Raw genomic sequence first — 114,794 nt, 5'->3', positions numbered from 1 at the left:
CCCCGCCTCGTTCAACCTGCTGCTCTCGGTGCAGTTCATCGCCATGGTGCTCATCGGTGGTGCGGGCACCGTGGGCGGTGTCATCGCCGGGGCGCTGTTCATCTCGCTGCTGCCGACCCTGACCCGCGAGCTGCCGGCCTACGTGCCGATGATCAGCAGCCAGGTGACGCAGACCCCCAACGTCTTCCAGGTCGAGCAGATCCTCTACGGACTGCTGATCGTGGTGTTCCTCCTGTTCGAGCCCCGGGGGCTCTTCGGGATCTGGGTGCGCTTGCGCACCTACTGGAAGAGCTGGCCGTTCAGCTACTGACGCCCGTCGGTGCGACGACCGGTCCATTGCAAAGGAGAAGGTGCTGTGAAGATCCGCAAAGTAGGAGTGCTGCTCACCGCACTCGCCCTCACTGCAGCCGGCTGTCGCGGTGGCGACGAGGGCGGCGGTGGCGGCGAGGGTTCCATCGACGCCCCGGGTGTGACCTCGGAGGCCTGCCCCGACGCCGTCAACGAGGACAACGGGTGCATCTTCCTGGGCACCATCTCCGACCTCACGGCTGGTCCGTTCGCCCCGCTGGGCGTGCCGATCACCGAGGCGCAGGAGGCGTTCTGGCAGCGCGTCAACGAGGACGGCGGCATCGGTGGCTACGACATCAACGTCACCGAGTACGTGCGCGACAACCTCTACAACCCTGAGACGCACGCCCAGGTGTACGCCGAGATCGAGCCCGAGGTGCTGGCACTCGCCCAGAGCCTCGGCTCGCCCACCACGCTCGCCATCCTGGAGCAGATGAAGGGCTCCGACGTGATCGCGGCCCCGGCCTCGTGGACCTCCCTGTGGGGCTTCGAGGACAACATCCTCGAGTCCGGCTCCTCCTACTGCGTCGAGGCCATGAACGCCGTCGACTACATGGTCGAGAACGAGCAGATCGAGTCCGTGCTCGCCGTGGGCTTCCCCGGTGACTACGGCGGCGACGGCGCCGCGGGCGCCGAGGCGGCCGCCGAGGCCAACGGCATCGAGTTCACCAGCGTCGAGACCGCCCCCGGCCAGGAGGCGCAGGCGGGCGCGGTCAGCTCGATCGTCCAGCAGGACCCCGACCTGGTGATCATCGGCACCGGCCCCACCGAGACCGCGGTGATCGTCGGCCAGGCCGCCGCCCAGGGCTACCAGGGTCAGTTCGTCGGCCTCTCGCCCACGTGGAACCCGGCCCTGCTCGAGAGCCCCGCCGCGGGCGCGCTGGAGCAGCTGTTCATCCACAGCGGCCCCTGGGGCTCCTACGGCACCGACACCCCCGGTCACGAGGCGATGCGTGAGGCCCTCGGCGACGTGGAGGCCAACGACGGCTACACCTCCGGCTGGGCGTGGAGCTACCCGATGAAGGCGGCGCTGGAGGAGTGGCTCGACGGCGACTACTCCAAGGACCGGGCGGGTCTGCTCGAGGCCGTGCAGAGCCTGGAGTCGGTGGACTTCGAGGGCATGCTGCCCGAGGAGGCCGGCAACCGCAGTGCGGAGAACGACATCTTCCGCCAGAGCCTGCTCAGCGAGGTCGACCCGGCCGCCGACGCCGGCCTGACCACGATCCAGGACTTCTTCACCGGACCGTCGGCCGAGGCCTACGAGTTCACGGGTCCCTGCTTCGAGGGCTGATCCACCCGCACCACCTGTTCCACCTGCATCATCCGCACCGCGCCCGGTCGACCTCCTGGTCGGCCGGGCGCGGTCGTGTGTCATCACACGGGGGTGTGCCGTGTCGCGTGGCGAGCCGGCTGCTGGATCTGCGTGAGCGATCATCGGGGGATGCCGCCGGAGACGACCTCGCTGGTTGACGACCTCGTCGTGACCGGCGTCGTTCCCTCGAGTGGGAAGCTGATCCTCGGAGACAACCAGGACCTGCTCCTGGAGGCGGCGCTGGTCGTCGATCTCGCCCGCGCCGGACGGGTCACGGTGACCGGTGCGGGGGTGGACACCCGGGTCCACGTCGTGGATGCACAGCCGGTCGCTCACCCGGTCCTGCGCGAGGCCTTGGCCTGGCTGCACGCCACCACGGGCCCGCCGGGCGCTCAGGATCTCGCCGAGCTTGAGGCTGCTGGCTGGGTGACCCGCCGGGTGGTGGGCTGGATCGCGGATCGTCAGGGGTCCGGGGCCACTCTCAGCGGCGCCTTCCAGGGCTTCAAGGCCCGGGACCGGGTCCGCGCGCACCTCCTGTCCACGGGCACCCTCGTCGCCCGCGACCGACGTGTCCTGGGGATGAGACTCCTGCGGCGCTACCGCGTGCACCCGCCGGAGCGGCGCGAGGACCTGGTCGTCGACCTGCGTGAGGTGCTGCTCGGCGAGCGCGAGCCGGATCAGCGGACCGGCCCCCTGCTCGGCCTGCTCGGGGTGGCGAACCTGTTCGCGAGCTCGCTCAACGGCGCCGCTCACCTCGCCCGGTGGGCACCGCGCCCCCGCCGGGAGGAGGCCTCCGAGCGAGCGCACCAGCTCGCCCGGACCGATGGGGACGTCGACGGTGTCCGCGCCGTCATCGAGGCGGTCGAGGTCATCATCGACGAGCGGAACGAGAAGCGAGCCAACTCCGGCAGCTGACGGCAGGTCGGCAGCGCTGAACAGCCGCTAGCCCGCACCGAGCGTCGCGCTGCCGAGCTGCAGGGCGCTGGCCTCCTCCTGCTCACGCGACGCCCCGTGCCGAGGCCTCACCCGTTCCACGCACGGCACCCGCCGGGTGCGACAGGTCCGGGGCCGAGAGATCATCGGGTCGTAGGCTGCGGTGCGTGAGCGACGTCGTCATCAGCCATGAACCGGGGAAGTCACGCTACGAGGCGCACCTCGACGGCGCGCTGGCCGGCTTCGCCGAGTACCAGCTGGCGGAGAAGCTGATCGTCTTCACCCACACCGAGGTCGACACCGCCCACGAGGGCAAGGGCGTCGGTGGGGCACTGGCGCGCTTCGCCCTCGACGACGTCCGCGCCCAGGGCGAGCGGGCCGTGCTGCCGCTGTGCCCCTTCATCAAGGCCTGGATCGCGAAGCACCCCGACTACGCCGACCTGGTCTACGGCGCTCCGCCGAGCACCGCCCGCGACTGACCGCTCGGCTCAGCTGCTGACCAGGTCCGGCCAGCCGGCCGCCAGGTAGTCGACGAAGCGCTCGCCGATCGCCTCGGCGCGCAGGTCGTCGCGGGTCACCGGCCGCTCGCGCGCCCGGAACGCCGGGTCGGCGACGGCGCGGGCCGCGAAGTCGTGGTGCAGGATCGCGCCGATCCCCACCGACACGAAGTCGGCACCCCGCTCGAGGCACCAGGCGGCGTCGGTGGTCGAGAGCACGGTGCCGGCGACGCCCAGCCGGGCGCCGTGGCGCGGCAGGTCGGTGAAGTGCTCGATCAGCAGCCCCTCGTGGCCCTCGCCGCGAGGCGTCATGCGCACGTCCCACAGCGACATGTCCAGGTAGTCCAGCTGACCCGTGGCCAGCACGAGAGCGGCGGTCTCGCGGCCCTCGGGCAGCGGGATGCCGAACCCCTCGGGCGTCAGCCGGAGCCCCAGCTGGAAGTCCGGGCCGGTGGCGGCGCGCACGGCGGCGACGACCTCGAGCAGCAGCCGGGTGCGGCCCTCGAAGCTGCCGCCGTAGCCGTCGGTGCGGTGGTTCTGCCGGCCATCGAGGAACTGCCCCAGCAGGTAGCCGTGCGCGCCGTGCAGCTCGACGCCGTCGAAGCCCGCCCGCTCGGCGCGGACCGCCGCGGACGCGAAGTCCTCGACGACCCCGGCGATCTCGTCGGTGGTGAGGGCGACCGCCCCCTTCTCGGGGTCCTCCCACGGGCACTGGTTGGGCCGCCCGTTGAGCTGTGGGTCGGCCCGCCGTCCGCCGTGGTGCAGCTGCACCGAGGAGCGGGTGCCGGTGGCACGCAGCGCATCCGCCAACCGAGTGAGCCCGGGGAGGTGGGCGTCGTCCGCTATCCCGAGCTGACCGCCCCACGCCCGACCGGCGGGCGAGACGTAGGCGGCGCACGTCATGGTGAGCCCGAAGCCGCCACGCCCGCGCGCCTCCAGCCAGCGCAGCTCGTCGTCGGCCAGCGTGCCGTCGGCGTTGCTCTGGGTGTTGGTCAGCGGTGCGAGTGCGAACCGGTTGCGCCAGTCCGGGCCGTGGGGGAGGGGGAGCGGGTCGCCGAGCGAGGTCGTCACGCGGGTCAGTCAAGCAACGCGCGACAACCTCAGCAGCAGCGCCCCTGGGTGCTGTGCTCGCGGTGCTCGTCGCGGTGCCGCTCGAAGGCCCGACGGCTCATCGGCTCGAGGCCCGCGCGGCGGCACCGCTCGAGGTACTCGTCCCACTTGGACTCGCCGCTGAGCTGGCGGGCGTACCAGCGCACGCCCGCCAGCGCGTCGCGCACGCTCACCGGCCGCTCCCGGAGGAGGCCCGCTCGGCCTCCCACGCCGCGACGGCGGCCTTCTCCTCGCGGGTCGCGAAGAAGTCGGCCGGCGCCACGATCTCCGACGGCGTCGCGGGCACCTCGGTGGTGGGGAGCGGACCCTGGCGCAGCGCGCGGACCCAGATCACCACCGCGTTGCCCACGATCACGATCACCAGCAGGGCGAAGCTGGCCTGCAGCACGCCGTTGACCGTCGAGTTCTGGATGACGGTGCCCATCTGGTCCATGTCGGCGGCGGGCGCGAGCACCTCGCCGGCGTCGCGCGCCTCCCGGTAGCGGTCGGCCTGGGCGAAGTAGCCGATGGCGGGGTTGGAGGAGAACACCTTCTGGTAGCTGGCGGTCATGGTGACCACCAGGTCCCAGGCCAGCGGCAGCGCCGGCACCCACACGTACCTCGTCCAGCCGTGCTTGAGGAACAGCGTCACGCACAGCGTGAGCGCGATCGCGGCGAGCAGCTGGTTGGCGATGCCGAAGAGCGGGAACAGCTGGTTGATGCCGCCGAGGGGGTCGGTGACGCCGACGTAGAGCATGTAGCCCCAGGCGGCCACCACGATCGCCGAGGCGCTCCACGCGGCCGGCTTCCAGGTGGTGTCGCGGTAGCGCGGCCACACGTTGCCGATGGTGTCCTGCAGCATGAACCGGCCCACGCGGGTGCCGGCGTCGACGGCGGTGAGGATGAACAGCGCCTCGAACATGATCGCGAAGTGGTACCAGAACGCGGCCAGGCCGCCGCCGAAGGCGTCGGTGAAGATCAGCGAGATGCCGAAGGCCAGCGTGGGCGCGCCGCCGGTGCGCGAGACCAGCTCCTCCTCGACCGAGGCAGCGGCCGCGGCCAGCTGGTCGGGCGTGATGGTGAACCCGAGCGTGCCGACGAACTCCGCGGCTCCCTCGACGGTGCCGCCGGTCATGCCGATGGGTGCGTTGATCGCGTAGTAGAGGCCCTGGTCGATGACGCACGCGGCGATGAGCGCGCTGATGGCCACGAAGGACTCCATCAGCATGCCGCCGTAGCCGATCATCCGGACGTGGCTCTCCTTGGCGATCATCTTCGGCGTGGTGCCGGAGGAGATCAGGGCGTGGAAGCCGGAGAGAGCGCCGCAGGCGATGGTGATGAACAGGAACGGGAACAGCTTGCCGGCGAAGACCGGACCGTTGCCCTCGGTGGCGAAGGAGGTGACCGCCTCGTTGGAGAGGGTGGGCGTGGCGAGCACCAGGCTCACCGCCAGCAGCGCGATCACGCCGATCTTCATGAAGGTGGAGAGGTAGTCACGCGGGGTGAGCAGCATCCACACCGGCAGGATCGAGGCGACGAAGCCGTAGACCACCAGGCAGATCGTCAGCGTCTCCTTGGAGAGCGTGAGCGTGTCACCCAGCGCGGAGGCCTCCACGTAGCCGCCGCCGATGATCGCGAGCAGCAGCAGGACGACGCCGATCGCCGTCACCTCCAGCACGCGCCCGGGGCGCAGGAAGCGCAGGTATACGCCCATGAACAGCGCGATCGGGATGGTGAGCCCGATCGAGAAGACGCCCCACGGTGACTCGGCCAGCGCGTTGACCACGACCAGGCTGAGCACCGCCAGGATGATGATCATGATCGCGAAGACGGCGATCAGGGCCGCGGTGCCACCGACGACGCCGATCTCCTCGCGGATCATCTGCCCCAGCGACTTCCCGTCGCGGCGCATCGACAGGAACATGACCACCATGTCCTGGACGGCACCGGCCAGGATGACGCCGACGATGATCCAGATCGTGCCCGGCAGGTAGCCCATCTGCGCGGCGAGCACCGGACCCACGAGCGGGCCGGCGCCGGCGATGGCGGCGAAGTGGTGGCCGAAGAGCACCCGCCGGTCGGTCACCTCGAAGTCGGCGCCGTCCTCGAGGCGCTCGGCCGGCGTCGCGCGGGTGTCGTCGAGCTTGAGCACCCGGCGGGCGATGAAGCGGGAGTAGAAGCGGTAGGCGATCAGGTAGGAGGAGAGCGCGGCGAACAGGATCCACAGCGCCGAGACCTCCTCGCCGCGGCTGAGCGCCAGCACGCCCCAGCAGACGGCGCCGACGAGCGCGACACCGACCCACAGCACGATCGAGCGCGGTGACGGGCGGCCGCGGCCGCCCCCGCCGTCGTCGCTGCCGGTACCGGGACCGTCGGGTGGACGGGTGGTGGTGGACGTGCTCATGGGGCCTCCGCTCCGAGGTGGGGACAGCTGCCGCACGTTACCCCGCCGTCACCTCGCCGCGCGACGGCCTCGACCCTGCCCGAGACGCTCGTCAGGCGCCGGGGAGCACCCGCCGCAGCTGGTCGTTCAGCCACTGCTGCAGCTGCAGCGCCGTGTCGACGACGGGGTCGGCCGGGTCGGCGCCGCCGAGCACCCGCACCTCCCACACGCCGTACCAGGCGACGTAGAGCCCCACGACGAGCACCAGGGCGCCGGCCGCGCGCGGCAGCCACCGGCCCGCGCCCCGCATGCCCCGCAGGAGGGTGCCCGAGGCGAGCGCGACGGCGATCGCCGCGACACCGACGACCGCACCCATGCCCAGCGCGTAGACGGCGAACAGCGCCACCCCTTCGGCGGGTGCGTCGCTGCGCAGGCTGGTGACCACGATCGCCAGGAAGGGGCCGACGGTGCAGGTGAGGGAGGCCACCGCGTAGACCACGCCGTACCCGACCGTGGCGGCCAGGCCGGAGCCGCCGCCCCGCGAGATGCGCGGGAGCGGCAGCCACAGGTGACGCCCGGTGAGCAGTGCCAGCCCGACCAGGGCGAGCAGCACGCCGGTGGCCGCGGTGACGTAGGGCAGGTACTCCTGCGCCGCGGAGGCAGCCGGCGAGATCAGCAGCCCGAACACGCCGAAGACCAGGACGAAGCCGGCGGTCATGGCCGCGGTCGCGCCCAGGGCGCGGCCGACGTTGCCGGCGGTGCCGCGCCAGGAGCGCACGGCAGGCGGGCCGCCGTCCGCCGCGGGCAGGACGGAGAGGGAGAGGTAGGCGGGCAGCAGGGCGAAGCCACAGGGGTTCAGCGCGGCCAGGGCCCCCGCGGTGAGCGCCAGCGTGAGGGCTGCTGTGTCCACGACTCGCCGGCGCTAGGAGGCGAGCTCGTCGACCACGCCGGCCAGCTCGTCGTCGTCGCCGTAGCCGGTGCGCAGGACCTCGCCGCCCTCGGCGTCGAGGACGACGAACGAGCTCTGCTCGGCGATGCCGAAGCGCTGGTACAGCTCGCCGTCGGGGTCGCTGAGGTGGCGCACGCCGGGGACCTCCTCGGCGAAGCCGGCGATCGCCTCCTCGCCGTCGAGCGAGCCGACGCCGAGGAACGCCACGTCGTCGCCGTGCTCCTCCACGAGCGCCTCGACCTCGGGGACCTGGCTGCGGCAGACGGCGCACCACGGCGCCCAGAACCACACCACGACGGGCCGGCCGGCCACCTCGGCGCCGGAGAACGGCGAGCCGTCGACGCCGACCGCCTCGAAGTCCAGCACCTCGGGCACCGCGGGCGCCGAGGGTGCCGCGGCCCCGGGGTCGTCGGCGGGCGGGGTGGTGGAGCCGGCGGGCGCGGAGGGCTCGACGTCCGTCGGGGTGGCGGTGGGTGCGGCCTCCTGCCCGGCGGCCCTGGTGCTGTCGGTGCTGTCGGGGTCCCCGGAGGCGCAGGCACCGAGTGCCAGCAGGGCCGTCGCGGCCGCCAGGGCGGTCAGGTGACGCACGTACCGACGAGCTGGGGTCCGCATGGGGCTCCTTCGACCAGGTGCCCCCAGTATCGAGGACCTCTCCAAGGGCTGCCCAGACCAGTGGGCAGCGGTCAGCCGACGCCGAGCAGGTCGAGCGCGAGCCGGGTGCTGGCGGGGTAGTCGACCTTGCTGACCGGGGTGCGGGGCACCTCGGGGACCAGCAGGATCTCCTTGGGAGCCTTGTAGTTGGCCAGCAGGCCGCGCACGTGCGCGGCGAGCTGGTCGCGCAGCTCGGCCTCGGGCAGGCCGGCCGCCTCCTCGGTGGGCTGCACGAGCGCGGTGACCTGCTGGCCCCATCGGTCGTGCGGCGTCCCGACGACGACCGCGTCGAACACCGCGTCGTGGCGCAGCAGCACCGCCTCGACCTCCTCGGGGTGCACCTTCTCGCCGCCGGTGTTGATGCACACCGAGCCGCGGCCGAGCACCGTCACGGTGCCGTCCTCCTCGCGGCGGGCGTGGTCGCCGGGGATCGACCAGCGCACGCCGTCGACGACGCGGAAGGTGGCGGCGGTCTTGGCCTCGTCGCGGTAGTAGCCGAGCGGGATGGGCCCCGAGCGCGCCAGCATCCCCTCGCCGCCGGGCGGGCACGGGCGCATCTGGGCGTCGAAGACCTCGACGTCGGGCCCGACGCCGAACTTGGGGGCGCCGAGCGCGCCCTCGGTGCCGTCGTCGACGCGGGACCCGGTGGCCCCGGACTCCGAGGCGCCGTAGGAGTCGAGGATGAAGCGGCCCGGCAGGGCGCGGCGGACCTCCTCGCGCACGCCCTCGGAGAGCGGGGCGGCACCGTTGGAGACCGCCACCAGTGAGGAGAGGTCCCAGCGGTCGGGCTCGGCGAGGATCGCCTGGGCGACCGGGCGCCCCATCGCGTCGCCCAGGAAGGTGAGGGAGTTGACCTTCGCGTGCTGCACGAGGTCGAGCACCGACTCGGCGTCGAAGGAGGGGCGCGTGTAGAAGGCGACGCCGGCGCCGGAGACGTGCCCGTTGCCCAGGATCCACTGGCTGCCGCCGTGCATCATCGGGCCGCAGGCCAGCAGCACCATCGGTGTCTCCTGCGCGGCCGCCTCGGTGCCCAGCTGCTCCACGGAGTCCAGCGGTGCGCCGAAGCGCCCCGCGTTGAGCGCGGCGAGGATGAGGTCCTCCTGGCGCCAGACGACGCCCTTGGGCTTGCCGGTGGTGCCGCCGGTGTACAGGACGTAGCGGTCGTCGGCGCTGCGCGTGCCGGCCAGGTCGCCGACCCGCTCGGCGGGCGCGGCGGCCAGCGCGGCGTCGTACTCCTCGCCCATGACCAGCACGTGCTGCAGTGTGGGCAGGTCGAGGGAGCGCACGGCCTCCACGTGCTCGGGCGCGACGATCGCGGCGACGCAGTCGGCGTTGTCGTAGAGGTAGGCGAGCTCCTCGTGCAGGTACTTGTAGTTGACGTTGATCGGCACCAGCCGCGCCTTGAGGCAGCCGTAGAACGCGTCGACCCACTCGATGCGGTTGGCGCTGTGCACGGCCACGTGGCTGCCGGTCGGCAACCCGAGCGAGAGCAGGTGGTGCGCCAACCGGTTCGAGCGCTCGTCGACCTCGGCGAAGGTCCAGGTGCGGTCCAGCTCGATGATGGCCGCCCGCTCCGGGACGGCGTCGGCCAGCACCTCGATGACGGTCGCGAGGTGCAGCGGTCGCACGTCAGGCTGGATGTCGGCGGCTGGCGGGGTGGCGTCTGTGGTCTGCGTCACAGGGCCACTCTGCCTGGTGGAACGTGTTCTAGTCGAGGGGTTCGGGCGAATCCGTGCGCCCGGGATCAGCCGGGCAGCAGCACGAGGGCGGTGGTGCCTCCGCCCGGCGTCTCCTCGAGCGAGATCCGGCCGTGGTGGGCCTCGACGATCCGCTTGACCGTCGCCAGACCGATGCCGCTGCCCTCCACGGTGTCCGAGGCACGCGCCAGGGGCAGGAAGACGCGCTCGCGGTCCTCGGGGGCGATGCCGATGCCGTGGTCGACGACGGTGACCAGCCAGCAGTCGTCCATGCTGCGGGCCGACACCTCGATGCGGGCCGGCTCGCCGGGGAGGTGGAACTTGGCGCTGTTGGCCACCAGGTTCTGCAGCACCGCGCGCAGCTGGGCCGGGTCGCCCGGCACGGTCGGCAGCTCGCCGACGGCCACCTCGGCGCCGGCGAGCGACGCCGTGAGGTCCTCGACCACCTCGGCCATCAGGCGCGCCAGGTCGACCGGCTCGCGGGTCAGCTGGCCGCCCAGGCGCGCGTAGGCCAGCAGGTCGTCGATCAGCGCCTGCATCCGGTCGGCGCCGCCCGAGGCCCGCCCGAGCAACGACCGCACGCGCGCCTCGGTCACGTCCTCGCGAGCAGCAGCTGCGTCCTCGAGCTGCTCCTCGATCAGGTCGATGGCCATCCGCACGGAGGTGAGCGGGCTGCGCAGGTCGTGGCTGACCTGGCCCGCGAACGCCGTCAGGGCCCCGTTGGAGCGCTCGAGCTCGTCGCGGGTCTGCTCCAGCTCACGCGTGCGCAGCTCCAGCTCGAGGATGTCGACGACCCGGTCGGCCAGGCGGCCCAGCGAGGCCTCCTGCGCCGGGCTGAGGGTGCGCGGGACGGTGTCGAAGACGCAGAGCGTGCCGATGGTGACGCCCTGGGGCGTACGCAGCTGGTGGCTCGCGTAGAAGCGCACGTCGCCGATCCGGCCGGTCACGAAGGGGTTGTCGGCGAAGCGAGGGTCCTGCGAGGCGTCGGGCACCACGATCGGCTCGCGCAGCGGGAGCGCCACGTTGCACATGGAGTCCTCGCGCGCGCAGACGGAGGCGTCGAAGCCCACGGTGGCGACCTGGTGCTGCTCGTCCTCGGTGATCAGGTTGATGGTCGCCATCGGCACGTCGGCGACCTGGGCGGCCACCTCCACCAGCGCGATCAGGTCCGAGCGCGGCGGCTGAAGCAGGATCTGGTAGCGCTCGATCTCGAGCACACGACGGGTGTCGTCGACGGTCGCGGTCACAGCCGTCCTTTGGTCGGGTGGCGGGGGGTGTGGACCAGGCTAGCCCGCCGTGAGCGACTCCGCCGGTGTGTCGCGGGCGGCCCCGGGCACGAGCGCCCACACCCGCACCACGAGCAGCAGGCAGACCAGGCCGGCCAGGCTGCCCAGTGCCGGCAGGGCGAGCACGTCCGGCCCCAGCGTCCCGGCCGCGCGGTCGGCGGAGGCCACCCGCACCGCGAGCGTGGCCGAGGCGACCATGGCGGCGATGATGCCGAGCGCGATGGCCAGCTGGGTCAGCACGAAGCGCCAGCGGGCGCGGCTGCTGCGACCGCAGGCGGTCAGGTACAGCTCGCGCAGTGGCATCAGCAGGCTCAGGATCAGGTAGAACAACCCGCCCAGGCCGGTGCCCGGGAGTCCGGCGGTCATCTCAGTGCCCCTTCTCGTAGACCAGCAGCGGCTTGCGCAGCACGACCTCGCGCCACAGCGCCGCCAGCATGTGCACGCCGTTGACCAGCCGCAGCACCCAGAAGCACGGGAAAGAGAGCAGCACCCGGCCCACCTCGCCGCGCCGTCGGCCCGCCACCAGCACGGGGACCAGCAGGGCGGGCACGTCGACCAGGTAGGCCAGCAGCACCCACGGGCTCAGCGCGACGGCGAGCACGGGCAGCACCATCAGGTACACCAGCGAGGCGAGCACGGCGTCGGCCACCGCCACCCCGACGACGCCCGCGAGCATCGGCATGCGCAGGATGCCGCGCCAGTGCAGCCGCACGTTCTGCACGAAGCCGTGCGACCAGCGCTTGAGCTGCTTGCCGAGGAAGTCGTAGTCGTGGGGCTCGATCGGGTAGCAGACCGCCTCCGGCACGAACCGCACGCGGTGGCCGCGCTGGTAGAAGGTCCAGGTGAGGTCCATGTCCTCGGCGCGGGTGCGCTCGGACCAGCCGCCCGCCGCCACCAGCATCTCGGTGCGGTAGGCCGAGAAGCAGCCCGAGGAGATCAGCGGCGTGCCGTAGTAGTCCTGGGCCGGCTTGTAGAAGGTGAACGACAGCAGGTACTCCACGTAGCGGCCGCGCTCCCACACCGAGCTCACGTGCCGCGGCACCACGAACCCGCACGCGGCCGCCACCTCGGGGTCCGCGGCCAGCGGCGCGAGCAGCAGCTCGAGCGCGTCGGGCGCGAGGGTGGTGTCGGCGTCGATCGCCATCGCGAAGGTGGTGCGCACCTGCCGCAGCGCCAGGTTCTGGGCGCCGGCCTTCGAGCCGGTGTTCTGCTCAGGGCGCAGCACCTCCGCGCCGGCGGCGCGGGCCAGCTCGCCGGTGCCGTCGGTGGAGCAGTCGTCGACGACGATCACCCGCGCCGGCGGCGTCGTCTGACCCAGCACGCTGCGCACCGTGTCGGCCACCGAGGCGGCCTCGTCGTAGGCGGGGATGATGACGGTGAGGTCGTCGGCCGGCGCGCGGCGCGGCGACGCGGGTCGGGGAAGGGCCTCGAGGTCGGTCACGGGCGGTACCTGTCACGGCTCGGCGTCGGCGTTACGCCGTGAGACCCAGCTCACCGCTCACCGGCGACCCGGGATGCTGGGGGAGTGACGACGTCCGCTGCCGCGCGCAGCCGCCCGGTGGCGCTCGCGGTGCTGCTGGTGGCCGTGCTGGCCGCGGCGCTGGTGGTGCAGCTCGTGGTCGGGCTGCCGACCCCGGGCGAGGTGCAGGACTGGCTGCAGGGGCTGGGTGGCTGGGTCGTGCCCGCCTACGTCGCCGTCTACGTGGGCGTGTGCCTGCTGCCGGCGGGGCCGGTGGCCGTGCTGACCCTGGTGGGCGGTGCCGCCCTCGGCCCGTGGCTGGGCGTGCCGGTGACGCTCGCCGCCGCCGTGGTAGGCGCTTCCGGCGCCTTCGCGCTGGCCCGCCTGCTCGGGCGCGACGCGGTGCTGCGGCTGGTCGGCGACCGCGCCCGGGGGTTGGACGAGCTGGTCGAGCGGCACGGCCTGACGGCGGTGCTGCTGGTGCGCCTGGTGCCGTTCATGCCCTACGCCGCGGCCAGCTACGCCTTCGGGTTGAGCGCGGTCCGCTGGCGCAACTACGTGCTGGGCACCGCGGTCGGCGTGCTGCCCAGCACCGCGGCGCTCGTCGTCGTCGGGGCGTACGGCGCCGACCCGGGCTCGTGGCCGTTCCTGGTGGCCGCCGGCGTGCTGGCGGCGCTGACGGTCTGGGCGCTGTGGCGTGCGCGGCGGGCGCGTGGGGCGCGCACGAGCCGGGTCAGCGGGTCGAGCGCTCCCACGCCGTGACGGCGCTGGTGCGCAGCGGCGCCGAGCTCGGCGTGTTCCTGCCCAGGCCGCGCACGAACGCCTTGCGGATGAACCCGTTGCGCACGCGTTGCGGGTGGTCGCCCACCTTGGTGGTGGTGACGATCCGGCCGGTGCGGTAGCTGATCCGCGAGACGGTGTCGGAGCCGCTCCAGGAGATGTAGCAGTACTCGCCGTCATGGCTCGGGGTGACCCAGTAGGGCTTGAGGCCGCCCTTGATCAGCCTGCCCTGGCGCATCGTGCGGGCGTCCACCACCGTGGCGTAGTCGCTCATCGTGCCCGCGACGCAGATCTTGCGGCCGCCGGGGTCCATGGCGATGCCGTGGTGGGCGGAGTCGAGCAGGTAGGCCGGTCGCGGCAGGTTCGGCACCAGGTTGGGCAGCCGCTTGACCCGAGTGATCCGGCCGGTGCGGCGGTCCATCTCCACGAAGCCGTGGAAGAAGGAGAGCTGGAAGTAGAACTTCTGCTCGTCGGGCGAGACGGTGATGGGCCGCACCGAGATGCTGGTGCCGCGCAGCCCGGCGCGGTCCAGGGCCTGGCGCACGTTGTAGCGGCGGATGATCTTGTTGGTGCGGGCATCCACGATCTGCAGCACCCGCTCGCCCTCGAGCGGGTCGGGCAGCCGGTCGTCGTCGAGCGGGCTGTACACGGTGCCGATGCTGGCGTGCAGGATGCGGCGCCCGCCGTCGAGATAGGTGCTCTCGTGCGGCGAGCCACCCGAGGCGAAGCGGCCGACCTGCTTGCCGTCAGCCACCCGCAGCACGTGCACCACGTTGCCGGTGGAGGCGCTGACGACCACGCGCTTGCCGTCGGGCGAGAGCGCCATGTGGTCCGAGCGCACGCCGGCGACCGGGAAGCGCCACACGATGCGCTGCGTGCGGAGGCTGATCGCGACGACGTCGGCGAAGGAGGGCCGCGAGATGATCACCAGGCGGCCGTCGTTGGAGGAGTACATGTCGTCGACGAACTGGTCGTTGCCCTCGCCGATGAGGGCGCGGATGGCGAGGAAGTAGGCCAGCCGGTAGGGGTTGGTGACGATCTCCTGCATGCGCGCGTCGTAGTCGGGCACCACGTCGATCTGGCCGATCCGCCGGAACGTGCCCGGTGCCAGCAGCGTGGCCGTGCCCTCCCAGTTGTTGCCGACGAACACGACTCGGCGCAGCGACTTCGGCAGCGGCCCACGCGTGCCCGGCGTCGCGCTGGCGGCGGACGGCGCCGCCTGTTCCGGTGCGACCGCGGGAGCGGCGGCGGGGGTCGGGGCGGCGTCCACCCGGGTGGGGCCGACGACGCCGAGCGTGCCCAGGGTGGCCGCAGCGGTGGCGGCGGCCAGCACGAGCCGGGCTCGGTGGGTGGTGGAGCGCATGTCGGTTCCCTCGGGTGGGCGGGTGGTCGGGCCATGATGCCCAACGACGGACCTCCGTGGGGGACACGTGGCACGATCCGTGCCGTGAGCAGAGGGCGCGGGCGGGCGCGCGCGGTCGTCGTCGTGGTGACGCTGGTGCTGGCTGCCGGGTGCACCGGCGGCGAGGAGCCCGGTGAGGAGCTCGAGGTGGACGACTCGGCGCAGGGACCGCCGCGCGACACCGTCGCCTCGGCGTTGGCCGCCGCCTACGCCGGCGACCACAGCGCGCCGGAGGGGCGCGAGGAGGCGGCGTGCTTCGCCGACGCACTGCTGGAGCGGGCGGACGTCGCTGCGCTGCAGCGGGCTGGCGTCGTCGACGAGGAGGGCGCGGTGCCCGACCCGCTCCCGGTGCTCGACGAGGCGACGGCCGGGGTGTGGGTCGACGCCCAGGCGGCGTGCGCCGACTTCGTGGAGGTCTCGACCCGGGCGCTCACCACGCAGAGCAAGGGCCGGCTGGACGGCGAGGCGTACGCCGCGTGCCTGCGCGCGGAGCTGACCCCGGCGCAGCTGCGTGAGGCGCAGGTGCAGGCCCTCGCCGGCGAGATGGCCGGCCCCGCGGTGGCCGCGCTGACGCAGGCGCAGGGCACGTGCGCCGGCCGGGCGCTGCCGAGCGACTAGCTGGCTCGGTCGGTCGGGACGTCGGCTGCCATCTCGCGGGTCCAGGTGGCCTTGACGCTGCGCCACTCCTCGTCGGTGTGGCCGCGGCGCCAGTAGGGCGAGGCCGAGAGGTGCGCGGTGTCGACCCAGCGCTCCTCCAGCAGGTGGCGGCGCACGGCGCGCACCGACTCGGCCTCGCCGTGCACGAACGCGCTGAGCACGCCCGCGGGCCGGGGGAGCGCGCGGACGGCGTCGGCCAGCAGGTGCGTGGGGTCGCCCGGGTGGTCGGCGCGGTGCACCCAGTGCACCTGCAGCTCGCCGGGCGAGCCCAGCGCAACCTCGCCCTCGGGGCCGGCGACCTCGGCGACCACGACCACTGGGCGGCCCGGCGGCACGGCCTCGGCGCTGGCCGCGATGGCGGGCAGCGCGCTCTCGTCGCCCACGAGCAGGTAGGCCTCTGCGTCGTCGTGCGGGGTGTAGCCGCCTGCCGGGCCGCGCAGCTGCAGCCGGTCGCCGGGCTGCGCGTGGGTGGCCCACCGGCCGGCGTGGCCGACGTCGCCGTGCACGACGAAGTCGATGGTCAGCCGGCGCTGCTCGGCGTCCCAGTGCCGCACCGAGAACCGCCGCGGACGCGGTCGCTCCTCCGCCGGCAGCGCGCGCGTCTCGTCGTCGGTGAACGGCGGCGCGTAGCCGGCGGTGGGCGGCAGGAAGAAGCAGTTGACGTAGGCGTCGGTGTGCGCGACCGGGGTGAGGTCGGCCAGGCCCTCGCCGCCCAGCACCACGCGCACCATCTCGGGCGTCAGCTGCTCGGTGCTGACGACGGTTCCGTACATGCGGGGCTCCTCCGGGTTCGCTGCGGTCCCCGCCACTGTAGTCACAAGGTTAGGGTTGCCTCACTCGGTGGTGCTGACGGCGTCGACGAACGCGGCGTCGGGATCCTGGCCCACGTTGAACTCGGGGTCGTCCTCGATGACCAGCTCACCGCCCACCATCACGATCCGGTCCACGACGCCGTCGGCCGCCGTGCGCGACACGACGCGGGCGAGGTCGGTCAGCGGTGCGCAGGCGGCCACCGTGACCGGACCATCGCGCTGACCGGGTGTCCGAGACGTTGAGCGTCCTGCTCGACGTCCACCCCGGAATCGACGACGCGCTCGCGATCCTCGACGCGACGACGGCGCCACGGCTCGACGTCGTCAGGCTGCCACGCGCGTGCGGCGAACGAGAGTCATCCCGCCGAGGCTGGGCGGTTCTGAGAGCACTGCTCTTTGAGACTCGTCGGCAGGGAGCAGGCAGTGCGGGAATTATCTGTGGAGTCTGAAGACACTGCTAGATAATCGAACGTATTATTGGTAATATCTCTCTATGGAAAGCCTTCTCGACGACGTCCGTGGCCTCACCGCCACGCTCGTCGAGGCTGCCGCCGGGGCCGGGTGGGGGCGTGACGAGCGGGCACTGGTCGAGACGCTGACGGCGATGGAGCAGCTGTCGTGCGCGATCGCCGGCGTGCAGGCCGACTGTGCGGTGGCGCTCGACGCCAGCGTCCGTGCTCGGGAGGCCGCCCAGGGCGTGCGTGCTGCGCGGCAGGGCCGGGGGGTCGCGGCGCAGGTCGGCCTGGCTCGCCAGGAGTCACCGCACCGGGCGCGGGCTCTGGTCGGGTTCGCGAAGGACCTCGCCACCGACCTGCCCCGCACGCGGGAGGCGTTGCTGACCGGACGACTCAACGAGTTCCGAGCGATGGTCATCGCCCGGGAGTCCGGCTGCCTGGACGCCGAGCAGCGCCTGGCGCTCGACGAGGCGATCTGTGCTCCCGGGGTGCTCGACGGGCTCGGCACGCGGCAACTCGCCGGCGAGCTGCGCAAGCGCGTCGCCGAGATCGACCCCGCCGCGGTCGTGCGGCGCCACGAGCGAGCGGTGCGTGACCGCAACGTCACCGTGCGTCCCGCGCCCGACGGGATGGCCTACCTGACCGGGTTGCTGCCGCTGACGCAGGCCGTGGCCGCCTACGCCGCGCTGCGCAAGGAGGCCGACCGGCTGATCGCGGCCGGCGACCCGCGCGGTCGTGGGCAGATCATGGCCGACCTGACCGTCGAGCGGCTGACCGGCCAGAAGGTCGCGCAGGACGTGCCGATCTCGGTGACGCTGGTGATGTCCGACCGTTCCCTGCTCGGCGCCGCCCACGAGCCCGCGGTGATGCCGGGTCACGGGTCCGTGCCCGCGCAGGTCGCACGCGAGGCCGTCGCCCGCGCGTGCACGACCACCCAGGCGTGGATCCGCCGTCTCTACGCCGACCCCGGGGGCGACCTCGTCGCACTGAGCACCCGGCAACGGCTCGCCACCGATGGGCTCGCCGCCTACCTCGAGGCGCGCGACCAGGGCATCTGCCGCACTCCCTGGTGCGACGCACCCGCCCGCCACGTCGACCACGTGCTCCCCGACGCCGACGGCGGCCGGACCGACGATCTCAACACGCAGCAGCTGTGCGTGGCCTGCAACCTGTCCAAGCAGGCGCCCGGCTGGTACCAGGAGCCGGTCCCCGACGACCCCCTCGGTCGGCACACCGTGCAGACCACCACTCCCACCGGGCACCGCCACCGCAGTCGGGCGCCGGCTCCACCCGCTCCGGCTGTTGCTCCGCGGGCTTGTGGGTGCAGGCCTCTCGTGGTCGAGATCTACCGCAACCTTCCTCGGATCGAGTACGAGCTCGTCACCTGAGCCGGAGGTCGGTGGCAATGCACCGATGCGACTGGGCGTGCCTCCCCGACTGGTTCGCCGTCCGCTCGAGTTGGACGGGAGACACCCTCCGCTCGACAAGGCTCATGGTGGCAGACGTGAGGCGGTAGGCACGCGCAGATTCGGCTGAGACAGCACGTGAACCCGATCTCCTCGGTGACGAGTTCTGGCGAACCGGGGCCCTGCGCTGGTGCGACGTGTTGAGGTGGTGCCTCGACCGAACGGGAGGAGAAACCGAAGATGGCGACGCCGCCAGGCTGGTACGACGATTCCCGAGACCCGACCATCATCCGCTGGTGGGACGGGCAGCAGTGGACACAGCATGCGAGGGCGAAGCCTCACACGGCACACGATCGGCCAGTTCAGCCGCACGCTCCTGCCTCACCCTCGAGCGGACCGTTCAAAGCGGCGAAGCCGAAGTTGTTCGGCAAGGGCCAGGCGCTCGAGGAGGCGCACGCCGAGATTGCGAGGCTTCAGGCTGAGCTCGCGCGGCTCGGGGTGATGGATGTGATGGCGCTGGAGGCCGAGCGTGAGCGGCTGCAGGCACACGTGGCCGCGATCGCGCAGCAGGCCGCGGAGGCTGAAGCGGACGCGGCGCGGCAGCGCGTCGAATCTGAGTCTCGGCTGGACACATTGCGACGGCTGATCGTCGAGACCGAGGAGACATCGATTCTCCAGGAAGTCGGGATCTACCGCTACCAGCACCCGCTCGACGACTCCGTCGCCTTCCGTGCCGAACTGTCCAGGATCCAGGACCAGATCAAAGCGATGGTCAAGAAGGACGGCGGGGCTATCAACGCGACATCGAACTGGCAGGTCAACGGTTCGGCGGCGCAAGGCAGGAAGATGGTCAGCGACACAAGCAAACTGATGTTGCGGGCCTACAACGCCGAGGCCGACAATCTCGTACGCGGCATGAAGCCGTACAAGCTCGACTCCGCCAAACAGCGCCTCGACAAGGTGGCCACCACCATCGCCAAGCTCGGCACCTCGATGAGCATTGCTGTCTCGGTGCCGTACCACCAGCTGCGCTTGAGGGAGCTGGAGCTGACTGCTGACTACCTGGAAAAAGTCGCTGAGGAGAAGGCTCGCGACCGGGAGGAGCGCGAACGGCTGCGCGAGGAGCGAAAGGTCGAGCAGGAGATCGAGCGCGAGCGGCAGCGTCTGCGCAAGGAGGAACAACACTTTCGGCAGGCCATCGCCCAGCTGCAGGCCAAGGGCGACGTGGAGGGTGTCGAGCGCTTGCAGGCCCAGTTGGCCGGCGTCGTCGGCGAGATCGAAGCCGTCGACTTCCGCGCCCGGACGCTGACGGCCGGGCACGTCTACGTGATCTCCAACATCGGCTCCTTCGGAGAGGGAGTGCTGAAGATCGGCATGACCCGCCGGCTCGAGCCGATGGACCGCGTGAAGGAGCTGGGCGACGCGTCCGTTCCGTTCATCTTCGACGTCCATGCTCTTTATTTCTCCGAGAACGCCGTCAAGATCGAACGCGAAATGCATCAGAAATTCGCAGACCGCCGCGTGAACCGGGTCAACAACCGCAAGGAGTTCTTCAAGGTCAGCGCTGCTGAGGCACGGGGCGCGCTCACCGAGCTGTCTGGTGAGCTGATGACTTTCGTAGACGAGCCCGAGGCGTTGGAGTATCGGCAGGGGCTGCAGGGCGCGACCGCCGGCAGCGACGTGACCCGATAGGCGACCCCGAAGCGCCGCTCACTGACCATTCTCTATTTGTTCGAGTCGCACTCTTCACAACTCGAATTGAGATCAGCGGCCGGCCGAACGTCACAAGCTGAAGCTCAGAACTTGGCGGACCCCTGAAGTGCACCGCCACGGTGCCGCCGGAAAACCAGAACGCCACGCGCGTCAATCAGCGCAACAGCCAGCGAGCCCGTCAGAGGCGGACTGCCGGCGGCAGCGCCCCGCCCACGGACTCGGCGCCGAGCAGGTCGGCGGGCAGGTCGGCCACCTGCAGCGCGCACCAGGGGCTGACGTCGCGACGTCCGGCGAGCACGTCGTCGCGGAACTGGGGCCACGGCACCCACTCGGCGGCGCCGACCTCGTCGGGGTCGGGGGCGAGCGCACCCGGGTCGGGGCAGGTGGCCACGAGGACGGGGCACATCTCGTTCTCCACGGTGCCGTCGGCCATCTCCACGCGATAGCGGAACGTCGGCAGCACCGGGCGCAGGTCGGTGAGCTCGAGGCCGAGCTCCTGCTGCACGCGCCGACGGACGGCGTCGGTGAGCGTCTCACCGGGTGCGGGGTGCCCGCAGCAGCTGTTGGTCCACACGCCGGGCCAGGTGACCTTGCCGTCGGCGCGGCGGGTCAGCAGCAGCCGGCCGGCGTCGTCGAGCAGGTAGCAGCTGAACGCCAGGTGCAGCGGCGTCTGGGTGTGGTGCACCTCGGCCTTGGCCTGCGTGCCGATGGCGTGGCCCCGCTCGTCGAGGAGCACGACCTCCTCGACCGCCCCTGACTCGACCGCCCGTGCGGGCCCGGCGCTCACGCCGGCCTCGCCAGCTGGTTGACGGCGGCACCGAAGACCCGCGGCAGGCGGGCGGCGGTGGGCACCAGGTGACGTCGCACGACCGACAGCCTGCCAGCCTGCAGCAGGGCCGCCGTGAGCAGGTGGTGCCGCCACGAGACGCGACGCCAGGCGGCCTCGTAGCCGGCGGGGTCGCCGGCCACCACGGCGTCCACGGCGGCGCGGGCCTGGGCCAGCCCGACGGCGATGCCCTCGCCGGTCAGGGCGTCCACGTAGCCGGAGGCGTCGCCCACCAGCAGCACGCGGCCGGCCACCCGGGCGGTGGGGCGCTGGCGCAGCGGTCCGGCCCCGCGGACGCCGTCGAGCCGGCCGGCGGGGAGCCGCTCGGTGATCATCGGGAAGTCGCCGAGCAGGTCCTCCAGCGGTCCGGGGGTCGCGCTCAGCACGGCCACGCCCACCTCGTGCGCGCTGACCGGCGTCACGTACGCCTCGGCGCGCGGCGACCAGTGCACCTCCACGAGGTCGCTCCACGGCGCGACTGGTACGTGGGCGCGCAGCCCGAACCGCTTGAGCCGCGAGGCGGGAGCCTCGAGCCCGAGCAGGCGGCGCACCGGCGAGTGCAGGCCGTCCGCCGCCACCAGGTGACGGGTCGGCTCGCCGTCCACCAGCACGTGGTCGCCGTGGTCGCTCACCTCGCGCACGACGTGCTCCACCACGGGCACGCCGGCCTGCTCGACGGCGTCGCGCAGCGCTGCGTGCAGGACCGTGCGCCGCACCCCGCGGCCCTCGCCGTGCCGGAAGGGTGCCTCGACGGCGTGCCCCGGCGCCACGTAGCGGATGCCGCGGATCGGGTGGCCCTCCAGCGCCACGCCCAGCTCGGTGAGCGCGGCGACGGCGCCCGGCATGAGGCCCTCGCCGCAGGCCTTGTCGATGACGCCGGCCCGCTTCTCGCGCACCTCGACGTCGAGACCGGCGCGCGCCGCGTAGAGGGCGGTGGCCAGGCCCACCGGGCCGCCGCCCACCACCACGAGGTCACGCATCGGCGAGCCTGGACTGGGGAAGGGTTGCGAGAGCAGTGTTCTCGGTGCGCAGTCGCACGGTGAGCAGCCAGGCGTTGAGCACGGTGAATCCAACCGCGGTGATCCAGCAGCCGTGCACCAGCGGCAGCGCGACGCCCTCGGCCACGACCGCCACGTAGTTGGGGTGGCTCGTCAGCCGGTACGGGCCCGAGCGCACGGGAGCCAGCCCCGGCACCACGATGACGCGGGTGTTCCAGCGCCGGCCGAGGGTGAGGATGCACCACCAGCGCAGGCCCTGCGCCGCGAGCACCACCACGAGCATCGTCCACGCCAGCAGCGGCGGCGGGTCGGGGCGCCGCACCCACGCCTCCACCAGCATCGCGGCCAGGAAGCCCGTGTGCAGCACCACCATCGCCGGGTAGTGCCCCTGCCCCGTCTCGACGCCGCCGCGGCTCAGGCTCCACGCCGCGTTGCGCTTGCTCACCACCAGCTCGGCCAGGCGCTCCAGCGCGACCAGGCCGACCAGGACGGTGAACGCCACGAGGCCGGTCACGCGCTGGGCTCCGTCTGGTCCGCGTGCTCCGTCGCCCGCAGCAGCACCAGCTCGGAGCAGAAGCCCGGCCCCATCGCCATCAGCAGCCCGTGGCTGCCCGGCTCCGGCGGTCGCTCGCGCAGGGTGTCGGCCAGCACGTGCAGCACCGAGGCCGAGGAGAGGTTGCCGATCCGGGCCAGCGACTCCCGGGTGAGCGCGACCGCGTGGTCGTCGAGACCGAGCGCGTCGCGCACGGCGTCGATCACCTTGGGCCCGCCCGGGTGGCAGACCCAGAAGCCGACGTCGTCGAGCGTGAGCCCGTGGTCGGCGAGGAAGCGCTCGACGTCGTCGCGGATATAGCGGCCCACGATGGTGGGCACCTCGGCGTCCAGCACGATGCGCAGGCCGCGGTGGCTGACGTCGAAGCCCATGGTGCGCTCGCTGTCGGGGTAGAGCCGGCTGCGCGAGTCGAGCACCTCCACCTGGCCGCGCGGCGAAGCCGGGCCACCGCGACCGGAGCCCGTGGCGACGACGGCGGCGGCGCCGTCGCCGAACAGCCCGCTCGCCACCAGGTTGGGCACCGAGACGTCGTCGCGCTGGACGGTCAGCGAGCAGAGCTCGACGGTGACCAGCACCGCCACGTGGTCGGGGTGGCCGAGCAGGTAGTCGTGCAGGCGGGCCACCCCGGCCGCGCCGGCGACGCACCCCAGGCCCACCAGCGGCACGCGGCGCACGTCGGGCCGCAGGCCCACCACGGAGGCGATGCGCGCCTCGAGCGAGGGGATCGCCAGGCCGGTGACGGTGGCGCAGATGATCTGGTCCACGTCGGTGGGCGTCAGGTCGGCCGCCTTGAGCGCGTCCTCGAGCGCCTGGGCTCCGAGCGCCGTGGCGTGCTCGATGAACAGGTCGTTGGCCTGGCCGAAGTCCTCCAGCTCGCCGTAGCGCTCGATGGGGAGCACGAGGAAGCGCTGGTCGACGCCGGCGTTGGCGTGGAAGCGCTGCATCACCCGCTCGTCGAGCTGGCCGCGCGCGATGACCTGCTGGAAGGCCTCGGTGATGCGGGCCTGGGTGTGCTGGTGCGGCGGCAGGGCGCCGCGGACGGCGAGGATCTCCATGTCTGTGCCTTTCGGGTCAGGTCGGGTCAGGTGCGGAGCAGGCCGACGGCCAGGCGGGCCGCCAGCCGAGGGGTGATGCGACCGTCGCCGAGCCCCAGCTCGACGAGGGTGTGGAAGACGTGCGGGTCGCGGGCGGCGGCGCGGATGCCGGCGCCGACGACGCGTGGGTGACGGCTCAGGTGCCCGGCCGCCCAGGTGTGGCGCAGGTGGCTGCCCAGCAGCCGCTGCACCGCGCGCCGGTGCTGCAGCGCCGCACGGTCGGGGGTGCCGGCGACCACGTGCTCGGCGGCCGCACGTCCGGCCAGGGCCCCGGTCGCGACGGCGTAGTAGATGCCCTCGCCGGTCATCGGGTTGACCAGGTCGGCGGCGTCGCCGACCAGCAGCACCCGGCCCGACGTGGGGTGCACGCGCCGGTCGAGCCCCGAGAGCGGCAGGTGGTGGCCGCGCCAGTCCCCGCCCGACGCCGTGGAGCCGGGTAGGAGCCGCTCGAGCTCGGTGAGCATCAGCGCGCGGGTCGGCGGCTCGCCGTCGCCGACCAGCTCGCCGTAGCCCACGTTGGAGAGCCCGTCCCCACGGTCGAAGGTCCAGGCGTAGGAGGGCTGGCTGCGATCGCCGAACCGGATCACCTGCTGGCCGCGGCGCCCCGGCGGCGTCGGTGCGTAGCCGCGCAGGGCCAGGGCCGTGCGCGCCGTCCCCGGGACGTGGAGGGCGCGGCGCACGGCGGAGTGCGCGCCGTCGGCGCCCACCACGAGGCGGGCCCGGATCGCGCCGTCGAGCAGGAGCTCGGCGCCGTCCTGCTGCAGCGACCGCACGCGGTGGCGGCGCAGCACCGCGCCGGCGGCGACGGCGTGCTCGACGATGCGGGCGTCGAACACCTGGCGCGGGATCACCCACGCGGGCCGCGCCATGGTGCCGGCCACCCGGTGCTGCCCCAGCGAGAGGTCGAGCCGCCGCACCGGTGCCCACCCCGCCACGACGTCGCCGGCCCCGAGGCTCGCGAGCACCTCGACGGCGTGCGGGGCGACGCCGTCGCCGCAGCACTTGTCGCGCGGGAAGTCCGCGCGGTCGAGCAGCAGCACCCGCAGCTCCGGCCGCACGCGGAGCGCCGCCAGCGCGGTGCTGGCTCCGGCCGGGCCGGCGCCGACCACGACGAGGTCCCACACGGCGTCACTGTTCACGGCGCCATCACCAGGAGCACGACGGCGAGCGCGGCGATGCCGATGGCGGCCCGGAAGGGGGTACGCCCGTGCGTCGTCAGGGTGACGACGGCGAGCGCCGCCGCGGCGGTCAGCACGGCCACGCGCAGCCACGGGGCGGCTCCGGCCGCACCGAGCGCGATCACCAGGGTCGCCACCAGCAGCGCGACCACGGCGGCCACCGCCGAGCGCCGACCGCCGAGGCGGTGGGGGAGACCTCGGACGCCGGTGGCGAGGTCGTCGTCGAGATCGGGGAGGGCGTTGAGCAGGTGGGCGCCGACACCGAGCAGGGCGCCGCCGAGCGGCAGCCACCAGGGGGGCGCCGCCACCCCGGGGGCGGCCAGCACCACGAAGACCGGCAGGCCGCCGAACGCCGTCGCGTAGGGCAGCCATGACCACGAGGTGGCCTTGACGCCGAGGTCGTAGGCCCAGCCGGCCGCCACGCACCCGAGGTGCACGAGGCCCGCGACGATCCCGCAGGCCAGCGAGAGGGCCACGGTGGCGGCGACGGCGAGCGCCACCGCGGTGCGCGCCACGGGCACCGGCAGCTCGCCGGTGGCCAGCGGCTTGTCGGTGCGGCCGACCGCGTGGTCGCGGTGCCGGTCGAGGAGGTCGTTGCCCCAGCCGATCGAGAGCTGGCCGGTGAGCACGGCAGCCGCCACGAGCGCCACGCGTCCGGCGTCGAGGTCGCGCGAGGCCGCGAGGAGCGAGGCGAGCGCGGTGACGGCCACGGTGGGTCCGGGGTGGCAGGAGCGCGCCAGCCCCGCGGCGACCGCAGCAAGAGCGGGCGGCGCGTCGTCGCGGCTGCGGGCCACCTCGCTCATGCGCCTCCCGGTCCGCCTGCTCGCCGCCGCGGCACACGACCGGGGCGGGGTCTGCTGGTACCCGTCGCGCCGCCGCGGCAACCGACGTCGGCGCGCCGCCTCACGACACGCCGGCGCTGCCGGGCGGTGCCATCAGCGTGATGACCTCCCAGGCCACGTGCGCGGCGGCCAGCCCGGTGAGGCCCGCGTGGTCGTAGGCGGGCGCCACCTCCACCACGTCGGCGCCGACGACGGAGAGCCCGCGCAGGCCTCGCAGGGTGGTGACCAGCTCGCGCGTCGTCAGGCCGGCCACCTCGGGGGTGCCCGTGCCCGGGGCGTGGGCGGGGTCGAGCACGTCGATGTCGATCGAGACGTACACCGGGCGGTCACCCAGCCGGGCGCGCACCTGCTCCACGATCTGCGGGACGCCCCGGTGCTGGTACTCGTCGGCGTGCACCAGGGCGAACCCCAGCCGCGCGTCGTCGGCGAGCTCCGCGGGGCCGTACACGCCCCCGCGGATGCCCACGTGCTGGCAGGCGGCCAGGTCCAGCAGCCCCTCCTCGGCCGCCCGGCGGAAGGGGCTGCCGTGCCACAGGGTGGCGCCGTGCAGGACGTCCCAGGTGTCGAGGTGGGCGTCGAAGTGCAGCACCGCCAGCGGCCCGTGGACGGCGTGCGCGGCCCGCAGCAGCGGGAGCGCGATCGTGTGGTCGCCGCCGATGGCGACCACCCGCGTGCCGGCGGTGGTGAGCGCGGTGGCGCGCTCCTCGATGGCGAGCACGGCCGCGGCGACGTCGTAGGGGCCCACCGCCACGTCGCCGGCGTCGACGACCTGCTGGGTGGCGAAGGGATGCACCTCGAGCACCTGGTGGTAGGGGTGCAGCTGCCGCGAGTGCTCCCGCACGTGCGCCGGTCCGAAGCGCGCCCCGGGCCGGAAGCTGGTGCCGGCGTCGAACGGCACTCCCAGCACCGCGACGTCGGCGTGCGGCACCTCGTGCAGCTGCGGCAGCAGCGCGAAGGTGGCGATGCCGCCGTAGCGAGGCATCGCCGGGTCGTCGCGCGGGCCGATCGGCGGCGTCCGCTCCCCGGGGGTGTCGTCGTCCATGGGTGCTCCTCGCGGTGCCGCAGGGGTGGAGTGCCGATCCTGCCGCACCGCGCAGCACGACGGCCCCCGCCGGACCGGGGTCCGACGGGGGCCGTCGCTGCAGGTGGAAGCCCTGCGTGTGCTCGTGGGCAGGGGCGGGGTCGAACCGCCGACCTTCCACTTTTCAGGCGGACGCTCGTACCAACTGAGCTACCTGCCCGAGCGAGACGGCACGATACCCGAGGCAGTGCGCACGCGCGCAATCAGGCCTGGTCGTCGTCGCGACCGCGCTGTCGGCGGGCCAGCAGGAAGACTCCGACCAGGAACGCGAACCCGATCCCGGCGCCGATGGCGGCGAAGAGCCACGGCGTGGACGGCTCGACACCGCTGGGCGCCGGATCGGCCGCCGCCGCGGCGCCCGGGGCAGCCAGGGCGAGCAGGACGACGGCCAGCACGGCGCAGGAGCGGGGGAGCGCCCGTCCCGCGGATCGAGGGCGGACCGGGGACGACGTCGAGGCGGGCACAGGCAGCAGCCAAGCACGTTCCCGACTCTCGGGGGCGCCCGGCCGCTGGCGCGTCACCTACGTGGGTAACGGGGCAACGACGCGTCCGGTGCACGTGCAGGGGGCTCCGCTGGCGGACGCGCTCGACGGACCTCAGCGGGCCCGAGGGGGAAGCACGCATGATCTTCGGACGAGTACCCGACGACGCACCGCCGGTCGCCGCGCGGCGCTGTGCCCGTGCGACCTGGCCACACGAGGTCGCGCGCCTGCGGGCGATCCCGGGCGGGGCGGGCCACGACGACGGCGGCTGCGCCACGGTCGAGGTCCGCGACGACGAACGCCCCCGGCACGCGGGGTGACCGGGGGCGCTGCGCCGCGCCGACGGCGCAGCGGGGCTGGAGACCTCAGCGTAGCCCCGAACGCCTGGGACCTGGCACCCCCAACGGGATTCGAACCCGTGCTACCGCCGTGAAAGGGCGACGTCCTAGGCCACTAGACGATGGGGGCCTGTGCTGGCGCCCAGCATAGGGCCCGCTCGGGCCCGCCCTCGATTGGGAGGCCCCGGATGCATGGGCTAGAGTTCCCACCGCTCCGCTCGTGGAGCACAACCTGGCCCCGTAGCGCAGTTGGTTAGCGCGCCGCCCTGTCACGGCGGAGGCCGCGGGTTCGAGTCCCGTCGGGGTCGCCACCAGCACGAGCAGGCCCCCACCTCACGGTGGGGGCCTTCGTGCTTCCCGGGGTGGATCCAGGCTCAGGGTGGATCCAGGGCTGGTGCCGCCCGGCAGGATGGGGTCATGCCGGTGGAGGTCAGTGGGGAGCGCTTCGACGCGCTCGTGGACGAGGCGCTCGACACCATCCCCGACGAGCTCGCCACGCTGGTGCGCAACGTCGTCGTGCTCGTGGAGGACCAGCCCCCGCCGGAGGAGCCTCGCGACCTGCTGGGTCTCTACGACGGTGTCGCCCTCACCGAGCGCGACGAGGTCATGGGCGGCCTGGGGCACCTGCCGGACCGGATCTTCATCTTCCGGGAGCCGCTGATGGCGCACTGCAGCACCGAGGAGGAGCTGGTCCGCGAGGTGCACATCACCGTGGTGCACGAGGTAGCCCATCACTTCGGCCTCGACGACGACCGGCTGCACGAGCTCGGCTACGGCTGAGGGCGGGACCGGGCTCAGGAGACGCTGGAGCGGGCGCTGGGCAGGCCCTGCGGCCCGGCGGCCGGCCGGGAGGCGATCGTCTCCCAGGCGACGGCGCCCTCGCCCGCTGCCTGGCGCAGCACCTCGGCGAGGAACCAGCGCTGGAAGGACTCCTGCTCGGGGGTGCGGGCCACGGAGAGCAGCCGCTCCTCGCGGCAGAACGCGTCCGCCAGGTCGAGGAGCTCCGAGAGCCGCTCCAGCCGGCGCTCGTCGTCCTTGCGCAGCCGGACCCGCAGGTCGGTCGTGGGGCGACCCTGCGCCCGGGCCCGCTCGGCCTGGTCGGCCCCCAGGTCGTCGCGCAGGACGCGCTCGAGGGACCCGAACAGGTCCGAGAGCGTCTTGGCCAGCGGGTACTCCTGCTCGTGGGCGAGGGCGAGCAGCCGCACCTCGCGGCGCAGCTCGCGGTAGTGGCGCTGGAAGGACAGGTAGGCCGCGACGGGCACCTGTTCGACGACGAGCTCGGTGGGCTGCTCGTCGCCGCTGGCGGGGGAGGGGCCCGACTCGCCGGTGATCGTGCCGACCGCCTCCTCCTCGCCGATCTCCGCGGCCGGGGTGAACCAGACGACCTTGCCGTCCTCGTCGATGTCGGCGCCCCACGCCTGGGCGGCACGGGCCACGATGCCCAGACCGCGGCCGAAGGTGAGCAGCACGTCGTCGAGCCCGTCGAGCCCCTCCAGCCCGTCGAGCCCGGCGCTGTCGTGCCCCGCCGCGGGGTCGGGCTCGGTGGGCAGCACCGGGCGCTCGCGCGAGGCGTCGCGCACCTCGACCCGCGGGTGCTCCGGGGTGCCGCCCAGCGTCACCGAGATCGGGGCCTCCCCGTGCAGCAGCGCGTTGGTGACCAGCTCCGAGGTGCCGATCTCGGCGGCCTCGACGAGGTCCTCGCGCCCCATCTCGCGCAGGCCACCGGCGATCCACCGGCGTGCGTCGTGCACGCCGCGCGGACCGTTGCCCAGGGCCAGGGCGGGCCGGTTGAGCGTCACGGTGGGCTCCACGAGGGATGGGCGATGGGGTGGTCGGGGTGGTCGGGGTGGGACGAGGGTCGATCCGGGGCGGGAGCACGCCGCGCGGCGGCCGCGTGGGTGCTCCATCGTGACCGGCTTACCCCCGTCCCGCCAGCCGCAAACCACGGATCGTGCGCCTTTCTCGCCCGTCCGCGGAGGATGTCGGCCCTCGCGGACGCATGGCGCCGCGGATGTGACCAAGGCGACCTGAGCCGAGATTCACACGTGAGTTCCGCGCAGGAGGACACTGGGAGTACGAGAAGCACCCGGGGAGCGCGGAGATCCCGCCTCCCGCACGCAGCGCCACGGAGGACCCCATGGCAACCGACCGCACGGACCGCCACGACAGCCCCGAGAGCCACGACCGCTCGACCGAGCCCGCGATGTCGCCGCAGGCCCGGGCGGCCGGCCCCGAGACCGACCGCCACCAGGTGGTCGTCATCGGCTCCGGCTTCGGCGGGCTCTTCGGCACCAAGGCGCTGCGCCGGGCCGACGTCGACGTGACGATGGTGGCCAAGACGACCCACCACCTCTTCCAGCCGCTGCTCTACCAGGTCGCCACCGGCATCCTCTCCGAGGGCGAGATCGCCCCGCCGACGCGCGAGATCATCGCCCGGCAGAAGAACGCGCGGGTGCTGCTGGGCGAGGTCACCGACATCGACCTCGACGCCCGCACCGTGACCTCGCAGGTGCTGGGCCGGCGCACCGTGGTCGGCTACGACTCGCTGATCGTCGCGGCGGGCGCCGGCCAGTCCTACTTCGGCAACGACCACTTCGCCGAGTTCGCACCGGGCATGAAGTCCGTCGACGACGCCCTCGAGCTGCGCGGGCGGATCTTCGGCGCCTTCGAGCTCGCCGAGATCGGCGCGGCCCGCGGCGACGACATCGACCACCTGCTCACCTTCGTGGTGGTCGGCGCCGGCCCCACCGGCGTCGAGATGGCCGGTCAGATCGCCGAGCTGGCGCACCGCACGCTCAAGCGCGACTTCCGCGCCATCAACAGCCGCCAGGCGCGGGTGATCCTGGTCGACGCCGCCCCGCAGGTGCTGCCGCCCTTCGGCCACCGGCTGGGCACGTGGACCAAGCGCGAGCTGGAGAAGCTCGGCGTCGAGGTGATGCTCGGTGCGATGGTCACCGACGTCGACGAGCGCGGGCTCGAGGTCAAGTACAAGGACGGGCGCACCGAGCGCATCGCCGCCGTCACCAAGGTGTGGGCGGCGGGTGTGCAGGCCAGCCCGCTGGGTGCGGTGCTCGCCGAGAAGACCGGCGCCCCGCTGGACCGCGCCGGCCGCATCGGCGTCAACCCCGACCTCACGCTGCCCGGCTACCCCGAGGTGTTCGTGGTCGGCGACATGATCGCCCTCGACAACCTCCCGGGGGTCGCGCAGGTGGCGATCCAGGGTGCCAAGTACGCGGCCAAGGAGATCGACGGCCGGCTCAAGGGCAAGGCCGCGCAGCCGCCGTTCAAGTACTTCGACAAGGGCTCGATGGCGATCATCAGCCGGTTCCGCGCCGTCGCGCTGGTGGGCAAGCTGCGCATCACCGGCGTGCTCGCCTGGCTGATGTGGCTGGGCGTGCACCTGGTCTACATCACCGGCTTCAAGAACCGGGTGACGGCGGTGCTGCACTGGTTCGTCAGCTTCCTGGGCCGTGGCCGCTCCGAGCGCACCTCCACCGAGCAGCAGATCTTCGCCCGCAACGCGCTGGGTCGTCTGCGCCGCGGCGCCACCGACCTGGTCTCGCCCCCGGGTCAGTACGACGCCCGTGACGCCGAGGCCCAGGAGGCCCGACGTCGCGAGCTCGAGGAGCAGGCCGCCGAGGAGGCCCGGCTCACCGACGACGGCGTCCGCGGCGTCAAGGTCGGCTGAGGCCCGCTACTCGAAGAAGCCCGGTCGGGTCTCGGCGTCGGCCGGCTCGCGGGCCCACCGGGGCAGGATGAACAGGCCCTCGGCCTCGACGCAGAGGCCCTCGGGGCCGGTGAGCTCGCCGCGGGCCCAGGTCTTGTGGCCCTCGGTGCGCTCGATCCACGCCTCGGCGCGCAGCGGTCCGAGCGGGGTCGGCTTGCGGTAGTGCACCTGCAGCGTGGCGGTCATGCCGGGTCGGCCGCCGGCGCCGGCAGCCTGGCCGAGCATCTGGTCGAGCACCAGCGAGGCGACCCCGCCGTGCACGCAGCCGGGGGGTCCCTCGTAGGCGGCGCCGAGGTGGAACTGCGACCACACGCGCGAGCCGTCCTCGGCCTTCTCGACCACCAGCGGCGGCGCCACGGCGTTGCGCAGGCCGATGACGGCGTTGCCCCAGGGCCGGCCCACGCCGTCCTCGCTGAACGTGACGCCGAGCGCCCCCTCGATCTCGCGCTCGCGCAGCCGCGCGGTGACCGCCTCGACCGCCGCCTGCGCGGCCCGGATGTCGTCGCCCCCGAGCTCGGTGCGGATCGCGGCGTCGACCAGGTCGCGCACCGCCTGGGTGAAGGGGCCGTAGACGGCGCTCTGCTCCTCGATCTGCTCCGGGGTGAGGTGCTCGGGAGCGAAGCGCGACATGCCCCGACCCTAGTGGTGGGCCGGCGTCGGGGCGGGCCGGAGGGTCCGGGTCAGGAACGCCACCTGGTGGGCCACCACGGCCTCGAACCACGGCATCCCGGCGTAGACGTCGAAGTGGTCGCCGTCGTAGTGCCGCACCTGCGCGCGGGCGGCCTCGGCCACCTTCATCGCGGCCTGCAGCGGTGCGCTGCGGTCGGAGTCGGCCACCTGCACCAGCACCGGTGCGGTCACCTCGGCGGCGACCTTGCCGACGGCCACCCGGCCCAGCTCGAGCCCGACGGCGGCGTCGACCTCGTTGCGCCAGGTGGGCCCGGCGATCGCGAGGTACGCCTCGTACTGGCCCGCCAGGGTCAGCGCGGCGCGCTCGCCCGGACGGCCGACGATCGGCATCATCCGGGCACGACCCACCCGGCCGCCCACCGTGCTGGCGACACCCTCGACGGTCGAGCGCAGCACCGAGGAGACCGGGTGGTGCTGCAGCGCGAGCCGGCCCGCTGCCGCGCCGGACACCAGCGGCGTGAGCGCGACGACGGCGGCCACGTCGCGGCGCCCGGCGGCCACCTGCAGCACGTGCCCGCCCGCGAGCGAGACGCCCCACAGCACCAGCCGCGAGGTGTCGACGTCGTCGAGCCTCGAGGCGGCCGCCATCGCGGCCCGGTAGTCCTCGAGCTGGCGCTGCACCGAGACGGTCTGCCGGGGCTCGCCCGGCGAGGCGCCGAAGCCGCGGTAGTCGAAGGCCAGCACGTGCAGGCCCGCGACGGCGAGCCGCTCGGCGAAGGGCAGCAGGCCGGAGTCGACGGTGCCGCCGAAGCCGTGCGCCATCACCACCACCGGCCGGCCGCCTGGCCCGGCGAGCGCGTCGGAGCCGGCCGGCACGTGCTGGGCGACGCAGGCGGCGTCGCCGCTGGCGAAGGTGATCTCGCGAGAGCTGCGCTGGTCGGTGGTCATGGGGTCCTCCCGTAGATCGAGCTGAGCCAGACGTGCACGACGACCGCGACGTGCTCCTCGCGCGACAGGTCCGACCCGCGGGCCAGGCGCTCGAGCATCCGGTCGTTGAGCTCGAGCAGGGTGGCCGCCAGCACCGGCGCGGGCGGGCCGTCCGGCGCACGACCGGCGGCACGCTCGGCGTCGATCATGGCGGCCACGACCGGCACGAACGACTGCCGGTCGCTCTCCCAGAGCTCGCGGACCGCGGCACTTCCGGCGCGCGCGTCGAGCATCGCCACGAACACGTGCTGGTGCCGCTCCCAGGCAGCGAACAGCCCGCGGATCGTGGCCTCGATGTTGGCCGCGGGCGGGCCGGCGGCCGAGAGGTGTGCGGCGGCCGCGACGGCGTCGTCGTACATCTGCTCCACCAGCGCGGCCACCGCGGTGGCCTTGCTCTCGAAGTAGAAGTAGAACGCCGAGCGGGTGACGCCGGCGCGCCGCGCGATGTCGGCGATGGTGATCGAGTCCAGGCTGGAGTCCTGCAGGTGGTCGTCGAGCGCCCGCAGCAGGGCCTCGCGCCGCTGGTCGCCGCGCCCGGGCGGTCGCCGGTCGAGGGTCGACCTCACGGGACGGGGTGCAGGTGGGCGGTGCGGACCAGGCCGGGGGCGCCGTCGCGCTCGGCCCGGGCACGGCCCTGCGGCAGCTCGCGCGTGCGCAGCTGGTGCTCGTAGACGAAGTAGTCGAGCTGGTGAGTGTGCCGCGGGCGGTCGAGCACGTGACCGCGGTAGAGCTGGTCGTCGGCGGCGATGACGCGCTCCATCTCGGCCACGGGCGGCGGCACGTAGCGGCCCACGGCGTAGGCGGCGATCAGTCGGGCCTGGCACTCCACGAAGGGGAACAGCGTGGGGGTGGCCTGCGCGAAGCCGGCGAACAGCAGGTCGTCGAGCCCGGGCTTGAAGATCCGCTTGTACAGGTCGATCCGGTTGCCGGGCGCGCTGAGGAAGTCGGGGTCGAAGAACGGGAAGGTGAGGTTGTACCCGGTGGCGTAGACGATGACGTCGAACTCGGCGCTGGCGCCGTCCTCGAAGTGCACGGTGCTGCCGTCGAGTCGCGCGACGTTGCCGCGCGGCGTCACGTCGCCCGACATCAGCCGCAGCGGCAGCTCGCCGGACTGGGTGGGGTGGGCCTCGAAGAACTTGTGGTTGGGCGCGGGCAGGCCGTAGAGGCGCGGGTCGGAGCCGGTGAAGCGCTGCCCCCACTGGGCGGCCTTGCGCTGCCAGGAGAGCGGCAGCTGCGGGATGGTGCGGTAGTTGGCGTCGGCGGCCTTGCCGTTGATCAGCTTGGGCACGATCCAGGCGCTGCTGCGCGTCGAGAGGGTGACCTGGTTGCGGAACACCCGCTGGGAGAGCTCGACGGTGATGTCGGCGGCGCTGTTGCCCAGACCGACGACGAGGATCCGCTGGTCCATCAGGTGCAGCGGGGTCCACGGGTCGACGTAGTGGTGGGAGTGGATGGACTGCCCGGTGAACTCCCCCGGGAAGTCTGGGTAGCGCGGGTCCCAGTGGTGTCCGTTGGCCACCACCAGCAGGTCGGCGTACCGGGTGCCGGTGCGCTCGGTGGTGAGCCGCCACCCGCCCTCGGGCAGCCGCTCGGCGTGCAGCACGCGGTTCTCGAACTCGATGTGCTCGCGCAGGCCGAAGGCGTCGCAGTAGTCGTCGAGGTAGGCCTTGATCTGGGTGTGGTGCGGGAAGTCGGGGAACGCAGCGGGCATCGGGAAGTCCTTGAAGGACAGCTGGTGCTTGGAGGTGTCGATGTGCAGCGAGCGGTAGGCGCTGCTGTGCCCGTTGGGGTTCTCGAACGCCCAGTTGCCGCCCACCCGGTCCGAGGCCTCGAAGCAGGCGACCGGGACGCCGTAGTCGGCGAGCATCTTGGTGGCGGTCAGCCCGCTGATCCCCGCGCCGATGACGGCGACGGTGGGCGGGGTGGTGGGTCGAGCAGCGGTGGTCACGCCGCGAACGTAGAACGCGTTCTAGACACGTGTCAACGAATTCCCGACACGCGTCAGTCCGCCGCGAGCAGGTCCAGCGAGCCGAGCTCGCGGATCGCCGCGCACGACCGCGCGAGCATGACGGCGAACATGGCGTCGCCGCGCTCGGTGCGGGTGCCGTACGCGCACCCGAACACCGTCACCAGCGGACCCTGCAGCATGGCGAGCCGGTAGTCGGCCCAGCAGGTCTCCAGGTCGTAGCCGTCCGCGGCCGGCCGGGGGTGGGCGAGCAGCGCGCGGTGGTAGGCCTCCACCAGCACCCGCTCGTGGGTGCGCCGCAGCCCGGGCTCCAGGCCGGTGCCCAGCAGGTAGGCCAGGTCGCGCGCGGGCAGCGCCAGGGAGAGGGTCTGCCAGTCGACGGCGACGACGTCCAGCTCGCTGCCCGGGCCAGCCTCGGGCGGCAGCATCAGGTTGTCGAGGCGGTAGTCGCCGTGCACGGGGGCGAAGCGTTCGCGGTGCCGCAGCGCCCACTCCTCGATCACCGGGACGCACGCCCGCAGGGTGGCGGCGTCCTCGTCGGTGACCAGAGCCAGCTCACCACCCAGGCTCTCCAGGAAGAGGTCGACGGCGGGCGCGAAAAGGTCGGCCAGCAGGGCCGCGTCGTCCGGGCCGTTGAGGGTGAGTCCCTCGACGTCGAGCAGGGTGGGGTCGCACCAGCGCGGGCCGTGCAGCCCGGCCAGGTTCAGCGCCGCCACGCGCGCCTGCTCCGGCGTGCAGCCGGCCAGCTGGTCGCCCTGCTGGCGCGGGGCGAGGTCCTCGAGCAGCAGGACGACGTCACCGGTGCTGGCGGCGTCGTCCGCCACAGCCACGTACAGGCACCGCGGTGCCCGCACGGTGAGCGTGGGGGCGAGGTCGGCGTAGAAGCGGCCCTCGGTGCGGTAGACGCCGGCCATCATGGCGCGGGCGGCGGGGTCGGTGGCCGGCAGCTTGGCCAGCACGGTGGCGGGCGCGGTGGTGGGATCGGCGTCCAGGTGCAGCCTCAGCACGGTGCCGATCTGACCGGTGCCCACGGGCTCGGCGCGGACCTCGCGCACCGGGACTCCGAGAGCACTGCTCACCCACGCCGCCGTCAGCTCCGAGGCCTGGGTGACCACGCCGCTCATCGCATCCAACCCGGGTTGCGCGGCAGGTCGTCGAGGCCCGTGTCCGTGGGGCGCACCGCGCGCCAGGCCTCCACCACCGGCGCCAGCTCGGTGGGCGTGGCGCCGTGCAGGACCACGCTGTCGGCACCGGCTGCCAGCTGGTCGGCGATCCGGGCGGCGCACTGCTCGGGGGTGCCCGTCGCCGAGGCCTCGAGCCAGTGCGCCGGCAGCACGTCGTCGCGCAGGTGGCGCAGCTCCTCGGTGGTGCCGACGGCGTCGAAGGCGCCCGGGTAGCCCTGCACCAGCGCGTCGGAGCGGAAGCTCTCGAGGTCCTCGAGCGACCAGCCGTTGGCCCGCACCAGCACCTCGCCGTAGCCCTGGAGGTAGGTGGCCATCCGGCCCACCAGCTTGCGCAGCTGCAGCTGCTCGGGCAGGTCGTCGGTCACCGTCGCGAGCACCGCCCACACGCGCACCGAGGCCGGGTCGCGACCGGCCTCCTCGGCGCCGCGCCGCACCGCGGCCACCGAGCGGGCCAGGGCCTCGTCGGTCAGGAAGGTGTGCAGCACGACGCCGTCGGCCACCCGACCCGCGAGCCGCAGCGTGCGGTCGCCGATCGCCGTCATCAGCACCGGGATGCGCTCGTCGAACCCGGTGTCGAGGCACAGGTAGGGGTAGGTGCCGAGGGGGCCCTCGTGCCCGAAGGCCTCGCCGCGCCACAACCGCCGGTAGACGCCGACGGCGTCCTCGAGCTGCGCCCCGGTGACGCGCGGCAGCCCCATCAGGTCGAAGAGCACGTCGAAGCCGCGGCCCAGGCCCAGCGCGTAGCGCCCCCCGCTCATCCGGTGGGCGGTGACCGCCATCGTGGCGGTGACCATCGGGTGCCGGGTCACGTGGTTGGTGGCGGCGGTGCCGACGCCGAGCGTGGTCGACGCCGCCACGGCGGCCCCCGCCATGACCGCGGCGTCCTTGGCGTTGAACCGCTCGGACAGGAACAGCGAGCCCAGCCCGAGCTGCTCGGCGAGCCGGGCCTCGGCGACCAGGTCGCCGGGGCTGGCGGAGTGTCCTGCCAGGCCGTAGCAGCCGAGCTCGGGCAGGGGTGCGGTCACGGGTCTGCTCGTCGCTCAGTAGGCGATGAACAGGATCTCGTCGCGGCTGTAGTCCATGCCCGGGTGCTCGGCCGCCAGGTGGGCCTGCGTGCGCTGCACCAGCTCGTCCTCGTCGGCTCCCTTGAGCTGCTCACCGCACGGGCAGTTGAGTCGGGTCTTCACGGCGTACCTCCACGATCGGGGCTCCGCACCCTACTGGGCGACGAGAACGCGTTCTAGGTCACCGCAGTGCTGGGAACCTCTGCACGAGGGGCAGCCGGGCCCACGCACGGCCGACGCCCCACGTGTCGCCGGCCCGGAGGGCGGCCAGGACCACGAGGGTCAGCCCGCCGAGCAGGTGCTCGTCGAGGAAGGGGTGGTTCTCGGGAGGCAGGGCCACGGTCCACATCAGCACGTAGAGCAGGGCCCCGGCGCCGCAGGCGACGCGCATGCCGATCCCGAGGGTGAGCGCGGTCCCGATCCCGAGCAGGCCGAGCATGAACAGCGCGTCGGCCCAGGCGGCACCGGCGATCCCCTGGTAGAGGTCGGCGAAGGGGCCCTTCGAGCCGAAGGCGAGGAAGCCCTCGGTGGGACTGCCGCCGTTGAGGTACGCGGCGTCACCGAAGCGGTCCGTGGGCCCGTCCGGCACGGCGCCGGTCGAGAAGCCCAGCGCCAACAGCTTGTCGAGGAAGGCCCACAGGAAGGTGAGGCCGAACCCCAGGCGGAGCGCGGCCAGCAGCCGTGAGGTGAGTGGTGCGAGACCGACCTCGACACCCGACGCGTCGGCGGCGTGGAGGGCGGACGGGTCGGTCCGGTGGGTGGGGTGCAAGGTGCTCATAGCGGGCTCCGATGACAGGTGGGGGCTGGGCGATCAGGACGGGTCGAGACGGGTCAGGGGTGGTCGGTCGTGCTGGCGTCGTGGGGCACCACGACCACCGTGCAGCGGGCACGCTCGAGCACGGCGCTGGAGAGGGAGTGACCCATCAGGTGGGCCCACCCCGACCGGGGGTGGCGCCCGACCACGACCAGGTCCCAGGTCTGGCTCCCCTCGGTGAGCACCTGGTCGACCAGGCCGTGGGCGAGTCGGCGGGTGACGACGACGTCGGGGAACTTCTCGCCCAGGCCCGCCAGCGTGCTGGACACCAACGCGGAGAGGTCGGCCAGCCGGTCGGCGTTGTCGACGTCGGCCGCGGTGCCGGGGTAGGCCGCGGCGTAGGCCGCGACCGCGTCCCAGTAGCAGTGCACGACGGTCAGCGGCAGGCCGCGGAAGGAGGCCATCCGGAAGGCGACCTCGGCCACCTGCGCCGATCCCTTGCCGCCGTCGACGCCCACCAGGACGCCGGCCGTGGGCGCCGGTGGGCCGCCGGGACGGCTGACGACGACGGGGCAGGTGGCGTGGCGGGCGACCGCCGCGCTCACCGACCCCAGCACCAGGCTGCGGACGACCCCTCGACCCCGGGACCCGAGGACCACCAGGTGCGCCTCGCGGGCCAGCTCCAGCAGCATCCGGCGGGCGTCGTCGTCGCTGGCGACGGTCAGGACGCGCAGGTCCGGGTGCTCGGCGACGACGCGCCCGGCCGACTCGTCGAGCAGTCGGGCCGCCGCGGTGTGCAGCTCCTGCGCGAGACCCGGCACGGGCAGCGCCGGACCGAGGACGGTGGTGGCGTGCGCGATCTCGGCGCCGCTCGCGTGGGCGAGCACCAGGGTGCGGTGCTCCAGTGCCGCCTGCTGCGCTCCACACGTGAGGGCGCGCTCGGCGTGCTCGGAGCCGTCGAGGGCGACGACGACGGCACCGGCCGGCACGGCGTCGACGGTGGAGGGGTGGGGTGAGGTGGTCATGGCCCGAGCCTCCTCGCCCCCACGCGCCGGCGGTACGGTCCTGAGACCTCTCGACCCCGGGTCGGAGTGCCCCGACCTCCCGGGACCTCAGCGGTCGACGACCTCGGCGAGCGGGCGCCGTGGGGTGCGGTCCAGCTGGTGGCGGCCCAGTGCCTGCCACCCGACCCTCAGCAGCAGGTGCGGTGCCCAGCGCCCGCCGAGCACCTCGCTGCTCAGGGCCGCCCGCACCGAGGGGTCCTCCACCGGGGCGCTCAGGGGCACGACGGTCAGCCCCGCGCGCGTCGCCTCCAGCCACAGCGAGCCGAGTGCGGCGCCGGCGCGCAGCCAGCCCGCAGGGGTGTCGGTGCCCGACCCGAGCAGCACCAGCCCGTCGGCGGGGGCGAGCTCGCCGAGGGCGAGCGCGCGGTCGGCGAGCAGACCGCAGCGGAAGCGGGCAGCGGGGTCGGTCACGGCGAGCGCGGTCGCGCCGTGCGCGCGGGCCGCCCCGGCCAGCGCCTCCAGCTGCTGCGCAGGGACCGGCCACGCCGTGAAGCGGCGGCGGTCGGTGCACCGGGCGGCCAGGAGCGCGACGGCGTCGGGGGGTGGCGCGGCGGCGCCCGGGCGCAGCACCAGCCGTGCCAGGCGAGCCGGAGGTCCGTCGACGCCGGGCGGTCGCACCGCCCGCAGCGGCGCTCCCAGCCGCACCTGGGGTTCCCAACCGAGCGCGCGAGCTCCCCAGGCGGCGTGTTGCAGGGCGACGCCGCAGCTGAGCAGCATCTGGCGGCCAGCGGGATCGGTCCCGGTGCGCCAGCGGTCCCTGTCCGCCGTCAGCTCGAGTGTGGGCGCCGACCTCTCGCGGTCGGTGCGCCACCGCCACGGCTGGGAGTTCTCCACGCTGGGCGCCGTGCACGCCAGGGCCACGACCGGGAGAGCGGCGTCGTCGCGCAGGGAGGTGGCGGGCGCGGCCTGCGAGCAGGAGGGCGCGGAGCTGCGGGCGGGGGCCGGGCGTGAGGTCGGTGTCACCCTGCAACGGTGCGCGTCGGCGACCCGGTCCGACAGGGGCGCAGGTCCCGAACCGTCCCGGGGGAGTGGCCGGAGCCCTACCGTGGGGGCATGAGCGATCCCGGCCCGGGGCCCGTCACGGTCTTCCTGCTCGACGACCACGAGATCGTGCGTCGCGGGTTGCGCGAGCTGCTGGAGGACGCGGGCGGGTTCGAGGTCGTGGGCGAGGCCGGCACCGCCGCCGAGGCGGTCGCGCGGATCCCCGCCCTGCGGCCCGACGTCGCCATCCTCGACGCGCGGCTGCCGGACGGCTCCGGGATCGAGGTGTGTCGCGAGGTCCGCTCGCGCGAGCCGCACACCCGCGCATTGGTGCTGACCTCCTACGACGACGACGACTCGCTCTTCGCCGCGATCATGGCCGGCGCAGCGGGGTACGTGCTGAAGCAGGTCGGGGGGCGCGACCTGGTCGAGACGGTGCGGCGGGTCGCCGCGGGGCAGTCGATGCTCGACCCGGCGGTCACCGCGCAGGTGCTGGAGCGGGTGCGCCTCGGCCCGCCGGTCGACGACGAGCTGGCGGCACTGACGGCGCGGGAGCAGCGCATCCTGGAGCTCATCGGCCGGGGTCTCACCAACCGCGAGATCGCGGCCGAGCTGTTCCTGGCCGAGAAGACGGTCAAGAACTACGTCTCCGCCCTGCTGGCCAAGCTCGGGCTCACGAGCCGAACGCAGGCGGCGATCTTCGCCGTCAAGCACCCGCGCAGCGAGGGCTGAGACCGACCGCGGGATCAGGCCTCGAGCCGGCGGCCGGTCAGCAGGTCGACCTCCAGGCGCAGCAGCACCGGGCGGGTGCCCGCCGGCCAGGAGTCGGGCAGCACCGGGGGGTGGTCCATCCCGGGCAGGGGAGCCGAGAGCCGCAGCTCGGCCTGCCCGCGCGCGAGCACGCTCCACCCGTTGCGGGTCTCCTCGTCGAGGTCGTCCACCTCGAGGGCGACCGGTCGCCCGCCGCACTCGCGGGCGATGGTGGAGTGCGCCGTCGTCCGCACGACGACGGCCAGGGCGCCGCCGTGCACCTGCGCGCTGTCGTCGACGGAGTAGTTGACCGGTGTGACGCTGAGGCCCTCGCCGCCCACCCAGGCCAACCGGCCCACCCCGTGCTCGCGGAGCAGCGCCCAGCACTCATCGGGGGCGAGGGGCACGAGACGCCCGCCGGGTGCGTGGTGGATCAGGGTCATGGTGTCCTCCTGGTGGTGGTGGCACCGAGCGTGGCTGCGGCGCGCGCCGCAGCCCAGGGTCCCGGGCACCGGGCCCCCGGGACCTTGGTCCCTCGGGCGCACCGCGTGGGCCCGATCGCCACTACCCTGCGGAGGTGGAGCGCCCGGAGCTGGACCGCCAGCGGCTGCTGCTCGACGCCGTCGTCACGATGGCGGCTGACCTGAGCCTGGACGGTGTGCTGGGCCGCATCCTCACCGCTGCCCGCGAGCTGACCGGTGCGCGGTACGCGGCGCTCGGGGTGCTGGCCGAGGAGCAGCCGGGTGGACCGCAGCTGCTCAGCACCTTCGTGCACCAGGGCATCGACGACGAGCAGGCCCGGGCGATCGGACCGCTGCCACGCGGGCACGGGCTGCTGGGCGTCATCACCTCGCGCCGCGAGCCGGTGCGGCTGCACGACATCGCAGCCCACCCGGAGTCCTACGGTTTCCCGGCGCACCACCCGCCGATGGGCTCCTTCCTGGGGGTGCCGGTGCGGCTGCGCGACCGGGTGTTCGGCAACCTCTACCTCACCGAGCGCGAGGGCGGTGACTTCACCGTCGACGACGAGCGGGTCGTCGTCGCCCTGGCGGCGGCCGCGGGTGTCGCGATCGAGAACGCCCGGCTCTACGACGAGGCGGCGCACCGGGAGGCGTGGTTGGCCGCGGGCGCCGAGGTGGTGGGGCTGGTCGCGGGCGCCCGGGTCGACGACGCGGCGCTGCGGGCCGTCGCGCGAGGCGCCCTGCGGGCCTCCGGAGCCGACCTCGCGTGGGTGGCCACCGGGAGGAGCGCCGCGGAGCGGGTGCTGCGGGTGGTGGAGGCGTCGGGGTCGGACCCGGGGCCCAGAGAGCCCTCCAGGCTCGTCGACGACCGCCCCGAGGGTGTGGACGGAGCGGTGCTCGTGGTCCCGCTGACCGCGGGTCTCGCCGGTTCGCCGGTCGAGGGTGTGCTGGGTCTCTCGTGGCGGGGTGAGCGTGAGAAACCCGGACTCAGGATCGACGAGACGTTGCCCGTGCGTTACGCCTCCCAGGTGGCACTGGCCCTGCAGGTCGCACGGGGGCAGGAGGACCGGCAACGGATCGCGGTGCTGGAGGACAGGGACCGGATCGCTCGCGACCTGCACGACCTCGTCATCCAGCGACTCTTCGGCGTCGGTCTCGGGCTCCAGGGCGCCTCCCGGGTGCCGGGGGCGGAGGTCGTCGCGGCCCGCCTGGAGCAGGCAGTGGCCGACCTGGACGCCACGATCGCCGACCTGCGCCGCTCGATCTTCGCCCTGGGCACCGAACCGGCCTCCACCGACGTGCAGAGCGAGGTCACGCGCATGGTCGACCGGGCCGCGTCCACCTGGAAGCTGCGACCGCGGCTGCGCGTCGAGGGTCCGGTGCGCACGCTGGTGCCCGACGCCGTCGTGCCCGACCTCCTGGCGGTGCTGGGGGAGACGCTCTCCAACGCCTCGCGTCATGCGGACGCCTCCGCCGTGGAGGTGCTGCTCGCGGCCACGCCGGCGGAGGTGAGGCTCGAGGTCGCCGACGACGGTCGTGGCCTGCCCGCCGAGCCTGTCGAGAGCGGCCTCGCCAACGCCCGCGCGCGGGCGCTGCGGCACGGCGGCACGCTCGAGCTGCACCGGCCCACGGCGGGAGGCCTGCGGGTGGTGTGGCGGGTGCCGCGGGGGTGAGGAGTGGTTGAGAGGATGCTGCCCGTGCCACCCCGGACCCGCAGCACCCGCGCCCCCCGTCCCGCGAAGCCCGCCATGCCGGCCCCGCCCGGCGCGCGCGAGGTGTTCACCGACGGCGCCTGCGCCGGCAACCCCGGGCCCGGCGGCTGGGCGTGGGCTCTCGACGAGCAGCACCACGCCAGCGGTGCCGAGCCCGCCTCCACCAACCAGCGGATGGAGGTGCGGGCGGCGCTCGAGGCGGTCACCTCGCTGGAGGGGCCGCTCGTCGTCGTCAGCGACTCCACCTACGTGGTCAACTGCTTCCGCGACCGCTGGTGGGCCGGGTGGCTGTCACGCGGGTGGACGAACTCCGCCAAGCAGCCGGTGGCCAACCGCGACCTGTGGGAGCCGTTGGTGACCCGTTACGTCGAGCGCGAGGGCACCCCGGACGCCGTGGCGTTCCGCTGGGTCAAGGGACACTCCGGCAACCGGATGAACGACCTGGTCGACCGGCTCGCCGTCGAGGCCTGCCGCCGGGGCTGAGCACCCCGCTCGGTTACCCGTCCCAGGCCTCGGTGGCGCGGCGCAGCTCGGCGTAGCGCTCGTGCACGGCCGGGGTGGGCGCGGCGTCGACCTCGGCGGCGGGAGCCGCGACCCATGCCGGCGGCTGGTCCTCCCCGCCGAGGGCCCACGCGGCCTGACGGGCCGCTCCCAGCGCCACGTACTCCGCCGGCGGTGCCAGCAGCACGGGTCGGCCGAGCACGGCGGGGAGCACCTCCCGCAGGGCAGCGCTGCGGGCGGCGCCGCCGACCACCAGGACGCGTGCCGGCTCGCGCCCCAGCCGAGCAAGGATCTCGCCGAGCGCATCGGCCAGCGAGCAGGCCAGGGCCTCGACGGCGGCACGGGCGAGGTCGGCGCGGGTCGTCTCGGTCCGCAGTCCGGTCCAGGTCCCGACGGCACCGGGCCGGTCGGGCGTCCGCTCGCCGCCGTAGTAGGGCAGCAGTGCGACCCCGTTGGCGCCGGCGGGGGCGGAGAGGGCCAGCGCCGAGAGCTCGTCGTGGTCGACGCCGAGCCAGCGCGCCTGCAGGTCGAGGATCCGGGCCGCGTTGAGGGTCACCGACATCGGCAGGAAGCCGCCGGCGGCGTCGCAGAAGCCGGTGACGGCGCCGGTGCCGTCGCTGACGGGCTCCGGGCTCACCATCGAGGCGACCCCGGAGGTGCCGATGGAGAGCAGCACGTCGTCGGTGTCGAGCTGCATGCCGAGCGCGGCCGCCATGTTGTCGCCGGTCCCCGAGGCCACGACCGCGCCCGCGCCCGCGGCGGTGTGGCCGGCCGGCTGCCCGGGCGCCACCAGGCGTGGGACCCGGGCCTCGTGCCCCAGCGCCGAGGCCAGCAGGTCGGGGCGCCACCGGTTCTCGGCCGGGCTGAAGTAGCCGGTGCCGGAGGCGTCACCGCGGTCGGTGAAGACCTCGGTGCCGGGGGCGCACAGGTGCTCGGAGACGAGGTCGTGGGGGAGCAGCACCTCGGCGACCCGCGCCGCGTTCTCGGGCTCGTGGTCGCGCAGCCAGCGCAGCTTGCTGACGGTGAGGGAGGCGACCAGGACGCTGCCCACCGCCTCGGCGCACGCAGCGGGGCCGCCCCACTCCTGCACCAGCTCCCGGGCGGCGCTGCTGGAGCGCACGTCGTTCCAGAGCAGGGCGCGGCGCACCACGGCGCCCGCGTCGTCGCGCGCGACCATGCCGTGCTGCTGACCGGCCACGGAGAGCGCCGCGCAGCGGGGGAGCAGGTCGGCGGTGGCCGCGTCGACGGCGTCGAGCCAGGCCCGCGGGTCCACCTCGGTGCCCTCGGGGTGCGGCACCTGGCGCTGCTCGAGCACCGTGCCGTCCGCGGCGTCCACGAGCACCGCCTTGGTCGACTGCGTCGAGGAGTCGACGCCCAGCACCAGCGTCATGGCTGGCTCCCTTCAGGCAAGGACGAGCCGTGTCGACCCACGTGACCCACGTTGACACGACCCCGTCGAGTAATTAGTTTGTTGACCCAACGTACTAGTGGGTGACGCCCACCACAACACCGAGCACCACACCGACCGCAGCACGAGGGAGAGCGCATGCCGGGCCCCACCGCACCGCTCCTCGGGCTCGCCGGGGGATCGGCCGACCACCTGGCGGTACGGCGGCACAACCTCGCGCTGCTGGTGGGGCACCTGCGCCGGCACGGCGCCCGTAGCCGCGCCCGCCTGGCCGCCGAGACCGGCCTCAACAAGGCCACGGTCTCGAGCCTGGTCACCGAGCTGATGGAGCGGGGGCTGCTCGCCGAGGGTGCCGCCGAGCGTGGCGCCGTGGGTCGACCGGGCCTCGCCGTCGACCTGCATCCCCGAGCCCTGGTGGCCCTCGGCGCCGAGATCGGCGTCGACCACCTCGCCGTGCTCGCCACCGACCTGCGCGGCACCCCCCTCGTCGAGCAGCGGGTGGCGCTCGACGCCGCCGGCATGACGACGCAGGCGGTGCTCGAGCGCGTGGCCGCCGAGGTCGGGGCGCTGGCCGCGCCACTGGTCGCCGCCGGCAGCACCCCCGTGGGTCTCACCGTCGCGGTGCCCGGTCTCACCGACCACGAGTCGGGTTCGGTGCGTGACGCCCCGAACCTCGGCTGGCACGACCAGCCCGTGGCGACACCGCTCTCCCGCCTGGTGGGCGCACTCCTCGGCGGGGACGCCGACCCGTGGCCGGTCGACGTGGACAACGAGGCCAACCTGGCCGCCCTCGCCGAGCTGGACGCGCGCGCGGACGCCGACCCCCAGGAGCTGCTGCTCCTCACCGGGGGCGCCGGCGTCGGCGGCGGTGTCGTCACCGGTGGGCGCCTGTTGCGCGGCGCACGCGGGTTCGCCGGGGAGCTGGGGCACCTGCAGGTCGACCCGGAGGGCCTGCCCTGCTCGTGCGGACGGCGCGGCTGCCTGGAGACCGTCGTGAGCCTGCCGGCGCTCCTGACCCTCGCCGCCGCCGCGGGGGACCCCGTGCGCGACCCCGACGTCGACGTGCTGCAGCGGCTCGAGGAGCTGCGGCGGCGCGCGGAGCAGGGCGACGCGCGCACGCTGCACGCCCTGGAGGAGGTCGGCGGCCACCTGCTGCGCGGGTGTGCCTCGCTGGTCAACGTCCTCAACCCCGAGGTGGTGGTGCTCGGCGGCTGGTTCGCCGTCCTGGGTCGCTGGCTCGCGCCCACCCTGGAACGTGAGCTCGCCGGCCACGTCTGCGCCCCGGACGCCGGGGGCGCGCGCATCGAGGTCTCGACCCTCGGCGTCTCGGGCGCCGTGCGTGGTGCCGCGCTGCGCGCCGCCGCGGCGGTGCTGGAGGACCCCACGCTCGCCCCCCTCCGCTGACCTGCCCACCTCCGTGCCCCACCCCACACCCGATACGTCACACCCGTCCCAGTCAGGAGACCCCGCATGACCGACTACACCCCGCAGCCCTCCGACAAGTTCTCCTTCGGTCTGTGGACCGTCGGCTGGGAGGGGGTCGACGTGTTCGGCCCCGCCAGCCGCCCGGCCCTGGACCCCGTCGAGTCCACCTACAAGCTCGCCGAGCTGGGTGCGGCCGCCGTCACCTTCCACGACGACGACCTGCTGCCCGAGGAGGCGACCCGCGAGAAGACGCTGGCCCGCTTCACCCAGGCGCTCGACGAGACCGGCATCAAGGTCGAGATGGTGACGACCAACCTCTTCAGCCACCCGGTCTTCAAGGAGGGCGGTCTGACCGCCAACGACCGCCAGGTGCGGCGCTACGCCGTCGCCAAGGTGCTGCGCAACATCGACCTCGCTGCCTCGCTCGGCGCCGAGACGTTCGTGCTGTGGGGCGGGCGCGAGGGCGCCGAGCACGGTGCCTCGAAGAACGTGCCCGCGGCCCTGGACCGGATGAAGGAGTCGCTCGACCTCTTCTGCCAGTACGTGGTCGACCAGGGCTACACCATGCGCTTCGCCCTCGAGCCCAAGCCCAACGAGCCCCGCGGCGACATCCTGCTGCCCACGATCGGTCACGCGATCGCGCTGATCAGCGAGCTCGAGCACCCGCACCTGGTGGGCGTGAACCCGGAGGTGGGCCACGAGGAGATGGCCGGTCTCAACTTCGCGCAGGGCATCGCGCAGGCGCTGTGGCACGACAAGCTCTTCCACGTGGACCTGAACGGTCAGCACGGCCCCCGCTTCGACCAGGACCTGCGCTTCGGGGCGGGCAACCTGCGCGGCGCCTTCTGGACCGTCGACACCCTGCTCGGCGCAGGGTCGGACAAGGCCTACGACGGCTACCTGCACTTCGACTACAAGCCCCCGCGCGCGGAGGCCGTCGACGGCGTCTGGGAGTCCGCACGCGCCTGCATGCGCAACTACCTGATCCTGCGCGACAAGGTGCAGGCCTTCCGGGCCGACCCCGAGGTCGCGCAGGCGCTGGAGGCCGCCCAGGTCGGCGACATCGTCGAGCCCACGCTGACCGCCGGCGAGTCGCTGGAGGACCTGCGCAGCGCCAGCTACGACGTCGTGGCCCTGGGCGAGCGCAGCGTCGCCATGGAGGCGCTCGACCAGCTGGCGATGGAGCACCTGCTCGGCGTCCGCTGACCACCCCCCGGACTGATCGGGCGCCCGGCGCCCGGTCCTGACGTCGCGGCCCGACCGGCATCCCCCGCCGGTCGGGCCGCGTCGTCGTGTCGGCTCCACGAGTTAATGGGAGGGAAAGAAGCGTTACCGAGCCGTGGCGGGAGATTCGGACGGGTTGACCAGTTCCGAATGATGTGCATGCCCGTTCTGCATCTGTAGCGTGAGACTTTTGCTTGACGTCCCGGCAAAAGAGTCTTTACCTTGCGAGGGTTGTGAGGCCCGTCACGTGGCCTCCGTCCTCTCTCAGGAAGACAGCGCATGAATCTCTCCCGCGGACTGTCGCGTCGCTTCTTGCCACCCCTGGTGGCCGCAGCGCTCACGATGGGCACGATGGTGCTGGGTGCACCGACCAGCTCGGCCCAAGCGGCCCCGGCAGCGCCGGCGGCCCCGGCAGCCCCGGAGGACCCGAGCAACGTCCTGATCTTCAGCAAGACGACGCAGTTCCGCCACAGCGAGGCCATCACCCAGGGCACGCCGGTGCTGGTGGACGCGCTCGAGGACGCGGGCATGACCGTCGAGGCGTCGGAGGACTCGAGCCTCTTCACCGACGAGAACCTCGCGACCTACGACGCGATCATGATGTTCCAGACCTCGGGCGACCCCTGGAACGCGGACCAGAAGGCCGCCCTGCAGCGCTACGTGCGCGCAGGCGGCGGCATCGTCGCGGTGCACAACGCCACCGACATGCGCGGCAGCTGGGACTGGTGGGACAACCTGATCGGCACCACCATGCCCGGCCACGCGGCCACCGGGAACTCGCCCGGCCTCCCCGGCACCGTCCGGGTCGAGGACCGCGTGCACCCCTCGACGGCGCACCTCGAGCAGCGCTGGAACCGCGCCGACGAGTGGTACAACTACGCCACCAACGTCCGCGGCGACGCGCACGTGCTGGCCACGATGGACGAGAGCACCTACGCCCCCGGCGGCAACGCGATGGGCTACGACCACCCCATCAGCTGGTGCAAGCCCTACGACGGCGGCCGCACCTGGGCCACCGGCATGGGTCACTTCGGCGCCCACTTCACCGGTGAGCCCGACCTCGTGCAGCACATCGTCGGCGGCACGCAGTACGCCACCGGCGACGTCGACGCCGACTGCGGCGGCACCCGCTGGGAGAGCTACGAGAAGGTCTCGCTCGACGAGAACACCTCCGCGCCGTTCGCCATGGACGTGGCCCCCGACGGCAAGGTCTTCTACACCGAGCTCGTGCGTGGTCAGATCCGCGTCTTCGACCCGGCCACCCAGAGCACCAGCACCGCCGTCACCATCCCGGTGTACTCCGGCGGTGAGGACGGCCTGCTGGGCATCGCGCTGGCCAACGACTTCGCGACCTCCGGGCACCTCTACGTGTACTACGCCCCGGCCAGCTCGGACGACACGAACCCGGCCAACTTCTTCTCGAACCTCTCGCGGCTGACCTACGACCACCAGACCGGGACCATCGACCGCGCCTCGGAGAAGATCCTGATGAAGGTGCCGGCACGGCGCCTGCCCGACGAGCCCGGCCACACCGGTGGCGGTCTGGCGATCGACCCCGAGGGCAACCTCTACCTCGGCGTCGGTGACGACGTGAACCCGCACTCCGAGCCCTCCGGCGGCTACGCGCCCATCTCGGAGCGCAACGGCACCTTCCACGACGCCCGCGAGACCTCGGCCAACACCAACGACCTGCGCGGCAAGGTCCTGCGGATCACGCCCCAGGCCGACGGCACCTACACGATCCCCGAGGGCAACCTCTTCCCGGAGTCCGAGGACACCGGGAACAAGACGCTGCCCGAGATCTACGCGATGGGCTTCCGCAACCCCTTCCGGTTCGCGATCGACCCCACGACCGGCGCGCTCGGCGTGGCCGACTACTCGCCCGACAACAACACCGACGCGCCCACCACCCGGGGGCCCGCGGGCATCGCCGAGTGGAACCGGGTCACGAGCGCCGGCAACTACGGCTGGCCGCTGTGCATGGGCAACAACGAGCCGTTCCGCGACGTCGACTACACGAAGAGCCCCGTCGAGGTGGGCGCCTACTTCGACTGCGCCAACCCGGTCAACGACTCGGTGCGCAACACCGGCCTGACCCAGCTGCCGCCCGCCCGGGCCGCGGACATGTGGTACGGCTACCGCCGCACCTCCGACCCGGCCATCCCGGCGGGCGGCGGCCTGGCACCCATGGGCGGCCCCACCTACGTCTTCGACGCCGAGAGCGACTCCGACACCAAGTTCCCCGAGTACTTCGACGGCAAGACGTTCTTCTACGAGTGGGCGCGCAACCGGATGTTCACCCTGGACATCACCGACGGTGAGCCCGCCGCCGGCGCGGCCGTGGAGAAGGTCAACCCGTTCCTGCCGCAGGAGCAGTTCCTGGCGCCGATCGACTCCAAGTTCGGTCCCGACGGATCCCTGTACGTGCTCGACTGGGGCGGCGGCTACGGCCGTGACAACCCCAACTCGGGGCTGCACCGCATCGACTACATCGACGGCTCCCGCTCCCCGTCCGCCCGCATCGAGGCCTCCGCGACCTCGGGCCCCGCGCCGCTGACCGTCACCTTCGACGGCTCCGGGTCGAGCGACCCCGAGGGCGCCGAGCTCACCTACACCTGGGACTTCGGCGACGGCACCGCCCCCGCCGAGGGCGTCGAGGTCAGCCACACCTACGAGGAGACCGGGGTCTTCTCGGCCCGCCTCACGGTGACCGACCCCGACGGCAAGGAGGGCACCACCACGGTGCCGGTCACCGTCGGCAACACCGCGCCCACCGTGCAGTTCGACCTGCCGCCGCACGGCTCCTTCTTCGACTTCGGTGACACGCTCAGCTGGGACGTGGACGTCAGCGATCCGGAGGACGGTCAGATCGACCCGAGCAAGGTCGTCATCCAGCCGGCGCTGGGCCACGACTACCACGCCCACCCGACCGCACCGTTCAGCGGCCTGACCGGCTCGACGCCGACCAGCCTGGGCGGGCACGCTCCCGACGAGAACATCTTCTACGTCATCGACGCCCGCTACACCGACGAGGGTGACGACGACGGTCAGAACAAGCTCATGGGCTCCGACACCACGCTGGTGCTGCCCAAGCTCAAGCAGGCGGAGTTCTTCACCGCCAAGTCCGAGTCGATGAGCATCGCGGACAGCCGCGACATCGCGGGTGGCGACCGTGTCCTCAGCGGTCAGGGTGGTGCCTGGGCCTCCTACGGTCCGGTCAACCTGTACCGGATCGACCAGCTGGCGCTGCGCGTCTCGGCCTCCTCGGCCGGGGTCATCGAGCTGCGCAAGAACACGGTCGACGGCCAGCTGCTGGCCGAGGTGCCCGTCGCCGCCACCGGCGGGCGCTACGTCGACCTGGTCGTCGACGCACCCACCCCGGCGGTCACCGACAGCTTCGACCTGGTCGTGGTGATGCCCGGTGCGGGTGAGCGCAAGCTCAACTTCATCGAGGCCATCGGCCAGGGCTCCTCGCCCGACACCAAGCCCGTCGTCCGCATCACCGCTCCCGCGGAGGGCACGGCGCTCGCCGCTGGCAGCGAGGTCGAGGTGACTGCCGACGCCACCGACAAGAGCAACGACATCACCGAGGTGGAGTTCTTCGCCGAGGGCGAGTCGATCGGCGTCGACACCGAGGCGCCCTACTCGGCCACGTGGACCACCCCCGCCGAGGAGGACGTCTACGAGCTGACCGCCGTCGCCACCAACTCCGACGGTGCCGAGACCACGAGCCGCGTGATCGGGGCCCAGGTCGGTGAGCTCTTCGGCGACCTGCAGCAGTTCAGCAACGCCGGCGGGGAGTTCGAGAAGCTCGGTGCCGGAGCCTTCCGGATCACCGGCGCGGGCGCCAACGCCTGGCAGACCGTCGACCAGTACAGCTCGCTGTTCCTGCCCGGTGGCGTCGACGACGACACCTGGGAGGCCGTGGTCAAGGTCAACGGCCAGACCCACGGCAACGGTGGCGCCAAGAGCGGGCTGATCGTCCGCAACGACGTCACTGCTCCCGGCCAGTCGGGCGGCTACGCCTACCTGGGCATCCGCCCGAGCGGCGGTGTGGAGTGGCTGCGCGACCCCGACGGCAACGGTCAGCTCAACGCCTCCGACGCCGGCGGGTCCACCGCCTACCCGACGTGGCTGAAGATCAAGCGCGCCGGGACGTCGTACACGGCGTACTACTCGCGCAACGGCACGACCTGGACCCAGGTCGGTCCGGCGGCCACGCTGACCGGTGCGGCGACCCCGCAGGACATCGGCATGGTCACCACCGCGCACTCCGGCACCCCGGGCTCCGCGGACTTCTCGGACTTCTCCGTGGACACCGACCCGGTGGCACCGGACCCCGAGAAGCGCTACGCCGCGCTGCGCAACACCACCGGACCGCTCTCCGACGAGTTCTCCACCGGCCTGAACGGCAAGTGGAGCGTGCGTGAGCAGACCGGCAAGCCGGTGCGCACCCAGGGCGGCTCGCTGCTGATGCCCGTCACCACGAGCGACATCAACGAGGCCACTCCCGGTCCCATCAGCTTCGTGGGCCAGCCGGCGCCGACCGGCCCCTGGGAGGTCAGCACCAAGCTGACCCTCGAGCACGGCACGCACTGGCAGTACGCCGGTCTGATGCTCCACAAGACCGACGACGAGTACACCAAGCTCGCCTTCACCAAGAACCAGAACGGCAACAGGTTCCTGGAGTTCCAGACCGAGACGGCGGCGCGGCGCACCACGCACGCGTCGTTCACCCTCCCGACGGACTTCCCGACCACCGCGTACCTCAAGCTGGTCAACAACGGGACCGGTCTGCGCGCCCACTACTCGGCCGACGGTCAGACGTGGACGCAGATGACGGGCAACCCCGCCCCCATCAAGACCGACGCCCAGATCGGGCTCGTCGCCGCCGGTGACACCGGTGCCGGCGACAAGGTCGCCAGCGTCGACTGGTTCCGGGTCACCCCGGACCGGACGAAGCCGGCGGGTGACCGCAACGACCAGTTCGAGGGCACCGCCCTCGACGGCAACCGGTGGAACCAGACGATCCGCTACGACGCCAGTGCGGTCGAGGTCTCCGGCGGGGCTCTGAACATCGAGACCCAGCCGGGCGACATCAACGGCAACAACCCGCTCAACCCGCGCAACTTCGTGCTCCAGGACGCCCCCGAGGGTGACTGGGTGGCGACGACGCGGTTCAAGGCGCCGTTCGAGATCCGTTACCAGCTCGCCGGCCTGCTGATGTACAACGACGACGACAACTACGTGAAGGCCGACGTCGTCGCCTTCAACACCGGCGGTGCCGCCAAGGACTTCCGCGCGGAGTTCGCCGGCGAGCGCAACGGTGGTGGGTTCGGCGGGCGCAACATCCCCGTCGCGACCTCGACCGAGAGCGGGTACTACCACCTGCGGGTCACCAAGGTCGGCACCAGCTACACGGCCGAGATCAGCCTCACCGACGGTCAGACGTGGACGCCCATCGGTGACGCGCCGATCGTCTTCGAGCAGCCGCTGAAGTCCCTCGGTCTGATGGCGATCGGCCCGGAGCAGGACGAGCCGGTGACGGTCTCGTTCGACTTCTTCCGGATCGTCGTCGACGGCGAGGAGCCCGAGGAGCCCGAGGACACGACGGCTCCGACCACCACCATCACCTGGTCGCCGGCGCAGGCCGACGGCGAGGCCGGTTGGTACACCACCGCTCCCTCGTTCACCCTGAGCGCCACCGACGGTGACGGCTCGGGCGTGGCGAGCACCGAGTACAAGATCGGTGACGGCGCGTGGACGGCCTACACCGAGTCGTCGGGCGCGGTGGAGATCACCGAGGACGGCACCTACGAGGTGCAGTTCCGGTCCACCGACGAGGCCGAGAACGTGGAGGAGGCCGGTTCGGCCACCGTCAAGGTCGACACGACCGCGCCGGTGACGACGGTCTCGCAGGCTCCGCAGGACGGTGCCACGGTCGTGACCCTCACGGGTGACGACGGCGAGGGCTCCGGCGTGGCCGGCATCGAGTACCAGCTCGACGACGGCGAGTGGGTCGCCTACACCGAGCCGGTGCGGGTCACCGGGGCCGGCGAGCACACCATGCTGGTGCGCTCGACCGACACCGCCGGACTGGTCGAGGAGGCGCAGAGCGTCACCGTGACCGTCGAGGACGGCGGCGACCCGGAGCCGGGCGACACGACGGCTCCGACCACCACCCTCACCTGGTCGCCGGCGCAGCCGGACGGCGAGGCCGGTTGGTACACCTCGGCCCCTTCGTTCACCCTGAGCGCCACCGACGGTGGCGGATCGGGCGTGGCGAGCACCGAGTACAAGATCGGTGACGGCGCGTGGACGGCCTACACCGCGACCGTGCAGATCGAGGAGGACGGCACCCGCGAGGTGCAGTTCCGCTCGGTCGACCGGGCAGGCAACCGCGAGGCGGCCGGCTCGGCGACGGTCAAGGTCGACACGACGGCGCCGGAGACCTCGGTCTCGCAGGCTCCGGAGGAGGGCGCCGTGGTCGTGACCCTGACGGGTGACGACGGCGAGGGCTCCGGCGTGGCCGGCATCGAGTACCAGCTCGACGGCGGCGAGTGGGTGGCCTACACCGAGCCGGTGCGGGTCACCGGGGCCGGCGAGCACACCATGCTGGTGCGCTCGACCGACACCGCCGGACTGGTCGAGGAGGCGCAGAGCGTCACCGTGACCGTCGAGGACGGGGAGCCCGAGCCCCCGGTCGACACCGAGGGCCCGACCGTGACGATCCAGGGCATCCGCCCGGGCTTCGTCTACGGACACGCCCAGCAGCCCAACCTGCGCTGGAACGTGCGCCCGACCGGTGACGACGTCACCCGGGTGGTCGCCACGCTGGACGGCAAGCTGGTGGAGTCCGGCAAGCTCGACCTCACGCAGCTGAAGCTCGGTCGCCACGTCGTCAAGGTCACCGCCATCGACGCACGGGGCAACCGCACGGTCGAGTCGGTCGCGTTCCGCGTCGGCACCTCCGTGGTGGACGTCAAGCGCATCGTCAACCGGGCCGAGAAGGACGGCGCGATGACCAAGGTCGTGCGCCGCGACCTGATCGCCGGCCTCAACCGGGCGAACGTGTTCACGGAGAAGGGCCGCACGGCCCTGGCCCGTGCGCAGCTGCTCGAGGTGCGCAGGCTCGCCCTGCGCATCGAGGACAAGCGCACCCGACAGGTGGTGCGCAAGGACATCGCGATGCTGGTCCGTCAGCTGAACCGATGAGCCTCGGCGCCGGGCCCCTGGGCCCGGCGCCACCCCCAGGCCGACCGGCCGTCACCGCAACCCGGTGGCGGCCGGTTCGTCGTGTGCGGGGTGCGCGGCGGGTGTCGTCACCCGGGGGTGGCGGTGCGTGGGTGACCGTTCGGCGGCGTGGTCCGGTTGCCGAGGCACCGCTGCCCGGGGGTGGCGGTGCGTGGGTGACCGTTCGACCGCGCGGTTCGGTGCCGGGAGCACCGCTGCCCGGCGGCCCGCGAAGCTCAGCTGCCGTCGAGGGCCAGGCTGGCGGCGTCGATGGCGTCGGGGGAGAGCACGTGGCCGATGGCCAGCGCCGCGGCGCCGAGCTCGCCCGCGCGCTCGCCGGCGCGGGAGGTGGTGATCGTGAGGTGCTCGGTGGCCAGCGGCAGCGAGCGGCTGTAGACGACCTCGCGGATGCCCGCGACCAGGCTCTCGCCGGCGTCGGCCAGGGTGCCGCCGACCACGACGGCCGAGGGGTTGAAGACGTTGACCAGGGTGGCGACGACCTCGCCGAGGTCCCGCCCGGCCTGCCGCACGACGCGGGCGGCCTGCAGGTCGCCGCCGCGCACGAGCGTGACGATGTCGCGACCCGAGGTCGCGGCGACGCCGGCCTCGGCGAGCAGGCCCACGAGGGCGGGGGCGGCGGCGATGGCCTCCAGGCACCCCTCGTTGCCGCAGCGGCAGGCGATGCCGGAGGCCCGGGCGACGCGCACGTGGCCGAGGTCGCCGGCGGCTCCGCGGGCGCCGCGCTGCAGCATCCCGCCGGAGATGAGGCCGGCACCGATGCCGGTGCTCACCTTGATGAACACCAGGTCCGAGACGTCGGGCAGGTGGGCGTGCTGCTCACCCAGCGCCATGATGTTGACGTCGTTGTCGATGAGCACGGGCACGTCGTAGGTGCGGCGCACGTGGTGGGGCACGTCGTAGCGGTCCCAGCCGGGCATGATCGGCGGGTTGATGGCCCGGCCGGTGGAGTGCTCGACGGGGCCGGGAAGGCCCATGCCGATCGCGGAGAGGTCCGCGACGGGCCGCTCGACCTCCGCGAGCAGGTGGCCGACCTGGTCGGTGACCCACCCCAGGACGGCGTCGGGCCCGGCGGCCACCTCGATGTCGGCGCGGCGGTCGGCCAGCACGGTGCCGGAGAGGTCGGCCAGGCACAGGCGCACGTGGCTCGCGCCGACGTCGACGCCGGCCACGACCCGGGCACGGGGGTTGAGGGCGAGCAGCGAGGGAGGGCGTCCGCCGGTGCTCACGCCGTCGCCGTAGGGTGCCACGAAGCCGAGCCGCAGCAGCACGTCGATGCGGGCGGCGATGGTGGAGCGGGCGAGACCCGAGGACTCCGCCAGCTGGGCACGCGTGCGCGGCGTGCCGTCGCGGAGCAACTCGAACACGTCGCTCGTCCTCACGGGGCGAAGTGAATCACGGCGCTTGTGCACGAGCAACAAAGAACTTCTGCCGAACTCTCGACAAAAGTGCGTGATGGGTGCCACAGTGCTCCCGTGCCTGAACACGAGCCGGTCGCCCCGACGACCGCCCGCGACACCCCCGGGAGCCCGCTGCTGCGGGTCCGCGGGGTCGCGAAGTCATTCCACGGTCACCGGGTGCTGCACGGGGTCGACATCGACCTGCGCGCGGGCCAGGTGCTGGGGCTCGTCGGCGAGAACGGTGCCGGCAAGTCCACCCTGATGAAGATCCTGGCCGGCGTGCACGCCCCCGACGAGGGCAGCGTCGAGATCGACGGGTCGCCGGTGAGCTTCAGCCACCCGGTGCAGGCCCAGCACGCCGGGCTCTCCACGGTCTTCCAGGAGTTCAACCTCCTGCCCGAGCGCACCATCGCCGAGAACATCTGGCTGGGTCGCGAGCCCCGTCGGCGCGGTCTGGTCGACACCGCGCGGATGGCGCGCGACACCGACGCGCTGCTGGCCGACCTCGGCGTCACCAACGTCTCGGCCCGCCAGCGGGTGCGCTCCCTCTCGGTCGCCGAGCAGCAGATCGTCGAGATCGCCAAGGCGGTCAGCTTCGACGCGCGGGTGATCCAGATGGACGAGCCCACCGCGGCGCTGGCCGACCACGAGGTCGAGCTGCTCTACGGGATCATCGAGCGGCTGACCTCCCGCGGGGTCGCGATCGTCTACGTGAGCCACCGGCTCAAGGAGATCTTCGACCTCTGCGACACCATCACCGTGCTCAAGGACGGCGCCCAGGTCACCACCATGCCCGCGGCCGAGCTCGACCAGGCCGAGCTGGTGCGGCTGATGGTCGGCCGCTCCATCTCCTCCTTCTTCCCCGACAAGCTGCCCGGCACCGAGCTGGGTGCGGCCCGGCTCGAGCTCACCGGGGCCGGCAACGGGTACGTCGACCGCGTCGACCTCACCGTGCGCGGTGGCGAGATCGTCGGCATCGCGGGTCTGCAGGGCTCGGGCCGCACCGAGCTGCTCGAGGCGGTCTTCGGCGTGCGTCCCTTCTCCCGCGGGGAGATGCGCGTCGACGGCGAGACGCGTCGCACGCGCAGCCCCCGCCAGGCCATCCGCGGCGGCGTCGCCATGGTCACCGAGGACCGCAAGGCCACCGGCCTCTCCCTGAACCAGACCATCCTGGACAACGCGCTCGGCGTGGTCCGCAGCGTCTTCCCCGGTCGCACCGGCGAGGCGCGGCGTCGCGTCCCCGGCCTGCTCTCCTCCCTGGAGATCTCGGCGCGGGCCCTGGACCAGGAGGTCCAGTTCCTCTCCGGCGGCAACCAGCAGAAGGTCGTCCTGGCCCGGTGGCTGGCCACCGATCCCGGCGTGGTGCTGATGGACGAGCCCACGCGTGGCATCGACGTCGGCGCCAAGCACTCCATCTACGAGCTGATGCGCGAGCTGGCCTCGCAGGGCGTCGCGGTGCTCATGGTCTCCAGCGAGCTGCCCGAGGTGATCGGCATGTCGGACCGGATCGTGGTCATGCGCGACGGCCGCGTGGCCGGCGAGCTGCCGGCCGGTGCCACCGAGGAGCGCGTGCTCGGCCTGGCCACCGGCGTCACCGGCGTCACTCCCGCCCCGGACGCGGGCCACGCCCCCGGCCGCCACACCCAGGAGGTCGCGTCGTGACCAGCCCCAGCACCAGCGCCCGGCTGACCGGCCTGAGCTCCACCGCGATCGTCTACAGCGTCCTCGCGCTGGTGATCGTGGTGGGCGGCGTGCTCACCGCCCTCGAGGGCCGCAACCTGTTCTCGGCCGGCAGCATCCAGGCCATCCTCACCACGGCCAGCGTGCTCGGCCTGATCGCCATCGGGCAGACACTGGTCATCCTGGCCGGCAGCCTGGACCTCTCGGTGCCCTTCGTGGTCAGCCTCTCCAGCGTGCTGGCCGCCAGCACGATGGCCGGCGAGACCGGCAACATCGTCCCCGGCGTGCTGATCGCCCTCGTGGTCGCCGCGGCGATGGGCCTGGTCACCGGCCTGGTGGTGGCCCTGCTGCACGTGCACGGCTTCGTGGCCTCGCTGGGCATGGGCCTGGTGATCAGCGGCTACCTGGCCACCAACTACGCGGGATCCACGGGCTCCGCCCCGCGCGCGTTCCGCCTGCTCGGCGCCACCTACATCGGCCCGGTGCCGCTCTCGACGCTGGTGATGCTCGGGATCGCCGTGCTGGCGACCGTGATGCTGCTGCGCACCCGCACGGGCCTGCACCTCTACGCCGTCGGCGGCAACCGCGAGGTCGCGCGCCTCTCCGGCATCCGCACCGCCGTGCCCGTGGTCACCGCCCACGTGCTCTGCTCGATGCTGGCCGGTGTCGCCGGTCTGCTGCTGCTGGCGCGGCTCGGCGTGGGTCAGCCCACCATCGGCTCCCAGGGCGACTACGACCTGATGTCCATCGCCGCGGTGGTGCTCGGCGGCACCCTGCTGGCCGGCGGCAAGGGCAACGTGATCGGCACGCTCGGCGGGGTCGCGATCTTCGCGGTGCTCAGCCAGGTGATGAGCGCGCTCGAGGTCACCTCGTTCCTGCAGGACGTCATCCGCGGCCTGGTGATCGTGCTGGCGGTCGCCGTCTACGCCCGGCGCGAGATCGAGCGCCGGCCCGCGCCCTTCGACCAGCTCTCGGCGCGAGAAGCGCTCCCCGGACCCGACCCCGCCCTGCAGGAGACCCGATGACCACGCTCGAGCAGCGCCCCGTGGCGCGCGCACCCCTGGCCGCCCACCAGCGTGGCGCCGCCGGCCGCGTGGCCGCCGCGGTCTCCACCCCGGGTGGCGCGATCTTCGTGCTGGCCGGCCTGCTGCTGGTGGCCACGATCGTGGCCAACCCCAACTTCGGGGACCCGGGCGTCATCATCCGGTTCCTGGGCCGCACGGCCCCGATCGCCATCGCGGCCATCGGTCAGTACTACGTGATCGTGGCCGGCGAGTTCGACCTCTCCATGGCCGCCGTCATCTCCATGCAGGTGGTCCTGGCCGGCAACCTCATCGGCGACGACGTGGGCCGGGTGCTGCCCGTGATGGCGCTGATGCTGGTGCTCGGGGCGTTCATCGGCCTGGTCAACGGACTGGTCACGACGCTGCTGCAGGTGCCCAGCTTCATCGTCACGCTCGGCATGATGCTGGCGCTCTCGGGGCTGGTGGCCTACCTGACCGGCGGCGCCGCCGACGGCAACCCGGTCGACGAGTTCCGCGAGATCGGCCGCGGCGGCATCCAGGACGTGCCCGTCGTCGACGTCATCCCCTACTCCCTGCTCATCTTCCTGGCCATCGCGGTGGCCGCCTCGTGGCTGATGCGTCGCCCCTTCGGGCGCAGCCTCATCGCCGCCGGCGACAACCCCGCCGCGGCGCGCTTCGCCGGGGGATCGCTGGTGTGGCTCAAGACCCGCGCGTTCATCCTCTCCTCGCTCTCGGCCACGGTGGCCGGGGTGCTGCTGGTGGGCTACGCGGGCGTGCACCCCTCGGTCGGGCAGGGCTACGAGTTCAGCGCCATCACCGCGGTGGTGCTGGGCGGTGTGCTGCTGGGCGGCGGCCGTGGCTGGGTGCTCTCGGCCGCGGCGGGCGCCTTCGCGCTGGAGCTGCTGTTCCTCTTCCTCACCGCCGTCGGTGTCGAGTCCACGTGGCGCGACACCGTGCAGGGCTTGATCATCATCGCCGCCGTGGCCATCGCCGGCCGCGCGTGGACCGCGGGACGCCGACCCCGGCGTGCCGGCACCACCCCCTCGACCTCTCGGGACGAACAGCCGTTGCCCACCCCGGGCACGACGACAGGAGACAGCTGATATGCGTAGGAACAGGCTCACCGGCGTGCTGGGGACCGTGGCTCTGGTGGCGGCACTCGCCGCCTGCAGCACCGACGACTCCATCGACGACACCGGCGCGGAGGGCGGGGAGTCCGCCGCTGCCGAGGGTGGCGCCGAGGAGGCGGAGTCCGACGGCTCGGAGTTCTTCAGCCAGGCCGACATGGACGAGCAGGACGAGCAGCGCTCCGCGACGTTCGAGGGCGACGAGGCGACCCCGTGGCTGCAGTACATCGACGGTCCGATGACCGACACCTCCGAGTTCGCCACCGACCAGCCGATGAAGACGTGCTTCGCGAACGCCTCGATCTCCAACCCCTGGCGCCAGACCGGCTGGATCACCATGAACCAGCAGCTCGAGCAGCTCCAGGAGGAGGGCGTCATCTCCGAGATGGAGACCCGCGACGCCGAGGACAACGACGACACCCAGATCGCCGACATCGACTACTTCATCTCCGAGGGCAACTGCGACGTCTTCATCATCTCGCCGAACTCGACCGCGGCGATCACGCCCGCCGTCGAGCGCGCCTGCGAGACCGGCAAGCCCGTCATCGTCTTCGACCGCGGCGTGCAGACCGACTGCGCGACCACCTTCATCCACCCCATCGGCGGCTACGCCTGGGGCATCGACACCGCGGAGTTCCTCGTCGACAACCTCGAGGAGGGCGACAAGGTCGTCGCGCTGCGCATCCTGCCCGGCGTCGACGTGCTCGAGACCCGCTGGGGCGCCGCGGAGCAGATCTTCGAGGAGAACGGCATCGAGGCGGTCGACTACTTCACCGGTGCCGACCCGGCCGAGATCAAGAAGATCCTGACCGACGAGCTCACCCAGGGTGAGGTCCAGGGCGTGTGGATGGACGCCGGCGACGGCGCCGTGGCCGCGATCGAGGCCTTCGAGGACCAGGGCATGGACTACCCCGTCATGACGGGCGAGGACGAGATGAGCTTCCTGCGCAAGTGGGAGGAGACCGGCCTGACCGGACTGGCCCCCGTGTACTCCAACTTCCAGTGGCGCACCCCGCTCCTGGCCGTGCAGAAGATCGCCGCCGGCGAGGAGATCCCCACCGAGTGGGTGCTCCCGCAGACCCCGATCACCGAGGAGGAGCGCGGCGACTACCTCGAGGCCAACGACGGGATGCCTGACGGCCACTACGCCAAGTTCGGCGGCGAGGACCTCCCCGGCTACCCCGACGTGTGGCAGGAGCGGATCATCCCCTGATCTCCCGCCCCACCTGACCGCAGTGCCCCGGGGTCGCGCCCTCACGCGCCCCGGGGCCGCGGTCGCCCAGCCCTCGGCGCGCCCCCCGGCGCGCCGGTCGCGGCCAGCCGGCCGCGCACCACGGGCACCGACCACCGAAGGAACCGACGACCGTGAGACCCATCGGCATCAACACGTGGGTGTGGACCTCCCCGCTCACCGACGCCACGCTGCCCCCCCTGCTGGCCACCATCGCCGACCTGGGCTTCGACGGCGTCGAGCTGCCGCTGGAGAACACCGGTGACCTGGACCCCGCCCGGACCGCCGACGCGCTCGCCGCGACCGGTCTGCGCGCCTGGGTCGTGGGGGCGATGGCTCCCGGCCGCGACCTGGTGGCCACCACCCCCGCTGCGGTCGCCAGCACCCAGGACTACCTGCGCTCCTGCATCGACCTCGCCGCGGCCGTCGGTGCCCCCGCCGTGTGCGGGCCGTTCTACTCCTCCACCGGACGCACCTGGCGCGCCACGCCCGCGGAGCGCGAGCAGCTGTGGCTGGACTGGCGCACAGCCCTGACGCCGGTGGTCGAGCACGCCGCCGAGCGCGGCGTCGCCGTCGGCATCGAGCCGCTGAACCGCTACGAGACCTCGTTGGTGAACACCGTCGAGCAGGGCCTCACCGGCCTCGGTCCGCTGCTGGAGACGCACCCCGGCGCCGTGGGCCTAGCGCTGGACACCTACCACCTCGGCATCGAGCAGCGCAGCAGCGCGGACGCGCTGCGCGAGGCCGGGCGCCACCTGGTGCACCTGCAGGTCTGCGGCAGCGACCGCGGGGCACCGGGGGGTGACCAGGCCGACTGGCCCGGGATCGCCAAGGCGCTCGACGAGATCGGCTACGAGGGCGGTCTGACCATCGAGAGCTTCACCCCCGACAACGCCGCCATCGCCGTGGCGGCCTCCATCTGGCGACCACTGGCCGCCTCGCCCGACGACCTCGCCCGTGACGGCCTCGCCTTCCTGCGCGCACTACTAGCCCCGGGAGCAGCCTCATGAGCATGAGCACCCCCACCTCGCAGCCGCTCGGCGTCGCCGTCATCGGCCACTCCTTCATGGGCAAGGCCCACTCCAACGCCTGGCGCAACGTGGGCGCCTTCTACCCCGAGGCGCCGCCCGCCCGGCAGGCGGTCCTGGTGGGCCGCGACCCGCTGCGCACCAAGGAGGCGGCCGCGCGGTACGGCTGGGCCGAGGCGGCCACCTCGTGGGAGTCGGTGCTCGAGCGCGACGACGTGCACGTCGTCGACATCTGCACCCCCGGTGAGAGCCACCACGACATCGCCGTCGCCGCCCTGGCGGCCGGCAAGCACGTGCTGGTCGAGAAGCCGCTCTCCAACACGGTCGCCGAGTCGGAGTCGATGACGCGGGCCGCCGCCGAGGCGGCCACGCGCGGCGTCCACTCCATGGTGGGCTTCAACTACCGCCGGGTCCCCGCGCTGGCGCTGGCCCGCCAGCTGGTGGAGCAGGGTCGCATCGGCGAGGTGCGCCAGGTGCGCGCCAGCTACCTGCAGGACTGGCTCACCGACCCCACGGCCCCGATGACCTGGCGGCTGCGCCGTGAGTCCGCGGGCTCGGGCGCCCTGGGCGACCTCGCCTCGCACGTGATCGACCAGGTGCAGCACATCACCGCCAGCACCGTCACCGGCGTCAACGGCCGGCTCCACACCTTCGTCGCCGAGCGCGACGGCGACGCCGGCCGCGAGGCCGTCACGGTCGACGACGCCGCGTGGGCCACCTGCGTGCTCTCCTCCGGCGCGATCGCCAGCATCGAGGTCTCCCGGGTGGCCGCCGGCCGCAAGAACGGCCTGAGCCTGGAGGTCTTCGGCTCCGAGGGCTCGCTCAGCTTCGACCTCGAGCGGCTCAACGAGCTCGGCGTCCACGAGGAGCACGGCGAGCACGCCGGGCTTCGCCGGGTCCTGGTGACCGAGGAGTCCCACCCCTACCTGCAGGCCTGGTGGCCGCCGGGCCACGTGCTGGGCTGGGACGCCACCTTCACCATGCAGGCCGCCGACTTCCTCGGCGCCATCGCGGCCGACCGGGCACCCAGCCCCTCCTTCGCCGAGGGACTCGCCGTGCAGCGGGTGCTGGCGGCCGTCGAGCAGAGCGCCCGACACCTCGGGACGTGCGTCGACGTGCCCGCCGAGGACCCGCTGGAGGGTGGGCGGGCATGAGCGACCCGGCAGGCAAGCGCTACACGCTGTTCACCGGCCAGTGGGCTGACCTGACGCTGGAGGAGGTGGCCACCCACGCCGCCGGCTGGGGCTACGACGGCCTCGAGATCGCCGTCTCCGGCGAGCACCTGGACGCCTGGCGCGTCGACGAGCCGGGCTACGTCGAGGAGCGCCTGGCGCTGCTGGAGCGGCACGGGTTGAAGGTGTGGGCGATCAGCAACCACCTCACCGGCCAAGCCGTCTGCGACGACCCCATCGACGGGCGTCACCGTGCGCTGCTGCGCGAGCGGGTGTGGGGCGACGGCGACCCCGAGGGCGTGCGCCAGCGCGCCGCCGAGGAGATGAAGCTGACGGCGCGGCTCGCGCAGAAGCTCGGCGTCGACGTGGTCATCGGCTTCACGGGGTCCTCGATCTGGCCCTACGTCACCATGTTCCCGCCGGTGCCCACCGAGCAGATGGACGCCGGCTACACCGACTTCGCCGACCGCTGGCACCCGATCCTCGACGTGTTCGCCGAGTGCGGCGTGCGCTTCGCCCACGAGGTGCACCCCAGCGAGATCGCCTACGACTACTGGACCACCCAGCGCGCCCTCGAGGCGATCGACCACCGGCCGGAGTTCGGTCTCAACTGGGACCCCAGCCACATGATGTGGCAGGGACTGGACCCGGTCGCCTTCATCACCGACTTCGCCGACCGGATCTACCACGTCGACTGCAAGGACGTGCGGGTCCGCTCCCGCGACGGCCGCAACGGGATCCTCTCCTCGCACCTGCCCTGGGGCGACCCGCGCCGGTCGTGGGACTTCGTCTCCACCGGGCGCGGCGACGTGCCCTGGGAGGACTGCTTCCGCGCGCTGGCCACGATCGGCTACGACGGCCCGATCTCGGTGGAGTGGGAGGACGCGGGCATGGACCGGCTGCACGGCGCCCCCGAGGCGCTGCAGTTCCTGCGCCGCTTCGACTTCCCGCCGCCGACGGCGTCCTTCGACGCCGCCTTCAGCAGCGACTGACGCGACACACACCCGCGCCCCCGCACACCCACCCGCAGCACAGGCAGTAGGAGGACGAGCACGTGAGCACTCTCGGGATCTGGTTCGTCGGCGCGCGCGGGTCGCTCGCCACCACCGCGACGCTCGGGCTGCACGCCCTGGCCGCCGGCCTCACCGAGGCGATCGGGTGCGTCACCGAGCACCCGGAGCTCGACCGCCGCGGCCTCGCGGGCTACGACGAGGTGCTGGTGGGCGGCCACGACGTCGTCGACACGCCCCTGGTCAAGCGGGCCGAGGAGCTGGTGGCGGGCGGCGTGGTGCCGCAGCACCTGCTGCGGCTGGTCGGTGACCGGCTGGCTGCCACCGAGCACCGGTTGCGCCACGGCGTCGAGAACGCTGGCACCTCCGGCCGTGGCCAGCGCGCCGAGGTGGAGCGGCTGGCCCGCGACATCCGCGCGTTCGGCGAGGAGGTCGACCACGTGGTGGTCGTCGACGTGTCCAGCACCGAGCAGCCCTACAGCCCCGACGACGACACGAGCAGCTGGTCGGCACTGCGCGCGGCCTGGGAGGCCGGGCGCGCCCCGCTGCCGGCCAGCTCGGTCTACGCCTGCGCTGCCCTGCTCGCCGACGCCGCGCACGCGGGCTTCACCCCCAGCACCGGCATCGACCTGCCCGCGCTGCGCCAGCTGGCGCACCAGCGCGCGATCCCCTTCGCCGGGTGCGACGGCAAGACCGGCGAGACGCTGGTGAAGTCCGCGCTCGCGCCCATGTTCGCCACGCGCGCGCTCGAGGTGCGCTCGTGGACCTCGGTCAACCTGCTCGGCGGCGGTGACGGCGCCACGCTCGCCGACCCCGCCGCCGCCTCGAGCAAGACCCGGGCCAAGCGCAGCGGCCTGGACTCGATGCTGGGGCGGCCGGTCGACGGGCCCATGCACATCGACTACGTGGCCGACCTCGGTGACTGGAAGACCGCCTGGGACCACGTGCGCTTCGACGGCTTCCTCGGCACCCGGATGACGATGCAGTTCACCTGGGAGGGCTGCGACTCCACGCTCGCCGCCCCGCTGGTGCTCGACCTCGCCCGTCTGCTCGGTCGTGCCCGGGCCGCCGGCGTGCTCGGCCCCGTGCCCGAGCTCGGCTTCTTCTTCAAGTCCCCCTACGACAGCGACGAGCACCGGCTGGCCCAGCAGTGGGAGGCGCTCACCCGCTGGTCGGCCGACTGCGCCGCGCGCGTCGAGCGGCTCACCGGCGAGCCCGACTCCTGATGCGCGCCGGCGACCTGGCCGAGCTCGTCCGGCTGCCCGCCGCGCTGACCGTGCCCGGCGACGCGTGGTCCGGCGCAGCGCACGCGGGCGGCAGTGGGCGCGCCTGGGCGATGCCCGCCTCGTCCGTGCTCCTCTACTGGTCCGGGATGGCCCTCAACGACTGGGCCGACCGCGACCTCGACGCCCGCGAGCGACCCGAGCGGCCGATTCCCTCGGGTCGCGTGCCGGCGCAGCAGGCGCTCGCCGTCGCCCTCGGCCTGGGTGCCGGGGGGCTCGCGATGTCGGCGCTCGTGGGTGGGCCGCGCGCGCTGCGCGTGAGCGCTCCGCTGGCCGGGCTGGTCGGCCTCTACGACGTCGTCGCCAAGGAGAGCGCCCTCGGACCGGTGGTCATGGCCGGCACGCGCGGCCTCGACGTTCTCCTCGGCGCGAGCACCGGTGACGACGTCGCGGCCGCCTGGGCTCCCGCGGTCGCGGGCACGGCGCACACGGTGGCCCTGACGGCGCTGAGCCGCGGCGAGGTGCACGGGAGCACTGCTCTCGCTGCCTGCCTGGCGGCCGCCACGACCGGTGCCGTTGCCGCCTTCGGCGTGGTCGGTGCCCTGCGCGACACCGCCGCGCCACCCCACCACCGGGCTGCCGGAGCACTGCTCTCGATCGGTTACGCAGCTGTCGTGGGCCGCGCCCAGCTGGCCGTGGCCACCTCGCCCGACGCCGCCACCGTGCGGCGCGCCACGGGTGCCGGCATCGCGGGCTTCCCGCTGCTGCAGTCCTCGTGGCTCGCCCGTCGGGGTCGCTGGGGCGCTGTCGCAGCGGTGCTCGGCGCCCGTCCCGCACTGCGGGCCGCCTCGCGACGGATGAGCACCACGTGAACGGCCGGAGCGGCGGGGCGAGCAGCCTGCGCCTGGGGTACGGCCTCAACGGCTTCGCGGGCCACCGTCTGGCCGACGCGTGTGCCGTGGTCGCGGGGCTGGGGTTCCGCGGCGTCGGGCTCACCCTCGACCAGCCCCACCTGGACCCCTTCGCCGACGACCTCGCAGCGCAGGTCTCGCACGCCGCGGCCTGCCTGGAGAAGCAGGACCTCGCGTGCGTCGTCGAGACCGGCTCGCGCTACGTGCTCGACCCCTGGCACAAGCACGAGCCCACGCTGGTCAGCTCGACGCGGCGCGAGCTCCGGGTGGAGCTGCTGACCCGCGCCGTCCGGATCGCCCACGAGCTGGGGGCCGAGGCCATGTCGTGCTGGTCGGGCACGCTGCCCGAGGGTGTGCCCGCCGAGGAGGGCTGGCGGCGTCTGGTGGACGCGCTCGGCCCGGTGCTCGACGAGGCCGGTCGGCTCGGCGTCATGGTGGCCTTCGAGCCCGAGCCGGGCATGCACGTGGCCACGCTCGACGACGCCCTGGAGCTGCGGCGTCGGCTGGGGGAGCCCGAGCACCTGCGGCTCACGCTCGACCTGGGCCACCTGGTGTGCAACGAGCCGCGCTCGCCCGCCGAGACCGTCGCGCTGGCCGGGCCGCTGCTGGGCAACGTGCAGGTCGACGACATGGTGCGCGACGTGCACGAGCACCTCCCGCTCGGCGACGGCGAGCTGGACATCGACGCCGTGCTCGGAGCGCTGCTCTCGACCGGCTACGCCGGCTTGGCGTGCGTCGAGCTGCCCCGCCACAGCCATGCTGCGCCGGCCGTCGCCGCGCAGAGTCTCTCCGCGCTCACCGACTCCCTGCGACGTCTCGAGGTGCACCCGTGACCACGTTGACCCCCCTGCTGCCGCTCGAGGAGCTGCGCTCCGCCCTGGGTCCTGCCGCGGCGGGGCTGGACGACCTGGTGGCGCAGGTGGGCGCCGACCCGCGCCGCCTGGACCGGGTCTTCCCCGCGGCGGCCCGGCGCACCGCGCGCGGCCCGCTCGAGCAGCACCCGCAGGTCCTGGCGCAGGACGCCGTCCGGGTGGCGCTGCTGGTCGCCGCGGCCCCCGCCCTGGACGACGACGACCTGCTGACCGAGCTGCGGTCGCTCTACCGCGTGGGCGACAGCGACGAGAAGCGCGCCGTCCTCCTGGCGCTGCCCGGGGCACCCGACGGGCTCGTCGCCGTCGACCTGCTCGAGGACGCCCTGCGCACCAACGACACACGGCTGGTGGCCGCTGCGATGGGCCCGCACGCCCGCCACCTCGACGACTCGGCGTGGCGCCACGGGGTGCTCAAGTGCCTCTTCACCGGGGTCCCCGTCAGCGCCGTCACGCACCTGCGCGAGCGCGCGGACGACGAGCTGGCCGCCATGGCCGAGCGCTTCGCGGCCGAGCGCCGTGCAGCCGGCCGCCCCGTGCCCGACGACCTGCACACCGTCCTGTCCGCCGCGACCCACAGCTCTCGGGAGTCCTGATGCGCATCTTCGACCCGCACATCCACATGACCTCGCGCACCACCACCGACTACGAGCAGATGCACGCGGCCGGGGTCCGGGCGCTGGTGGAGCCGGCCTTCTGGCTGGGTCAGCCGCGCACCAACGTCGGCTCGTTCCTCGACTACTTCGACTCGCTGGTGGGCTGGGAGCGCTTCCGGGCCGCCCAGTTCGGGATCGCGCACCACTGCACCATCGCGCTGAACCCGAAGGAGGCCAACGACCCGCGCTGCACCGAGGTGCTGGACTGGCTGCCGCGCTACCTGGCCAAGGACGGCGTGGTGGCCGTCGGTGAGGTGGGGTTCGACTCCATGACCGACGCCGAGGAGAAGGCGTTCGCGCGCCAGCTCGAGCTGGCGGTGGAGTTCGAGCTGCCCGCGATGGTGCACACGCCGCACCGCGACAAGGAGGCCGGCACCCGGCGCACCCTCGAGCTGGTGGAGGCCTCCGGCTTGGCGCCCGGCATGGTGGTGGTCGACCACCTCAACGAGGTGACCGTGGAGCAGGTCGCCGACTCCGGCTGCTGGATGGGCTTCTCGATCTACCCCGACACCAAGATGGACGAGCACCGGATGGTCGCGATCCTCCAGGAGCGCGGCCTGGAGCGGGTGCTGGTCAACTCCGCCGCCGACTGGGGGCGCAGCGACCCGCTCAAGACCGCCAAGACGGGTGCGGCGATGCTCGAGGCGGGCTTCACCGACGACGACGTCGACCGCGTGCTGTGGCGCAACCCGGTGGAGTTCTTCGGGCAGAGCGGGCGGCTGCTGCTCGAGTCCGTGGACTCCGACGGCGACGCCGGCGCGACCTTCGAGGGCAACTCGATCCTCCGCGGACCGCGGGCCTGAGGAGCCGGGCATGCGACTGCGGCACCCCGACGGCACCGTCGTCCACCTGGGCTACGGCACCAACGCCCTGCCGGCCCACGAGCCCGTGGGCCTGGTGGCCCAGGCCACCGCGCTCGGCGACCGGTTGCGCCGGCTGCTCGACGTGCCGCGCGTGGGCCTGGGTCTGTGGCTGCCCGGGGCCGCGGCGCACTCCCTGGCCGCCGACCTGGCTGCCGTGAGGCGGGTGCGGGAGCAGCTGGCCGCGCACGGCGTCGAGGTGGTGACGCTCAACGCCTTCCCCTACAGCGACTTCCAGGGCCAGCAGGTCAAGCACGAGGTGTACCGCCCCACCTGGGCCGAGCGCCCGCGGCTGCAGCACACCCTCGACGCCGCCGCCGTGCTGGCCGAACTGCTGCCCGCCGACGCCGTTCGCGGCAGCATCTCCACGCTGCCGCTGGGCTGGCGCACCCCGTGGCTGGCCGACCGCCAGCGCGCCGCCGAGGCGCACCTGGGCGAGCTGGCCGCCGGGCTCGACGCCATCGAGGCGCAGACCGGTCGGTCGGTCGTGGTGGCCGTCGAGCCCGAGCCGGGCTGCGTCGTCGAGACCGTGGAGGAGGCCGTCGAGAGGCTCGCCGAGGTCGACCGCTCGCGGGTCGGCGTCTGCCTCGACCTATGCCACCTCGCCGTCGGGTTCGAGGACCCGGAGACGGCACTGCAACGGCTAGACGCCGCTGGACTGGCGGTGCTGAAGGCACAGCCCGCCGCCGCGCTGGTGGTCGAGGACCCCGCCGACCCGGCTGCGCGCGCCGTGCTGGAGGGCTACGCCGAGGACCGCTTCCTGCACCAGGTGCGCCAGCAGAGTGGCCGCGCGCACACGCGGCTCCAGGCGCGCGACGACCTGCCCGAGGCGCTGGGCGGACGTCGCCCGCTCCGCACGGGATCACCCTGGCGCGTGCACTTCCACGTGCCGGTGCATGCCGCACCGGCGCCGCCGCTGCGGCACAGCCGCCCCGAGCTGCGCGCCTGGCTCGCCGCACTGCTGGGCGGCCCGCAGGCCCGCGTCGACCACCTCGAAGTGGAGACCTACACCTGGGCGGTCCTGCCGCAGGGCGCCCCGGCCGACGACGACGCGCTGGCCGCCGGCCTGGCCGGTGAGCTGGCCTGGGTGCACGACGAGCTCGTCGCCCTCGGGCTGACGCCGCTGGACACCGACGACCCGCACCTCTCCACGCGCCTCACCGCCCGACTCGACCCGCACATCCTGCAGGAGCTGCCGTGACCCACCCCCGCCCGCTGCTCGTCGTCGACGTCGTCGGCCTCACCCCGGACCTGCTGCGCCACATGCCCCGCCTGCGTCGCCTGGCGGACGCCGGCTCGAGCGCGCCGCTCGACACGGTGCTGCCCGCCGTCACCTGCTCGGTGCAGTCCACGTTCCTCACCGGGCTGACGCCGGCCGAGCACGGCATCGTGGGCAACGGCTGGTACTTCCGCGACCTCGGCGAGGTGTACCTGTGGCGCCAGCACAACCGGCTGGTGCAGGGCGAGAAGGTGTGGGAGACGCTGCGCCGCACCTACGAGGGCTACCGGGTGGCGAACGTGTGCTGGTGGTACGCCATGGGTGCCACCACCGACTACACCGTCACCCCGCGCCCCATCTACTACGCCGACGGCAAGAAGGCGCCCGACGCCTATACCCGCCCGCCCCAGCTGCACGACGAGCTGGTCGCCGAGCTGGGTGAGTTCCCGCTCTTCCAGTACTGGGGGCCGACCGCCTCGATCCGCTCGAGCGAGTGGATCGTGGGCGCGGTTCGTCGCCTGATGCCGCGCGTCGACCTCACGCTGGCCTACCTCCCGCACCTCGACTACGACCTGCAGCGCTTCGGACCCGACTCCCCGCAGGCCCGCGCGGCGGCGGTCGAGGTGGACGACGCGCTGGCCCCGCTGCTCGACGACGCCGAGCTGCTCGGTGTCGAGGTGGTGGTGCTCTCGGAGTACGGCATCACCGCCGCCGACACCCCGGTCGACGTCAACCGTGCGCTGCGAGCCGAGGGCCTGCTGGAGGTCTACACGCAGGACGGCATGGAGTACCTCGACCCCTGGGTCTCGCGGGCCTTCGCCGTGGCCGACCACCAGGTGGCGCACGTGTACGTGTCGGACCCCGACGACCTCGAGCGGGTGCGCAAGGTGTGCGAGGCGCTGCCCGGCGTCGCGGAGGTGCTCGATCGCGCCGGCCAGGCCACCTACGGGCTCGACCACGAGCGCGCGGGCGAGCTGGTGCTGGTGGCCGACCGCACCGCCTGGTTCACCTACTACTACTGGGAGGACGACGCCCGCGCGCCCGACTTCGCCCGTGGCGTCGAGATCCATCGCAAGCCCGGCTACGACCCGGCCGAGCTGTTCCTCGACCCGGCGGACCCGCTGGTCAAGGTGAAGGCCGGACTCACCCTGGCGCGCAAGGCAGCGGGTCTGCGCTACGCCATGAGGGTCATCCCGCTCGACCCCTCGCCGGTGCGCGGCACCCACGGCCGGCTGCCCGAGAACGACGAGGACGCGCCGCTGGTGCTGTGCAGCAGCGCCGGCGTGCTGGGCGACCGGATCGCAGCCACCGAGGTGCGCGACCTGATGGTCCGGCTCGTGGGCGGCGAGGCGGCGTCGTGAGCCGCGTGGACGGCCGCGCCCCCGGGCGTCCCTCCACCCGCGCCGGCGTCACGCGCGAGGAGCCCGCGGCACCGGCTGCGCGGCGCTCGCTCTGGGCGGTCACCGTGCCCCTGGCCCTGCTGGTGCTCGGCATCGTCCTGGCGGTCCTGCTGCTGCCGGGTGCCGGCGACGAGGGGTCCGGCGCCGGAGCGGGCACCGACGACGAGCTGGCCGCCGAGACGCAGCGGATGGAGGAGGAGTTCGCCGAGCGTGACCGCGCGCAGGTGCAGGCGGTGACCGCGACCGCGCGCAGGGTGGCCGAGGACCTGGGTGCCCTGCTCGTCGAGGCGCAGGGCTCCCTGCCCGCCGACCTCGTGGGCGGTGGCGGAGGCAGCCTTGCCACGCCTGACCAGGTGACGCAGTGGCAGCAGCGCACCTCGTCCCTGGTCGATCAGCTCGGGGAGCCGGAGTCGGCGAGCACCCAGGTGAACCTCGCCCGCGGGGCGCTCGTGGCGGCCGTCGATGCCGTCGCGCTGGGTGTGGACTCCTACGACGACGCCCTCGCCCTCGCCGGCGCCGACCGCGCCAGCGCGCTGGCTCGCGCCGCCACCGCCTTCGACCTGGGCCGCCGCACCTGGGCCGTCGCCGCGACCGGGGTCGACGACGCGAACATCCAGGCCGGCTTCGGCCACCAGCACGTCACCCTCGCCGGCGACACCCCACCCGACTCCCTCCCGGACGGCACGGACGCCGAGTAGCCGCGCGCCTGCTGGTTGAGCCTAGAAACCCAGTGAGCCGAGAAGCGGCCTCAGGACCGGCATCGCTGGTGACGGGCGGTCGGTGGGCCGGACCGACAGCAGCGACGGCGAAGCTCCGCGGTGGGGCACGGAGGACGGCCGACCACCGGTGGTCGAGAAGCCAGGTGGCGAGCTTGCGAGCCACCCGGCGTACCGAGATCCCCGCACCCGACCGCGGCCTCACCACTGTGTCCGACAACAGAAGAACTGTTACCAGTTTGTTCCTCACGGACCGGCGGATAACCCTCATCCCGGGCCTTCTGTGTCGGTGGCGAGTGCTTGAGTGGACCCATGACCACCACCGCTCCCGGCCTCGCCGAGGTCCTCGCGCGCGAGGAGCGCGAGCGTGGTGAGCGTGAGGAAGCGTTGCGGATGGTGCGCTCCGCGCAGTCGCAGCTGATGAGTGCCGAGGTTGCGAAGCTGCGGATGATCGTGGAGTGGGCCAAGGTCAACCGCCTCGACGCCGACCACCTCGAGGGCGAGCCCGACCCCGACGCCGTGACGAGCGACGAGGAGGTCGCCGACCTCGAGGCAGCGCTGGGCGACCAGGGGTTCTGCGACCGCTGGTTCTCGGTCGCCGGGCCGGGCGCACCGGTGGTCAGTGAGTTCGCGGTGATGGAGCTCGCCTCCACGCTCGGGATGGGCACCGATGCCGGCATCACGCTGGTGGGGCGGGTGCTGGAGTTGAAGTACCGCCTGCCGTGCCTGTACCGCCGGGTCGAGGAGCTGGGCGTGCCGGTGTGGAAGGCGTTCGAGCTGGCCGACCTCACGACGCCGCTCTCGGCCGAGGCCGCTGACCACGTGGATCGGCAGGTCGAGGCCGTGGCAGGCAAGATCGGCAAGCGTCAGATGGAGCGGCTGGTCGCGGAGACCCAGGCGAGGTTCGACCCCGACGCCGCAGCAGAGGCTGAGAGGGAGAAGCGCGAGCGGCGGTTCTTCGACATCGGGGACACGCGCCGCACCGAGACTGAGTCCGGGAGCCTGGAGTCGTTGGCCGGCACCCGTGAGGTCACCGGTTGCCTGGACGCCGCGGACGCCGCGGACCTCGAGGCAGCGATCCGCCACACCGCCCGCGCGCTGGGCAAGGCCGGCTGCGAGGACTCGCTGGACGTCCGCCGCGCCGCCGCTGTCGGCGAGCTGGCCCGCAACCAGCTCGCCCTCGACCTCGAGACCGGCGAGATCACCGACCCCCAGCCCCACCAGCGCTCGGCCTCCCACCGCCGCGCGGTCGAGCTGGTCGTGCACCTCTCCGACGAGGCGTTCACCGCCGCCGGGTTCATGGTCGGCCGCCTGGAGAGCACCCAGACCCCGGTGAGCGCCGAGGTGATCCGCGAGTGGTGCGGCACCGCCGGCAAGATCACCGTCCGCCCCGTGATCGACCTCAACGGTGCGGTGCACGTGGAGCAGTACGAGGTGCCGAAGCGGATGAAGCAGCGTTCCCGGTGGACCGACCCGAGGTGTGTGTACCCGCACTGCAACCGTCCCGCGGATCGTTGCGACTGCGACCACCTGAAGCCCTACGAGCAGGGTGGCGCGACCTGCACCTGCAACCTCGCGCCCCTGTGCCGGCGCCACCACCGGTTCAAGACCCACGGCGCCGTCACCTACCGCCGGATCGGACCAAGCGCGTACGAGGGGGAGTTCCAGACCGGGATGACCATCGTCCGCGACCACCTCGGCACCCACGAACCGCAGTGGCCCAAGCCCCCTCCGCCTGACGAGTTCGACATCGAACCACCCGACGACCCCGTCCTCGGCTGACCCCTCCACTCCTGATCACCACCCAGGCCACACGCTGGTCGAGGTGTGACGAGCGCCAGCGACGAGCCACGAGACCCGGCGAGCTGACCTCCCCTCCGCCGTCACCCCAGGGTCGCCGACAGCGGCGCGGGTGCAGGGTGTCATGGCTCGGCCGTGGCCGGCCTCGCACCTCGACCAGCGCGTGGATCGCCTGCGTCAGGAGACCTGCATGTCGGTGGCGCCCCAGAAGGCACGCATGCTGGTGATGCGGCCGTCGTCGTCGAAGGTCATCACGTCGATGGGGGCCAGGGTGTAGGTCTGGTCGCCAGCGCGGGTGACGAGCTCGAAGCAGAAGGCGGCCTCGCCGGCGGCGATGCGGGTGGTGAGCAGACGGCCCTCCTGCTCGAGGCCCTCGAGCGTCGCGTAGAACTCGCGGATCTGCTCGGGGGTGGTGCGCACCTCGCTGCCCACGGGGTCCTCGACGGTCGCGCCGGGCGCGAAGAGAGCGATGATCTCCTCGGCACTGCCGTGGGCCACGCGGTCGACATAGGTCTCGATGGTGGCGCGGATGGTCTCGTCGGTGGCGGTCACGGGCCCTCCGGATGAACTAGAACGTGTTCTCGGCAGCGCACCGTACCGCGGTGGCCGGGGGGAGGGCCACCGCGGCACGACGCCTGGGGGGAGGAGGGGTCAGGTCGCCGGTGCGCTCGACTCCTGGCACTTCTCGAGGCGCTCCCCGGCCTTGGCGACACGCTGCGCCTGGGCCTTGCGCTGCTGGGCAGCCCCCTGCTTGGCGTTCCTCGCGCGGGCCAGCGCGCGGCGGGCCTCGGCGCGCTCCCGCGCGGTGTCGGCCGCGGCGGCGCGCTTCGTGGCCTTGGCCACGCGCTCCTTCTGGCGCTCGAACACCGCGGTGAGCCGCTCGAGCGTGGCCTCGGCGCGATCGAGCTGCTTCTCCTGCTGGCTGCAGGCGGCGGGAGGGCCGGGCTCGCCGGCGGCGGAGGCGGTGGCAGGGGCGGCGACGCCGCCCAGGGCCAGGGCCAGGGCCGCGACGGCGCCGGCGCCGGCGGTGCGGGTGGTCAGCTGCATGGGGGGCACTCCTTCGTCACGTGGTGGTGCGGACGACGGCGACCTGTCACGAGCAGTCGGCTCCGTTACCTCCAGGCGCCACTGGTCTGGTCCGAGGTGCGGGCGGTCGGGCTGGAGCGCGATGAGACGATGAGGAGGTGAGCGACGCAGAATCCAGCACCCCCGACCAGCCCGAGCACACGGTGTGGCACGCCTCCGGCGAGTGGACCGACATCCGGTACGAGACCACCGACGACGGCATCGCCAAGATCACCATCGACCGGCCCGAGGTGCACAACGCCTTCCGGCCGCAGACCCTGGTCGAGGTCGACCGGGCACTCACCCTCGCTCGCGAGGACGAGTCGGTCGGCGTCATCATCCTGACCGGCGCCGGTGACCGCGCGTTCTGCTCCGGTGGCGACCAGCGCGTGCGCGGTGACTCCGGCTACAAGCTCGACGACGCCAGCACCGGCCGCTTCCACGTGACCGACCTGCACGTGGCGATGCGCCGCTGCCCCAAGCCGATCATCGCGATGGTGGCGGGGTGGGCGATCGGTGGCGGTCACGTGCTGCACCTGGTGTGCGACCTGACCATCGCCGCCGACAACGCCCGCTTCGGGCAGGTCGGGCCCAAGGTCGGGTCCTTCGACGGCGGCTACGGCGCCAGCATCCTCTCCGACCTGGTGGGCCCCAAGAAGGCCAAGGAGATCTGGATGCTGTGCCGGCAGTACGACGCCGAGCAGGCCATGGAGATGGGGCTGATCAACACCGTGGTCCCGCTGGCCGACCTCGAGGCCGAGACGCTGCGGTGGTGCCGCGAGATGCTGGAGAAGTCGCCCTGGGCGCTGCGTCTCTCCAAGCTCAGCTTCCACGCGCACGAGGACGGCTACGCCGGCATCCAGCAGCTGGCGCACGACGCCAACCTGCTCTTCTACGGCCAGGCCGAGGCCCAGGAGGGTCGCGACGCCTACAAGGAGAAGCGCGCCCCGGACTTCACGCAGTTCCCGCGCCGCCCCTGAGTCCCCGGCCGGGCGACTGCCCGCTGCGCGCCCGGGACGTCACACGGCGGACGGCAGCGGCGGGCGGCGTCGTCCGTGCGACGTCCCCGGCGTCCGAGAGCGGGCGTCCGGGGAGGTCCTGACCGGGCGCGGTCAGCGGCGTCCCAGCCAAGACAGCACGGCGGCACGGGTGCGGGGCGCCGAGCGCTCGAGCGGGAGCGCGCTGCCGGCGCCGGGCAGCGTCACGGGTGTGACGCGCCTGCTGCCGCGGAACATCCGGGCGGCTGCGGCCGCGGCCCCGGGGCGGACCCGGGCGTCGCGGCTGCCGTACATGACGAGCACCGGCACCTCGACCTGCGCGGCGGAGGTGCCGGAGCCGAGCAGGGCGGAGGGCAGGCTCGTGACGTCACCGCAGGGCGTGGCGTTGCGCAGGCGGGCGGCAGCGCGCTGCACCGCGGCGGGAGCGGTGACGAAGAGCAGCCGCCGGAAGGCGGTCGCGGAGCGGCCGTAGGCCGCGTAGGAGGCGCCGCGCAGGCAGGCGGCGGCCTGCTCCCGCGCCTGGGCGACGGCGGCACCCGAGCTGCTGACACCGGGCCACGACATCAGCACGAGACCCTCGGTGTCGTCGTAGCGGGCGGCTTCGAGCTGGGCGATCGTGGCGCCGGTGCCGTGACCGTGGACCACGATCCGCGTGGCGTGCGGCGGGTCCGTCCGGCGGTCGCCGGTGAAGCGGTAGTCGCCCGAGTAGAGCTTCTGGACGAGCTGGTGGAGCATCGTGGCCTGCGCGGCCAGGCAGGTGTCGTTGCCGTCGGCGAGCGGACTGCGGTCGTAGCCGAGGCGGTCGACGACGAGCGAGAGCTCGCCGCGCCGGCCGAGCTGGCCGGCGTAGTCGTAGCGCGGGGTGCGTCGCTGGTTCCAGAACCACGAGCCGGTGCCGGCGTCGTGCACCAGCACGTTGATCCGTCCCTCGCGACCGGTCCCCAGCACCCGCGAGCGCGGGCCGACCAGCCGGGCCCGCACGGTGTGAGGGCGCTGCTCGGGCGCGCAGGTCAGCAGGGTGTTGTCGGTGTTGACCAGCGAGAACTCGACGACGCGCGCGATGACGGGCTTGCGCCGCTCGGCAGCGGGCGCGGCGGGCGCGGACGGCGCGGCGGCGGAGGCGGCGGGAGCGAGCAGGCCGGTGCCGAGCAGGGTGGTGAGGGCAGCGGCCAGCAGGGAGGTGATCGCACGGTGGGGGGTCACGCCGTTGAACGTACGTCAATAGAGCGGTCGGTGACAGACCGTGGGTATGTGACGTTGGGTACGCGGCTGTCGGTCAAGCGGGGCCTGGCGCGTCCTGCCTGTGATCGCTCACATCGTTCCCGTGCCCGGAGCGACCGGGACCAGCGCCGCCCGCGCCGTGTGAGCGTGCGCACGGGGCCGTCCGGCCACTACCATCCGACGGTGGTGGAGCGCCGTGCACGTGAGGGTCGACGACCACCGAGCATGGCGGACGTGGCCCAGGCCGCCGGCGTCTCCCACCAGACCGTCTCGCGCGTGCTGAACGACTCCCCGCTGGTGCGCGACGACACCCGCGCCCGGGTCCAGGCCGCGATCGCGACGCTGGGGTACCGCCGCAACAACGCCGCCCGCCAGCTGGCCACCAACCGCTCCGGGCGCCTGGGCATGGTGGCGGCACACCTGGCTTACCACGGTCCGAGCATGGTGGCCGTGGGTGTCGTCGACGCCGCGCACGCCGCCGACTACGAGGTCTCGCTGGAGGGGCTGACCGAGCTGACTCCCGACGCCCTCGAGCGCGCGGTGGACCGGCTGCTCGGTCAGTCCGTGGAGGCCGTGGTGGTGGCGGTCGCCCACCGCGCCGCCCTGGAGCGGGCCCGCGCGCTGCGTCTGCCGGTGCCGGTGGTGCTGGCCCAGGGCGTCACCGAGGGCGACCGCCTCGCCGCCGGCATCGACCAGCACCTCGGTGCCCGGCGCGCCACCGAGCACCTCCTCGACCTCGGGCACCGGCGCGTGGCCCTGGTCTCGGGCCCGCTGGACTGGATCGAGGCCGAGCAGCGCCGCGACGGCTGGCAGCGCGTCCACGAGGAACGGGGCCTGCTCCCCGGGCCCGCGCTGCCGGGGGACTGGTCGGCGGCCAGCGGGTACGCCGCGGGGCGGCGCCTGGCCGTGGACCGCGAGGTGACGGCGGTCTTCGCCGCCAACGACGCGATGGCCCTCGGCGTGCTGAAGGCACTGCACGAGGCGGGCAGGCGCGTGCCCGAGGAGGTGAGCCTGGTGGGCTTCGACGACGAGCCCTCGGCCGCCTTCCTGTGGCCGGCCCTGACCACGGTGGCCCAAGAGTTCTCCGCGTTGGGGCGCACCGCGGTCGACCTGGCGTTGCGGGCCCTGGGCGGCGAGGGCGCGGCCACCGCTCCGCTCGTGGCTCCCGTGCTGGTGGTCCGCGACTCCACCGCGCCGCCCTCCCGGTAGCGTCCGCGGGTGCAGACGCGGGAGTTCGGTCAGACGGCGCAGGGTGAACCGGTCCACCTCCTGGAGGTGGGACGGGCACCCGGGGTGGTGCTGCGGCTGCTCACGCTCGGCGCCACGGTGCACGGGCTGGAGCTCACCGGCGGCGACGGGATCCGTCGCGACGTCGCGCTGGCCCACCCGGACGTGGCGGCCTACGAGGAGTCGGGGGACTACCTCGGCGGCACGATCGGCCGGTACGCCAACCGCATCGCGTTGGGCCTGGTGGAGCTGGAGGGCCGGACGGTGCGGCTGGGGACCCACGACCGCGGCCACCACCTGCACGGAGGCCCGCACGGCTTCGACACCCGCGTGTGGCAGGTGCTGGACGGGCCCACGCTGGGGCACCCGGACGCGGACCCGGCCCCGGGCGCCGAGCGGGTGACCCTCGGCCTGGAGAGCCCGGACGGCGACCAGGGCTACCCGGGCCGGATGTGGGCGGAGGTGACCTTCGAGGCCGCCCCCGACGGCCTGGCCGTCTGGTTCGCGGCGGTCGCCGACGCCCCCACGCTGGCCAACCTGACCAGCCACCTCTACCTCAACCTGGAGGGGGCGGGCAGTGGCACCGTGGACGACCACGTGCTCACCGTTCCCGCCGCGCGCTACACCCCCGTCGACTCGACCGGCATCCCGCTCGGTGAGCACGAGCCCGTCGAGGGCACCCCCTTCGACCTGCGCGGGGGTGCGCGGATCGGTGACGTGGTGCGGTCCGGTGCGCCGCAGGTGGTGGCCGCGCGAGGGCTCGACCACAACCTGGTGCCCGAGGGCGCAGGGTGGCGCGAGGTCGCGCGGCTGGCCTCGCCGCGCACGCGCACGGCCGTCGTGCTCAGCAGCGACCAGCCGGGTCTGCAGGTCTACACCGGCAACTTCCTCGACGGCGCCAGCCCGGCCCGCGGGGGCGGCACGCACCGGCAGGGCGACGGCGTCGCGCTGGAGCCCCAGCTGCACCCCGACACCCCCCACCGCGCTCCCGGCCCCGACTGGCCGAGCGCGGTGCTGCTCCCCGGCCGGACCTACCGCGCCGCGCTGGCCTGGCGGGTCGTCGTCGACTAGTGCGTGGCGGGCTGGACCCGCTCGTGGGCGGAGAGTGAGCGCTCACATTTTGCTCGGGAGATTTCGACGGACGGTCTTGACGCCGAGGAATGTTAGCGCTCACACTCGCTCCAGTGACACCGGTCACAGGGGCTGAGAGGCCCCAGGAGATCTGGAGGAAGACCAGTGGTGAAGAAGACCCTGATCGCCGCGAGCACGCTCTCGCTGTGCGCCTTGACGCTCAGCGCCTGCGGTGGCGGTGACTCCGCCGCGGGCTCGGGCGGCAACGGCGGGAGTGACGGCACGATCACCATGGGCTTCGCCCAGGTGGGTGCCGAGAGCGGGTGGCGCACGGCCAACACCGACTCGATCAAGCAGAGCGCGGAGGACGCCGGCGTCGAGCTGCAGTTCTCCGACGCGCAGCAGAAGCAGGAGAACCAGATCTCGGCGATCCGGACCTACATCCAGCAGAAGGTCGACGTCATCGCCTTCAGCCCGGTCGTGGAGACCGGGTGGGACGCGGTGCTCCAGGAGGCCAAGGCCGCCGGCATCCCGGTGATCCTCACCGACCGTGCCGTCGACGTGCAGGACGACAGCCTCTACGTCACCTTCCTCGGCTCCGACTTCGTCGAGGAGGGCCAGAAGGCCGGGCAGTGGCTGGTCGACAACGCGGCGGAGGCCGACGCCGACGGCGACGGCGACGTCAACGTCGTCGAGCTGCAGGGCACCACCGGTGCCGCCCCCGCGATCGACCGCAAGGAGGGCTTCGAGGAGGTGATCGCCGACGACGACACCATCTCGATCTCCCAGTCCCAGACCGGCGACTTCACCCGCGACGGCGGCAAGCAGGTCATGGAGGCCTTCCTGCAGAACGAGCCCGAGGGCATCGACGTCGTCTACGCCCACAACGACGACATGGGCCTCGGCGCGATCGAGGCGATCGAGGCCGCCGGCCTCACGCCCGGCGAGGACATCAAGATCATCACCGTCGACGCGGTCAAGGACGGCATGCAGGCCCTGGCCGACGGCAAGATCAACTTCATCGTCGAGTGCAACCCGCTGCTCGGTCCCCAGCTGATGGAGCTGGCCGAGAAGGTCGTCGCCGGCGAGGAGGTCGAGTCCCGCGTCGTCACGGAGGAGACGACCTTCACCCAGGAGCAGGCCGCCGAGGCGCTGCCCGACCGGCAGTACTGAGCCGGCCCCCCGCGACGCCGGACCGTGCGCGACCCGCGCGGTCCGGCGTCACCCACGCACCACATCCGGGAGCATCCATGACGCAGACCACGCCCGAGACGGGCGTCCCGACGACGCCCGTGGCGACCCGCGCCGCCGAGGCGGTGCCGGTCGTGGAGATGCGCGACATCTCCATCACCTTCGGCAGCGTCCGCGCCCTCGACGACGTGAGCCTGCGCCTGTTCCCCGGCGAGGTGCACGCGCTGATGGGCGAGAACGGCGCCGGCAAGTCGACGATCATCAAGGCGCTCACCGGCGTGTACGCCGTCGACGCCGGCACGGTGCTGGTCGAGGGCCGCGAGCGCAGCTTCGCCTCGCCCGCCCAGGCCCAGGACGCCGGCATCAGCACCGTGTACCAGGAGGTCAACCTGGTGCCCGACCTGACCGTGGCCGAGAACATGATGCTCGGTCGTGAGCCGCGCCGCCTGGGAACGATCCGGGTGCGCGAGATGAACCGACGCGCACAGGCCACGCTCGAGCGGCTGGGCCTGGACCTCGACCCGCGCTCCCTGCTGGGCGAGCACCCGATCGCGGTGCAGCAGCTGGTCGCCATCGCGCGTGCCGTCGACGTCGACGCCCGCGTCCTGGTGCTCGACGAGCCCACCTCCAGCCTGGACGCCGACGAGGTCGCGACGCTCTTCTCGTTGATGCGGCGGCTGCGCGCGGAGGGCACGGCCATCGTGTTCGTCTCGCACTTCCTCGACCAGATCTACGAGATCTCCGACCGGATGACGGTCCTGCGCAACGGCCGCCTGGTCGCGGAGCGGATGGTCGCCGAGACCACCCAGCTGGAGCTGGTGCAGCTGATGATCGGCCGCGAGCTCGAGGTCCTCGAGCGGCTCGACCGGGCCCCTGCCACCGAGCGCAGCGAGGCCGGCCCGCCGGTGCTGCAGGCAGTCGGACTCGGCCGCCGCGGCGTGCTCGAGGCCACCGACCTCACCGTCCACGAGGGCGAGGTGATCGGTGTCGCCGGTCTGCTCGGCTCGGGACGCACCGAGCTGGCACGGCTGCTGTTCGGCGCCGACACCGCCGACACCGGTGAGGTGCAGGTGCGCTCCACCCGGCGTCGCCTGCGCAGCCCGCGCCACGCCATCGACCGCGGCATCGCGTTCTCGAGCGAGGACCGCAAGAGCGAGGGCATCATCGGCGACCTGACGGTGGCCGACAACATGCTGCTGGCCCTGCAGGCCTCGCGCGGGTGGTTGCGCCCGGTGCCCGCCGCCCAGCGCACCGAGTTGGTGACGCGCTACATCGAGGCGCTCGACATCCGCCCGGCCGACCCGCAGGCGCTGATGCGCAACCTCTCCGGCGGCAACCAGCAGAAGGTGCTGCTGGCCCGCTGGCTGATCACCGAGCCCGAGCTGCTCATCCTCGACGAGCCCACCCGCGGCATCGACATCGGCGCCAAGGCCCAGATCCAGGCCCTGGTGGCGGAGCTGGCCCAGCAGGGGATGGGGGTCGTCTTCATCTCCGCCGAGCTGGAGGAGGTGCTGCGCCTGGCCGACCGGCTGGTCGTCATGCGCGACCGCCGCAAGATCGAGGAGCGCCTGAACGAGGGCACGACGGTCGCGGACGTGCTGGAGATCATCGCCGGCGAGGTGCGCCCCGAGCAGCGCCCCACGAGCGACCAGGAGGCCAGCGCATGAGCGCGCCCACGACCGAGCCCGTGCCGGCGGCCACCCCGCCCCCGGTCGCCCCGCCCCCGGTGCCGCCGCAGCGCGCGCGCCTGCTGGCCAGCCCGCTGGTGTGGCCGCTGCTGGCCCTGGCCGTGCTGCTGGCCGTCAACGTGGCCGGCAACCCCGACTTCCTCGACGTGCGCCTGCAGGACGGGCACCTGTTCGGCAGCGTCATCGACATCATCCGCAACAGTGCCCCGGTCATGCTGGTCGCGATCGGCATGACCCTGGTGATCGCCACCCGCGGCATCGACCTGTCGGTGGGTGCCGTCGCCGCCATCGCGGCGTCGGTGGCCTGCGTGCACATGGCCGGCAGCCCGCAGGAGGGCGCGGCCGCCACGGCGGTGCTCGGCATCGCGATGGCGCTCGCCGTCGCCGTGCTGCTCGGGCTGTGGAACGGCTTCCTGGTCAGCGTGATCGGCATCCAGCCGATCATCGCCACGCTCGTGCTCCTGGTCTCCGGACGAGGACTGGCGATGCTGATCAGCGACGGCCAGATCACCACCGTCACCAACGCCACCTTCGAGGGTCTCGCGTCCGGCTTCGTGCTCACTCTGCCGATCGCCTTCGTGCTGGCGCTGGCCGTGTACGCCCTCGCGGCGCTCGTCACCCGGCGCACCGCGCTCGGGATGCTGATCGAGGCGGTCGGCATCAACCCCGAGGCCAGCCGCCTCGCCGGCGTCCGGGCCCGCACGCTCACCTGGATCGCCTACGTCTTCTGCGGTGTCTGCGCCGGCCTGGCCGGGCTGGTCATCGCGGCCAACACCAACTCGGTCAACGCCAACAGCCTCGGGCAGTGGATCGAGCTCGACGCGATCCTCGCCGTCGTGATCGGCGGCACCTCGCTGGCCGGCGGTCGGTTCTCCCTCACCGGCACCGTCATCGGCGCCCTGTTCATCGCCACCCTGAGCCGCACCATCACCAGCATCGGCATCCCGGCCGAGGCCAACTACCTCTTCAAGGCGCTGGTGGTGATCGCGGTGTGCCTGCTCCAGTCGCCCCGGGCGCGAGCGGTCCTGCGGGTGCGCCGACCCAGCCCCGCACGGAAGGCAGCCCGATGAGCGCCCCCACGACGACGCGACCGCCGGTCGCCGGTGAGCCCGCCGCCCCGGGTCCCTGGAGCCGCGTGCTCCGGTGGAGCCCGTCGGGCCGGTACCTGCCGGTCATCGCCACCGGGGTCCTGTTCCTCACCATGTTCGGCGCCGGCGGCCTGCGCTACGAGGGGTTCGTCGACCCCCAGAACTTCCTGAGCCTCTTCCTCGACAACGCCTTCCTGATCGTGCTGGCCGTGGGGATGACCTTCGTGATCCTGACCGGGGGCATCGACCTCTCGGTGGGCTCGGTCGTGGCGCTCTCGACGATGATCGCCGCCACGACCCTGGAGGCGGGGTGGTCGGTGCCCGCCGCGATGGTCGCGGTGCTCGTGGTGGCCACCTCCCTCGGGCTGCTGATGGGCGTGCTGGTGCAGCACCTGCAGATCCAGCCGTTCATCGCGACGCTCGCAGGCCTGTTCCTCGCCCGCGGGATCTGCTTCATGATCAGCGCCGAGTCGGTGCCGATCAGCAACCCCGAGTTCCTGGAGCTCTCGTTCACCCCGATCGCGCTGCCGGGCGGCTACTTCATCCGCTGGTCGGTGGTCATCGCGCTGGTGGTCGTGTCCGTGGCGGTCTGGGTGCTGGCCCGCACCCGCTTCGGACGCACCGTCTACGCCGTCGGCAGCAACGAGGGCTCCGCGGTGCTGATGGGCCTCGCGGTCGCGCGCACCAAGGTGGCCGTGTACGCCATCAGCGGCTTCTGCGCGGGCGTCGGCGGGATCCTGTTCACGCTCTACACACCCTCGGGCAACAGCCTGCACGCCGTCGGCATGGAGCTGGACGCGATCGCGGCCGTCGTCATCGGCGGCACGCTGCTCACCGGCGGCCGGGGACTGGTGATCGGCTCCGTGCTCGGCGTGCTGGTGCTGGGCACCATCAAGTCCTTCATCGTCTTCGAGAACCTCAACTCGTGGTGGACCCGCATCGTCGTGGGCGTGCTCGTGCTGGTGTTCGTCGTCATCCAGCGCCTGCTGACCCGGCGGCGCACGTGACCGCGGCCCCTGCCCGCACCCCCGTCATGGCCGATGTCGCCAAGCTGGCCGGCGTCTCTCACCAGACCGTGTCGCGCGTGGTCAACGGGCAGCCCAACCTGCGGCCCGAGACCCGCACCCGCGTCGAGGAGGCCATCCGCCTGCTCGGCTACCGGCCGAACCCGGCGGCGCGGGCGCTCGTCACGCGGCGTACCGCCACCATCGGCGTCATCGGGACGCGCAGCGGCTACTGGGGTCCCAGCACGGTGCACCGCACCATCCAGGCGGCGGGTCGCGAGGCCGGGTACTTCGTCAGCTCGGTCAACCTCCCGACGCTCGAGCACGCAGCCGTCGTCGACGCGGTCGAGCACCTGCGCGACCAGGGTGTCGAGGGTGTCGTGCTGATCGCGGCCACCGACGAGGCGCTCGCAGTGGCCCGGGCCCAGCACGCCCTCGGCCTGCCGGTCGTGGTGGTCGAGGGGGACGAGTCGGCCGCACCGCTGAGCGTCGGGGTCGACCAGGTCGCCGGCGCCGAGCTGGCCGTGCGCCACCTGGTGGGGCTCGGCCACACCCAGGTGCTGCACGTGGCGGGTCCGCAGAGCTGGACCGAGGCCCGCGCCCGGCTGCTGGGGTACCGGACCGCGCTGTACGACGCCGGCCTGCGACCCCTGGAGCACCTGGCCGGCGACTGGTCGGCGCGGAGCGGCTTCGAGGCCGGCACCGGGCTCCTCGGGCGCGACGACGTCACGGCCGTGTTCTGCGCCAACGACCAGATGGCCCTCGGCCTGCTGTGCGCGCTGGCCGAGCACGTGCTGCGCGTGCCCGAGGACATCAGCGTCGTGGGCTTCGACGACATCCCCGAGGCCGCCTACCTGATCCCCCCGCTGACCACGGTGCGCCAGGACTTCACGGCGGTCGGTCGGCGCGCCATCGAGACCCTGCAGGCCGCGATCGCCCGGGTCCCCGCGCCCGGCCGACTCATCGATCCCGAGCTCGTGGTGCGCGCCAGCACCGCTCCGCCCCGTCCGACCAGGAGGAACCGCTGAGATGCACCGCTACGTCGTAGGAGTCGACTTCGGCACCCTCTCGGGCCGCGCCGTCGTGGTGCGGGTCGCGGACGGCGCCGAGCTGGGCTCCGCCGTGCACGAGTACGCCCACGGGGTCCTGGAAGAGGCCCTGCCCGGCAACGGTCGGCTGCTGCCGCCCGACTGGGCGCTGCAGGTGCCCGAGGACTACCGCGAGGTGCTGCGCCACGCGGTGCCCGAGGCCGTGCGTGCCGCCGGTGTCGACGCCAGCGAGGTCGTGGGCATCGCCACCGACTTCACCGCCTGCACCATGGTGCCCGTGCTGGCCGACGGCACCCCGCTGTGCGAGGTCCCCGACTACCGGGACCGACCGCACGCCTACGTGAAGCTGTGGAAGCACCACGCTGCGCAGGCTCAGGCCGACCGGATCAACCGCCTCGCCGAGCAGCGGCACGAGCCGTGGCTCGGCCGCTACGGCGGGCTCATCTCCTCCGAGTGGGAGTTCGCCAAGGGTCTCCAGCTCTTCGAGGAGGACCGCGAGCTGTACGACCTCACCGAGCACTGGGTGGAGGCCGCCGACTGGATCGTGTGGCAGCTGTGCGGTCGCTACGTGCGCAACGCCTGCACCGCCGGCTACAAGGGCATCTACCAGGACGGCGCCTACCCGGGCCCGGACTTCCTCGAGGAGCTCGCCCCCGGCTTCTCGGGCTTCGTCCCCGAGAAGCTGGAGCACGAGATCGGTCAGCTCGGCCAGCGTGCCGGCACGCTCGGCGCCGAGGCCGCGGCGTGGACCGGCCTGCCCGCGGGCATCGCGGTGGCGGTCGGCAACGTCGACGCCCACGTGACCGCGCCCGCGGCGCAGGCCACCGCACCGGGCCAGATGGTCGCCATCATGGGCACCTCGACCTGCCACGTGATGAGTGCCGACGTCCTGCGCGAGGTGCCCGGCATGTGCGGTGTCGTCGACGGCGGCATCGTCGCCGGGTCTTGGGGCTACGAGGCCGGCCAGAGCGGCGTCGGCGACATCTTCGGGTGGTTCACCCGCACCGGCGTCCCCGCGGACTACGCGCGGGCCGCGGAGACGGCCGGCGAGGGCCTGCACGAGCACCTCACCCGGCTCGCCGCCGGCCAGGAGGTGGGGGAGCACGGCCTGGTGGCCCTGGACTGGCACAGCGGTAACCGCTCGGTGCTCGTGGACCACGAGCTCTCGGGGGTGCTCGTGGGCCTGACCCTCGCCACCCGGCCCGAGGAGATCTACCGGGCACTGCTCGAGGCGACCGCCTTCGGGACCCGGGTGATCGTGGAGACGTTCCGCGAGAGCGGCGTGCCGGTGGAGGAGTTGGTGATCGCCGGTGGTCTGGCCAAGAACGAGCTCCTGATGCAGATCTACGCCGACGTGACCCGGTTGCCGCTCTCGGTGATCGACTCCGAGCAGGGCCCCGCCCTCGGGTCCGCCATCCACGCCGCGGTGGCCGCCGGCTGCTACGACGACGTCCCCAGCGCCGCCAAGTCCATGGGCCGGGTGCGCCGCGGCGTCCACCTGCCCGACGAGGAGCGCGCGCAGGCCTACGACGCGCTGTTCGCCGAGTACCGCCACCTGCACGACCACTTCGGCCGCGAGGTGCCGGCCATGCGCCGCCTGCGCGCCGTCCGGCGGGCCGCGGTCGCTCGTCGTCACGACCGGGAGGGGAGCACGGCATGAGCGTCCTGACCGACGTCGCCACGACGATCCACGACCTGCGCCGCGAGGTGTGCGTGCTGCACGAGCAGCTGACCCGCTACCAGCTGGTGGTGTGGACGGCGGGCAACGTCAGCGCGCGGGTGCCCGGCCACGCGCTGATGGTGATCAAGCCCAGCGGGGTCTCCTACGACGACCTGACCCCGGAGAACATGGTGGTCTGCGACCTGGAGGGGCGGGTCGTCGACGGCGACCTCGCGCCCTCCTCCGACACCCAGGCACAGGCCTACGTCTACCGCGAGATGCCCCACGTGGGCGGCGTCGTCCACACCCACTCCACCTACGCCACCGCGTGGGCCGCGCGCGGCGAGCCCGTGCCGTGCGTGCTCACCATGTGCGCCGACGAGTTCGGCGGCGAGATCCCCGTGGGTCCGTTCGCCGTCATCGGCGACGACTCGATCGGGCGCGGCATCGTCGAGACGCTGCGCGGCAGCCGCTCGCCCGCGGTGCTCATGCGCAACCACGGCGTCTTCTCCGTGGGGCCCTCCGCCCGGGCCGCCGTCAAGGCGGCCGTGATGGCCGAGGACGTCGCGCGCACCGTGCACGTCGCCCGGCAGCTGGGCGAGCCGCTGCCGATCGAGCCCCCCGTGGTCGATGCGCTCTTCGACCGCTACCAGAACGTCTACGGCCAGGCCCCCCAGCAGACCCATCAGACCCAGCAGGAAGGCACCACCCCGTGACCACCTCCGACCAGCCGGCCCTCCCCGAGATCTGGTTCCTCACCGGCAGCCAGGCCCTGTACGGCCCCGAGACCCTCGACCAGGTGGCCGCGCAGTCCCGCGCGATCGCCGACCGGCTCGCCGCGCGGCTCGCCGAGGAGCACCACCTGGCCGTCCGGGTCGTCTGGCAGCCGGTCCTGCTCGACGCCGTCGCCATCCAGCGCCGCATGCTCGAGGCCAACAGCGCGCCCGAGTGCGTCGGCGTGGTCACCTGGATGCACACGTTCTCGCCCGCCAAGATGTGGATCGCCGGGCTCGACGCGCTCGACAAGCCGCTGCTGCACCTGCACACGCAGGCCGGCATGGAGCTGCCGTGGTCGACGATCGACATGGACTTCATGAACCTCAACCAGGCCGCGCACGGCGACCGCGAGTACGGCTACATCCAGAGCCGGCTCGGCGTCGCGCGCAAGACCGTGGCCGGCCACGTCGACTCGCCCGAGGTGACGCGCCGCGCCGCGACGTGGGTGCGGGCCGCGCTCGGACGCCACGAGCTGCGCCGGCTGCGACTGGTGCGGTTCGGCGACAACATGCGCGACGTCGCCGTCACCGACGGCGACAAGGTCGAGGCCCAGCTGCGCTTCGGCGTCTCGGTCAACACCTTCGGCGTCAACGACCTCGTGCACGTCGTCGACGAGGTGGCGCCCGACGAGATCGACAAGCTGGTCGTCGAGTACACCGACCTCTACCGCGTGGCGCCCGCGCTGCTCCCGGGCGCCGACCGGCACGATTCGCTGCGCTACGGGGCGCGCGTCGAGCTGGGCCTGCGGCGCTTCCTCACCGAGGGCGGCTTCGGCGCCTTCACCACCAACTTCGAGGACCTCGGTGGTCTGCGGCAGCTGCCCGGCCTGGCCGTGCAGCGCCTGATGGCCGAGGGGTACGGCTTCGGCGGCGAGGGCGACTGGAAGACCTCGGTGCTGCTGCGCGGCATGAAGACGATGGCGGCCGGGATGCCCGGCGGCACCTCCTTCATGGAGGACTACACCTACCACCTGGTGCCGGGCGAGGAGAAGATCCTCGGCGCCCACATGCTCGAGGTGTGCCCCAGCATCACCGACCAGCAGCCCTCGCTGGAGGTGCACCCCCTGAGCATCGGTGGCCGCGAGGACCCGGTGCGCCTGCGGTTCACGGCCTCCCCGGCCGCCGGCGTCGTCGCGGGTCTCTCCGACCTGGGCGACCGGTTCCGGCTCACGCTCAACGAGATCGACGTCGTCGAGCCGGACGAGGCGCTGCCGCGGCTCCCCGTGGCGTGCGCCGTGTGGGAGCCTCGCCCCTCGCTGGCCACCTCGGCGGAGTCGTGGCTGATGGCCGGTGCGCCCCACCACACCGTGCTCTCGACGGCGATCGGCACCGAGGTGGTCGAGGACTTCGCCGAGATGACCGGCACCGAGCTGCTGGTCATCGACGACGCCACCACCCCCCGCTCCTTCCAGCGCGAGCTGCGCTGGAACGCCGCCTACCACCGGCTCGCTCGCGGGCTCTGACAGACCGTCGGACCGGCACGACCCGCCCACCACCTGCCTGCGAGGATCGCCCCATGGAGCACAACACCCTCGGCCGCACCGGCCGACCCGTGTCCGTCATCGGCCTCGGCACCTGGCAGCTGGGTGCCGACTGGGGCGACGTCAGCGAGGCCGACGCCCGCGAGGTGCTCGAGGCCTCGGCCGAGGCCGGCGTGACCTTCTACGACACCGCCGACGTGTACGGCGACGGGCGCAGCGAGCAGATCGTGGGTCGCTTCGCCGCCGACCACGCCGACGCCGACTTCACCGTCGTCACCAAGATGGGCCGGCGGATGGAGCAGGTGCCCGAGAACTACGTGGCCGAGAACTTCCGTGCCTGGACCGACCGCTCGCGCCGCAACCTGGGCGTCGACACCCTCCAGCTGGTGCAGCTGCACTGCCCGCCCTCGGAGGTGATCGAGTCCGACGCCACCTACGACGCCCTCGACGAGCTGGTCGCGTCCGGCGCCGTCGCCGCCTACGGCGTCAGCGTCGAGACCTGCGACCAGGCCCTCGCCGCGATCCGCCGCCCGGGTGTGGCCTCGGTGCAGATCATCCTCAACGCCTTCCGGCTCAAGCCGCTCGAGCAGGTCCTGCCCGCCGCCGCCGAGGCCGGCGTCGGCATCATCGCCCGGGTCCCGCTGGCCTCCGGGCTCCTGGCCGGCCGCTACGACACCTCCACGACCTTCCCCGAGAACGACCACCGCACCTTCAACCGCGACGGCGGCGCCTTCGACGTCGGCGAGACCTTCTCCGGGGTGGGTTGGGAGCGCGGGCTGGCAGCTGCGGAGGAGTTCACCAACCTGGTGCGGGCCGAGCTGCCCGAGGGCACGACGCCGGCGCAGGCCGCCATCGCCTGGTGCTGGCAGCAGCCCGGCTGCACCACCGTCATCCCCGGCGCCCGCTCGGCCGAGCAGGCGCGCGCCAACGCCGCCGCAGGTGGGCTGGAGCCGTTGCCCGAGTCGTTCCTCGACGGGGTGCGCGACCTCTACGACGCCCGCATCCGGGAGGCCGTGCACAGCCGCTGGTGAGCGGTGCTCTCTCCCCGGTGGTCGAGTAGGCCGGCGGCGAGCCTGCGAGACGCCGGGCGTACCGAGACCGGGCGGGGCAGGTGCCCTCCGGTGACCCTGAGTGGTGCGGTGGGTCGGTCGGGTCGCGGGATCTCGGTAGCGCCGTCCCTCGTTCCTCGGGCCGGCGCTACTCGATCACCGGGTGGTGCCGTCCCTGGTTCCTGGGACCGGTGCTACTCGATCACCGAGCAGCGACGTCGTCGGGGGACTGGGGGCGCTGGCGGCTGACCACCTCGCCGGGCAGCGACCACAGCGGTCCGCCGAGGCGGGCGACCGGCGCCATCCGGGCGAAGTCGGGGTAGCGGTCGGCGACGACGGCGTCGTCGACGTGGATGCTCACCACCTCGCCGAGCACCAGCACCGAGGAGCCGAGGTCGACGGTGGAGTGCAGCCGACACTCCAGCGCGGCCGGGCTCTCGGCGACCCGCGGCGGTGCGACCCGCGCGGAAGGCGCCATCGAGAGCCCCACCTGCTCCGCCTCGTCGACGCCGTGATCGAACGGCGCGCTGGTGTCGTTGACGTGCTCCATCAACGGCTCGGTGGCCATGCTGACGGTGAACTCGCGGGTCTCGAGCACGTTGCGCAGGGTGTCCTTGCGGCCGATGGAGGCGAAGGCCACGATCGGGGGGTCCGCGCACACGACGGTGAAGAACGAGTGGGGCGCGAGGTTGCCGGCGCCCTCCGCGGAGAGCGTCGAGACCCACGCGATGGGGCGCGGGACGACGATCGACGTCAGGTAGGCGTAGGCGTTGACGTCGGGGTCGGTGGGGTCGAGGTCGCTCACCGGGTGCTCAGAGGACCTGGTCGCCGTACATCTCGCCGAGCGGGTCGGCGATGATCTCGATGCGCGCGCCGTCGGGGTCGCGGAAGTACGCCGAGACCTCGCTGTGGATCACGTACTCGACGCCGGCCTCGTCGAGCTTGCCCACCAGGTGGCGCCAACGCTCGGGCTCCACCGAGATGGCCACGTGGTGCAGGCCGCCGAGCACCTCGGCGTAGGGCCCGACGTCGAGGCCGGGGAAGTCGAAGAACGCCAGCAGGTTGGAGTTGCCGATGTTGAAGAAGAAGTGCGAGCTGCCCGGGTAGTCGCGGTTCTCGATCAGCTCGGTGAGCGGGAACTCCAGCACGCCCTGGTAGAAGCCGATGGTGCGCTCGACGTCGCCGCTGATCAGCGCGGTGTGGTGCAGGCCGCGGCCCGCGCTGGCCGGGCGCTCGCCGGCCGGCTGGCAGTACTGCTGGCGCAGGGACTCGCGGGTCTCGGCGAGGCGGGCAGCCTCGGTGGCATCGGGCTGGGACATGGGGCCTCCTGGGGTGGGCGGACGTGCTGGCTCGAATGTAGCGACGCCGCACCACCCGCGAGGATCCCCGCCCTCACGCGAGCTGGTTGATCCGCAGCAGGTTGCCGGCGGGGTCGCGGATCGCGCAGTCGCGCACGCCGTAGTCCTGGTCGGTCGGCTCCTGCAGCACCTCGGCGCCGGCGGCCTCGAGACGCGCGAACGTGGCGTCGAGGTCGTCGGTGGCCAGGGTGACGGCCCCGTAGCTGCCCTTGGCCACCAGGTCGAGAACCACGCGCCGCTCCTCCTCGGTGATCGTCGGGTCGGCGACCGCGGGCTGGAGGACGATCGAGGTCTGCGGCTGCTCGGCCGGGCCGACGGTGATCCATCGCCACTCACCACCCCCGACGTCGTTGCGCACCTCGAAGCCGAGCACGTCGCGGTAGAAGGTCAGCGACGCCTCGGCGTCGGTGTGGGGCAGGAAGGCGTAGGCGATCTGGAGGCTCATGCCAGCGACGCTAGTGCGCGCTCGTCCCCGGCGCTTCTCCGTTCCTGACCGGTTCGGAACGGGGGGTGCGGACCGGCCGGGTGGCCTGCCGGATGAGGCAGGGTGGCGCGCCGGGCAGGTGGCCGGTCAGGCCGTCGACGGCGGCGCGGGCGCGGTACTCGCTCGGCGAGCAGCCCACCAGCTCGGAGAAGCGGGTGCTGAAGGTGCCGAGCGACCCGTACCCGACGGCGAAGCAGACCTCGGTGACGCCGAGGTCGCCACGGCGCAGCAGCGTCATCGCCCGCTCGATGCGTCGTGTCATCAGGTAGGAGTAGGGCGACTCGCCGTAGGCGCGCTTGAACTCCCGACTCAGGTGACCGGCCGACAGCCCGACCTCCGCCGCCAGCCCGGGGACGTCGAGAGGCTCGGCGTGGCTGCGGTCGATGCGGTCGCGCACCCGGCGCAGCAGCGTCAGGTCACGCGCCCGGCGTCGCTCGGCCTCGGTGAGAATGCCCGCGTCGTCCCGGGAGGCCTCAGGGGTGGTGGTGACGCGAGGTGAAGTCCTCGGGCTCGCTGTCGATGAGGTAGTTGCGGTCCTTCTCGATGCCCGCGACCATCCGCTGGACCCAGGCGTCGTCGGTGGTCTCGATGTCGCGCTCGGCGAGCATCATGCGCAGGTAGTCGGCGAGGTCGGTCTCGCCGGCGTCGTGGGCGACCGAGGTGGAGTCCACCGCGGCCTGCAGGTCGGCGTCGTAGGTGGCCATGGGCGGACGGTACCCGGTGTGGGCCCGGTCACCACGCGCCGCTCCTGTTCACCGCCGACACGCGATCGGGCTCCCGGGCGACGCCCTCGCCCCCCACTACCGTGACGGTCACACCCGTATCACCTGCCCCACCAGCCCCCGCCCGCCTGCGACGACCGAGGAGCCCGCCGTGCCCGCGTGGACCGGTCCGCCCCGATCGCTGATCGTGGCCACCGTGGCGGCGTTCGTGCTGGCGCCCATCGTCAGCTCGGCCGGCCAGGACGCGGAACCCCCGAGCGGGTCGAGCGCCGCGGAGCAGGCGTCGCTGAGCTCCGGCACGACGACGAGCCCCACCGACCCGACGAGCCCGACCGCCCCCCTTCCGCCGCGCCAGGCCGAGCCTGCCCCGGTCGAGGCCGAGGCGGCGGAGCCTGCCGAGCCCGTGGTCGTGCCGCGCACGATCGGCGTCGCCACCTTCAACCAGTTCCGCAAGCTCACGCCCGAGCAGCTGACCTCCGATGCCCGGGCTCTGGCCCGCAACCCGCGCGCCGACATCATCGGCTGGCAGGAGGCGTGGGACACCCGCGGCATCCTGCGCGACCTCGGCGAGCTCGGGTGGAGCACCCGCAGCTTCCCGCGCGGGGCCAAGGAGCTCTCGGTCTCGTGGCGCACGAAGGACTTCACCTTCGTGGGCGCCGAGCAGCGGCAGGTGGCCCGCGGCGTCGACGACGGCACCGGCCGCTACCCCTTCGGCGACCGGTGGGCGATCCGGGTGACGCTGCGCGACAAGGCGAGCGGCGAGCTGATCTCGGTGCTCAACACCCACCTCCCGCAGGCGATCGAGGACCTCGAGAACCCGGGCCGCTGGGCGCTCACCTACAACTCCGCCCGCGCCCGCACCCAGCTGACCCGCCTCGCGCGGATGTGGGGCCAGGCGCCGGGGCGCTGGGTCGTGGGCACCGGCGACTACAACGTGGACGCCGGCGCCGAGCGCCGCGTGCGCCCCGAGGGCGGACTCTCCGACGTCTTCGCCGGGCGCGCGGTCTCCTCCTACGCGGTGCTGGGCACCGACGTCGCCGACACCCACCCGGTGAGCGGGCGCCACATCGACTACGTGCACGTGAGCAAGAAGTCGCTCTCCCGCGGGCGGGTGGCGTTCGCGGCCCACTGGGCGGTCACGGGGCTGAACTCGGACCACCGGGCGCTGCTGGCCCGGCTGCGCCTCTCCTGACCGACGCCCCGGGACTCCCGGCACCCCTCGTCGGCGCGACGAGCCGCACCTCACCCTGCCGAGCGCTCGTGGGGTAGCCCCGGATGGTTACCGGCCTGGAGTGACCTCCCACGAGAACACGACCACCGCCTCCACGAGCCCCGACGGGGAGTCCGACGTCGAGCCGCTGCCCCCCGTCGTGCTGGTGCTCTTCGGCGCGACCGGCGACCTCGCGAAGCGCAAGCTGCTGCCCGGGCTCTACCGGCTCCTGGCGGCCGGCCGGCTTCCGCGCGAGTGGGCGGTGGTGGGCAGCGGACGCCACGACCCCGAGGGCGACTACCGCGACCAGGTGCGTGAGGCCGTCACCGACTCCGTGGGCGACGAGCTCGACCAGGACCTGCTGGAGACGATGCTCGAGCGGATCCACTTCCAGACCTCCAACGCCGACGACGGCAGCGAGCTGGCGGCGATGGTGCAGCGCATCGAGGGCAACCTGGACGCCGAGGACGGCGAGGTGCGCCGGCTGGTCTACCTCTCGGTGCCGCCCGCCGCGATGGAGGACATGATCGCCATGCTGGGCCGTGAGGGCCTCACCGACCGCGCCCGGCTCGTCGTCGAGAAGCCGTTCGGCACCTCGCTGGAGGGCTCGCGCAGCCTGCAGACCCAGCTGGACGAGGTCGTGGACGAGGACCAGGTCTTCCGCATCGACCACTTCCTCGGCAAGGAGGCGGTGCAGAACATCCTGGCCCTGCGCTTCGCCAACGGGCTGCTGGAGCCGGCGTGGAACGCGGGCAACATCGACTCGGTGCAGATCGACGTGCCCGAGGAGCTGGGCCTGGAGGGCCGCGGCAGCTTCTACGAGGCCACCGGGTGCCTGCGCGACATGGTGAGCACCCACCTCGGGCAGCTGCTCGGCTTCGTCGCCCTCGACGACCCCGGCGCCATCGACGCCGAGAGGCTGCGCGACGCCAAGGCCACCGCGCTGCAGGCGGTGCGCCCGCTGACCAAGGACGACGTCGTCTTCGGCCAGTTCGAGGGCTACCGCGACGAGGAGGACGTCGACGACGACTCCCAGGTGGAGACCTTCGTGGCGCTGCGTGCCTTCGTGGACAACGACCGCTGGCGCGGCGTCCCGTTCTTCCTGCGGACGGGCAAGGCGATGGCGGCGACGGCGCGCTCCATCACCATCCGCTTCAACTCGCCCGACTCCGACCTCTTCGGTGGCGACGACGCGCTGCCCTGCCACAACGATCTGGTGCTCGACCTCACCGACGAGCCTCACGTGACCCTGGACCTGCGCGTCAAGCGCCCCGGTCCCGACCTCTCGCTCGGCCTGGCCACGATGACCTTCGACCTGGAGGAGCAGATGCCCGCCGCCGAGCCGCTGGAGGCCTACGAGCGCCTCCTGCTCGACGTGATGCGCGGTGACCAGACGCTGTTCACCCGCTCCGACGAGGTCGACCGGCTGTGGCAGGTGTGCCAGCCGGTGCTCGACGACCGGCCCGAGCTGCACTCCTACGAGCAGGGCTCGTGGGGTCCGCAGGTGGCGGTCGACATGGTGCCGGACGGCTGGCGCCTGCATGGCTGAGCACGCGGCGGGCTCGCCCGACGAGACCGCCGCCCGGCCGGCGGTCGCCATCGCCGACCACGGGCTGATCGGCGACCTGCGCACGTGTGCCCTGGTGGCGACCGACGGCACCATCGACTGGTTCTGCGCGGAGCGCTTCGACCAGCCCTCGGTGTTCGGTGCGCTGCTCCACGACCCCGAGCCCTCCGGTGACGAGACCGGTGACGGCGACGGCGCGGACCCCGACCACGCGGCCGGCGCGTGGCGGCTGGGGCCGGTCGACGGGGCGACCCGCAGCCACCAGTTCTACTTCCCCGACTCCGGCATCCTCGTGACCCGCTTCCACACCCAGGAGAGCGTCGCCGAGGTGCACGACTTCATGCCGGTGCTGCGCGCGCACGACGACGAGCACCGGCAACGCATCGTGCGCCGGGTCACCGCGGTGCGCGGCGCCACCACGATCGCGATGACGCTCACCGCCCGCCCCGACTACGGGCGGGAGGTGCCGAGCATCCACCGCACCGGCGAGGGGGTCGTCGTGGCCGGCGACGGCGTAAGGCTCGGCGTCACCTCCAGCCGCGACCTCGAGGTCGACGAGGAGGGCGGGCGCGTGCACGCGCGCGTCGAGCTGGAGCCGGGCGAGGAGGTGCTGTTCGTGCTGCACGTGCTGGGCGAGGGGGAGGACCCCGAGACCGAGGACTGCCAGGACACCACCCGGCTGTTCGAGCAGACCGCCGCGTTCTGGCGGGGCTGGCTGTCGCACTCCACCTACAAGGGGCGCTGGCGCGAGATGGTGCAGCGCTCGGCGATCACGCTCAAGATGCTCACCCACGAGCCGAGCGGCGCCATCGTGGCCGCCCCCACCACGAGCCTGCCCGAGGAGATCGGCGGCGGCCGCAACTGGGACTACCGCTACGTGTGGATCCGCGACGCCGCCTTCAGCCTCTACGCCCTGCTGCGGCTGGGGTTCCTCGACGAGGCGAAGGCCTTCATGCACTGGCTCTCCGAGCGGCTGGAGGCCACGGACGGCGAGGACGGGGAGCTGGGGCCGCTGCGGGTGCTCTACGACATCGACGGGCAGGTGCCGGTCACCGAGCACGAGCTGGAGCACCTGGCCGGCTACCGCGCCTCGCAGCCCGTGCGCGTGGGCAACGCCGCCGTCGACCAGCTGCAGCTGGACATCTACGGCGAGCTGATCGACTCGGTCTACCTGTTCAATAAGTACGGCACGGGCATCAGTCACCGCGCGTGGAGCGACCTGACCCGGATGCTCGACTGGCTGATGGAGCACTGGGAGCGCGACGACGCCGGCATGTGGGAGATCCGCGACGACCCGCGGGCCCACACCACCTCGCGACTGATGTGCTGGGTGGCGTTCGAGCGGATGATGCGCATGGCCCGCCAGCGCGGCCTCCCCGGGGACCTGGTGGCGTGGGGGGCCACCCGCGACGCCGTCTACCACCGGTTGATGGAGCGCAGCTGGAGCGAGGAGCACCAGGCCTTCATGCAGCACGAGGGCGCGGAGTCCCTCGACGCGGGCGTGCTGCTGATGCCGATGGTGAAGTTCGTGGCACCCGACGACCCGCGGTTCCTGGCGACGCTGGACGCGATCGAGCAGCGCCTGGTCACCGACAGCCTGGTGTTCCGCTACGACGTCGAGGCCTCCTCCGACGGCGTCGACGGCGGCGAGGGCACCTTCTCGCTGTGCTCGTTCTGGTACGTGGAGGCGCTGACCCGGGTCGGTCGCGTCGAGGAAGCGCGCCTGGCCCTGGAGAAGATGTTCACCTACGCCAACCACCTCGGGCTCTACGCCGAGCAGGTCGACCTCACCGGCGACCAGGTGGGCAACTTCCCCCAGGCCTTCACGCACCTGAGCCTGATCTCGGCCGCGCTGAACCTGGACCGGGCCCTGGGCTGAGCACCCCCGATCCGGGCGAGCGCGCCTACCCTGGGCGCATGTCGCTGACCTTCCCCGTCGTCCTGCCGGGGTTCGTCCCCTCCCGCCTCGTGGAGGTCCTCACCTTCCCGGTGCGTGCCGGCATCGCGTTCGGACAGGCCAGCATCGGGGTCGCCCAGCTGGTCAGCCCCGAGGGCCCCGCGCGGCTGCTCACGATGCTCAGCGCCGTGACCGCACCCGAGCGACCGCTGGGCAAGGCGCTCTCGCCGGGGGGCGTCGTCGACCGGCTGCTCGACGACGCCGGCGTGCTGGCGCGCCTGAGCCAGCCCGGCGGCGTGCTCGACCGGCTGATCGCCCCGGGCGGGCTGGTGGACCGGGTGCTCGCCAACGGCGGCACCGTGGACCGGCTGGTCGCGCCCGGCGGGCCGCTCGACCGGATCCTCGAGCCGGGCGGAGCGCTGGACCGCCTGCTCGAGCAGGAGGGTGCCATCGACCGGATGCTCGCCGAGGGCGGCGTGATCGACCGGCTGCTCGACAAGGAAGGGCTGATCGAGCAGCTCGTGGCCGAGGACGGCGTCATCGACCGGCTGGGGGAGCTGATGGTCAACATCGACCGGCTCGGGCCGGTGCTCGAGCAGCTGCACCCGATCATCGACGGCGTCCGCGAGGCGGCGGGCGGCATCGACGCCTCCGCGCGCGGGCTGGACCGCTCGGCGGGCGAGCTGGTGACCCTGCTGGGGCCGGTCTCCGACGTCGTCTCCCGGCTGCCGGGCGCGCGGCGGCGTCGTCCGACGGGAGCGGCCAGCGAGCTGCCCTCGCTGGGGCGCTGACGCCGGGACCCGCCTGAAATAAGGGCCCGGTACCCACCCGGCCGCCCGCTCACCTCGACGAGCTGTCGAGGAAAAACTCCAAGAATCTCGGCGCTCTGTGCAACCGCCGGCGGGGTCCACGCCGAAGTAGGGGCATGGACCTCGGTGAGTCGCTCGGCCACCGGCTCGTCGCCCAGGACGAGTCGGCACTCGCCGACGCCTACGCGGTCTACGCCCCCGCGGTGCTCGCCTACCTGCGCCGCTACGTGGGCCCCGACGAGGCCGAGGACGTCGCGCAGCGCACCTTCCTCGACGTCTGGCGCCACGCCGACCGCTACCGGCCCGAGCAGCGGTTCAGCAGCTGGCTGTTCACCCTGGCCCACCACCGCGCCGTCGACGCCCTGCGCGCGCGCCGCCACACCGTCGTCGACGTCGACACCCTGCGCGACCTGGTGGGCGAGGACGGCCGCGAGACCGCCGAGCGCCACGCCGAGGCCGCCGACCTGCACGCCGCGCTCGACGAGCTGCCCCTCGAGCAGCGCGAGGTGCTGCTGCTGGCCTACGTGGAGGACCTGACCCAGCGCGAGATCGCCGAGCGGCTCGGTGTCCCCCTCGGCACCGTGAAGGCCCGCGCCGCCCGCGGCACCAAGGCCCTGCGTGCGCTGATGACCCCCCGCTCCGACACCCCGACCGACACCCCGACCGATTCCGAGAGGTGGGACCCACGATGACCGAGCCCACCCGGCACCCCGACCTGGTCGCGCTGCTGCGCGGGCAGCTCACCCAGCCCGACGCGCTCGCGGCGGGTACCCACCTGGAGACGTGTGCCGCGTGCCGCGAGGCCCTCGTGGACGCCGCCGTCACCCACGGGCTGATGACCCGTGCCGTCGCCACCACCGGGCGCTTCCTGCTGGGCGAGCGCCCTGAGGGCCCCGGCACGGCCGACGCCCCCGGTGAGACGGCCACCCCGATCCCCCCGGTCGCGACGGAGCCGCCCCCGGCGCGGCCCGAGCCCGCGACGCCGCCGACGTCCCGCCGCCCACCGGTCCCCCCGCCGGTGCGCGGACGGCGTCGTCGCACCACGCTCGCGGTCGCCGCCGCGACCCTGGTGGTGCTCGGCGCGGCCGGGGGCCTGGCCGCCTCCCGCCTGCTCGGCGACGACCGGGCCGACGGCGGCAGCGTCGTCGCCCCGGCCCCGTCCGACCAGCCGTCCGACCAGCCCACCACCCCGGTGGTGCCGACGACCGCGCCGGCCACCACGACCCTGGACCCGGTCCGGGGCAACGGCACCGGGTCGCTGTGGCTGACGCCGCACGACGGTGTGGCCGAGCTGACGCTGCGCACCGCGGGCATGCCGGCCGCGGGGGCGCGCGAGTACTACTACGCCTGGCTGATCGACGCCGCCGGCAACCGGCTCCTGCCGCTGGGGCAGGTGGCCTCGGGCGGCACCACCACCTTCGAGGTCGACCCCGCCGTGCTCGCGCAGTACGCGCTGGTCGACGTCAGCCTCGAGCGCGACGACGGCGACCCGGGGCACTCCGCCGACTCGCTGCTGCGCGGCGTGCTCGCCTGAACCCCACTGACCACCGGCCCCCACCAGACCTCCGGGAGAACCTCGGAGCACCACAAGGAGGAAGTTGATGAAGAAGAAGCTCGCTGCCGGACTCGTCGCCTCGGCCCTGGCGGTCACCACGCTCGGTGCCACCGCGCCCGCGCAGGCCGCGCACGGCACCAAGAGCCTGGCGTCCGTGCTCGCCGCCGAGGGCACCAGGTTCGACAAGAACCCGCGCGACTACGACATCACCGAGGCCGCCGTGCTGGCCGTGCTGGACGCGAAGCCGAACAGCCCCGTCAAGATCCTCACCCAGGGCAGCAAGAAGGCCACCGCCTTCATCCCGAGCGACGTCGCCTTCCAGCGCCTGGTCGCCAGCCTGACCGGCAGCCGTCCCGCCACCGAGCGGGCCACCTTCAACGCGGTCGCAGGACTGGGCATCGACACCGTCGAGACCGTGCTGCTCTACCACGTGATCCCGAACAAGACCCTCAACTCCCCGCAGGTGCTCGCGGCCCGGGGCACGCGCGTGAAGACCGCGCAGGGCGGCACGATCCGCGTCACCGTGAAGAAGGGCCGGGTGATCCTGGGCGACCTGGACCGCAACGCCGTCAACCCCACGGTGAGCGTGCTCGACATCAACCGCGGCAACCGCCAGGTGGGTCACGGCATCAACCGCGTGCTGCGCCCCCTCGACCTCTGAGCGAGCACGCCGGCTCCCGCAGCCGCCCCTGAACCCCGGGCGGTCGGTGTCCCCCAGGACACCGGCCGCCCGGTTCTGCGTCCTGGTCTCGATCCGGTCACGACCGGGTCGGTGCGCGAACCGGGTGCAGCCGCCCGGCGTCGCACCGGGCATGGAGACGACCGCCCCGACCCGTGGCGCCGGTGCCCGGCTGCCCTGGCCCGACGTCGCCAAGGGCCTGTGCATCCTGCTCGTGGTGCTGCACCACGTCACCAAGTACTACGCCGCCCACCTGCCGCCCGACCTCGTGGCCGCCGGCACCGTCTGGGCCGCGGTCTCGGCCGGCCTCAAGCCGGTGCGGATGCCGCTGTTCTTCCTGATCAGCGGTTGGTTCGCCGCGCGCGCGATCCACCGCCCGTGGGGCGAGCACCGCCGTCGCCTGGTCGGCGGCTTCTACCTCTACGCCGTGTGGCTGCTGCTCTACTGGCCCGTCTACGCCGTCGAGCGCACCATCGACGCCAACCGCACCGACGGCCCGCTCGACCTGCTCGGCGAGCTGGTGTGGGCCGCCACCAGCATGTGGTTCCTCTACGCGCTGGTGCTCTACTTCGTGCTCGCCCGCGCCCTGCGGCAGCTGCCACCGGCGGTGGTGCTGGCCGCGGCCGCCTCGCTCTCGCTGTGCGCCTCCTGGCTGCCGTTCGAGGAGACCAACCGCGTCTCGGTGCTCTTCCACTTCACCTACTTCGCCCTGGGCGCCTACCTGCCGCGTCTCGTGGACCGGCTGGCCGCCTCACCCGTGCCCGTGCGGGTGCTGCTGCCTGCCTTCGTGCTGCTCTCCGGGGTGCTGCAGGTCCTCGGTGTCCCGCGCAGCGTGGAGCTGGTCGTCCTCAGTCTGGTCGGCATCCCGCTCGGCGTGCGGGTCGCCGTGCGCCTGGGCTCGGGCCCGGTGGCCTCGCTGCTCGGCTGGCTGGGGCGTCGCACGCTCCGCGTCTACGTGCTGCACATGGCCGTGCTCGCCGTCGTGGTGCACCTGCCCGTGCCGGCCTTCCCGGCACCGGCCCTGGTGGTGCTGCCCTTCGCCGTCACCGGCGCCATCGTGCTGGCGTGCCTGGTGCTCCACGCGACCCTCGTGCGCCTGGGCGCCGGGTGGCTCTTCGAGGCCCCCGCGTGGGTGGTCGGACGTCGTGCCGTGCCGGCGATGTCGGTCGGCTCCGCCACCGCGCTGCAGGCCGTCCGGGTCGACCCGCTGCGTCGGCTGTGGTGAGGGGCACGCTGGTCGAGGTGTGAGAAGCACAGCCGACGAGCCACGAGACCCGGTGAAACCGAGCGCCCTCCCGTCCTCTGGGCCCCTGTGGAGGACCGGTTGCCGCGAGGTCTCCTCGGCGTGAGGCTGTCGGGCATGTCGGTCCTGGAGCACCTCGAGGGCCTGGGTGGTGTGGCGCGACGCGCCTCGCTGCTCGGTCTCGTGGAGCGCGCCGACCTCGAGCGCGGCGTGCGGGTGGGCGACGTCGTCCGCGACGCGAGGGGACGCTACGCGCTGCCCGGTGCCGAGCAGGCAGTGCGCACGGCAGCCTCCCTGGGCGGGGTCCTGTGCCTGACGAACGCGGCCCTGCACCACGGGTGGGCCGTCAAGGCCGTGCCCGCCGTACCGCAGGTGATCGTGAGCCGCGGCCGCACCGTCCGAGGTGCCCGCCGAGCGATCGTGCACCGGGCGGAGCTGACGCCGGCGGAGGTCGACGGGCACTGGACCTCGCAGGAGCGGACGCTCCAGGACTGCCTGCGCCGGCTGCCGTTCGACGAGGCGCTCAGCGTGGCCGACTCGGCGCGCCGTGAGGGCGTGGGGCAGCGCGTGCTCGACCGGCTGGCGGCAGACGCCCGAGGTCCTGGCTCGCGGCAGCTCAAGCAGGTCGCCGCCCTGTGCACCCCGCTGGCCGCCAACCCGTTCGAGTCCGTCGCCCGGGCGATCGCGCTCGACGTCCCCGGCCTGCGGGTCCGTCCGCAGGTGGTGCTCGAGGGTCTGGGCTACCGGCCCGACCTCGTGGACGAGCACCTCCGCCTGGTCATCGAGTGTGACTCCTTCGAGTGGCACGGCAAGCGGTCTGCCCTGGAGCGCGACGCCCGCCGCTACAACGACATGGTCGTCGGGGGCTGGCTCACCCTGCGCCTGGTCCACGCCGACGTGATGCACCGCCCCGAGGCAGTGCGCCGGACGCTCCTGGCTGCGGTGGCGCACGCCGAACTGATGAACAAAGGGCTCTCCGCCCTGGCCGCTGCCGCCTGAGATCGTGCCGGAGAGGGTCGTTCGTTCATAGGTTCGGCGAGGTGCTCGACCTCGGGCGCGCTCCGTGAGCTGGCGGGTTTCGACTCGCCCGTCGCGGCCTCGCGAGCTCAGCCGCGGGGCTCGCTCAACCTCGTCTCGCTCGTGCCTGACCTCGTTCCTCGGTCAGTCACGGCTCGCTTGATCACTCGTAGGTCTGGCGGGGCTTCTCGATCTGCTCGAGCGTCTCGACGGCGATCTCGGGGTCCTGGCCGAACTGGGTGCCGGTGCCGGGCACGTAGCTGCCGGTCACGGTGACCCACTGGTCCTCGGCGGGCACCTCGTCTACCGATCCCTCCTCGACGGCGACGCGGAAGGCGCGGGCGTCGGCGGCGCAGCAGCCGAGGGTGAGGCGGGTGACGTACCAACCGGCGTCGTCGGTGGTCACGAAGCCGGTGAGCTCGATGGTGCGCTCGGCCATCGACTGCCCGCCGCTCTGCGCGCGCCACACGTACTCCTGCAGCGGCATGGTGGTGGTGGCGCCCTGCTCGAGGTCGGCGACGACGGCGGGCTCGGCGGCGGCCGCCTGGTTGAGCCGGCGCTCGGCGAGGTAGGAGCCCAGGGCGGGCGGGCTGATGACGAAGGTGATCAGGCCGGGCAGCACCAGCAGCCAGGTGACGCGGGGGACCCGGTGGCCGTGCCCCTCGCCGTCACCGTCGGCGTGCGCGTGGCCGTCGTCGTCGGGGTCGAGGAAGATCGGTCCGATGGCGAGCAGGATCATCACGACGCCGCTGACCAGCACCGGCCACTTCATCCACTCGGTGACGTAGCGCAGGTAGGCGTCGCTGAGCGAGAGGCGCAGCAGCACCGTGCCGAGGAAAGCCAGCAGCAGGCCCTGGGTCTGGCGGGTCACAGGAGCCACCATCCCACGAGGCTGGCCACGACCATGGCGGTGCCGATCACCACCGGCACGAACTGGCGGGCGAAGGGCACCCCGAAGGTGCCGGCCTCCATGGCGGCGAGCTTGATGTCCATCGCGGGCCCGACGACGAGGAAGACGAGCTTGGCCGTGTCGGAGAACGCGGTGAAGCTGGCGGCGACGAAGGCGTCGGTCTCCGAGCACAGCGCGACGATGAAGGCGAAGAACGCCATGGTCACGATGCCGACGAGCGCCTGGCCGGCGAGCGTGTCGAGCACCGCGGGCGGCACGAAGGAGTTGACCGCGGCCGCGATCATGCCGCCGAGCACCAGGAAGCCCGAGGCGTGCAGGAAGTCGTGGCGCACGGTGGCCACGAACCGCTCGCGCTTGCTGGCGGTGGCGTCGAGCGCGGGGGCGCGGTTCATGATCGGCAGGCGACCGGTGCGCGAGAGCACCCACCACCCCACGAGCACCGCGGTGCTGAACGAGGCCACGAAGCGGGCCACCCACATCAGCGGGGTGTCGGGGAACGCGACGGCGGTGGCCACCAGCACCACCGGGTTGACGGCGGGGGCGGCCAGCAGGAACGTGAGCGCGACGGCGGGGGCGACGCCGCGCCGCATCAGGCTGCCGGCGATCGGCACCGCCGCGCACTCGCAGCCGGGCAGCCCGATGCCGGCCATGCCGGCCACCGGCACGCCCAGCGAGGGGCGCTTGGGCACCACCCGCTGCAGCACGCGCTCGCTGAGCAGGATCGAGATGAACGCCGAGAGCACCACGCCGGCCACCAGGAACGGCGTGGACTGGATGACGATCGCGACGAAGATCGTGCTCCAGGTCTGCAGGGTCGGCACGTCGAGCAGCGGCGCGATCCAGCGACCGCCCAGGAGCACCGCCAGCACGCCGAGCGCGACGATCTCGGGCTGACCGATGGCGCGGCGGCGCGCCTGCCGCGGTGGCCGGGTGGTCGAGTCGGTCATCGGGGTCCTGTCGGCAGGGTGCAGCTGGAGGTGACAGTCATTATCAACATGCTGCGGCGCCGCTGGGCAACCGGCGCGCCCGGGTACCCTGGCCGCCGTGAGCAGCTCTCCCGACGTCGCACCCGCCCAGCGCTCCACGCGCCAGCGCCGGGCCGTCTCGGCGCAGCTCGCCGCCTCCGACGACTTCCGCAGCGCCCAGGACATCCACGAGGCGCTGCGCCGCGAGGGGGAGGCCGTCGGCCTGGCCACGGTCTACCGCGCGCTGCAGGCGCTGGCCGACGCCGGCGAGGTGGACGTGCTCAACCATGCCGGCGAGGCCGTCTACCGCCGCTGCAGCGAGACCCACCACCACCACCTGGTGTGCCGCCAGTGCGGTGCCACCGTCGAGATCGAGGGCCCGGCCGTCGAGCGGTGGACCACCGCCACCGCCCAGCAGCACGGCTACGCCGAGGTCAGCCACACGCTCGAGCTGTTCGGGCTCTGCCCGGCCTGCCAGCGCGCCGGCTGAGGCCGAGGGCTCACACCCCGACGGACTCCCGCCGGGGAGCCGCGGCGTGCGGCACCGGGCACCCGGGTGCGGCAGCGAAGGAGCCCATTGCACCGAGGTCGTAGCCCTGCGGATAGCTGCGCACGCCCGGCAGGTCGGCGGTGTACTTCGGACGGCGGCGGGCCGGCGCGGCGCGCAGCGCCACCGCCCGCGCCTTGAGCGCGGCACGCGCGGCCGCCTGGACGGCGGGTGAGGGCTCCTCGTAGCCCAGGGCGTCGAGCAGCGGGCGGTCCATCAGGGCGCGGGCGAAGACCTCGGCGGGCGCGGCGGCGACGGAGGGGTAGAAGGTCTGCATCAGGCCCAGGGTGGCATCGGCGACGCGCCGCGAGCCCGGGTGGAAGGCGAAATGCTCGGCCTCGTAGGAGTCCATCAGGTCGGAGAACTCCTGGTAGGTGGCCGGGATGTCGGTGATGGCCATGTGCCGGCCCAGCGTGCGGTAGTACTCCACGCTGGCGCGCACCTCGCCGTCGGTGAAGCGGCGCCAGCCGAAGTCGTCGTTCCAGCGCTTGGGCACCACCACGAAGGTGGAGAGCACGTAGCGGAAGTCGTCCTGGCTGATGTCGTAGAGGCGGTGCATCTGGTTGATCCGCCGGACGGCGACGCGCCCGGCGTCGCTGTCGAACCCGTGCACCAGCGGTGCCTCGAGCAGCAGACCGGTGTCGTCGTAGCGCTTCTGCACACGGCCGGTGAACTCACCGGTGCGGTCGAGCAGGTCGCCGATCGAGGGCACCGCGTAGGTGCGGAACAGCGCGAAGCTGAGCGCCTGGTTCATGTCCCACGGGAACTCGTGCAGCACCAGGGTGCGGTAGATCTCGCGAGCGTTGGCCACGGGGTCGAGCAGGGCGTTGCGGCGGGCCCAGTAACGACGGTTCATCGGTGCTCCTTCGCTGTGCTGCTCTGTGCTGCTGCTCTGCTGCTCTGCTGCCGGGGGTCAGTCCACCGGCTGCAGGATCCCGCTCTGCCTGGTCAGGTCGCCGTCGGGGAGCAGGATCCCGGTCCCGATGGTGAACGGATCTGGGTCCACGCGCAACCGTGCGGGCATGCCCGCCGGCCGGGTCTCCCACAACCGGACGCCGTTGCGCGCCTCGCCGCGGACGGCGTCGTAGTCGCGCAGCGAGACCCACGCGAAGTCGTCGGTGAAGTCGAGCACGAGCGCCGTCGTCAGGCCGTACTGGAAGGCGCCGCCGTGGGCGATCTGGGTGACGCCGTCGGCCTCGCTCGCGGTCGTGGCGTGCACCTCGCCGGCCAGGTAGAGGTCGACGCCGTAGCGCTTGAACGTGCGCCACAGCTCCGAGCGGCGACCGCCCTCGTAGTGCAGGCCGCTGGAGCCCTTGGTGCGCACCGGCCACAGGATCGGGGTGTGGCCCTGGACGACGATCCAGCGCACCCGGTCGCGCTCGGCGCGACGCAGCACCTGCTTGAGCCAGCGCATCTGCTGGTCGTCGAGCCTCACGCGCGAGCGCTGCGGGGTGATGTCGAAGACGTTGAGGGTGACCAGCTGGACGTCGGGGCGGGGCCGCATCGCGTAGGCAGAGGTGCGGTGCACGCCGCGGGGTCGGCTCACCCGGACGCCGTCGAAGCGGGTGCGGGCCGTGCGCTCGGGCAGCTTGCCGAGGTGGCGGGCGTAGGCGCCCTCGAACGAGCGGGCGAGGCCGCCCTTGCGCGCCGGCCAGGGGTCGTCGCCGTACTCGTGGTCGCCCATGGCGGTGAGCACGTCGAGGTTGCGCTCGCGGAACCGCTCCAGCCACTGGGGGTAGTAGGTGGCGGCGGCGCGCTTGAGCGCGGCACGGCGCTGCGCAGCGGTCTTCACGGGGCCGAAGGTGCCCGACTCGGCGGGGTCGGTGCCCCACCAGCCGTCGACCATGTCGCCGGCCACCAGCACGGCGTCGGGCCGCAGCGACTGCCAGTCGTCGAGCACGGTGTCGAGGGCGCGGCGGTAGTCACCGTTGATCGAGTTGGGGTGACGCCGCGGAGTCCAGCGGGCGGGGGTGTCGCGCAGGTCGCCCACGTCGGCGTTGAGGAAGTCGGGGCTGGAGACCAGCCGCAGCCGCGAGGCGGGCAGGTCGCGGCCCGGCAGCACCAGCCGCCGGCCCAGCGAGCTGGTGCCCGCGCGGGAGGTGACGGTGCCGTCGACGGTCCGCCCCGCCGGTGCCACGACGAGCCCGGTCAGGGTGATCCGGCGGGTGCGGCTGGCCTCGCGCACCCAGCAGTGCAGGGTCTCGACGCTCGCCGAGAGCCGCGAGCGGACGTTGAGCGTGGAGCTGGGCATGCAGCCGTCGGGGACGTCGAGGAAGCGGGCGCCGTCGAGGTCGACGCGCAGCACCTGCCTGGGCCCGGGCGGCACCTCGAGCTGCGCCACCACCGGTGCCAGGTGGGTGGCGGTGGCGCCGCCGTCGCTCCACCGGGCGGTGGTGGGTGCGGCCGCCGCCTGCTGCTGCTCGACCGCCGAGCCTGTGGAGACCACCGGCGCGTAGCCGGTGAGCAGCGCGGTGCCGGCCAGCACGGCCGCGAACCTCAGGCGGGGGGCCCGGCCACGGCGGCCACGGTGGCGCGCGTCGGGGCGCGTCATGGCGCGTCGTCGCAACTCATGGGAGGTCCTCCGGGGGCCCGCGCTCGGGAGCAGGGTGTGGCGGGTGCGGTGAGTCTACGGGCGACCGGGCGCCGCGTGGGCCCGGACGGCGAACCCGTCGACCTCGGGATCCTCCAGCTGGTCGACGGCGAGCCCGGCGGCCTGGAGCAGCGCGGTGGTCGCTGCGCGCTGGTGACGCCCGGTCTCGAGCAGCAGGACGCCGTCCGGCGCGAGCCAGGCCGCGACGTCGCCCGCCAGGCGTCGCTGCACCGCGATCCCGTCGGCGCCGCCGTCGAGGGCGAGCCGTGGCTCGTGGTCACGTGCCTCCGGCGGCATGGTGGCGATCGCGGTCGTGGGCACGTAGGGCGCGTTGACGACGAGCACCCGCACGCGCCCGCGCAGGCCGCCCGGGAGCGCGGCGAGGAGGTCGCCCTCGTGCACCCGCGTCGGCGTCAGGTTGCGGCGGGCGCAGGCGACCGCGGCCGGGTCGAGGTCGGCGGCGTGCACCTCGGCGTGCGGCACGCGGCGCTGCACCAGCGCGCCCAGCGCGCCACTGCCGCAGCACAGGTCGACGACGACCGGCGCGTTGCGGGGGTGCCCCGCGTGCCGCAGCTCCGCGACGGCGGCGCGCACCAGCAGCCGGCTGCGCTGCCGCGGCACGAAGACCCCGGCGTCGACCAGCACCCGCTCGCCGTCGAGCTCGGCCCAGCCCAGCAGGTGCTCCAGCGGCTCGCCCGCGGCGCGTCGGCGCACCAGCGCGGCGCGCGCGGCGCCGTCGGCCTCGTGGGCGTGCAGCGCCGCGGCCTCCTCCTCGGCGAACACGCACCCCGCGGCCCGCAGCACCGCCACGGTGCGCTCCTGCTCGCGTCCCGGCCCTCCCACCTCGCCCACGCCCTGATGCTCCCAGGCGGCTCGGCACCAGAACTAGAACGCGTTACAGTTCTGCGATGACCGAGATCCCCGACGTCTTCGCGCCCGCCACCCTGGGTCCGGTGCGGCTGCGCAACCGCACGGTGAAGGCGGCGACCTTCGAGGGGCGCACCCCGCATGGGCAGGTGACCGACGAGCTCGTCGAGTACCACCTCGCCGTCGCCCGCGGCGGCATCGGCCTGACCACGGTCGCGTACCTCTCCGTCGCTCCCGAGGGGCGCACGCACCGCGAGCAGATCGTCGTCGGTGAGCACGCGCTGGCCGGGCTCAGCCGGCTGACCGAGGAGGTTCACGCCACCGGTGCGGCGATCGCGGGGCAGGTGGGGCACGCCGGACCGGTGGCCAACGGGCGCTCCAACGGCGCGCGGGCGCTGGCGGCGTCACGGATGCCCAGCCCGCTCTCGATGCAGATGATCCGCTCGGCCTCCGAGCGCGACCTGACCCGCGTCACCCGCGACTACGTGGCCGCCGCGCGACTGCTGGTGCGCGCCGGCTTCGACGTGCTCGAGCTGCACATGGCGCACAGCTACCTGATCTCCTCCTTCCTCGCGCCCGGCCTCAACCGCCGCCGCGACCGGTGGGGCGGGTCGCTGGAGAACCGGGCGCGGCTGGCGCGGCAGGTGGCGCGGGCGGTGCACGAGGAGGTCGGCGGCGAGGTGGCGCTGACGGCGAAGCTGAGCCTCTCCGACGGCTTCGCGGGCGGCGTCACGACCGAGGAGGGTCTCGAGGTCGCGGCGCTGCTGGAGGCCGACGGGCACCTCGACGCGCTGCAGCTCAGCGGCGGCTCCTCGCTGATGAACCCCATGTACCTCTTCCGCGGCGGCGCCCCGGTGGCGGAGTTCGCCGCCTCCATGCCGCTGCCGGTGCGGCTGGGCATGCGCACGCCGGTGGGGCGCTCGTTCCTCAAGGAGTACCCGTTCGAGGAGGGCTACTTCCTGCCCAAGGCGGTGCGGTTCCGCGAGCGGCTGCGGATGCCGCTGATGCTGCTCGGCGGCATCAACACCCTGGCCACCATGGAGCAGGCGATGGCCGACGGCTTCGACTTCGTGGCGATGGGTCGTGCGGTGCTGCGCGAGCCCGACCTGGTCAACCGCCTGGCGGCCGGCCGCGCCACCGCCGGTGTCTGCATCCACTGCAACCGCTGCATGCCCACCATCTACACCGGCACCCGCTGCCCGCTGGTGACCCCGGAGCCGCTGACCATTGCCGCCAGGTAGAACGTGTTCTAGATTGCGCGCATGACGACGCCCGCCGCGCCCGAGCCCGCCGACCGCCCGCTCCGCACGGTGGTGTGGTCCACCGGCACGATCGGCCGCCACGCCATCGCCGGCATCGACCGGCACCCGGCGCTCGAGCTGGTCGGCGTCTGGGTCAGCAACCCGGCCAAGGACGGCCAGGACGCCGGCCGGCTGGCCGACCTGGACCGCGACCTCGGCGTGCTCGCCAGCACCGACCGCGAGGCCGTGCTCGGGCTCGAGCCCGACGTCATCGTGCACACCGCGATGGCCGACGACCGCGTCTTCGAGTGCATCGAGGACCTCGTGTCGTTCCTCGAGGCCGGCATCGACGTCGTGAGCAGCGGGCCCGTGCTGCTGCAGTGGCCCGAGAAGATCCTGCCGCCCGAGATGCTCGCGCGCATCGACGAGGTGTGCGCCCGCACCGGGGCCAGCCTCTACGTCAACGGCATCGACCCCGGCTTCGCCAACGACGTGCTGCCGCTGGTGCTCTCGAGCCTGAGCCAGCGCGTCGACCACGTGCGGATGATGGAGATCTGCAACTACGACACCTACACGCAGGACGTCGTCATGAACGACTTGTTCGGGTTCGGCAAGCCGCTCGACTTCCCGGCCTTCCTGTGGCAGCCGGGGATCCTGACCATGGCGTGGGGCTCGTGCGTGCGGCTGGTCGCGGCCGGTCTCGGGCTCACCCTCGACGACGAGCTGGTCGAGGAGGTCGACCGGCGACCGGCCGAGCGCAGCGTCACCACCCACTCGGTCGAGGTGGCCGAGGGCACGATGGGGGCGGTCAACTTCAAGCTCACCGGCACCGTGGACGGCGTCCCGCGGGTCACGCTCGAGCACATCACGCGCACGGCCGACGACCAGGTGCCCGAGTGGGACCAGTGGCCCGGCGGTGGGGGCGGCGGCTACCGCGTCGAGATCACCGGCGAGCCCTACCTGCGCCTGGACCTGACCCACCACGGCGAGCACGGCGACCACAACGTCTCCGGGATGATCACCACCGCCATGCGCATCGTCAACGCCGCGCCGCACGTGGTGGCGGCACGCCCCGGCATCGTCACCGCCCTCGACCTCCCGCTCGTCACCGGCCGCGGGCTGGTGGCCACGGCGTGAGCATCCTCGACCGGTTCCGCGTCACCGACCACGTCGCCGTCGTCACGGGTGCGGGGCGCGGCATCGGTGCCGCGACCGCCGTCGCCCTGGCGCAGGCCGGCGCCGACGTCGTGCTCTCCAGCCGCACCGAGAGCCAGCTGGAGCAGGTGGCCGAGCACGTGCGCGCGGCCGGTCGCCGTGCGCTGGTGGTGCCCGCCGACCTCAGCGACACCGACGCCGTCGCGGCGCTGGCGCAGCGCGCCGTCGACGAGTTCGGGCGGCTCGACACGGTGGTCAACAACGTGGGCGGCACGATCCCGAACGCCTTCCTCGACACCGACGTCGCCTACCTGGAGGAGGCCTTCCACTTCAACGTGAGCACTGCTCACGCGCTCTCCCGAGCGGCGGTGCCGCTGATGCTCTCGGCGGCGCCCGAGGGGCAGAAGTCGATCGTGAGCATCAGCTCGATGATGGGCCGGGCCTCCGGGCGCGGCTACCTTGCCTACGGCACTGCCAAGGCCGGGCTGGCGCACTGGAGCCGGCTGGCCGCCGCCGACCTGGCTCCGCACGTGCGCGTCAACGGCATCTTCGTGGGGTCGGTGATGACCAGCGCGCTCGAGTTCGTGGCCGGCGTGCCCGAGATGATGGAGCAGATGGAGTCCGGCACCCCGCTGGGTCGCGTGGGGGAGGCCGAGGACATCGCCGCCGCGGCGCTCTACCTGGCCTCGCGGGCCGGCCAGTACGTGACCGGCAAGCTGCTCGAGGTGGACGGCGGGATCCAGCAGCCCAACCTCGACCTGGCGCTGCCCGACCTCACCCCCACCTGGCCCGCCACGGACGCGTAGGGTCCGCCGGGTGACCTCCTCCGGCGTCAGTACCGCGGCCGCGATCTCGCCCGACAGTGGTGAGCACTGGGCCGCCGAGGGCGCCTGGCGCGTGGCCGACGGCGTCTGGCGCATCCCGCTGCCGCTCCCGATGGACGGCCTCAAGGCCGTCAACGTCTACGTGATCGAGACCGAGGAGGGGATCACCCTCGTCGACGGCGGCTGGGCCATCCCTGTGGCCCGCGAGCTGCTCGAGCGCTGCCTGCGCGACATCGGGTTCGGGTTCACCGACCTGCGGCGCTTCCTGGTGACCCACGTGCACCGCGACCACTTCACCCTCGCCACCGTGCTCGGCCACGAGTTCGGCGCCGAGGTGAGCCTGGGCATCGAGGAGAAGCCCGCGATCGACCTGCTCCACGACGCCGCGCACCTGACGGAGAGTCCCTTCGTGGCGGTGCTGCGCACCGCCGGCGCCCTCGAGGTGGCCGACCAGTGGGTGCGCATGGACGGCGAGCACGAGCTGCCCGACGCCGCCATCTGGGCCCCTCCCGACGTCTGGCTGCAGGGCGACCAGAGCATCGCCGTGGGCACCCGCACCCTGGACGCCGTCCACACGCCCGGGCACACCCCGGGCCACTACGTCTTCGCCGAGCAGGACGCCGGACTGCTCTTCGCCGGCGACCACGTGCTGCCCACGATCACCCCCTCGATCGGCTTCACGGTGCCGCCCGACGACCTGCCGCTGGGTCGCTTCCTGGCCTCGCTGCGCCGCGTCACCGAGCTGCCCGACCTCACCCTGCTGCCCGCGCACGGCCCCGTCGCGCCCTCCTCGCACGCCCGCGCCCACGAGCTGCTCGCCTTCCACGAGGCCCGTCTGTCCGCCAGCCTCGCCGCCGTGGCCGAGGGCGGGTCCACCGCCGACGAGGTGGCCCGCCGGATCGGCTGGACCCGCCACGAGCGCGACTACGCCGAGCTCGACGTCTTCAGCCAGGGGATGGCCGCCATGGAGACCAAGGCGCACCTGGAGCTGCTGGTGGTCCGGGGGCAGGCCACCGCGCGCGACGGCGACGGCGGGATCGTGTTCGCGCCGGTGGTGGGCTGACCCCGCGGGGGGATGAGATCTCCCCGGTCGGCCGGGGAGATCGCAACATGTCGGGCAACGCGTTGGCCGACAAGCTGCACAGCGGGCCGACAAGTCCGCCCGACGTCAGCCGCCGCGTGGCTCCCGGCGCATGGGCAGGTGGGGGATGCCGTCCTCCACGAACTCCGGCCCGCTGACGGCGAAGCCGAACCCTGCGTAGAACCCGGCCAGCGGCGACTGCGCGTCGAGCACGCACGCCCGGCCCCGCGGCCCGTCCGACCCGTGCTCGGCGTCCACCTCGGCCAGCGCCGCCTCCATCAGCGGCGCGGCGAGCCCACGACCCCGCGCCTCCCGCGCGAGCACGACCCGCCCGATCCGGGCCACCTCGCCGTCGTCGAGCAGGCGCAGGTAGCCGTGCAGCGCGCCCGTCGACTCCAGCAGCACGTGCCGAGTGCCGGGCTCGAGGTCGCGACCGTCCAGGTCGGGGTAGGGGCAGTCCTGCTCGACGACGAACACCTCCTGCCGCAGCCTCCAGACCGCGTAGGCGGTGCGGGTGTCGAGCTCGTCGAAGGCCAGCACCCTGACGCCGGCAGGCTGCACGGTGCTCACGCCGGCCGCCGCAGGAAGTCGAGCACGGTGCGGTGGGCGCGTGCGGCCTCGGGGATGCCTGGCAGCAGCGGGTAGACGTGGATCAGGTCGGGCTCCTCCACGTAGGTCAGCGGCCAGCCCGTGCCCGCGCCGCGGGTGGCGAGCATCCGGCAGCCCGGCTGCAGCACGTCGCGGGTGCCGCAGAACACGAGCGTGCGCGGCAGTCGTCCGAGCACCTCGCGCGGCGCGAGCGCCGGACTCACCTCGGTGCGGCCGAGGTCATCCGGGGTGCCGGCCCACCACGCGGCGTAGGCGCGCAGCTTGGAGAGGGACAACCACGGGTCGACGGCGTCGAGCGCCGCGGTCTCGGGTGTGGACTCGGCGAGGTCGACCCAGGGGGAGAGGAGCAGCAGCGAGTCCGGTAGGGCGGCCGCGTCGCCGCTGTCGCGGGCCAGCGTCACCGCCAGCGCGAGGGCGAGCCCGCCGCCGGCGGAGTCGCCGGCCAGCGTGACCGGGCCGGTCTCGGCCCAGCGGCGCAGGTCCTGCGCGAGCGCCTGGTGCGACGCCTCCCAGGTGTGCTCGGGCGCCAACGGGTAGTCGGGCATCACCACCCGCGCTCCCAGCGTCTCCGCCAGACGAGCGGCGTAACGCACGTGGAACGGGTCGATCGGCGCCACGAAGCCGCCACCGTGCAGGTAGTAGATCGTGCGCGACGGCGCCGACCGGCGCGGTGCGAACACCCAGGAGGTGAACTCGGGCCCCTCGCCGCGCAGCGTCTCGCGCACCAGGTGAAAGCGGCGACCGAACCGCGGCACCAGGCGGGTCGGGAGCTCGTGGCCGAGGGTGGTGTGCCAGCGGGTCAGGCGAGCCCGCTCCTCCTCGAGCGAGTCGAGCTCGCGCGAGCCCCGGATGCGTGGCACTGCACGGGCCAGCAGCTCGTGACGTCGACTCGGCATGGCGGGAGCCTGCCACAGCGCCGGCCCACGCCGTCCTGCTCGGTCGGTCCCAGTAGGCTGGCCGGTGAACGACAGGGGAGCACACCCGGGCGCACCGGGCGCGTGCTGAGAGTGCGGAGCCAACCAGGCCGGCCGCAGACCCTCCGAACCTGCTCCGGTTAGCACCGGCGAAGGGAGTCCACATGAGAACTCTGCGCACCGCGCCCACCCGCCGTCGCGGCCGGACCGGGCTGGCCGCCGCCGCCGTCCTGGCGCTGGCCACCTCGTGCAGCCTGGTCGGCACCGGCGAGGACGACCCCGCCGCCGTCGAGAGCACCGACGGCGGCGGCGCCACCTCCGAGCCGGGCGGCGAGGTGGTGCTGC

Annotated in this window: 108 protein-coding genes and 3 tRNA genes (2 of these 111 only partly in view); 60 read left to right on the top strand and 51 right to left on the bottom strand. The window is 73.3% G+C overall.

Annotated elements, in window-relative coordinates; translation table 11 throughout:
* The 4 genes from ABD948_RS11915 to ABD948_RS11900 form a co-directional block, all read left to right on the top strand.
* Positions 1-310, top strand: partial view of a branched-chain amino acid ABC transporter permease gene (locus tag ABD948_RS11915; protein ID WP_345266002.1) — the 3' portion only. The gene continues 791 nt to the left of window position 1, outside the view; only the last 310 of its 1,101 coding nucleotides appear in the window; the start codon falls outside the window, past its left edge; it ends in the stop codon at positions 308-310.
* Positions 311-355: 45 nt separating this feature from the next.
* On the top strand, positions 356-1,639 hold the full coding sequence (locus tag ABD948_RS11910) for an ABC transporter substrate-binding protein (RefSeq protein ID WP_345266001.1): 1,284 nt from the start codon (positions 356-358) through the stop codon (positions 1,637-1,639).
* Between the two features lie 150 nt (positions 1,640-1,789).
* Complete coding sequence (locus tag ABD948_RS11905) at positions 1,790-2,575, top strand: GOLPH3/VPS74 family protein (protein WP_345266000.1); 786 nt, start codon at positions 1,790-1,792, stop codon at positions 2,573-2,575.
* 185 nt (positions 2,576-2,760) lie between these two features.
* Complete coding sequence (locus tag ABD948_RS11900; protein WP_345265999.1) at positions 2,761-3,072, top strand: GNAT family N-acetyltransferase; 312 nt, start codon at positions 2,761-2,763, stop codon at positions 3,070-3,072.
* A gap of 9 nt (positions 3,073-3,081) precedes the next feature.
* Here ABD948_RS11900 and ABD948_RS11895 read toward each other — a convergent pair whose 3' ends face one another.
* The 9 genes from ABD948_RS11895 to ABD948_RS11855 all read right to left on the bottom strand — a co-directional run bounded on the left by ABD948_RS11895 (position 3,082) and on the right by ABD948_RS11855 (position 12,586).
* The gene (locus ABD948_RS11895) at positions 3,082-4,161 is read right to left on the bottom strand and encodes an NADH:flavin oxidoreductase (protein ID WP_345265998.1); all 1,080 of its coding nucleotides are present in this window, start codon (positions 4,159-4,161) and stop codon (positions 3,082-3,084) included.
* 29 nt (positions 4,162-4,190) lie between these two features.
* Entirely contained in the window at positions 4,191-4,373 is a 183-nt protein-coding gene (locus tag ABD948_RS11890) for a YbdD/YjiX family protein (RefSeq protein ID WP_345265997.1), read from the bottom strand.
* The gene (locus ABD948_RS11885) at positions 4,370-6,583 is read right to left on the bottom strand and encodes a carbon starvation CstA family protein (RefSeq protein ID WP_345265996.1); all 2,214 of its coding nucleotides are present in this window, start codon (positions 6,581-6,583) and stop codon (positions 4,370-4,372) included. Before ABD948_RS11885 ends, ABD948_RS11890 begins: the two co-directional genes overlap by 4 nt.
* A gap of 91 nt (positions 6,584-6,674) precedes the next feature.
* Entirely contained in the window at positions 6,675-7,472 is a 798-nt protein-coding gene (locus tag ABD948_RS11880; RefSeq protein ID WP_345265995.1) for a cytochrome c biogenesis CcdA family protein, read from the bottom strand.
* Positions 7,473-7,484: 12 nt separating this feature from the next.
* Positions 7,485-8,123 (bottom strand): TlpA family protein disulfide reductase, encoded by a 639-nt coding sequence (locus ABD948_RS11875; protein ID WP_345265994.1) that lies wholly within the window; start codon positions 8,121-8,123, stop codon positions 7,485-7,487.
* A gap of 71 nt (positions 8,124-8,194) precedes the next feature.
* On the bottom strand, positions 8,195-9,841 hold the full coding sequence (locus ABD948_RS11870) for an AMP-binding protein (protein WP_345265993.1): 1,647 nt from the start codon (positions 9,839-9,841) through the stop codon (positions 8,195-8,197).
* 65 nt (positions 9,842-9,906) lie between these two features.
* On the bottom strand, positions 9,907-11,106 hold the full coding sequence (locus ABD948_RS11865; RefSeq protein WP_345265991.1) for a sensor histidine kinase: 1,200 nt from the start codon (positions 11,104-11,106) through the stop codon (positions 9,907-9,909).
* A gap of 39 nt (positions 11,107-11,145) precedes the next feature.
* Positions 11,146-11,511, bottom strand: coding sequence for a hypothetical protein (locus tag ABD948_RS11860; protein ID WP_345265989.1), 366 nt, complete (start codon positions 11,509-11,511; stop codon positions 11,146-11,148).
* A gap of 1 nt (position 11,512) precedes the next feature.
* The gene (locus ABD948_RS11855) at positions 11,513-12,586 is read right to left on the bottom strand and encodes a glycosyltransferase family 2 protein (RefSeq protein ID WP_345265987.1); all 1,074 of its coding nucleotides are present in this window, start codon (positions 12,584-12,586) and stop codon (positions 11,513-11,515) included.
* Positions 12,587-12,670: 84 nt separating this feature from the next.
* Between ABD948_RS11855 and ABD948_RS11850 the strand changes: the two genes are divergently transcribed.
* Positions 12,671-13,366, top strand: a complete 696-nt coding sequence (locus ABD948_RS11850) for a TVP38/TMEM64 family protein (protein ID WP_345265985.1) — start codon at positions 12,671-12,673, stop codon at positions 13,364-13,366.
* Here the strand turns inward: ABD948_RS11850 and ABD948_RS11845 are convergent.
* Entirely contained in the window at positions 13,338-14,747 is a 1,410-nt protein-coding gene (locus tag ABD948_RS11845) for a YncE family protein (RefSeq protein ID WP_345265983.1), read from the bottom strand. The two genes, ABD948_RS11850 and ABD948_RS11845, sit on opposite strands and share 29 nt — an antisense overlap.
* An 84-nt stretch (positions 14,748-14,831) precedes the next feature.
* Here ABD948_RS11845 and ABD948_RS11840 point away from each other — a divergent pair, with 84 nt between their 5' ends.
* Entirely contained in the window at positions 14,832-15,404 is a 573-nt protein-coding gene (locus ABD948_RS11840) for a hypothetical protein (protein ID WP_345265981.1), read from the top strand.
* Here the strand turns inward: ABD948_RS11840 and ABD948_RS11835 are convergent.
* Entirely contained in the window at positions 15,401-16,216 is an 816-nt protein-coding gene (locus tag ABD948_RS11835; protein ID WP_345265979.1) for a siderophore-interacting protein, read from the bottom strand. The genes ABD948_RS11840 and ABD948_RS11835 overlap by 4 nt on opposite strands.
* 60 nt (positions 16,217-16,276) lie before the next feature.
* Complete coding sequence (locus ABD948_RS11830; protein WP_345265977.1) at positions 16,277-16,456, bottom strand: hypothetical protein; 180 nt, start codon at positions 16,454-16,456, stop codon at positions 16,277-16,279.
* A gap of 292 nt (positions 16,457-16,748) precedes the next feature.
* Between ABD948_RS11830 and ABD948_RS11825 the strand changes: the two genes are divergently transcribed.
* Both ABD948_RS11825 and ABD948_RS11820 read left to right on the top strand, forming a co-directional pair.
* Positions 16,749-18,098 (top strand): HNH endonuclease, encoded by a 1,350-nt coding sequence (locus tag ABD948_RS11825; RefSeq protein ID WP_345265975.1) that lies wholly within the window; start codon positions 16,749-16,751, stop codon positions 18,096-18,098.
* 258 nt (positions 18,099-18,356) lie between these two features.
* Positions 18,357-19,808 (top strand): SNIPE associated domain-containing protein, encoded by a 1,452-nt coding sequence (locus ABD948_RS11820; protein ID WP_345265973.1) that lies wholly within the window; start codon positions 18,357-18,359, stop codon positions 19,806-19,808.
* A gap of 199 nt (positions 19,809-20,007) precedes the next feature.
* On the opposite strand, the gene idi is transcribed toward ABD948_RS11820, so the two are convergent.
* The 10 genes from idi to ABD948_RS11770 form a co-directional block, all read right to left on the bottom strand.
* Positions 20,008-20,616 carry an isopentenyl-diphosphate Delta-isomerase gene (gene idi, locus ABD948_RS11815; protein ID WP_345265971.1) on the bottom strand — a complete coding sequence of 203 codons (609 nt, stop codon included), beginning with the start codon at positions 20,614-20,616 and terminating at the stop codon, positions 20,008-20,010.
* Positions 20,613-21,635 (bottom strand): NAD(P)/FAD-dependent oxidoreductase, encoded by a 1,023-nt coding sequence (locus ABD948_RS11810; RefSeq protein WP_345265969.1) that lies wholly within the window; start codon positions 21,633-21,635, stop codon positions 20,613-20,615. Before ABD948_RS11810 ends, idi begins: the two co-directional genes overlap by 4 nt.
* Positions 21,628-22,167 (bottom strand): isoprenylcysteine carboxyl methyltransferase family protein, encoded by a 540-nt coding sequence (locus ABD948_RS11805; protein ID WP_345265966.1) that lies wholly within the window; start codon positions 22,165-22,167, stop codon positions 21,628-21,630. Before ABD948_RS11805 ends, ABD948_RS11810 begins: the two co-directional genes overlap by 8 nt.
* Positions 22,164-23,261: a type III polyketide synthase gene (locus tag ABD948_RS11800; RefSeq protein ID WP_345265964.1), complete on the bottom strand. Its 1,098-nt coding sequence runs from the start codon at positions 23,259-23,261 to the stop codon at positions 22,164-22,166. The genes ABD948_RS11805 and ABD948_RS11800 overlap by 4 nt, the downstream gene beginning before the upstream one ends.
* Before the next feature lie 26 nt (positions 23,262-23,287).
* Positions 23,288-24,439, bottom strand: a complete 1,152-nt coding sequence (locus ABD948_RS11795; protein ID WP_345265962.1) for an NAD(P)/FAD-dependent oxidoreductase — start codon at positions 24,437-24,439, stop codon at positions 23,288-23,290.
* Complete coding sequence (locus tag ABD948_RS11790) at positions 24,436-25,281, bottom strand: UbiA family prenyltransferase (RefSeq protein WP_345265960.1); 846 nt, start codon at positions 25,279-25,281, stop codon at positions 24,436-24,438. Before ABD948_RS11790 ends, ABD948_RS11795 begins: the two co-directional genes overlap by 4 nt.
* Before the next feature lie 100 nt (positions 25,282-25,381).
* Positions 25,382-26,362, bottom strand: a complete 981-nt coding sequence (speB, locus tag ABD948_RS11785) for an agmatinase (protein ID WP_345265958.1) — start codon at positions 26,360-26,362, stop codon at positions 25,382-25,384.
* Between the two features lie 125 nt (positions 26,363-26,487).
* Positions 26,488-26,561 (bottom strand) — tRNA-Phe (locus ABD948_RS11780).
* 43 nt (positions 26,562-26,604) lie between these two features.
* On the bottom strand, positions 26,605-26,796 hold the full coding sequence (locus ABD948_RS11775; RefSeq protein WP_345265956.1) for a hypothetical protein: 192 nt from the start codon (positions 26,794-26,796) through the stop codon (positions 26,605-26,607).
* Positions 26,797-27,275: 479 nt separating this feature from the next.
* A tRNA-Glu gene (locus tag ABD948_RS11770) sits at positions 27,276-27,351 on the bottom strand.
* 104 nt (positions 27,352-27,455) lie between these two features.
* Between ABD948_RS11770 and ABD948_RS11765 the strand changes: the two genes are divergently transcribed.
* A tRNA-Asp gene (locus ABD948_RS11765) sits at positions 27,456-27,532 on the top strand.
* A gap of 106 nt (positions 27,533-27,638) precedes the next feature.
* Positions 27,639-28,001, top strand: coding sequence for a metallopeptidase family protein (locus ABD948_RS11760; RefSeq protein WP_345265954.1), 363 nt, complete (start codon positions 27,639-27,641; stop codon positions 27,999-28,001).
* A 14-nt stretch (positions 28,002-28,015) separates the two neighbouring features.
* Here the strand turns inward: ABD948_RS11760 and ABD948_RS11755 are convergent, their stop codons facing one another.
* Positions 28,016-29,020 (bottom strand): ATP-binding protein, encoded by a 1,005-nt coding sequence (locus tag ABD948_RS11755; protein ID WP_345265952.1) that lies wholly within the window; start codon positions 29,018-29,020, stop codon positions 28,016-28,018.
* 338 nt (positions 29,021-29,358) lie between these two features.
* Here ABD948_RS11755 and ABD948_RS11750 point away from each other — a divergent pair, with 338 nt between their 5' ends.
* Positions 29,359-30,909: an NAD(P)/FAD-dependent oxidoreductase gene (locus tag ABD948_RS11750; RefSeq protein WP_345265950.1), complete on the top strand. Its 1,551-nt coding sequence runs from the start codon at positions 29,359-29,361 to the stop codon at positions 30,907-30,909.
* 6 nt (positions 30,910-30,915) lie between these two features.
* Here ABD948_RS11750 and ABD948_RS11745 read toward each other — a convergent pair whose 3' ends face one another.
* The 10 genes from ABD948_RS11745 to ABD948_RS11700 all read right to left on the bottom strand — a co-directional run bounded on the left by ABD948_RS11745 (position 30,916) and on the right by ABD948_RS11700 (position 39,560).
* Positions 30,916-31,578, bottom strand: a complete 663-nt coding sequence (locus ABD948_RS11745; RefSeq protein WP_345265948.1) for a PaaI family thioesterase — start codon at positions 31,576-31,578, stop codon at positions 30,916-30,918.
* A gap of 9 nt (positions 31,579-31,587) precedes the next feature.
* Entirely contained in the window at positions 31,588-32,526 is a 939-nt protein-coding gene (locus ABD948_RS11740; protein WP_345265946.1) for an alpha/beta hydrolase, read from the bottom strand.
* A complete protein-coding gene (locus ABD948_RS11735) occupies positions 32,523-33,131 on the bottom strand; it encodes a TetR/AcrR family transcriptional regulator (protein ID WP_345265944.1) in 609 nt (202 codons plus the stop codon). The genes ABD948_RS11740 and ABD948_RS11735 overlap by 4 nt, the downstream gene beginning before the upstream one ends.
* Entirely contained in the window at positions 33,128-34,513 is a 1,386-nt protein-coding gene (locus ABD948_RS11730; RefSeq protein ID WP_345265942.1) for a flavin-containing monooxygenase, read from the bottom strand. The genes ABD948_RS11735 and ABD948_RS11730 overlap by 4 nt, the downstream gene beginning before the upstream one ends.
* A gap of 53 nt (positions 34,514-34,566) precedes the next feature.
* Complete coding sequence (locus tag ABD948_RS11725) at positions 34,567-35,655, bottom strand: phosphotransferase family protein (protein WP_345265940.1); 1,089 nt, start codon at positions 35,653-35,655, stop codon at positions 34,567-34,569.
* Positions 35,652-36,740, bottom strand: a complete 1,089-nt coding sequence (locus tag ABD948_RS11720; RefSeq protein ID WP_345265938.1) for a TIGR03857 family LLM class F420-dependent oxidoreductase — start codon at positions 36,738-36,740, stop codon at positions 35,652-35,654. The genes ABD948_RS11725 and ABD948_RS11720 overlap by 4 nt, the downstream gene beginning before the upstream one ends.
* A 15-nt stretch (positions 36,741-36,755) precedes the next feature.
* On the bottom strand, positions 36,756-36,902 hold the full coding sequence (locus tag ABD948_RS11715) for a DUF1059 domain-containing protein (RefSeq protein WP_345265936.1): 147 nt from the start codon (positions 36,900-36,902) through the stop codon (positions 36,756-36,758).
* Between the two features lie 58 nt (positions 36,903-36,960).
* A complete protein-coding gene (locus ABD948_RS11710) occupies positions 36,961-37,557 on the bottom strand; it encodes a hypothetical protein (protein WP_345265934.1) in 597 nt (198 codons plus the stop codon).
* A gap of 53 nt (positions 37,558-37,610) precedes the next feature.
* A complete protein-coding gene (locus ABD948_RS11705) occupies positions 37,611-38,558 on the bottom strand; it encodes a universal stress protein (protein ID WP_345265932.1) in 948 nt (315 codons plus the stop codon).
* 87 nt (positions 38,559-38,645) lie between these two features.
* Positions 38,646-39,560: a nitroreductase family protein gene (locus tag ABD948_RS11700; protein WP_345265930.1), complete on the bottom strand. Its 915-nt coding sequence runs from the start codon at positions 39,558-39,560 to the stop codon at positions 38,646-38,648.
* Between the two features lie 90 nt (positions 39,561-39,650).
* Between ABD948_RS11700 and ABD948_RS11695 the strand changes: the two genes are divergently transcribed.
* Positions 39,651-40,310 (top strand): response regulator, encoded by a 660-nt coding sequence (locus ABD948_RS11695; protein WP_345265928.1) that lies wholly within the window; start codon positions 39,651-39,653, stop codon positions 40,308-40,310.
* A 14-nt stretch (positions 40,311-40,324) separates the two neighbouring features.
* On the opposite strand, the gene ABD948_RS11690 is transcribed toward ABD948_RS11695, so the two are convergent.
* The gene (locus ABD948_RS11690; protein ID WP_345265926.1) at positions 40,325-40,771 is read right to left on the bottom strand and encodes a pyridoxamine 5'-phosphate oxidase family protein; all 447 of its coding nucleotides are present in this window, start codon (positions 40,769-40,771) and stop codon (positions 40,325-40,327) included.
* Between the two features lie 134 nt (positions 40,772-40,905).
* On the opposite strand from ABD948_RS11690, the gene ABD948_RS11685 reads away from it, so the two are divergent.
* Together ABD948_RS11685 and ABD948_RS11680 are read left to right on the top strand one after the other, a co-directional pair.
* Positions 40,906-42,462 (top strand): GAF domain-containing sensor histidine kinase, encoded by a 1,557-nt coding sequence (locus ABD948_RS11685; protein WP_345265925.1) that lies wholly within the window; start codon positions 40,906-40,908, stop codon positions 42,460-42,462.
* 24 nt (positions 42,463-42,486) lie between these two features.
* On the top strand, positions 42,487-42,984 hold the full coding sequence (locus tag ABD948_RS11680) for a ribonuclease H family protein (RefSeq protein WP_345265923.1): 498 nt from the start codon (positions 42,487-42,489) through the stop codon (positions 42,982-42,984).
* 13 nt (positions 42,985-42,997) lie between these two features.
* On the opposite strand, the gene xylB is transcribed toward ABD948_RS11680, so the two are convergent.
* The gene (xylB, locus tag ABD948_RS11675; protein ID WP_345265921.1) at positions 42,998-44,392 is read right to left on the bottom strand and encodes a xylulokinase; all 1,395 of its coding nucleotides are present in this window, start codon (positions 44,390-44,392) and stop codon (positions 42,998-43,000) included.
* A gap of 156 nt (positions 44,393-44,548) precedes the next feature.
* Here xylB and ABD948_RS11670 point away from each other — a divergent pair, with 156 nt between their 5' ends.
* The 3 genes from ABD948_RS11670 to ABD948_RS11660 all read left to right on the top strand — a co-directional run bounded on the left by ABD948_RS11670 (position 44,549) and on the right by ABD948_RS11660 (position 54,274).
* Positions 44,549-45,814: an ROK family transcriptional regulator gene (locus ABD948_RS11670; RefSeq protein ID WP_345265919.1), complete on the top strand. Its 1,266-nt coding sequence runs from the start codon at positions 44,549-44,551 to the stop codon at positions 45,812-45,814.
* 66 nt (positions 45,815-45,880) lie between these two features.
* Entirely contained in the window at positions 45,881-47,041 is a 1,161-nt protein-coding gene (xylA, locus tag ABD948_RS11665; protein WP_345265916.1) for a xylose isomerase, read from the top strand.
* Positions 47,042-47,338: 297 nt separating this feature from the next.
* Positions 47,339-54,274 carry an OmpL47-type beta-barrel domain-containing protein gene (locus ABD948_RS11660; protein WP_345265914.1) on the top strand — a complete coding sequence of 2,312 codons (6,936 nt, stop codon included), beginning with the start codon at positions 47,339-47,341 and terminating at the stop codon, positions 54,272-54,274.
* A 254-nt stretch (positions 54,275-54,528) separates the two neighbouring features.
* On the opposite strand, the gene ABD948_RS11655 is transcribed toward ABD948_RS11660, so the two are convergent.
* Positions 54,529-55,677, bottom strand: a complete 1,149-nt coding sequence (locus tag ABD948_RS11655; protein WP_345265912.1) for an ROK family protein — start codon at positions 55,675-55,677, stop codon at positions 54,529-54,531.
* A gap of 108 nt (positions 55,678-55,785) precedes the next feature.
* Here ABD948_RS11655 and ABD948_RS11650 point away from each other — a divergent pair, with 108 nt between their 5' ends.
* The 16 genes from ABD948_RS11650 to ABD948_RS11575 all read left to right on the top strand — a co-directional run bounded on the left by ABD948_RS11650 (position 55,786) and on the right by ABD948_RS11575 (position 73,619).
* The gene (locus tag ABD948_RS11650) at positions 55,786-57,372 is read left to right on the top strand and encodes a sugar ABC transporter ATP-binding protein (RefSeq protein WP_345265910.1); all 1,587 of its coding nucleotides are present in this window, start codon (positions 55,786-55,788) and stop codon (positions 57,370-57,372) included.
* Entirely contained in the window at positions 57,369-58,415 is a 1,047-nt protein-coding gene (locus tag ABD948_RS11645; RefSeq protein ID WP_345265907.1) for an ABC transporter permease, read from the top strand. The genes ABD948_RS11650 and ABD948_RS11645 overlap by 4 nt, the downstream gene beginning before the upstream one ends.
* On the top strand, positions 58,412-59,518 hold the full coding sequence (locus ABD948_RS11640; protein WP_345265905.1) for an ABC transporter permease: 1,107 nt from the start codon (positions 58,412-58,414) through the stop codon (positions 59,516-59,518). The genes ABD948_RS11645 and ABD948_RS11640 overlap by 4 nt, the downstream gene beginning before the upstream one ends.
* Before the next feature lie 25 nt (positions 59,519-59,543).
* On the top strand, positions 59,544-60,755 hold the full coding sequence (locus tag ABD948_RS11635; protein WP_345265903.1) for a substrate-binding domain-containing protein: 1,212 nt from the start codon (positions 59,544-59,546) through the stop codon (positions 60,753-60,755).
* Positions 60,756-60,907: 152 nt separating this feature from the next.
* Positions 60,908-61,783, top strand: coding sequence for a sugar phosphate isomerase/epimerase family protein (locus tag ABD948_RS11630; RefSeq protein WP_345265901.1), 876 nt, complete (start codon positions 60,908-60,910; stop codon positions 61,781-61,783).
* Between the two features lie 2 nt (positions 61,784-61,785).
* Entirely contained in the window at positions 61,786-62,955 is a 1,170-nt protein-coding gene (locus ABD948_RS11625; protein ID WP_345265899.1) for a Gfo/Idh/MocA family protein, read from the top strand.
* Positions 62,952-63,965: a sugar phosphate isomerase/epimerase family protein gene (locus ABD948_RS11620; RefSeq protein WP_345265897.1), complete on the top strand. Its 1,014-nt coding sequence runs from the start codon at positions 62,952-62,954 to the stop codon at positions 63,963-63,965. Before ABD948_RS11625 ends, ABD948_RS11620 begins: the two co-directional genes overlap by 4 nt.
* Before the next feature lie 62 nt (positions 63,966-64,027).
* Positions 64,028-65,209 carry an inositol-3-phosphate synthase gene (locus ABD948_RS11615; RefSeq protein WP_345265895.1) on the top strand — a complete coding sequence of 394 codons (1,182 nt, stop codon included), beginning with the start codon at positions 64,028-64,030 and terminating at the stop codon, positions 65,207-65,209.
* Positions 65,209-66,078, top strand: a complete 870-nt coding sequence (locus tag ABD948_RS11610; protein ID WP_345265893.1) for an SCO3242 family prenyltransferase — start codon at positions 65,209-65,211, stop codon at positions 66,076-66,078. The genes ABD948_RS11615 and ABD948_RS11610 overlap by 1 nt, the downstream gene beginning before the upstream one ends.
* Positions 66,075-66,950 (top strand): sugar phosphate isomerase/epimerase family protein, encoded by an 876-nt coding sequence (locus ABD948_RS11605; protein WP_345265891.1) that lies wholly within the window; start codon positions 66,075-66,077, stop codon positions 66,948-66,950. The genes ABD948_RS11610 and ABD948_RS11605 overlap by 4 nt, the downstream gene beginning before the upstream one ends.
* Positions 66,947-67,582 (top strand): EboA domain-containing protein, encoded by a 636-nt coding sequence (locus ABD948_RS11600; protein ID WP_345265889.1) that lies wholly within the window; start codon positions 66,947-66,949, stop codon positions 67,580-67,582. The genes ABD948_RS11605 and ABD948_RS11600 overlap by 4 nt, the downstream gene beginning before the upstream one ends.
* Complete coding sequence (locus ABD948_RS11595; protein ID WP_345265887.1) at positions 67,582-68,445, top strand: TatD family hydrolase; 864 nt, start codon at positions 67,582-67,584, stop codon at positions 68,443-68,445. The genes ABD948_RS11600 and ABD948_RS11595 overlap by 1 nt, the downstream gene beginning before the upstream one ends.
* 10 nt (positions 68,446-68,455) lie before the next feature.
* Positions 68,456-69,703 carry a metabolite traffic protein EboE gene (gene eboE, locus ABD948_RS11590; protein ID WP_345265885.1) on the top strand — a complete coding sequence of 416 codons (1,248 nt, stop codon included), beginning with the start codon at positions 68,456-68,458 and terminating at the stop codon, positions 69,701-69,703.
* Positions 69,700-71,082, top strand: coding sequence for an alkaline phosphatase family protein (locus ABD948_RS11585; protein WP_345265883.1), 1,383 nt, complete (start codon positions 69,700-69,702; stop codon positions 71,080-71,082). Before eboE ends, ABD948_RS11585 begins: the two co-directional genes overlap by 4 nt.
* Positions 71,079-71,819 (top strand): hypothetical protein, encoded by a 741-nt coding sequence (locus ABD948_RS11580; RefSeq protein WP_345265881.1) that lies wholly within the window; start codon positions 71,079-71,081, stop codon positions 71,817-71,819. The genes ABD948_RS11585 and ABD948_RS11580 overlap by 4 nt, the downstream gene beginning before the upstream one ends.
* Before the next feature lie 330 nt (positions 71,820-72,149).
* On the top strand, positions 72,150-73,619 hold the full coding sequence (locus tag ABD948_RS11575) for an HNH endonuclease signature motif containing protein (RefSeq protein WP_345265879.1): 1,470 nt from the start codon (positions 72,150-72,152) through the stop codon (positions 73,617-73,619).
* Between the two features lie 195 nt (positions 73,620-73,814).
* Here the strand turns inward: ABD948_RS11575 and ABD948_RS11570 are convergent, their stop codons facing one another.
* Both ABD948_RS11570 and ABD948_RS11565 read right to left on the bottom strand, forming a co-directional pair.
* Complete coding sequence (locus ABD948_RS11570; RefSeq protein WP_345265877.1) at positions 73,815-74,189, bottom strand: nuclear transport factor 2 family protein; 375 nt, start codon at positions 74,187-74,189, stop codon at positions 73,815-73,817.
* Positions 74,190-74,288: 99 nt separating this feature from the next.
* Entirely contained in the window at positions 74,289-74,684 is a 396-nt protein-coding gene (locus ABD948_RS11565) for a hypothetical protein (protein WP_345265875.1), read from the bottom strand.
* 137 nt (positions 74,685-74,821) lie between these two features.
* Here ABD948_RS11565 and menB point away from each other — a divergent pair, with 137 nt between their 5' ends.
* Positions 74,822-75,682: a 1,4-dihydroxy-2-naphthoyl-CoA synthase gene (menB, locus tag ABD948_RS11560; RefSeq protein WP_425576571.1), complete on the top strand. Its 861-nt coding sequence runs from the start codon at positions 74,822-74,824 to the stop codon at positions 75,680-75,682.
* Positions 75,683-75,814: 132 nt separating this feature from the next.
* Here menB and ABD948_RS11555 read toward each other — a convergent pair whose 3' ends face one another.
* Positions 75,815-76,903: an alpha/beta fold hydrolase gene (locus tag ABD948_RS11555; RefSeq protein ID WP_345265873.1), complete on the bottom strand. Its 1,089-nt coding sequence runs from the start codon at positions 76,901-76,903 to the stop codon at positions 75,815-75,817.
* Positions 76,904-77,155: 252 nt separating this feature from the next.
* Between ABD948_RS11555 and ABD948_RS11550 the strand changes: the two genes are divergently transcribed.
* From ABD948_RS11550 to ABD948_RS11500, 11 genes are all read left to right on the top strand, one after another.
* Positions 77,156-78,130, top strand: a complete 975-nt coding sequence (locus ABD948_RS11550; protein ID WP_345265871.1) for a LacI family DNA-binding transcriptional regulator — start codon at positions 77,156-77,158, stop codon at positions 78,128-78,130.
* Positions 78,131-78,139: 9 nt separating this feature from the next.
* On the top strand, positions 78,140-79,219 hold the full coding sequence (locus ABD948_RS11545; protein ID WP_345265869.1) for an aldose epimerase family protein: 1,080 nt from the start codon (positions 78,140-78,142) through the stop codon (positions 79,217-79,219).
* 168 nt (positions 79,220-79,387) lie between these two features.
* Entirely contained in the window at positions 79,388-80,392 is a 1,005-nt protein-coding gene (locus ABD948_RS11540; RefSeq protein ID WP_345265867.1) for an ABC transporter substrate-binding protein, read from the top strand.
* A gap of 77 nt (positions 80,393-80,469) precedes the next feature.
* Complete coding sequence (locus ABD948_RS11535) at positions 80,470-82,077, top strand: sugar ABC transporter ATP-binding protein (protein WP_345265865.1); 1,608 nt, start codon at positions 80,470-80,472, stop codon at positions 82,075-82,077.
* Positions 82,074-83,168: an ABC transporter permease gene (locus ABD948_RS11530; RefSeq protein WP_345265863.1), complete on the top strand. Its 1,095-nt coding sequence runs from the start codon at positions 82,074-82,076 to the stop codon at positions 83,166-83,168. The genes ABD948_RS11535 and ABD948_RS11530 overlap by 4 nt, the downstream gene beginning before the upstream one ends.
* Positions 83,165-84,193, top strand: a complete 1,029-nt coding sequence (yjfF, locus tag ABD948_RS11525; protein ID WP_345265861.1) for a galactofuranose ABC transporter, permease protein YjfF — start codon at positions 83,165-83,167, stop codon at positions 84,191-84,193. The genes ABD948_RS11530 and yjfF overlap by 4 nt, the downstream gene beginning before the upstream one ends.
* On the top strand, positions 84,190-85,218 hold the full coding sequence (locus ABD948_RS11520) for a LacI family DNA-binding transcriptional regulator (protein ID WP_345265859.1): 1,029 nt from the start codon (positions 84,190-84,192) through the stop codon (positions 85,216-85,218). The genes yjfF and ABD948_RS11520 overlap by 4 nt, the downstream gene beginning before the upstream one ends.
* Position 85,219: 1 nt before the next feature.
* Positions 85,220-86,899, top strand: a complete 1,680-nt coding sequence (araB, locus tag ABD948_RS11515) for a ribulokinase (RefSeq protein ID WP_345265857.1) — start codon at positions 85,220-85,222, stop codon at positions 86,897-86,899.
* Positions 86,896-87,615: an L-ribulose-5-phosphate 4-epimerase gene (locus tag ABD948_RS11510; protein WP_345265855.1), complete on the top strand. Its 720-nt coding sequence runs from the start codon at positions 86,896-86,898 to the stop codon at positions 87,613-87,615. Before araB ends, ABD948_RS11510 begins: the two co-directional genes overlap by 4 nt.
* Positions 87,612-89,138 carry an L-arabinose isomerase gene (gene araA / locus ABD948_RS11505; protein ID WP_345265853.1) on the top strand — a complete coding sequence of 509 codons (1,527 nt, stop codon included), beginning with the start codon at positions 87,612-87,614 and terminating at the stop codon, positions 89,136-89,138. The genes ABD948_RS11510 and araA overlap by 4 nt, the downstream gene beginning before the upstream one ends.
* A 53-nt stretch (positions 89,139-89,191) precedes the next feature.
* Positions 89,192-90,187 carry an aldo/keto reductase gene (locus tag ABD948_RS11500; RefSeq protein WP_345265851.1) on the top strand — a complete coding sequence of 332 codons (996 nt, stop codon included), beginning with the start codon at positions 89,192-89,194 and terminating at the stop codon, positions 90,185-90,187.
* Between the two features lie 220 nt (positions 90,188-90,407).
* Here ABD948_RS11500 and ABD948_RS11495 read toward each other — a convergent pair whose 3' ends face one another.
* From ABD948_RS11495 to ABD948_RS11475, 5 genes are all read right to left on the bottom strand, one after another.
* Complete coding sequence (locus ABD948_RS11495) at positions 90,408-91,010, bottom strand: flavin reductase family protein (RefSeq protein WP_345265848.1); 603 nt, start codon at positions 91,008-91,010, stop codon at positions 90,408-90,410.
* A 7-nt stretch (positions 91,011-91,017) separates the two neighbouring features.
* Positions 91,018-91,524, bottom strand: a complete 507-nt coding sequence (locus ABD948_RS11490) for a VOC family protein (RefSeq protein ID WP_345265846.1) — start codon at positions 91,522-91,524, stop codon at positions 91,018-91,020.
* A gap of 73 nt (positions 91,525-91,597) precedes the next feature.
* On the bottom strand, positions 91,598-92,008 hold the full coding sequence (locus tag ABD948_RS11485; protein ID WP_345265844.1) for a VOC family protein: 411 nt from the start codon (positions 92,006-92,008) through the stop codon (positions 91,598-91,600).
* Between the two features lie 10 nt (positions 92,009-92,018).
* Positions 92,019-92,444, bottom strand: a complete 426-nt coding sequence (locus ABD948_RS11480; RefSeq protein WP_345265842.1) for a helix-turn-helix transcriptional regulator — start codon at positions 92,442-92,444, stop codon at positions 92,019-92,021.
* Positions 92,445-92,520: 76 nt separating this feature from the next.
* Positions 92,521-92,751 (bottom strand): hypothetical protein, encoded by a 231-nt coding sequence (locus tag ABD948_RS11475; RefSeq protein ID WP_345265840.1) that lies wholly within the window; start codon positions 92,749-92,751, stop codon positions 92,521-92,523.
* A 169-nt stretch (positions 92,752-92,920) separates the two neighbouring features.
* On the opposite strand from ABD948_RS11475, the gene ABD948_RS11470 reads away from it, so the two are divergent.
* The 9 genes from ABD948_RS11470 (at position 92,921) to ABD948_RS11430 (ending at position 102,728) form a co-directional block, all read left to right on the top strand.
* Positions 92,921-93,961, top strand: a complete 1,041-nt coding sequence (locus ABD948_RS11470; RefSeq protein WP_345265838.1) for an exonuclease/endonuclease/phosphatase family protein — start codon at positions 92,921-92,923, stop codon at positions 93,959-93,961.
* A gap of 100 nt (positions 93,962-94,061) precedes the next feature.
* Entirely contained in the window at positions 94,062-95,528 is a 1,467-nt protein-coding gene (gene zwf / locus ABD948_RS11465) for a glucose-6-phosphate dehydrogenase (protein WP_345265837.1), read from the top strand.
* Positions 95,521-97,425, top strand: a complete 1,905-nt coding sequence (locus tag ABD948_RS11460) for a glycoside hydrolase family 15 protein (protein WP_345265835.1) — start codon at positions 95,521-95,523, stop codon at positions 97,423-97,425. Before zwf ends, ABD948_RS11460 begins: the two co-directional genes overlap by 8 nt.
* A gap of 38 nt (positions 97,426-97,463) precedes the next feature.
* Positions 97,464-98,234: a hypothetical protein gene (locus tag ABD948_RS11455; RefSeq protein ID WP_345265833.1), complete on the top strand. Its 771-nt coding sequence runs from the start codon at positions 97,464-97,466 to the stop codon at positions 98,232-98,234.
* 134 nt (positions 98,235-98,368) lie between these two features.
* A complete protein-coding gene (locus ABD948_RS11450) occupies positions 98,369-98,944 on the top strand; it encodes an RNA polymerase sigma factor (protein ID WP_345265831.1) in 576 nt (191 codons plus the stop codon).
* Positions 98,941-99,786 (top strand): anti-sigma factor, encoded by an 846-nt coding sequence (locus tag ABD948_RS11445; RefSeq protein ID WP_345265829.1) that lies wholly within the window; start codon positions 98,941-98,943, stop codon positions 99,784-99,786. Before ABD948_RS11450 ends, ABD948_RS11445 begins: the two co-directional genes overlap by 4 nt.
* Before the next feature lie 67 nt (positions 99,787-99,853).
* The gene (locus tag ABD948_RS11440) at positions 99,854-100,468 is read left to right on the top strand and encodes a fasciclin domain-containing protein (protein WP_345265827.1); all 615 of its coding nucleotides are present in this window, start codon (positions 99,854-99,856) and stop codon (positions 100,466-100,468) included.
* Between the two features lie 151 nt (positions 100,469-100,619).
* Positions 100,620-101,711 (top strand): acyltransferase family protein, encoded by a 1,092-nt coding sequence (locus ABD948_RS11435; RefSeq protein WP_345265825.1) that lies wholly within the window; start codon positions 100,620-100,622, stop codon positions 101,709-101,711.
* A gap of 135 nt (positions 101,712-101,846) precedes the next feature.
* Positions 101,847-102,728, top strand: a complete 882-nt coding sequence (locus tag ABD948_RS11430) for a DUF559 domain-containing protein (RefSeq protein WP_345265823.1) — start codon at positions 101,847-101,849, stop codon at positions 102,726-102,728.
* A 181-nt stretch (positions 102,729-102,909) separates the two neighbouring features.
* Here the strand turns inward: ABD948_RS11430 and ABD948_RS11425 are convergent, their stop codons facing one another.
* Both ABD948_RS11425 and ABD948_RS11420 read right to left on the bottom strand, forming a co-directional pair.
* Positions 102,910-103,629, bottom strand: coding sequence for a TIGR03943 family putative permease subunit (locus ABD948_RS11425; RefSeq protein ID WP_345265821.1), 720 nt, complete (start codon positions 103,627-103,629; stop codon positions 102,910-102,912).
* Positions 103,614-104,603: a permease gene (locus ABD948_RS11420; protein WP_345265819.1), complete on the bottom strand. Its 990-nt coding sequence runs from the start codon at positions 104,601-104,603 to the stop codon at positions 103,614-103,616. Before ABD948_RS11420 ends, ABD948_RS11425 begins: the two co-directional genes overlap by 16 nt.
* A 97-nt stretch (positions 104,604-104,700) precedes the next feature.
* Here ABD948_RS11420 and ABD948_RS11415 point away from each other — a divergent pair, with 97 nt between their 5' ends.
* On the top strand, positions 104,701-105,111 hold the full coding sequence (locus tag ABD948_RS11415; protein WP_345265817.1) for a Fur family transcriptional regulator: 411 nt from the start codon (positions 104,701-104,703) through the stop codon (positions 105,109-105,111).
* A gap of 10 nt (positions 105,112-105,121) precedes the next feature.
* Here the strand turns inward: ABD948_RS11415 and ABD948_RS11410 are convergent, their stop codons facing one another.
* The 3 genes from ABD948_RS11410 to ABD948_RS11400 all read right to left on the bottom strand — a co-directional run bounded on the left by ABD948_RS11410 (position 105,122) and on the right by ABD948_RS11400 (position 108,610).
* Entirely contained in the window at positions 105,122-106,024 is a 903-nt protein-coding gene (locus tag ABD948_RS11410; protein ID WP_345265815.1) for an oxygenase MpaB family protein, read from the bottom strand.
* A 57-nt stretch (positions 106,025-106,081) separates the two neighbouring features.
* Entirely contained in the window at positions 106,082-107,719 is a 1,638-nt protein-coding gene (locus ABD948_RS11405; protein WP_345265813.1) for a metallophosphoesterase family protein, read from the bottom strand.
* A gap of 75 nt (positions 107,720-107,794) precedes the next feature.
* A complete protein-coding gene (locus tag ABD948_RS11400) occupies positions 107,795-108,610 on the bottom strand; it encodes a putative protein N(5)-glutamine methyltransferase (protein WP_345265811.1) in 816 nt (271 codons plus the stop codon).
* A 56-nt stretch (positions 108,611-108,666) separates the two neighbouring features.
* Here ABD948_RS11400 and ABD948_RS11395 point away from each other — a divergent pair, with 56 nt between their 5' ends.
* From ABD948_RS11395 to ABD948_RS11380, 4 genes are read left to right on the top strand one after another with little or no spacing between them, the layout of a single operon-like run.
* Positions 108,667-109,866: an oxidoreductase gene (locus ABD948_RS11395; RefSeq protein ID WP_345265809.1), complete on the top strand. Its 1,200-nt coding sequence runs from the start codon at positions 108,667-108,669 to the stop codon at positions 109,864-109,866.
* 21 nt (positions 109,867-109,887) lie between these two features.
* Positions 109,888-111,003 carry an NAD(P)H-dependent amine dehydrogenase family protein gene (locus tag ABD948_RS11390; protein ID WP_345265807.1) on the top strand — a complete coding sequence of 372 codons (1,116 nt, stop codon included), beginning with the start codon at positions 109,888-109,890 and terminating at the stop codon, positions 111,001-111,003.
* Complete coding sequence (locus ABD948_RS11385) at positions 111,000-111,827, top strand: SDR family oxidoreductase (RefSeq protein ID WP_345265805.1); 828 nt, start codon at positions 111,000-111,002, stop codon at positions 111,825-111,827. The genes ABD948_RS11390 and ABD948_RS11385 overlap by 4 nt, the downstream gene beginning before the upstream one ends.
* A 10-nt stretch (positions 111,828-111,837) precedes the next feature.
* Positions 111,838-112,908 carry an MBL fold metallo-hydrolase gene (locus ABD948_RS11380; protein WP_345265803.1) on the top strand — a complete coding sequence of 357 codons (1,071 nt, stop codon included), beginning with the start codon at positions 111,838-111,840 and terminating at the stop codon, positions 112,906-112,908.
* Positions 112,909-113,013: 105 nt separating this feature from the next.
* Here the strand turns inward: ABD948_RS11380 and ABD948_RS11375 are convergent, their stop codons facing one another.
* Positions 113,014-113,496: a GNAT family N-acetyltransferase gene (locus ABD948_RS11375; RefSeq protein ID WP_345265801.1), complete on the bottom strand. Its 483-nt coding sequence runs from the start codon at positions 113,494-113,496 to the stop codon at positions 113,014-113,016.
* Positions 113,493-114,431, bottom strand: a complete 939-nt coding sequence (locus ABD948_RS11370; RefSeq protein ID WP_345265799.1) for an alpha/beta hydrolase — start codon at positions 114,429-114,431, stop codon at positions 113,493-113,495. Before ABD948_RS11370 ends, ABD948_RS11375 begins: the two co-directional genes overlap by 4 nt.
* A gap of 182 nt (positions 114,432-114,613) precedes the next feature.
* Between ABD948_RS11370 and ABD948_RS11365 the strand changes: the two genes are divergently transcribed.
* On the top strand, positions 114,614-114,794 hold the beginning of the coding sequence (locus ABD948_RS11365; protein WP_345265797.1) for a thiamine ABC transporter substrate-binding protein. Its footprint extends 947 nt past the window's final position; the window shows 181 of its 1,128 coding nt (coding positions 1-181); the start codon lies at positions 114,614-114,616; its stop codon lies beyond the right edge, outside the window.

It is taken from the genome of Nocardioides nanhaiensis (genome assembly GCF_039542785.1).
Taxonomy (GTDB): Bacteria; Actinomycetota; Actinomycetes; order Propionibacteriales; family Nocardioidaceae; genus Nocardioides; species Nocardioides nanhaiensis.
Note: the sequence above shows the minus strand (reverse complement) of the source record. Positions and strands in the feature narration are given on the sequence as shown.

Bases quoted from the DNA above. Each gene is read 5' to 3' on its own strand.
- ABD948_RS11905 (WP_345266000.1), top strand. From the start codon at position 1,790: ATGCCGCCGGAGACGACCTCGCTGGTTGACGACCTCGTCGTGACCGGC.
- ABD948_RS11885 (WP_345265996.1), bottom strand. From the start codon at position 6,583: ATGAGCACGTCCACCACCACCCGTCCACCCGACGGTCCCGGTACCGGC.
- ABD948_RS11875 (WP_345265994.1), bottom strand. From the start codon at position 8,123: ATGCGGACCCCAGCTCGTCGGTACGTGCGTCACCTGACCGCCCTGGCG.
- ABD948_RS11860 (WP_345265989.1), bottom strand. From the start codon at position 11,511: ATGACCGCCGGACTCCCGGGCACCGGCCTGGGCGGGTTGTTCTACCTG.
- ABD948_RS11845 (WP_345265983.1), bottom strand. From the start codon at position 14,747: ATGCGCTCCACCACCCACCGAGCCCGGCTCGTGCTGGCCGCCGCCACC.
- ABD948_RS11835 (WP_345265979.1), bottom strand. From the start codon at position 16,216: ATGTACGGAACCGTCGTCAGCACCGAGCAGCTGACGCCCGAGATGGTG.
- ABD948_RS11825 (WP_345265975.1), top strand. From the start codon at position 16,749: ATGGAAAGCCTTCTCGACGACGTCCGTGGCCTCACCGCCACGCTCGTC.
- ABD948_RS11820 (WP_345265973.1), top strand. From the start codon at position 18,357: ATGGCGACGCCGCCAGGCTGGTACGACGATTCCCGAGACCCGACCATC.
- ABD948_RS11810 (WP_345265969.1), bottom strand. From the start codon at position 21,635: ATGCGTGACCTCGTGGTGGTGGGCGGCGGCCCGGTGGGCCTGGCCACC.
- ABD948_RS11800 (WP_345265964.1), bottom strand. From the start codon at position 23,261: ATGGAGATCCTCGCCGTCCGCGGCGCCCTGCCGCCGCACCAGCACACC.
- ABD948_RS11790 (WP_345265960.1), bottom strand. From the start codon at position 25,281: ATGAGCGAGGTGGCCCGCAGCCGCGACGACGCGCCGCCCGCTCTTGCT.
- speB (WP_345265958.1), bottom strand. From the start codon at position 26,362: ATGGACGACGACACCCCCGGGGAGCGGACGCCGCCGATCGGCCCGCGC.
- ABD948_RS11760 (WP_345265954.1), top strand. From the start codon at position 27,639: ATGCCGGTGGAGGTCAGTGGGGAGCGCTTCGACGCGCTCGTGGACGAG.
- ABD948_RS11750 (WP_345265950.1), top strand. From the start codon at position 29,359: ATGGCAACCGACCGCACGGACCGCCACGACAGCCCCGAGAGCCACGAC.
- ABD948_RS11745 (WP_345265948.1), bottom strand. From the start codon at position 31,578: ATGTCGCGCTTCGCTCCCGAGCACCTCACCCCGGAGCAGATCGAGGAG.
- ABD948_RS11740 (WP_345265946.1), bottom strand. From the start codon at position 32,526: ATGACCACCGACCAGCGCAGCTCTCGCGAGATCACCTTCGCCAGCGGC.
- ABD948_RS11725 (WP_345265940.1), bottom strand. From the start codon at position 35,655: ATGAGCGGCGTGGTCACCCAGGCCTCGGAGCTGACGGCGGCGTGGGTG.
- ABD948_RS11710 (WP_345265934.1), bottom strand. From the start codon at position 37,557: ATGAGCACCTTGCACCCCACCCACCGGACCGACCCGTCCGCCCTCCAC.
- ABD948_RS11705 (WP_345265932.1), bottom strand. From the start codon at position 38,558: ATGACCACCTCACCCCACCCCTCCACCGTCGACGCCGTGCCGGCCGGT.
- ABD948_RS11695 (WP_345265928.1), top strand. From the start codon at position 39,651: ATGAGCGATCCCGGCCCGGGGCCCGTCACGGTCTTCCTGCTCGACGAC.
- ABD948_RS11690 (WP_345265926.1), bottom strand. From the start codon at position 40,771: ATGACCCTGATCCACCACGCACCCGGCGGGCGTCTCGTGCCCCTCGCC.
- xylB (WP_345265921.1), bottom strand. From the start codon at position 44,392: ATGACGCTGGTGCTGGGCGTCGACTCCTCGACGCAGTCGACCAAGGCG.
- ABD948_RS11670 (WP_345265919.1), top strand. From the start codon at position 44,549: ATGCCGGGCCCCACCGCACCGCTCCTCGGGCTCGCCGGGGGATCGGCC.
- xylA (WP_345265916.1), top strand. From the start codon at position 45,881: ATGACCGACTACACCCCGCAGCCCTCCGACAAGTTCTCCTTCGGTCTG.
- ABD948_RS11660 (WP_345265914.1), top strand. From the start codon at position 47,339: ATGAATCTCTCCCGCGGACTGTCGCGTCGCTTCTTGCCACCCCTGGTG.
- ABD948_RS11640 (WP_345265905.1), top strand. From the start codon at position 58,412: ATGACCACGCTCGAGCAGCGCCCCGTGGCGCGCGCACCCCTGGCCGCC.
- ABD948_RS11625 (WP_345265899.1), top strand. From the start codon at position 61,786: ATGAGCACCCCCACCTCGCAGCCGCTCGGCGTCGCCGTCATCGGCCAC.
- ABD948_RS11620 (WP_345265897.1), top strand. From the start codon at position 62,952: ATGAGCGACCCGGCAGGCAAGCGCTACACGCTGTTCACCGGCCAGTGG.
- ABD948_RS11610 (WP_345265893.1), top strand. From the start codon at position 65,209: ATGCGCGCCGGCGACCTGGCCGAGCTCGTCCGGCTGCCCGCCGCGCTG.
- ABD948_RS11595 (WP_345265887.1), top strand. From the start codon at position 67,582: ATGCGCATCTTCGACCCGCACATCCACATGACCTCGCGCACCACCACC.
- eboE (WP_345265885.1), top strand. From the start codon at position 68,456: ATGCGACTGCGGCACCCCGACGGCACCGTCGTCCACCTGGGCTACGGC.
- ABD948_RS11575 (WP_345265879.1), top strand. From the start codon at position 72,150: ATGACCACCACCGCTCCCGGCCTCGCCGAGGTCCTCGCGCGCGAGGAG.
- ABD948_RS11565 (WP_345265875.1), bottom strand. From the start codon at position 74,684: ATGCAGCTGACCACCCGCACCGCCGGCGCCGGCGCCGTCGCGGCCCTG.
- ABD948_RS11535 (WP_345265865.1), top strand. From the start codon at position 80,470: ATGACGCAGACCACGCCCGAGACGGGCGTCCCGACGACGCCCGTGGCG.
- ABD948_RS11530 (WP_345265863.1), top strand. From the start codon at position 82,074: ATGAGCGCGCCCACGACCGAGCCCGTGCCGGCGGCCACCCCGCCCCCG.
- yjfF (WP_345265861.1), top strand. From the start codon at position 83,165: ATGAGCGCCCCCACGACGACGCGACCGCCGGTCGCCGGTGAGCCCGCC.
- araB (WP_345265857.1), top strand. From the start codon at position 85,220: ATGCACCGCTACGTCGTAGGAGTCGACTTCGGCACCCTCTCGGGCCGC.
- ABD948_RS11510 (WP_345265855.1), top strand. From the start codon at position 86,896: ATGAGCGTCCTGACCGACGTCGCCACGACGATCCACGACCTGCGCCGC.
- ABD948_RS11500 (WP_345265851.1), top strand. From the start codon at position 89,192: ATGGAGCACAACACCCTCGGCCGCACCGGCCGACCCGTGTCCGTCATC.
- ABD948_RS11490 (WP_345265846.1), bottom strand. From the start codon at position 91,524: ATGTCCCAGCCCGATGCCACCGAGGCTGCCCGCCTCGCCGAGACCCGC.
- ABD948_RS11485 (WP_345265844.1), bottom strand. From the start codon at position 92,008: ATGAGCCTCCAGATCGCCTACGCCTTCCTGCCCCACACCGACGCCGAG.
- ABD948_RS11475 (WP_345265840.1), bottom strand. From the start codon at position 92,751: ATGGCCACCTACGACGCCGACCTGCAGGCCGCGGTGGACTCCACCTCG.
- ABD948_RS11460 (WP_345265835.1), top strand. From the start codon at position 95,521: ATGGCTGAGCACGCGGCGGGCTCGCCCGACGAGACCGCCGCCCGGCCG.
- ABD948_RS11455 (WP_345265833.1), top strand. From the start codon at position 97,464: ATGTCGCTGACCTTCCCCGTCGTCCTGCCGGGGTTCGTCCCCTCCCGC.
- ABD948_RS11450 (WP_345265831.1), top strand. From the start codon at position 98,369: ATGGACCTCGGTGAGTCGCTCGGCCACCGGCTCGTCGCCCAGGACGAG.
- ABD948_RS11445 (WP_345265829.1), top strand. From the start codon at position 98,941: ATGACCGAGCCCACCCGGCACCCCGACCTGGTCGCGCTGCTGCGCGGG.
- ABD948_RS11440 (WP_345265827.1), top strand. From the start codon at position 99,854: ATGAAGAAGAAGCTCGCTGCCGGACTCGTCGCCTCGGCCCTGGCGGTC.
- ABD948_RS11435 (WP_345265825.1), top strand. From the start codon at position 100,620: ATGGAGACGACCGCCCCGACCCGTGGCGCCGGTGCCCGGCTGCCCTGG.
- ABD948_RS11430 (WP_345265823.1), top strand. From the start codon at position 101,847: ATGTCGGTCCTGGAGCACCTCGAGGGCCTGGGTGGTGTGGCGCGACGC.
- ABD948_RS11425 (WP_345265821.1), bottom strand. From the start codon at position 103,629: ATGGTGGCTCCTGTGACCCGCCAGACCCAGGGCCTGCTGCTGGCTTTC.
- ABD948_RS11420 (WP_345265819.1), bottom strand. From the start codon at position 104,603: ATGACCGACTCGACCACCCGGCCACCGCGGCAGGCGCGCCGCCGCGCC.
- ABD948_RS11410 (WP_345265815.1), bottom strand. From the start codon at position 106,024: ATGAACCGTCGTTACTGGGCCCGCCGCAACGCCCTGCTCGACCCCGTG.
- ABD948_RS11405 (WP_345265813.1), bottom strand. From the start codon at position 107,719: ATGACGCGCCCCGACGCGCGCCACCGTGGCCGCCGTGGCCGGGCCCCC.
- ABD948_RS11395 (WP_345265809.1), top strand. From the start codon at position 108,667: ATGACCGAGATCCCCGACGTCTTCGCGCCCGCCACCCTGGGTCCGGTG.
- ABD948_RS11390 (WP_345265807.1), top strand. From the start codon at position 109,888: ATGACGACGCCCGCCGCGCCCGAGCCCGCCGACCGCCCGCTCCGCACG.
- ABD948_RS11370 (WP_345265799.1), bottom strand. From the start codon at position 114,431: ATGCCGAGTCGACGTCACGAGCTGCTGGCCCGTGCAGTGCCACGCATC.